The sequence below is a fragment of the Pseudoalteromonas sp. OOF1S-7 genome (genome assembly GCF_022347765.1).
Lineage (GTDB): Bacteria > Pseudomonadota > Gammaproteobacteria > Enterobacterales > Alteromonadaceae > Pseudoalteromonas.
In genome coordinates this window covers 230,687-346,029 of sequence record NZ_JAKRFZ010000001.1, presented here as the reverse complement: position 1 = coordinate 346,029, position 115,343 = coordinate 230,687, and the positions used below count along the sequence as shown (strand labels likewise).

Genomic DNA, 115,343 nt, shown 5'->3' with positions numbered 1-115,343 from the left:
TGGCAAGGTTGCAATCAGGTTTTGCTCTTTTGCCAGGTGAATTGCGACGTGGTAATTACGCGTGAATGTTGCGATATTACGATGCTTGCCAAAATGTGCCAGCGCTTCGTCAACCCAGCCCAGCTTTTGAACATCTGCCGGATCCATACCTACACCGACCCCGAATCCAGTTTTACTCACCCAGATATGTCGCGCCTTTAAATAGGCATCTAAATTAAAATGTGCTCGGATTGGGTTATCTGATTTAATCAGACAACAAAAGCTGTCTTTCCAGATCCGTTTATGGTGAAAAGATTGTGGCAAGTTTTCAAAGCGATTGATTGCCATATCGACTTTACCATTTTCCACATCATGAAACGTCACATCACTCGGGGTCAGAATATCGAGGGTGGTATCTGGGGCTTCCATATGCAGTTTATTCAGTAGCTTAGGTGCCAAAGTGCTCGCGGCGTAATCGCTGGCCATGATGCGAAACACACGCTTGCTTTGCCTCGGGTCAAACTCTCGGTTAGGTGCCAGGGTTTCTTCCAGCGTCATCAGAATACCTCGGATCACAGGCTGGAGCTCAAGCGCACGCTCTGTCGGAACCATGCCTTCGCTGGTGCGGACAAGAATAGGGTCATTAAACAAGTTCCTGAGCCGCTTCAGGCCATTACTCATTGCAGGCTGGGTGATACTTAGCTGATTTGCTGCGCGAGTTACATTGCACTCGCGTAATAGCGTATCGAGATAGACCAGTAGGTTCAGGTCAATTTTGCTTATGTTCACTGTGTTCCTTTATTATTTTATATGTCGATAGAAGCGCTGTGAGGCAGGGTAGGGATAAATTTGCTTAACCACATGGGTTTGGATATCCCGCTGCGCCTGTTGCCAGTATTCCACCTTCAATAAGGCTTCATGCGAATGTTCAAACACCGCTCTGAGTTTAGGGTCTGTGAGGACAAATGTACACAGCTGTTGTGGAAATACGTCATTCGGTGCCGCAGAGGGCTCGGCCACACCACTGTATAAGTCGTCCAAAGATAGGCTGGGCATGGGCCTGAAGTTCATGTCGGTCAGATACTGAACTTCATCATAATCATAAAAAATCACTCTGTGGTGTTTAGTGACACCAAAGTTTTTAAGCAGCATATCGCCCGGAAAAATATTGACACTGAGCATTTCACGGATAGCATGGCCATAGTCTTCAATCACTTTTTTGGCGGTTTGCTCATCAGCGGTTTGCAAGAAAAGGTTCAAAGGCGTCATACGACGCTCAATATACAGGTGCTTAATCACCAGGTAATCGCCTTCATCTCGCAAGCTATTACTGATTGTGGCTTTGAGCGTGTCCAGCAGTGACGGGGAAAATTTCCTCTTGGGGATCACTACTTCAGAATATTCAATGGTGTCGGCCATACGGCCGACGCGATCATGACTTTTTACCAGCTGATAGCGTGCCAGTACGGTTTCTCTGCCGAACGGTTTACTTTCTGCAAAGATATCTTTAATCACTTTAAAGACAAAAGGAAAATTGGGTAGGGTAAATACCATCATTACCATACCCGGTGTACCGGGCGCGACAGTGAAAACATCCTCACTATGTTGCAAGTGGAACAGGAAATCACGATAAAACTCGGTCTTACCTTGTTTATGAAACCCGATGGCATTGTACAGTTCTGCAGTGGTTTTATTTGGCATCAGTTGCTGTAAAAAGCCAACCATAGCGGAAGGGGCATGGGTTTCGACCAAAAAGTATGCCCGGGCAAAGCCAAAAATAATCCGCATCTGAGCACTTTTTGTTAACAAAGCGTCGATATAAAGGCCCCCCTGAGGGTGGTGCAGAAGCGCAATGATAAAGGGTTGTACACCCGATTTAGACACAACCCGACCCACAATATACGCCCCTTTGTTGCGATAAAAAGGGGCCGTCAGTATATCGAAGCGTAGTCCATGGTGACTATGGTGAGTACTTGGTGCCTGCTTGATGAAGGCTTTGACCAGCAGCCGAATATCTTGTTCGAGGTCGCGAAAACCACATTGTAAGTCCATATTCGAGATGATATTGCGGATGGTGGGTTTAAGCCCGGAAATAACCGGGAAATAGCTTCGAAACTCCGCCTCAATAGGTAAGGTAGTGGGTTTTGTCAGAGTGGTTTCAACAAAGATAAAATCGTTCTTATAGTAGCGCCGGTGAAACAATCGACAAAAAACGGAATTAAAAAAGGTTTCAGCCAGCTCTGCCTGAGGGTGAAAGGAGAGTAGCTCCGCATAATGTTGCTTAACCTGATGCCACAGAGCTTCGTCAGGGGTGTGTTGTGGTGTATGCTTTTTGAGTTCTGTGACCGTATCGTTAACTCGTGCATCATAAAGGCTGATCCGTTGCTTGCTGATCTGCTCGATCTCTCCCCACCTTTGTAGCGCAAACGCCTGTGGTGCCCGTGCCGTTATTTGTTGAAATAATGCGTAGTGCGCATGAAACCCGGACAGAATATGTTCTGCGATTGTATGAACCTGGTAACTCATCGGACCTCCTAATCTGCGAGTTACTTTAACGCACAAGTGCCCGTCTCTCAAGAGTGAAAACCCGGACGCTTGTGGTGGTGCTCTCGTTTAACACTCCCAGGTCATAACAACAGTGCTATTCTAAGCGTTTAAGGCGTTTTTCAAGACTTGCAATCTCTTTGTTAAGGAGTTTGACCTCTTTAAGGTAGGCAGTATTAATGGATTTGATATTGCGCTTCACATCTTTGAGCATTTTGGCACGCTCATTTTTTTCCATCATGCGAGAAATGCGCCGTTGCTCATCCCGGGTGGCTTCATCTCGTTTTCTGCCCAAGATTGCGGCCTGATGTTTCTTCGCTCTGAGCGTTTTCTTTAACCTGAGCACCAGTTGTTGACGCTCAATATTGTTTAGTGTTTTTGTATGTTGGCCACTGGGGGGAGGGGCCTGAGGATCTGAGTGGCTTAACGTATGTTGCTCAGCGTTGGCCGCACAGGGATGCTGACTGTACACAATGGCTTTGTCGGTGACGCATTTGTAATAGCTGAAGCTTGTTTTTGCCTGACTTAATATAGGCAAGAACAACCAAAGTATGATAATCAATACCTTCATAACGAGTGCTTCCCTGAAACCTGTATTTACACTTCAAGATAGTCAAGTTGTTCAATATCGCAAGTGTTATGACAGACGCCGTGCTACTTTGCAGCCGGCGCCCGATTGAATTGCTTGAGCCGCTTAATGCTCTGAATTAAGAAGGGCACATCCAGTTTCTGATCCAGCGTAAAGCCTTCTTTTGCAGAGAGCTGTTTGTAACTTCCATCCTGAGCAATCAATGTGATTCGATCCTTTTTGTAGGCAACCAGAACGCCTCGAGAGTAGTTTACTCCTTCATTTAACGTGTCTGTTGCGATGTTATTACCAAGCGTACTCGCCGCTGCGAGCGTACCGCATTGGAAATGGTCTGCCATAATCGTGGTCAGTACATCGCTTATCTGGAATAGCTCAGAATACCCCTCAAAAGCCTTGATATTAGTATAAAAACGGGTCGTGGTAATCGTGTCTGAACTGTTGGGCTCAACAATGAGCATTAAGGGGGGAGACTGCTCCGAAAAGACCGGGTCTTGCTCATGGTATGATACCCGGATATCTGCATTCGTTGTTGCGCCAATATAGTCAAACTTGGGCAGACCAGAGACCGATAAAGACAGTCGACTAGACCAAACTGGAGGTGTTCTGTTCTCCATAAGCGGCTGCTTATAATAGGCCGGAAGGCCGTATAGCAGGTTAAACCTGAAATCTTCAGTCAGGGTGGGAACAAGCAGCTGCTCGGAGCGATGCCAGCCGAGTTGCAGCAGGCTTGCTTCGGTTTGTTCAGACAGCGTTTTGACGATATACAGGTTGACTGGCGCATTCTGAGCTGGACAAGACGATAGCGAAGCTGGTGGATGATAGCTGACTTCGTTAGGCCCGACATTCAGCGACCTTGCCTGGTTATACTTTTGCATGTCGAGTAATTCATGCCTGGCAAGCAGCGTCTTAGCCGTTGTTGGGTAGGATAATGGCAGTACATTGTCTTGCATCGTAATGTCGAAGTAGCTATTCGCATCTGCCCAGATGTGCATAATATGGCTGCTTGCAAAGCAAGTCACGAGTATGGTGCTGGCGAACTTTGGAAAGGCGTAGCCCTTTAATCGCTCCAGGTGGCGCCAGGCATGATTACCGACGATAAGTTCAAAGCCCAAAATCGCAGCGATCATAGCCAGTACAATCAGACTGTTAACAGCTGGGGAGCTGCTGATGGTTTTCCAGAATAAGGACAATATTTCCGGCAGTGCCTGAATATTTAAATGGTATCCGAGCTGGAAATAGACAAAGGCATCAACACTCAGCACGGTGATGCCCAGTGTTGCGACACAGGCTGCCATACCCCGAATGTGCCTTGGATAAGGGAATATCAGGCTGAGTGGAAAAATACTCAACACAAAAACACAAAAAGTAATAAAGCTGGTGTGGCTGAGCCAGGTGACCAGCATGTAGAGCCAGCCAAGCGTGGTTGTGGGGGCTTTGTCAGCGGCCAGATAGCTTAAGGTAATGAGTAATACCAAGCCAATGTTGGCAAAGGTAAACCAATGTCCCCAGCTTAATAGCTGACTGGCCTTTGAAGAAAAAGGGCTGTGTGAAGAAAGGTTCATTCAGTTACTTTACCGACTGAGTCAACGCCTTGGCAAAATTTTCAGCAACCGCTTGTCTTTTCTGTTCTGGCACATGCTCTTTAATGATGTGCGTGATAGAATTTCCTAAACACATTAAGCTTAAATCAACGGTTGCCTGATTCTCTGTCAGTACGTTTAACAGTTGGTCGACAATTTGTTCTACTTGTTCGTTGGAATATTTTGACTGGATAGGCATCGGTTGGTTCAAATAAAAAGAGTTATAATTCTTTCTATTCTAACACCAGAGGCGTTAAAAACAAAGATGAGCATTGAGGTGAACAAGCTTGTTGTACACTATGTCGACAAGCAAGACGAAGAAACACAAATTCATTTGCGTGAAGATGAAATGCAGATTAATGATCGAGTCGCGGTATTTATCGAGCAGCTCCATCACGCTTACAATGGTAAGCCCGGAAAAGGCTTTTGTGCCTTTGATCCCGACAAAGACAGCCGTGTTGCTTCAGCAATGCAAAGCTATCGCAACAACGAGCTGGCATTTTGGCATCTCACTCAGCAAGCAACCGAAGTTTTGAAAGAAGAGTTGAACAAGTATGCGTTCAATGAAACCGGCTATCTGGTGTTTTGTCATTATCAGTATGTTGCCAGCGATTATCTGTTGATAGCTATGATCAATATCAAGGAGCACTATTCGATTACCTCTGAACTGGACCTGGCAGCATCGCGACATTTAGACATTTCACGTATGCAGCTGGCCGCACGTATTGACCTGACAGCCTGGGATACGCAAGCGGACGAAAACCGTTATATCTCGTTCATTAAAGGCCGTGCAGGCCGAAAAGTAGCGGATTTTTTCCTCGATTTTCTGGGCTGTGCTGAAGGGATCGACCCTAAACAGCAGTCGCAGACTATGCTGCACGCGGTAGAAGACTACCTGGCTGAACAACAGTTTGGTAAAGAAGAGAAAGACGCGATCCGCAAGGAAGTCTTTGATTATTGTAATGACTGTATCAATAGTGGCGAAGATGCCGATGTCGAATCTTTGTCAGATACAGTGTCTAAGTCTTCGGATGTTCAGTTTGAAGACTTTTATAAGCAACAAGGCTATGAGCTGGAGGAGTCATTTCCGCTTGATAAAAAGACGGTCACCACTATGGTTAAATTCTCCGGCCTGGGCGGGGGCGTTAGCGTGGGATTCGAGCGCAAGCACTTAGGTGAGCGTGTGTTATATGACCCGCAAAATGACACTTTAATCATTAAGGGTGTGCCGCCAAACCTTAAAGATCAGCTGGAAAAATTCTATCAAGAAGACAGTGAGTAAATTAAAAAGGGCTAACTAGTGTTAGCCCTTTTCGTTAAGCCGACAAGACGGATTGTTCCGCTTAGGATTTGCCGGTCACCACAAACTGTGCCAGTTGAGTGCCTAGTTTGTTTGCCAGCTTAGTCATGGCGTTGCTTCTGGCTGTATCCTTGTAGCCCGATACTGCTTTTACTTTGGTATTAAAGTGTGCCTGCTCTTCGCCGTTTTCCATTACGACTAAGTAGCTCTCAGCCACACTGTAAAAAGTGTTAGCCTTGCTCATGTCCTGCCAGTCTACGGTAAACTTTAGGGTAAAGTCCGCCTTACCGGTGGTGACCTTGATCCCCTGAGAGCTGAGCGCTTTTGCCAGGATATCGCGGACCTTGCGATGTGCTGGGGTGTCACCCTCGATACTAAAGCTGATGCTATTAATGATTGCATCCGCTTCATCTTGTTTAGCGCGAACAGCGTCAGACAAAGCGATTGGGGCAGCTTGCAGCTGTGTCAGGTAACGATTCTGCTTGCTGCGTTTGACTAACAGCTCTTTAAGCGCGACGGCCTGTTTCAACTGCCCAGACTTACTGCCACCGGTTGCCAATCTGAACTGAGCAATGTCTTCATCGAGTGCACGAATGGTCAACTCAGTTTGCATGGCGGCTTCGGTGCGGTTAAATGCTGCTAATGCAAACGCTGTTTGCTGATCTGCACTGATGTATTCATCTTCAATTTTAACCCCCTGCAAATGAATGTCAGGCACCTGAGAGTTTATGAGCTCATCGACGTGAAACTGCATTGACTTCTCAGTGGCGGATTGCTCAATCCGGGTGTTGGCTGAGATGGTTACATTGAGCTGTTTAGCCAGAGCAAGTCTGGCTGACTCCTGTGCTGCCAGTTTGGCCTGCTGCAAGTCACCGGTATTTTGCGCATTGCCAACACCGTATATCATGTAGCTGGAGCTTGGCATGGCTGTGATCCATGCAGGCTTGGTATCAGCAGGTGTCTGGCTTGTATTATTTGCACTACAGCCGCTAAGAATTGCGGCTGTTAGCAAAGTGGCAAGCAGCGGCTTAGAAGCCAAAGCGCGAGCGCTCTTGCAGTTTTTGAATTTTCTTCTGTCCATTCCATACCTCACGGTTTGTGGTCATATCGATCAATCTCAGGTCGACCTGATAAAAAGTCACGCGGTCGCCGCCTTGCTCGTCAACGAATGAGTTGATGGTACCTGACAGGGCATAATCAGCGCCTTGTTCCTGACCCATCTCATTTTGCGTTTCCAGGCTGGCGTTGAGCTCCTGATCTTTCCTTTCATCGCGGATCTCCTGGCGAACATCTTTGTTTGCAACAAAGTCCGCCTGGCCGCTGCGTAAAATTGAACGCTTTAAGTCATTTAAGAAGGTATCAACCGCAATATGCTGATGCGACTTGTTGCGTACTGACTGGATTATAATAGCAGGGCGAGTGCCTTCTTTTTGTAAGTGATCGTTAACCCATGGAAAGCTCAACATGTCGTTGATCATGGCCTCTGCAACCAGTTGCGAGTCCTTACCGTTCCACTTGTCAGAAAGAGCAACCTCTTGATTTGCATCTACTCTTTGCACTTTTGTTGAGGAGCAGCCGGTGATGGCTAAGCTACATGCAACAACCAAAGGAGTTAGCTTTAAAAGTGTGGTTTTACAGTTCATAACAATTATTCCATTGTAAGCAGAGTGGTTGGTGCTGCGGATTGGGCACTTTCAATGAAAGTACGGGTATGCCACAGCGTCATATTTTCGTTGATTTCAAGTGTGTCAGATTGTTCTATTACTTTGCCCGAGCGCAGTTTAGTTTTGAGCGTGATATTAACGGTGCCCAATGTCACCGGTACCTGGGTGAGTTTAATCTGAGCTGGGAGCGACTGCCATTGACGTAAGTCAGCACTGGCCGTGACTGCGTTCATCACGCTGGTTGCCAACTTAGCAAAGCCATCAAATGTTTGCAGCCCGGTGCTTTGTATTGCTTTATGGGCTGTCATAGCCTTAACCACTTCACGGGTAAGTGCAATTTGCATTTCCCGGTTGGCATTTTTCAGTGCGCTTTGCAGGGTCAGCAGGCTAACAGAGTGATAGTTATCCAGTTCTGCGACTTTTTTGCCCTCAATCCAAAGTTCAGATTTGTCTATTTTTTGCTTGAATGGCTCAAGGTAAGTCACCGCGATACGACTACCGTGTTCCAGTGCGTCTATCAATCCAGCCGTTTTTGCACTTTGCCACAGGGTGTCGCCCAATGGCAGGCGTTTAGTCAATACCCCCATGGCAACGTCACCTAAGTCGCCGGTGGCATAATTTTGCATCATATCGAACAGGCTGGTGTCTGCGTATAGCATCTGAAACCACCACATTTGCGCTTTTCGTTCAGCTGGTGTTCCCCAAAGGATGGGGGTAACAACCAGTGCTTTAGCACTGTGATCTGCTCTCAGTAGTAAATTAAATTCTTTGCGTTGTGGGCCAATGCCCGCATTCTGAACGACTGTCAGGCGGGGACCCGGTTGCGTGGTTTCAGTAATGCTGTCGCCCCATTTTTTCTCGAGTTCGTTCAGCTCATTACGATAGCCACCGGCTTTTCGCATGACGCGTGCCAGGTCCGTATAGGCCTGTTTTGTGGCGTGCTTGCCTAAGTTGTATTGGTCGGCAAAACCTTGTTCAAATGCCGAAGCAGCTCTTTGATACTGAATGCGGGCAGCATCCAATTCGTTGCTGCTTTCATACAGAATACCACTGATATAATGCGCAAATGCGTCATCTTTATAGTCGACGTTTTTCAGCAGGTCGTTGGGTGCCAAAAGCGGCTGCAAAATACGCATTACTCTGTCAGTGAGTCCGTCGCCACTCGGGTTGCCATCATAGCCACCCGTTTCATCGGTGAGGGTCGACAAATAGGTATCAAGCTGGCGCATTTCAACCAGAGCGGCATCCAGGTAGTATTGTCTCTGTGCAGGATGTCGATTTGCTAAAGCATTATAGTTAAGTGCTTTAAATACGTTGATCAGGGGGCGATGGAACTCCTTACCGGAGAATGTGGTATATGTAGGGCCACTTAGCAATGCCAGAGCTTGCTCCGAAACACTGATGGTGTATTGTTCTTCAATAATCGCTTTGGCTTTGTCTAGGTTTTCGTTACTTAGCTGGTACCTTTGCTCTAGGTGATACAATGTGCCTAGTTCAAGATAGCGCAGTAACTTGTTTTTACCTGAAGCCGAGTAACTTGTTTCTATCGCAGATTTAGCTTGTTCAAACTGGCCTTGCTGAGCAAGCAAAATTGAATTTTTGTTGGCGGGTGTTGTATTGCATCCAGTCAGAACCACAATCAGGGCCACGGTTAACCAAGCTCGATAATGCAAAGTATTGAATAGAGATAGCATTACGCTTCCTTTGCTTGTAATAAAGTTTACGGTGACTATACCAAAAAAGTTGGATATATTTGCACTAACTTAAAGATTATTTTGCTTTTTTTGAAGCTGAATATTGTAAGAAATCGTTCTTACAATTTATTACTGTAAAGCAATCAGGCTTTTGTTAAATTTAAATCATCGCTTAGCAATCAATAGCTCGAAGGACAATATCATGAAGATCAAACCGCTTATTACTACTATGCTCGTGGCAGGGATGTTAACAGCCTGTAGCTCGACTGGAGAAAAATCAGCCTCTGAGTCGAAAATTAATATACCTGACTGGGTGTTAAATCCGGCTGTTGAAAACGGCATCGCTGCTGCAGATTGCGTGAAATTTTCTGGAAACATCTCGATTGACCAGAAAATGGCTGTGGCTAATGCAAGACTGGCACTGGCACAACAGATTGAAACGCGCATTGAAGGCCTGGACAAAACATTTGCAAACCGTACCGATGCGAATGAGGAAACGACCGTAGGCGCGACCTTTAGCTCAGTTTCAAAGCAATTGACAAAGCAAACACTCAATGGCTCTCGCGTGATTAAAGCAGACGTGGTCGAGATTGGTGGCAAGGATTATTTTTGTGCGCTGACGACATTATCACCGGCATTGACAAAAAGCCTCTTTAAAGACCTGGTAAAAGAGAGTAAGAAGCAAATAAACCCTCAGGATGAGCAATTCCTGTACCAAGAGTTTAAAGCATTTAAAGCAGAAAAAGATCTGGAAAAAGAAATCGCCAGATTAACCAATTAATCGAATCGTAAGCGCACCGTAAGGTGCGCCATTCATTGATAGGAGTGGGCTGTGAAAACCATACTTGCATTGACGATTGCATCTCAGTTTGCCGCCGCTGCCGCGGTTGCCAGTACATCCGGTTTATTTAATGAGCTGGAAGCGGCAATGCAAACCTATGACAACAGCGCCCAGGAACAAACAGAATTTGAGCGCTATAAGGCGCAACATTTACAAGAGTTTAATGACTATGTTGAAGCGCATTTTGCAGAGTTTGATGCGTTTCGTGACCAACTGATCCAGCAGTGGGGAGAAGCAAAAGTCTCTGATCAAGGCCAGTTTGTCAGATATTCCGAGGATAATCGGGAACGCCTGGAAGTTGATTTTGAAAACAACGAGTTAGTCCTTAGCGTACGCCATCATGCAGGAACGCACGTCTCAGATCAGCAGATTTCGCAAGCCATTGAAAGGTTTAGGCAATCTGAACGTAAGCTGTTCCAGTCCTTCCTCAGTGGTGAATCATTGGCTAGTGGTGTCAGCGAACGAGAGCAAGCTGCGATAGATAACGGGCTGCGTGTGAAATCTATCATTGCAGCAAAGGCACAGATCAAACAGCAAACCCAGGAACAGAAAAAGCTAGCCGAGCAGCAGGCTGATGAGGCGCTGGCATTGGGCTCAGATCCACACAAGGTGGAAGCTGCGAGTAAGCAGCTAACAACGAAAAAAGCGGAGCTGGATGCGCTGGCGACCAAGCGAATTAAAAATCTTACCAAATCTGTCAGAAAGATCTCTGAAACTGAGCCTCAGCAGGTGACCCAGGTACGGATAAAAATGCCGAAAAATGGTCTGGCACATAAGCGCGCCTCGGAATATCAGGATCAAATAGCAAGGCAAAGTGAGCGTTTTGAAATTGAGTCAAGCCTGGTGTTGGCGGTTATGCACACAGAGAGCCATTTTAACCCCTTAGCCAAGTCACATATTCCGGCATTTGGCTTAATGCAGATAGTACCAACCAGCGCCGGGGTCGATGTTAATCGCTTCCTGCACAAGCTGGATGAGCCAATGAGTCCACCGTATCTGTATGTGGTCGACAACAATATTGAAGCAGGTACAGCGTATTTGCATCTCCTCAACGATCGCTACTTGAGTGCAATTAAAGATCCTCTAAGTCGTAAGTATTGTATGATAGCGGCTTATAATACGGGGGCTGGTAATGTCGCGAGTGTGTTTAATGCGGACGGCTCTCGCAATATAAAACGCGCAGCAAGGGTGATTAACTCATTATCCCCTGAGCGTGTGCTGGAAGCGTTACAGCAGGGGTTACCCTACAATGAGACACGCCGATACCTGAAGAAAGTGCTGGCGACTGAAAAGTTGTATATTTAATCCGAAACTGAAATATCAGAGCTAATCGTTCTGGTATTTCCACTTATTCCTCGCCCTGTTTGCAGCACACTTCGCAGTCATTAACCTTCATTTCATACCTGCCTTGTTATAGATATAGCGATCCGCTATACCAATACACTTGAGTCCCACTACATTCGCCTCAGACTCGTTTGTTGATACCAATTTGCTTAATATAGTGTTCTATTTTGAGGCGAGAAATATGTTCGATAACCAGGCAAGAATTTGCGAACTCATACCTTAGGTAAAGGTTCTAAATGAGAAATTTTTAACACAGTTAGCGTCATATTTGCTCCGTCAAATTGAACAGATATTAAGTGAAATTGGTGTTAGATAGTGGTGTGCCGATTCTGGCTACTCCCGGCGCTGAACACAGCTTAGCGGGGGACTCACTATACTGTTGAGCGGGTCATTGAAAATTAGTCGTGTCATAGATATGGCTTTCTCGCACTGAGATTGCTAATAGGTTATGTGCAGAGGAGAGCCAGCAAAGGTAAAGTCGACGAGTGCTTATGAAGGGATCAAAAAGGGCCGCTCATGCGGCCCTTTTAGGCGGTTTAATACAAAAACCTATTCGTAACTTGCGGGTGAAGCCATGGCTGAGCTTGCTCTTGCTGTCGGAGACTTAGAGCCTGAGCCTTGGCCACTGTCGCTGACTTTTTCGCGCATAGAGTCAGGCATTGGCAGGACTGTAATGGCATTATCAGCACTGCTATCAGCCGCTGCTTTTGTCATCGGTGCTGCAGCACCGCATTGATAACGCACACGTACTGACACAGCCGATTCTGTTGCTTGTGCAAGTGGTGCGGTTTCAGCAGGTGCTTCTTCCACGTGTTCTGCTGGAGGGGCGGCAACCGGTACTTCTTCTACTGGCTTCGCAGCTGGTGTATTAGCAATCGGCGCTTCTTCCACAGGCTCAGTAGCGGGTGTATCAGCAATCGGCGCTTCTTCCACAGGCTCAGTAGCGGGTGTATCAGCAATCGGCGCTGCTTCCACAGGCTCAGTAGCGGGTGTATCAGCAATCGGCGCTGCTTCCACAGGCTCATTAGCGGGTGTATCAGCAATCGGTGCTGCTTCCACAGGCTCAGTAGCGGGTGTATCAGCAATCGACGCTGCTTCCACGGGCTCAGTAGCGGGTGTATCAGCAATCGGCGCTGCTTCCACGGGCTCAGTAGCAGGTGTATCAGCAATCGGCGCTGCTTCCACGGGCTCAGTAACGGTTGTATCAGCAATCGGCGCTGCTTCCACGGGCTCAGTAGCGGGTGTATCAGAAATTGGCGCTTCTTCCACTGATTTTGTGACAGATGCTTCAACAACGGATGCTTCTTCCTCCCGCACTGGAGCAGGGATATCAGCCTTCGGCGCTTCATCAGCCTGTTCTGCTACCGGGGCTTTAGCTTTAACAGCGGCTGCCTCAGTTTCAGAAACGCTTGCCGCTTCTTGTGAATCAACGTCTGATGCTTTTGCTGTGGCGTTTAACTCAGCTTCAAACTCGGCTGCAGCCTGATCCGCGACAGGAACAAACGCAGGCGTTGCGTCTTTATTCTCATTACGTTTGCGCTTTTGGCCTGCTGCTCTTAGATGACGCGGAGAGCGACGAGAACGAGTACGAGGTTGTTCACGTTGCTCTTGGTCTTCGTCAGGGGTCTCTTCAACTTGTGATTTGTCCTGACTTTGTCCCTGAGTTTGAGTTGCTACCTCGTTCGCGGAGGTTTCAGCTGTTTGTGTCTGTTTCACCTCTTCCTGTGGGGCAGCTTCATTGACAACAGCCTCAGTGTTTTGGTCTGCAACTTGTTCAGGTTGTTGCACAGGTTCCTGTGTACCCTCTGGTTGTACTTTAGCAGCCTCATCAGTGGCTTGAGCAACTTGGGTTTCACTTTCAATTCGCACTTTCTTTTTCAGGTTGCGGCGTTGACGGCGTGGCTTGTTCGCTTTCTCCTGAGTTACCTGTTCTGTGCCATCTTGTTTTTGCTCAGCATTTTGCTCAGCATTTTGCTCAGCAGTTTGCTTTGATTTGTCTGAGTCGTTACGGCGACGCTGGTTCTGGCGACGGCGCTTATTACGGCCTTCGCTGCGTTCCTGGTTGTCGTTTTGCTCATCTTTGCGAGTCTTGTCATCGCTTTTGCCGTGCTCAACTTTGCGGTTGTCATTGCGCTCATCGTTGCGACGGTCATTACGATTACGGCTCTTACGGCGCTGCTGGTTACGGCGACGATTGTCCTGACGCTGGCGAGGTTGCTGCTTAGGCTGTTCTTCCTCTTTTTGCTCTTCCTCACCACCAAACAAGCCTTTCAGCCATGTTCCAATACGACTTAGTAAGCCGACTTCCTCTTCTGCTTGCTTCTGCGCTTGAGGTTGTTTAGCTGCTTCTGTGGGTTGAGGTGCAGGTGCTGGCGCTGTTGGCATAGCGACGCCTTTCAGAACAGGCTCTTCTTTGACCACAGGGGTAGCTATTGGTGTAGCGACCACTTCAACTTCAGGAGTCACAACCTGCTCGTAGCTCACACTCTCTGGCACATCGTCTTTGCGCAGGCGAACCACGTCATAATGGGGTGTTTCCATGTGTTGGTTAGGAATGATCACAACGTCACAATTGTGGCGCTTTTCAATGCGCTGTACCGCCCGGCGTTTTTCGTTAAGCAGGTAAGAGCCTACTTTTACAGGCACTTGCGCGTTAACCTGAGCGGTGTTTTCTTTAATCGCTTCTTCTTCGATGAGACGCAAAATAGACAAAGCAATCGATTCGTTTGAACGAATCGTGCCCTGGCCGTCACAACGGGGACAAGAATGTTGGCTGGCTTCACCCAGTGAAGGGCGCAAGCGCTGGCGTGACATTTCTAGCAGGCCGAAGCGTGAAATTTTGCCAATCTGTACACGGGCGCGGTCTGCCCGTACTGCATCTTTCAGGCGGTTCTCTACTTCACGCTGGTGACGCGGTGGCGTCATATCAATGAAGTCGATTACTATCAGGCCACCTAGGTCGCGCAAACGTAGTTGACGGGCAATTTCGTCAGCAGCTTCGAGGTTGGTATTTAACGCCGTTTCTTCAATATCGCCACCTTTGGTCGCTTTGGAGGAGTTGATATCGATAGAGGTCAGTGCTTCGGTTGGATCAATTACGATCGAGCCGCCAGAAGGTAAGCGTACTTCACGCTGGAAAGCCGACTCTATCTGGCTTTCGATTTGATAGTGTGTGAACAGCGGAACATCGTTCTGGTACAACTTAACGCGGTTGATGAAGTCAGGGCGAAAGCGCTCAATATGGGCTTTTGCTTCTTCGAATACACGGGCTTTATCAATTAGGATCTCACCGATATCGCGGCGTAAATAGTCGCGAATAGCGCGGAAAATTACATTACTTTCCTGATGAATTAAGAACGGTGCTTTGCCGCTATTGGCTGCATTCTGGATAGCTTCCCAGTGCACCAGCAGGGCTTTCAGATCGTATTCTAATTCTTCAAAAGACTTGCCCACACCCGCTGTACGTACGATCAGACCCATGCCTTTTGGCAGGTTCAGGCGACTCAGCGCTTCTTTCAATTCGATACGTTCATCGCCTTCGATACGGCGAGAAATACCGCCTGCACGAGGGTTATTGGGCATCAGTACCAGGTAACTACCGGCCACACTGATAAAAGTGGTCAGTGCCGCCCCTTTTTGGCCTCGTTCCTCTTTATCGACCTGAACGATGACTTCCTGGCCTTCTTTGATCACATCTTTAATGTTAGGGCGTCCATTGAAGGTATAACCTGAAGGGAAGTATGTTTTGGCAATTTCTTTGAGAGGGAGAAAACCGTGGCGCTCAGCACCATAATCAACAAAAGCGGCTTCTAGGGAAGGTTCTATACGAGTGATTTTACCTTTGTAAATATTGGCTTTTTTCTGTTCATGACCAGGGCTTTCGATATCAAGATCGTACAGACGCTGGCCGTCAACCAGTGCAACGCGCATTTCTTCTTGCTGCGTCGCATTGATCAGCATACGTTTCATATTTTTACTCTACTTAATTTTTTACACTTTGCCTGTGCACGCTAGTTCAGGTGTTTAGTGTTCCTATTTTTATAATGCAGTCTCACGACTGGGAGACGGGAACAATCATTTACATCCGCATGCAACGCTTACGCCACACTGCTTTTTAAGTGGCGGGTTACTGAGTGTTTCACTCAACTTGCAGATGTCGCACGGGCCTAAACGTATCCCGACTAAACTACACAAGACATTAATAATTATTGCTTTTAATTTCGGTTATTTAGCTGTGTTTAATCAGTACAATGAACTATTACACGCTTCATTTCAGATTAAACGCACGTATTTGTCACTGGGCCGGGTCGATAAAGCTGTGGAAATCTCAGCTCTAATCTGTATGATCCTCCACCCAAGATGTGCATCACAGCGGCATCAATGCGATAAAAAGCACGCTCGCAAAGATAGGCGGGCCGATTATCCCACTAATACCTGCGTGATAGCAACTAAATTATTACTCAATTCAGTGATTAGGCAATGTCAGAAAAAACCGGCTTAAAGGTAAGTTTTGTAACCATAACAGAAGACCAACTCGGTCAGCGCATAGATAACTTTTTGCTTACCCACCTCAAAGGGGTGCCAAAGAGTGCAATCTACAAAATTCTTCGCAAAGGGGAGGTCAGGGTTAACAAAAAGCGGGTCAAGCCGGTGTATAAGCTGCAACTGAACGACGAAGTGCGTATTCCGCCGGTTAAAGTGGCTGAAAAGTCAGAGTTTGTACCGAAGAATCTGGACAAAGTAGCCGGGCTCGAAGATGCGATTCTGTATGAAGATAAATATCTGATTGTCATGAATAAGCCATCCGGAATGGCGGTTCATGGCGGCAGCGGTCTGAGCTATGGACTGATTGAAGCAATTCGTGCTTTGCGCCCGGAAGAAAAGAGCCTGGAGTTAGTACACCGTCTCGATCGCGATACCTCCGGCTGTTTATTGATCTCAAAACGTCGCGCCATTCTCAAGGGGTTGCACGAACAGCTCAGAGAAAAAACCATGGAAAAGAATTACTGGGCACTGGTGTGTGGTGAGTGGTCTGCAAAGCATAAAAATGTTACTGAGCCGCTGCGCAAAAACACCCTGCAATCCGGCGAGCGGGTGGTGCGAGTTGATCACGAAGAAGGCAAAGCGTCGCATACGCGCTTTCGGGTACTGGAGCGTTTCAATGGTGCGACCTTGGTTCAGGCATCGCCTGTCACAGGACGCACCCACCAGATCCGTGTGCACACTCAGTGCAAAGGTCACCCAATAGCGTGTGATGATAAGTATGGCGATCAGGTGTTTGACAGCCAAATGCGCCAGCTGGGCCTGGGTCGCTTGTTCTTGCATGCCCGTGAGCTTAGATTTATCCATCCTAAGCATGAGACTACGCTACATGTTGAAGCACCACTGGATAAAGCGCTGGAGCACTGCCTGACAACACTAAGAGGTACCCATGGCATATAAACTGGTTATTTTCGATTGGGATGGCACAGTTATGGACACGGTGCCAAAAATTGTCAATACCTTGCATAAAGTCGTGGCATGTCATGGGCTTGAGCCCATCTCGAATGACGCCGCCAAGTCGATAATCGGGTTATCACTAGAAACGGCTATGGTGACCTTGTTTCCAGAGCAACAAGCAATGGCAGCTGAGTTAGCACAAACCTATAAACGTCTATATAAAGAAGACACAACGCCCATAACTGTGTTTGAGGGAGTTGAAGCACTGCTGGCCGAACTGAAAGCTCAGGGCATTTTACTTGCGGTTGCGACAGGTAAAAGCCGCGCTGGTTTGGATAACCTGCTGGCACACAGTGGCTTGAGTGACTATTTTTGTGTCACTAGAACGGCAGATGACGCAAAGTCAAAACCCGATCCTGATATGTTACTGCAGATCTTAAGCGAGTTGGGTGTACCCCCAGAAGAGGCAATTATGGTGGGTGATACAGGGATTGATATGCAACTGGCCAGCAATGCACATGTACCCGCTATCGCCGTAACCTTTGGCGCTGCCAGCGCAGCGCAACTCACAGCTTATACACCACTGGCATTGTGTCATAGCTATGCTCAGCTGAGTGACTTTCTATTGTCCGAGTACATCGACGCCGAACTCTGCCAATGATTTAGTCAGCTCAATCAGAGGGAGCCCAATTAATGTATTCGGGTCGTCTCCCTCTAGTTTGTCGAACAGGCAAATACCCAGCCCTTCACTTTTAAAACTACCCGCGCAGTTGAGCGGTTGCTCTTTTGCGACATAGTGTTCAATCTGGGCGTCTGTTAGCTGACGAAAATGCACGTTAAATGGCACAACCTTAGTAACGGCCCGTCGTGTCTCAAGCTGGTAGACACACAACCCGGTCAGAAAAGTGACCACCTGACCACTGAACTGTTTGAGTTGTGCATGGGCATTTTCTACAGTGTGTGGTTTACCGAGGATCTGATCATTAAATAAAGCAATCTGATCTGAGCCAATCACCAATCCATTGCTATAATGTTGGTGCGCGACGCGCGCTTTGCTTTCACTTAATCTGGCAACCAGATCGGCAGGGGCTTCTTGTGGATGCCCGGATTCATTAATGTCGGGCGAAAAGCTGTCAAATGGCAGGCATAATTTTGCTAAAATTTGCTGCCTAAATGGCGAGCTGGAGGCTAATATAAGTGGTGATTTCATAAGTACTGTCACTACGTTGTAGGAAATTCTCCATAGGATAATCACAACGTGGTTAAAAACAATATGAAAGTTTAATTTTGCTTTGACTAAAGCTCTAACTATCTATATGATGCAGCCCCTATGCAAAAGGTGAAAATTCCCATCACCATTGATCCTTGCAAAGCGGCACAGCGCCGGGCCAGTTATGACGGTGTAATAGCGCTTGAAGAACTTTCTCGTTTGCAGCAAGTTGTGCAAGATCAAGTAGGTGAAATAGCGGTAACTATTCGTTGCGAAACAGACCAGCAAGGTTTGGTTGTTGTACGTGGAAGCGTACAGGCCAAAGTCACCGTGTTGTGTCAACGTTGTAACGATGAATTAGGGTTGGATTTGGAACAAGACTTTGCGTATTCGCCAGTCGGATTCGGTGCAGAGTCGGAAGAACTCCCTGAGTGCTATGATGTTGTGGAGTTGGATGAAGAAGGTGAAATTAATCTGCGGCAAATTGTCGAAGATGAGTTGATACTGGCGATCCCCATCGTTCCTAAGCATACAGAAGCATCCTGTTCATTTTCTGATAAGCCAGTTAGCTTTGGTGATATAGAAGAACAAGAGAGCAAACCAAATCCATTTGAAATTTTAAAACAACTTAAGAAAGATTCTTAGGAGATAGGCTAATGGCGGTACAAAAAAGTAAAGTGTCACGTTCACGTCGTGGCATGCGTCGTTCACACGATGCTATTAACGGCCCTACACTAACTGTAGATCAGGTTTCTGGTGAGACTCATCGTCGTCACCACGTAACTGCTGACGGTTACTACAAAGGCGAAAAAGTAATTTCTAAGTAAGAGATTACTTTATGTACGCTGATCTAACCATTGCGTTAGATATGATGGGGGGCGATTACGGCCCCCGTTCATCAATACCTGCTGCAATCGCCGCAGTCGAAAAACATCCTCGTTTAATTCTCTTACTTTGTGGTAACCGCACAGTTCTTGAAAGTGCACTTGAAAAAGCCAATGCGCTATCCCATCCCCGTTTAATCGTTAAACACTGTGACGAAGTCGTTACCAATACATGCGATCCTGCTCAGGCATTGCGAAATAAACGAAACTCCTCGATGCGAGTCGCACTGGACCTGGTTAAGTCTGGTCAGGCGCAAGCTTGTGTGAGCTCCGGTAATACAGGGGCGTTATTGAGTATGGCACATTACGTTCTGAAAATGTTGCCGGGTATCAAACGACCCGCTTTGATCACGTCTGTACCGACAGAAAAAAAGCAGCCCGTTTATCTGTTAGATCTTGGCGCCAATATACAATGTGATCCTGAAACCTTATTTCAATTCGCCATTATGGGGTCTATTGTCGCAGGTGCTGCGCTTAATCTGGACAGGCCTAAAGTCCATTTGCTCAACATTGGACTCGAAGATATCAAAGGGCACGATGGTATTAAGCAAGCTGCCAGGTTGATGCAGAACAGTTCAGTGATCAATTATCAGGGGTATTGTGAAGGGAGTGATATATTTTCAGGCAAGTCAGACGTCATTGTATGTGAGGGCTTTGTTGGCAATGTGGCATTGAAAACCTGTGAAGGGATTGCCAAACTTATCATGTTTAAGTTTACAAAAGCGTTGAAAAAGCACCTTTTTTACCGTTGTCTGGCATTTTTACTCAGGCCCGTCATAAAAAAACTGTATAAACGAGTGAACCCCGACCAGTATAATGGCGCAAGTCTGGTAGGATTGCGCGGTATTGTAGTGAAAAGTCACGGAAATGCGTCGAAGAAGGCCTTTATGGCTGCAATTGAAGAAGCGGCCAGAGAGATCGACAGACGCATTCCGGATAAGATTCAGGCGACCTTTGAAGAAATGGCGCCGATTGAAGAGACATCTGCCAGATCCTAGTTTCATCCAAATAGTGTGGCTAAGGAAATGGCAGAATATAGAAATTATAAGAGCGCACTATGTCACAAAAGATAGCTTTACTATTTCCAGGCCAGGGCTCTCAGAGCGTAGGCATGCTGGCTGAATTATTAGAAACTTCCCAAGTTGTTCAGGATACGTTTGCAGAAGCCTCTGCTGCACTGGGTTATGACCTGGCTAAGCTCGTATCAGAGGGTCCTGAAAGCGAATTAAATGAAACACATCGTACTCAGCCTGCATTGCTGACTGCCAGTGTGGCGATTTTTCGTCAATGGCAGAGTGAACAGGTTGACGCAGAGCTGGTATTAGCTGGTCACAGCCTGGGTGAATATTCGGCATTGGTGTGTGCAGGCGTACTGGAGCTGTCTACAGCCGTTAAATTGGTTGAAAAACGCGGTCTGTATATGCAACAGGCAGTACCAGCAGGTACTGGCTCTATGGCAGCGATCATCGGCCTGGATGATGACATCATCGCAAAAATCTGCGAAGAGCAGGCAGAGCAACAAGTGGTTGCGCCGGTAAACTACAATTCACCGGGCCAGGTCGTGATTGCAGGTCACAAAGAAGCAGTTGAGCGTGCCTCTTTAGCTTGTAAAGAAGCTGGTGCTAAACGCGCCTTGCCTCTGGCGGTTAGTGTGCCTTCTCATTGTGCACTGATGAAGCCCGCTGCGGATCAATTGGCGGCTGACCTGGCAGAAATTGAATTTGCAACGCCCGCATTTCCCGTGATCAACAATGTTGATGTTGCGCAGCAGCAAAGTGGTGAGGCAATCAAAGATGCCCTTATCCGTCAGTTGTATAGTCCAGTGCGTTGGACTGAGACGGTTCAGCAATTAGCGAAAGACGGCATCACACAGGCGTACGAATTTGGTCCGGGTAAAGTAATAACCGGTCTGATCAAACGAATTGATAAATCTGTAGCGTGTAGCGCCGTCAATGATTCGGCTGCAATCACGTCTGCAAAGTAAATGACGGAATTGAATATGACAAACCTATTTGATTTGACAGGTAAAGTAGTACTTGTCACAGGTGCAAGCCGAGGCATTGGTAAAGCCATTGCGAATGCGATGGTGGCACAAGGCGCAAAAGTTGCCGGTACCGCAACCAGTGAAGGTGGTGCTGAAAAAATTTCTGACTATCTGGGCGAAAATGGTAAAGGGTACGCGCTAAACGTCACCGATGCAGAGTCGATTGAAGCAACACTAAAGGCGGTTAAACAAGACCTGGGTGATGTAGACGTACTTGTCAATAATGCGGGTATTACCCGAGATAACCTGTTGATGCGGATGAAGGATCAAGAGTGGGATGAGATCCTTGATACTAACCTGAGTTCAATTTTCCGTTTGTCTAAGGCGGTTTTGCGTCCTATGATGAAGAAAAAATCAGGCCGAATCATTAATATTGGCTCAGTAGTTGGCACTATGGGTAATGCGGGTCAGGCTAATTACGCTGCTGCAAAAGCGGGTGTGATTGGTTTTTCAAAGTCTATGGCACGTGAAGTGGCATCCCGTGGTATTACCGTCAACGTGATTGCGCCTGGTTTTATCCAAACAGACATGACGGATGAGCTAACTGACGAGCAAAAGGCGGCAACGCTCGCGAACGTGCCGGCAGGACGCCTTGGTAAGCCTGAAGAGATCGCAGCAGCGGCTGTTTATCTTGCATCAGATGCGGGTGCCTATGTTTCTGGCGAAACTTTGCACGTAAATGGCGCCATGTACATGGTGTAACAATTGTGAGCGAGGTTGAAGTTTTTGTGATCTTGCGGCAATCTTACTTGAAATTGCTATTAAAATAGGCGATAAAAGTAAAAAATATTTAGTAACAGGTTTGACCAGAAAAAAAAGTCATGGTCAATCCTTGAATCACAGTATGATGCGCCGTAAACTACGCCGCAATCTGAAATTAACGCGATAGCGTTTAAATAAAGGAAAGAAGAATGAGCGACATCCAAGAACGCGTAAAAAAAATCATCGTTGAGCAACTAGGTGTTAAAGAAGAAGAAGTAAAATCAGAAGCGTCTTTCGTAGACGATCTGGGTGCTGATTCTCTTGACACTGTTGAGCTGGTAATGGCTCTGGAAGAAGAGTTCGACACTGAGATCCCTGACGAAGAAGCTGAGAAAATCACGACTGTTCAGGCAGCGATCGACTACGTTACTGCTCACGCTGAGTAATTAACGACTTTAAATTAGGGCAGCATTCGCTGCCCTGATTCTTTATCCCCCCATCATTTCGAAAATCCCTTTTGGAGGAAACCGTGGCTAAACGTCGAGTCGTAGTAACTGGCTTAGGTATGTTGACGCCGCTAGGTAATGACGTAGAGTCAACCTGGCAGGGCTTGTTAGAAGGCCGAAGTGGTATTCGCAATATCACACACTTTGACACTACTCAGTTCGGTACCAAATTTGCGGGTCTGGTCAATGATTTTGACGAGACTCAATTCATGTCAAAGAAAGATGCCAAGAAAATGGACTTGTTCATTCAGTATGGCATTGCGGCGGGCGTACAGGCGCTAAAAGATTCCGGATTGGAAATCACAGAAGAAAATGCCAAGCGCGTTGGTGTCGCTGTGGGTTCTGGGATCGGGGGCCTGACGTTGATTGAAGAAAACCATGTTAAGCTGCTCAACAGTGGCCCACGCAAGTTGTCTCCTTTTTATGTACCCTCGACCATCATTAATATGATCTCAGGTCACCTGTCTATTATGCATGGTCTGCAGGGGCCGAATATTTCTATCGTGACAGCATGTACGACAGGCTTGCACAACATCGGCCACGCTGCACGTATGATTGCCTATGGTGATGCTGATGCCATGGTGGCGGGTGGTGCTGAGAAAGCATCAACGCCAATCGGTATGGGAGGCTTCAGTGCAGCGCGTGCATTGTCTACGCGCAATGATGACCCACAAGCGGCGTCGCGTCCTTGGGATAAAGATCGTGACGGCTTTGTACTGGCAGATGGTGCTGGTGTGATTGTATTGGAAGAATACGAACACGCGAAAGCACGTGGTGCGAAAATCTACGCGGAGCTGGTCGGCTTTGGTATGAGCGGCGATGCTTATCACATGACATCCCCCCCTGAAGATGGAGCGGGTGCAGCACTTGCGATGGAAAATGCCCTGCAAGATGCAGGTGTTAATGCTGAGCAGATTGGTTATATCAATGCACATGGCACATCAACATCGGCAGGCGACAAGGCAGAAACCTCAGCTGTTAAGTCCATTTTCGGTGATGCAGCGAAAGATGTGATGGTTAGTTCATCCAAGTCAATGATGGGACACCTGTTAGGGGCTGCCGGATCTGTTGAATCTATCATCAGTATTCTGTCGCTACAGCACCAAAAGGTCACGCCAACTATTAATCTGGATAACCCGGATGACGGTTGTGACCTGGATTATGTGCCACACACGGCGCGTGATGCTAAGTTAGACTATGCGCTATGTAACTCATTTGGGTTCGGCGGTACGAATGGCTCTTTGCTGTTTAAGAAAGTCTGATAGCTAACTCAGTACAAAAACCCGGCAATGTCCGGGTTTTTTTATGTCCATATGGCACCGTCTGAGCAGTGGTTATGATACAGTTGGCGCAATCTATTTGGTGTGGTAAAGAGTAATGCAGCAGGTAAGTAGTCGGGATCGGGGCCTCAATTATGGCGATGGCTTTTTTACAACAGTTAAAATTTCAGCAGGTAAACTGGAGCGGTGGGAAGGCCATTTAAAACGCCTGGCACAGTGTGCAAGTGCTTTGTATTTCCCAGAGTTAGACTACAGGGCGCTGACAGAGCAATGCGAGTGTGCGTCAAGGGAAGTGGCTCAGGGCGTGCTCAAAGTGGTGATCACTCGAGGAGAAGGCGGCAGGGGTTATGGCTTGCCTGAGGAGCCTAAGGTTACAACGCTGGTGTCGCTATCGCCGTATCCGGCTCACTATGCGCGCTGGCGTGATGAGGGCGTGACTCTGGCCTTGTCCGATGTCCGTCTGGGTCACCAACCTATGTTGGCCGGACTGAAAACACTAAACCGCCTTGAGCAGGTGCTCATTAAACAAAATGCCGCCCACAAAGCTGCGGACGACGTCCTTGTGGTGGATTTATACGGCCAGGTAATCGAAAGTTCGGCAGCCAATATTCTGATCTGCAAAGATAAGCACTGGTATACGCCCGATTTATCCCAATGTGGGATCCAGGGCGTTTATCTCTCAAGCCTGCAACAGCATAACCCCATTACAACGATTTCTCTGACTCTGGAGTCTGTTTACCGCGCTGATACTGTCTACCTGTGTAACAGCCTGATGGGCCTGGTGCCTGTGCGCCAGATTGATAATCATGTTTTCAGCCTGAATAAGGCGCATGCTTTGGCAAAGGAGCTTGTTGTCAGATTATGATCAAAAAGCTGATTTTACTTTTGCTGTCGGGATTATTCATTGTTGTGTTGGCAGCCGCACAAACAATTTCAGAATTTAAGGATGCGCCACTTCGCAGTGATACACGCTACTTTGAGGTAAAACGAGGTGACAGCTTTGTGGCAATTTGTCAGCGCTGGCAAGGCCAGGGCTGGATTGAAAGCTGCCTGCCTTATCAGGTTTACGGCAAGGTGTTCCCGGAGCGGGTCAAAGTCAAAGCGGGTGTCTACGAATTACAAGGCCTGAGTGTACTCGAGGCGCTGTCAAAGTTGAGCGCTGGCATGCAGGCCGACTTTATGTTCACTATTATCGAAGGGCAAACCTTTAAACAGGTGCTGACAAACCTCAAAGAAGCGCCGTTCATTCACTTTGACCTGAACGAAGCTGATATGGCAAAGCATATGCGGCTTGATACAGCAGGGCTGTCTGTTCAGCAAGATTTTCATCCGGAAGGCTGGTTATACCCCGAAACCTATCATTATCACGCGCACAGTAACGCATCTGCCCTGATAAAACGTGCCAGCGAGCGTATGCAGCTGAAGCTGACATCCGCATGGCAGAAACGTGCAGCGGACTTGCCCATCAGTTCAGCCTATGAGGCGTTGATCCTGGCATCCATCATTGAAAAAGAAACGGGTAAAGCACAAGAGCGTCCGGTCATCGCGTCCGTCTTTGTCAATCGCTTGAACCGCAAGATGCGATTGCAAACGGATCCAACGGTCATTTATGGTTTGGGTGAGCGTTTTGACGGAGACATTAAGCGCCGTGATTTACGCGAGCAAACGCCCTATAACACTTACCGAATTAAAGGCTTACCCCCGACACCCATTGCAATGCCATCGTACGATGCGATAAAAGCAGCCACTCAGCCGGCACAAACGGATTATCTGTATTTTGTTTCAAAAGGAGATGGCAGCCATTATTTCTCAAAGACTTTACGAGAGCACAATCAGGCGGTAAAGCGTTATATTTTGAATAAGCAAAATGGCTGAGCAAGCCAAAATACCTGCGCCTCTCAACGAGTGGTCGCAAGCGGCTGTATATTGTAGACAAATATGGTATACCAGCAACACAACACTACACGCAGAATAAAAACTGGAGCTCTGTAATGAATAAGTTGAACGCACTCACGCTCGCAGTAGCGATTGCTCTGTCGGGCTGTGCTCAGGAAAGCCGGGTCAATCAGGCCGACTCAGCAGCGACTGCTGTTGCGCCATTGTCACGTGCAGACATCGATAAGCAAGTTGATGCCTATACGCAAACTTTTATTAATCATCAGCCTGCACTGGCAACTTCGTTAAAGCTATCGGCTGATCAATACGGTACCTATGCCAACAGGTTACCTGACTACTCCGCTTCGGGGATGCAGGCGCTGCAAATTGATATGAATAATGCTGCAGAAAAATTAAAACGCCTGCAAGCGCATGAGATGAGCGAAGACGATCGTTTGCATCTGCGTGTTAACGAAGTATTGGCTCGTTACTATGCCGGCGACGCACAATTTAGTGGTGGCTATATAGATACCTGGGGTGGTCACTTACCTTATATCGTCAATCAGCTCTCCGGGCCTTTGGTGGATATACCAAATCTACTCAAGGATCAACACAGCGTTGAAAACCTGCGGGATGCACAAAACTACCTGACCAGGCTAGAGGCGTTTGCAACATTGACAGAGCAAGTCCGGGGTAAGCTGGCAGATGATGCTGAAAAAGGCATTATCCTGCCTAAGGTCCTGTTCCCGAATACCTTTGGTTACCTGAATAACTTCACCGCGCATTCGGGCGAGAAACATCCCCTGGTTACTTCATTCGAGTCCAAGTTATCCAAAGTTGAGTCTATCTCAGAAGAGCAGAAAGCCGAGCTCGTTAGAGCGGCTACAGCATTGGTTGATCAAAAGATTTACCCCGCATACCAGCGTGTGATTGCCGATCTCAAAGTGTTACAAGCAAAAGCCCCTGAAAAAGTCGGGATCTGGGCGCAACCTGGTGGTGAAGCTTTTTACCAGCATGAAATTACCTATCTGGCCGATTCGGATCTCAGCGCTCAGCAGATCCACGATATTGGACTTGCTGAAGTTAAACGGATCACCGAGCGGATGGACGAGATCCTGCGCGAAAATGGTTATACCACAGGCTCTGTGGGCGATCGTATGAAGCAGCTAAATGATGAACCTCGCTTTTTATACGAAGACAGTGACGCGGGGCGTGAAGCATTGTTGAACTTTTTGCGTGGAGAAATTGAAACCATCAACAAAAAAGCACCGCAATACTTTTCAACTTTGCCTCCGCAAGAAGTAGAGGTACGTCGCATTCCCAAAGAAATTGAAGCCGGGGCACCAGGTGGCTATTACAGCGGTCCTTCCCTGGATGGCAGTCGTCCTGGGGTTTTTGCCATCAATCTGAAAGATATGAAGGCCGTGCCAAGTTTTGGTATGAAAACACTGACCTATCACGAAGCAGTGCCAGGGCACCATTTCCAGATCGCACTCAACATGCTACAGACAGACATAGGTTTGATGCGTCAGAATGCTTCGTTCAATGGCTATATTGAGGGCTGGGCACTGTATTCTGAGCTAGTCGCCTATGAAATGGGGATGTACGAGAACGATCCGTTTGGTGATCTGGGTCGTTTGCAGGCAGAAGCCTATCGGGCAGCCCGTCTGGTGGTAGACACCGGACTGCACTATAAACAGTGGACGCGTCAGCAGGCGATTGAATACTTTGCTGAAGCGACGGGGTCAGCTATGAGTGACGTGACCGCAGCCATTGACCGCTATATTGCCTGGCCAGGACAGGCACTGGGTTATAAGCTGGGGATGATCAAGCTGGTTGAACTGCGTGACAAGGCTCGTCACACACTGGGCGACAAGTTTGATATCAAAGCGTTTCATGATGTGATCCTGCTAAAAGGTGCCAGACCACTGGCCATAGTGGAAGATGACGTCGACCGCTGGGTGGCTTCACAAAGTTAATTAATAATAATCCAAATTGATACAAAACCAATTAGAAGGGTTAACTGTTTGATAAATAACTTAAAAGTTACATAGCTAGAACAACTAAATAGCAAGTACCTTTTTGGTTATTGGCAAGGTTTCCTCGTCTCAAGGTTGACAAATTAATGATGCGGATTAATTAAAAAAGGTGACACGGTCACCTTTTTTATTGCTCATTTCTGGTTGCTTTTCTTTCTGAATGCGCCGCAATCTGAATATCTCTTGTTGTTGTTTGTGCCTGCTGAGTCTGTATGCTCATTGTCGGAAACTTAATATTTGAATAAAAAATATTGTATACAATATAAATTCATTGTAGGGTGATGAGGTCTGTTACAGGCAAAACATTAATGGGAACTCAACAGGAATTAGAAATGCGTAACAATAAAAATAATACGCAGGTGATCCGTCAGACGCTGGCAGCGAGCGCAATAGCACTCGCATTGGGCGGCGCGGTACCTGTACTTGCTGCAGATGGCAACAGTTTGATCAGAGGTAGTATTGTCAGCGGGCAGGGCAACGATCTGGATAATGTGGAGCTTATCTTTACACATAAAGCAAAAGGACTGACATTTAGTGTCAAAACCAATGCCCAGGGTGAATACATCCTGCGCAACTTACCGGTCGGTCAATATCGGGTATCGATTAGCAAGGATGGATTTGAATCGGTCCTCGAAGAACAAGTGCAAGTAAGTATAGGGCAGTCGGTATTACTGGATGCGCAGCTTAACCGGATTGGCGCGTCGGACATTGAGCGGATCGCTGTATCGGGTACGGCCATTCGTCGCGTTGATATGGCTTCCTCTACGGCGGGCGTCACTTACACTGATGAAGAAATCAAGGCGATGCCCGTTAATACCGGTTTTGAAAGTATTGCGTTACTGGCGCCCGGCACGGCAGAGCCGGGTGGCTCTGAATTTAAAGACGCATCCAGCTTCGGAGGGTCATCCTCAGCTGAAAATGGTTATTACTTTAATGGCCTGAATGTCACCAGTATTCGTACCGGGCTGGGCTCAATACGGCTGCCCTGGGAAGCGATTTCGCAAACTCAGGTGAAAACGGGGGGAGTCAGCCCCGAGTTTGGCGGTGCGCTTGGCGGGATTGTGAATGCAGTCTCCAAATCGGGTGATAATGATTTCAAATTGGGCGTTGAAATGCGTTATGACCCCAGCAGTTTGCGAGATCAACATGAGTCGCTCTATCAGAGTAATGGAGTAGTCGGCTATTACACGAATACACAGCAGTCGGAAGAAACGTTTAAGGAAATTCAGGTGTGGACGAGCGGTGCACTTATTGAGGACTCGCTGTTTTTTTACGGACTGCTGGCGCCGCGCAGAGAAAATCATACCTGGGCCAGACAAACCGTATATAACGACCGTGATCGAGATGAAGATCGCTGGTTTGCCAAGTTAGACTGGTTTATCAATCAGGATCATTCGATTGGGCTTTCTGCCATGAATAACAAGCGAACCTGGGAAACAACCTCTTTTGCGTACGACTGGGAAACCAATATTGTGGGCGAGCAACGGGGGGTTGCAGCACCCGGTGAAGACGGCGGTAAAGTATATAGCCTGAACTACAACGGTTATATCAATGACTTTTTCTCTGTTTCTGCCGTACTGGGACGGGTGTCGGAAAACGTTGAAAATGTGGTTGCATCAGCGGATCCGGGAGTCTGGGATGAGCGAGATGGCTTTGTTACTGTTTCCTCACACACGGCTAGCAAAGTCACGGAAGAAGAGTTTATTCGGGATCAGTTTAAACTGGACTTTACCTGGGATCTGGAATTGCACTCGGTGTCATTTGGTCTGGATTACAGCAAGATTACGGTTGACTATTATGAAGGTCAAAATGGTCTCGGTGAGGCGCAAGGCTGGTGGACTATCCTGACTGCGTCGGAGGACGATATTTCGGGCGCGCCTCAGGGCACGGACTATATTGAGCGTCGCGTGCGTACCCGAGAAGTCGACTCGGATTCCACGGCGCTGGCATTGTATATTAATGACAGCTGGCAGGCCACGGATAACCTGGTTTTGAATCTTGGCCTCAGATACAGCGAATTCGAAAACACGGTGTCAGATGGCCGTGCTTTCGTGGATATGAAAGACCAGTTTGCGCCCAGGTTACAAGCTATCTATGACCTCCACGGGGATGGTAGTGCGAAGATCTTTGCAACCTATGGCCGCTATTTTCAGCCTGTGTCAGTCAATATGAATGTCACGCAAGGTTCTTCATCTGTTGAGTGGTTTGAGTACTTTGCATTTGATCAGGTTGATGCCAACGGAGTGCCATTGTTAGAGGCCGATGGCGCTCCCAGCCGAGGGGCACAATTACGGGAACGTTACTGGCGGCAAAGAGGGATTACCGAGCCTGGTCTGATCGCTTCGTCAACCCTCAAACCTATGTACTCTGATGAGTTCACGTTGGGTTACCAACAGGAGGTCTTCGGCGATATGGCGATGGGGATCCGGGCTATCTACCGCGATTTAGGGCGCAGCGTGGAAGATACTGATGTTGGCCCGGTGCTGGCCAAAAAGCTGGCTGAGATGGGGGTCGTGGATAATGTCGGACAAAGCTCTTACTATGTGCTGAATAATCCTGGTGAGGCCATTACCATGAGCTATGATTTTGATGGTGATGGCCAGGTTGATGAGATTACCCTGAGCGCTGAGGAGCTGGCATTGCAGCAGGCACAGCGTAAGTATTTGGCTCTAGAGTTTACTCTGGAAGGGAGTGTCACAGATCGCTTCAGGATAAATTCGTCTTATACCTGGTCTCATAGCTACGGTAACACCGAAGGCCTGGTCAAGACTGACAATAATCAGGCTGATCCTGGCTGGACAACCTCCTATGACTATGCGGACCTGATGGACAACGGATACGGGAATCTGCCTAATGATCACCGCCATGCAATCAAGTTTTCTGGTGCCTATGAACTGACCGACGAGTTTACGCTGGGCATGGTTGCGCGTGCTATTTCCGGACGCCCGACAAATTACTTGTCGTTACATCCGCGTAATGTGGATAGTTGTAAAACAGGCAGTCCGTGGGATGCCTGTGTGAGCCGGGATTATGGACATGTCAGCCACTATGATGAGCATGGTAACCCCGCCCCGCGGGGCAGTGTCGACAATCTCTCTTGGCTGACAAATTTTGATCTGTCAATGACCTACAACACCGAGATATCGGGTCACGATCTGATGTTGAAAGCCACGGTTTATAATCTGCTGAACAATGATGCAGCACTGGACATCACCGAAACTCGGACTCGTAACAGTTCAATTGAAGGCCAGGAATTGGAGCTGAATCCCGATTATGGCCTTGTGACGCGCCGCCAGGAAGAGCGATTCGTCTCCCTGGTTGCACGCTTTACTTTTTAGTGATGGGTTTTCCCTGGTCAGTCGGGCTTCGTGCCCGGCTTTTCTATATGGAGGAACAATGAATCGTTACCTGACTTCCTGGCGCATTCCTTCGCACTGGCCCCAAATTCAGGCGCTGGACATGCATACGGCGGGCGAGCCGCTGCGCATCATTACAAAGGGGCTGCCTGAGCCCGAAGGCACTAGCATGATAGACAAGCGGTTGTATTGTCTGAGTCACTATGAAAAATGGCGTAAAGCGGTCATGTTTGAACCCCGCGGGCATGCTGATATGTACGGCGCATTGCTGACGGCACCACAACGTGCAGACAGTGCCTTTGGTGTCTTGTTTATGCACAACGAAGGTTATTCCACCATGTGTGGTCATGCGGTGATTGCGCTTACTGAGTTGGTAAGAGTTCAGAATCCAGAGGTAGTGGGCGAGCAGCAATTGAAGATGGATACACCAGCGGGACAGATCTGCGCTTTTTATTCTGCAAACGACAAACAAGTCGGGTTTTACAACGTACCGTCCTTTGCTTGCCAACAGCAGGTGCCGGTGACACTGGCCGGGGGGCATACCCTCTACTGTGATATAGCGTTTGGTGGTGCCTATTATGCCTATGTAGACGCCGATCAACTCGATCTGGCTCTTACTATACAAAATAGCGAAGAGATTATTTGCCTGGGCAGGAAAATAAAACATGCGTTAACAGACCGCATTGAGCTTGAACACCCAGAAGACGCGTCGTTGAGCTTTTTATATGGGGTTGTGTTTTACTCCGACTCGCAGGTGAGTGGGTCACACTGCCATAGTCGTCATGTTTGTATTTTTGCAGATGGCTCGCTGGATCGCAGCCCAACGGGCACTGGTGTTAGTGGCAGAGCTGCACTACTGGCCGCACGAGGGGAGCTTGCCAGAGATGAGGTTATCCATATTGAAGGGATCCTGGCATGCGGGTTTGATGTCAGTATCGATGCACTTTGCCAATATGATGGCCAGGATGCGGTGCGAGTAAAAGTTACAGGTGAGGCGTACGTTACCGCCGAGCACACATTTTGGTTGGATCCAGAAGATCCAATTCAACAAGGGTTTATTTTACGATGAGTCAGTATTTACAACGACAAACCAAATTGCGCCATGTGCTGAGCGCATCCGCGTATCAGGGAATGCTGGTATTTGGTTATGAGAATATTCGCTACCTGTGTGGATTTAGCGGGCATGCTGCGACGCTGTTGATCAGTCATGAACAGAGTCTGTTGATCACCGACTACCGCTATGTTGAGCGTGCCCAGGCAGAGGCAGAACATGCCGAGGTGATACTCAGGCAGCGAGACCACGAAAGTCTGGGGCAATGCCTAAGCCGTTTGTCTGGCGATCTTAAGGCACTTGCGTTTGATGCCGCACATATTGATGTGGGCCAGTGGCAAGATATCAGCGGCGAACTGTCAGGGCGTACTTTATCGCCGACTCGGGGACTAGTAGAGCAGCTCAGACAAGTCAAAACCGCAGAGGAAATTGACTGCATTCGTCAGGCGGCGCACATTGCTGACAAGGCACTGGCTGACACCTTGTCTCTTGTGAAAGCAGGGGTCAGTGAACGCGACCTGGCGCTTGAACTGGACTATCGTATGCAAAAGCAGGGATCTGAAGGCGTTTCGTTTGACACTATTCTCTTGTTTGGCGCACGAAGTGCCTTACCACATGGCAGCCCTTCCACACAAAAGCTCAAACATGGCGATCTGATCCTGATTGATTTTGGTGCGGTTGTTGATGGCTATCGCTCCGATATGACACGTACTTACGTTTACGGCACGCCATGTAGCAGGCAACGCGCTATGTTTGAGACAGTACAAACTGCCCAGCAGGCAGCGCTGGCGAGTGCGTCCTCGGGCATTGATTGTCAGGTACTTAATGCAGCGGCGCACGCGGTACTTCAAAGCAGTGAGTTTGCCAGATATGCAGGTGAAGGGCTGGGACATGGCCTGGGGCTGTTTCTGCACGAACAGCCCTTCATAAAACCTGGCGTCGACTATCGCCTTGAAGCGGGTAATGTGATCACCATAGAACCAGGCATTTACATTCCGGGTTTGGGCGGTGTGAGACTGGAAGAAGACATTGTAATCACGCCATCCGGTTATGAGTTGTTAACGCATGCGCCACAAGATTTTGAGCTGTAAGGGAGGTATTATGAAAGTAATAAACCAAGAACAGGTGCAGCAGGCACTGACATTTCCTACTTTGATTGCGGCGCTACAGCGCGGATTTGCAACCGAGCATGTCATGCCCAGACGCAGCGTCTTCGCGCTGGACACGCAGACGACGAATCATGACGCCTTCGCCGTGCTGCCTGCCTGGAATGAATCCGTGATAGGCGTGAAGGCTTTTACTTACTTCCCCGACAATGACGCACAGGGGAAAGCCAGCTTATATTCAAAAATCATGCTGTTTGGACGCAAACATGGTGAACCTCTGGCGCTGGTGGATGGTACTCAGGTGACTTTATGGCGCACCGCTGCGGTTTCTGCACTCGCGGCGTCTTATTTGGCCAGAGAAGACGCCAGACACCTGGTGGTGTTTGGGGCTGGCAATCTGGCACCCTATATGATTCGTGCTCATCTGGCGGTGAGAAACTACGATAAGGTGACCTTGGTTGCCAGAAACTCCGATAAAGCGGCTACCCTCAGAGCGATGCTGGTTCAGGCTTTTCCCGAGATTGTGTTCGAATTGGATCAAAGTCATGCCGCATTAATTACCTCTGCGGATGTTATCTGCACGGCAACGGGCAGTCACACTCCACTGTTTGATGGCCGCTGGTTAAGCCCGGGCACACACATAGACGTGATTGGTAATCATCATAAAGAGGCTCGGGAGGTAGACACAGCAACAATACTTGCAAGTCGGATATTCGTGGACAGCAAAACCAATGTGCTGAACGAGGCCGGAGAGTTGCTAATTCCCATCTCCGAAGGGGTGTTTAGTGCGGATCAAGTTGAAGGTGAACTGGCAGATATGGCCAGAAAAAACCATTATCTTCGGAGTCACAGTAGTGAAATAACGCTGTTTAAATCTGTTGGTACAGCACTGAGCGATCTGTTGGCTGCCAAACTGGTACTGGAGCAAGTCGAGTGTGGAAATTCTTAAGGAGAAGCAAGCAACGCTGTCGCATGTGTCCAATCATTGAACTGGTTGTGGTCAGTGATCGGCGTTTACTCAATCCACTCGTGTGTCATCAGACCCATATGCTGGTAACTTATCGATATGCCGGTCAGCTTGTCAGCGATACCTTGCTATATGATCCACTGCTGGTTGAGCAGTTTAAATCGGGCCAGATGTGTCAGGTATTGGCCGACAATCATGGCATAGTGCAAGCTTAACACTTTCAAACACTCTCTCACTGAAAGGTACGGGGAGACTTTATACACTTTACCCGATTAAAATAAACTCAGTCAGGGTAAATAGTATGAAAAACTGGATAGCATTCTCATTGGTCAGCATATTTGTAAGTGGCTGCGCGCACCACAATAATGTTCGTCCTTCGGTGGATGGTAAGCACTATGTCAATTTGACAGCAGAAACCAGAGAGACGGCTGGCAAGGAAGCACTGGAGCAGGCTAACCACTATTGCGATAAGCAAGACCGTGGCCATGCCTATATCCAGAATGAAACCATTACTTATATGGGCTCAATGCCCGAGCAGGATTATCTGCAACAACGCAATATCGCAACGGCAGTTGAGGCCGCAGGCACAGCGATGTGGATCTTTGGTGAAAATGCCGTCGATGATGTCGGAGCAGCCATGAGCATTGGCGGCGGTATCGCGGAAGATTCAATGGGTGAACCTTATCAAATTACTCTGGCTTTCAGCTGTAAATAATCTATCCCGGAATGCAAAATGGTGTCTCGAGATACGCGTATGCGCCTGAGATACCCGCCCCCTTTGAGCCTGGCCTCTTTTCAACAGCACTAAGGTGATTGTTTTTTAATGTGATTTGGTTAAACTGTTAACAAGTAGGTAGTTACCGGACCAGGTCCTTGCATGAAGTATCGGATCACGCAATTTGCATCTCTTGTTGTCACATTAATGTTCTGGCAAGGCTCGGTTTATAGTGCCACGAGTGCACAGATTCCCATCAATATTGCCATCGTTGGCAAAACAAAAAACGACAGTTTTTATCAGCAATCACACAAAGGTTGTTTACATTTTGCCCGGAAGTATTCGAATGTTAACTGCATTTACGACGGCGCGGATGACTATCAGGACGTCAGAACTCAGGTGTTGATTGTCAAAGAGCTGATCCGAAAGGGCATAGACGGCTTGCTTATCTCTACTACAGACTCTCAGTTCCTCGTCGAGGGTGCACTTAAACTGGCGGCTCAAAAAAACATTCCGGTTATCACCTTTGACTCGGATCTGTTGCCGGAGCACGAGGCATATCGGCTCACTTATGTCGGTACCAATAACTTTGACTTTGGCAGGGCGCTCGGCGCAGAAGCAAAACGCTTTAAATCCGGCGAAAAACAGTTTATTTGCCTGCAATCCGGGCATCAGACAACCCCAAACCTCAATCAACGCATTGCGGGTGTGCGCCACGCGCTCTCAGGGCAGAGTGAAAAAAGGTTGTCGGGTGAAAATGGCTGGATTGAACATTATCGTTGTCCGCTTTACACACTGGGAAGGCGCTCGGATGCGCTGGACCAACTCGTTACTATGATGAAATACCCCGACCCTCCCATCTTTCTAGCCGTTGCTGGGTTTGCTCAGTTTAATCCAGACTATATTAACCGTATGTCTCAGTTTAAATCTCTGATAGCCAAGCAGCAAAGGGTGATCATCTCAGCCGATACTGAGAACAGTCAACTTAAGGCACTACAAAGAGGTTTGTCCGTCACTAATATCGGGCAAAAACCATTCGAAATGGGACGTCTGGGCACCGAGCTTTTACACCAGTTTATCACCCGAAGTATCAAACCTGCTCAGTCTCACCACTATCTGGATTACCATTTTTGCAAAAAAAAGCAACGTTGAGACGTGCACGACGAATCATTGATATTTACCCTGGCAGTACTAAAATAATCGAATAAACATCATCTTAAAACCTCGGAAGGCTGATGAAGAAGTTTCTGTTATTGTTGCTTTTGTTGTGCAGCAAGGCGTCCGCCGGACCGCTACAGTTTGTATCAATTAACTACCTGATAGAGCAGGAAGTCGGTCGCCTGGTCTTGCCTGAGGTTTACCGCAAGCTCAATGTGTCTATTGTGATCACGCCCTATCCGGGCAAGCGTGCGCAGCAACTGGTGCGCAGCGGGAAGAGGCATGGCGAAATCATGCGGATCTTCAGCTATGGCGATGAGAACCCGCATACCATTCGTGTTCCAACGCCGTATTACACATTGGAGACCATGGCGTTTGTGCGTAGCGATGCGCAAATGGATCTCCGCAGTGAGCAAGACCTAAGCAAATACAGAATTGCAAAAGTGCGTGGTGTAAAGCACACCAATAACATCACAAAAGGGATGCTCAAGGTCGAGGATACGGATACTAGCATACAGGCATTGAATCTGGTGTCAAAGGGACTGGCCGACGTGGCGCTGACTAACCGGATTGACGGTTTGGTTATGCTGGCACAGGCTGGGATTGAGAATGTAGTGCCTCACCAGCGCAGTTTTCGCGTGTTGGAACTTTATCATTACATTCACCAGGATCAGCAACATTGGGTTGAGCAAGTCGATGCTGTGTTGCGCCGCATGACGCAAAGTGGCGAGCTGGCAGCGCTGATAAGAAAAGCTGAAGATCAAGTGATCACACAACACTGTCGGCAGAGCGCGGAGGCAATCGAGCTATGCCGACGTCACCTTACTCAAAGGGACGACTGAGCTGCGCGATTAGCACGCCACTGGCGTATCTTGCTGCCAAAGCTGAGTTTAGATCCCCAGTAAACGATAACCAGTAAGATAAATAGTTCAGGTAATGCCAGTACACCCGAGTCTACCAGGGATTGTGGCAATACTTTTGCCGCACCTTGTGACAAGAATGAGCCAACTGATATAAACAGAGCAAAAGTCATTCTCCATAAATGGCGGAACAGTCGCGGTTTTGGGTTAAGCCCGCCTGAATACACCAGACGTACGTCGCCAAGAAAAGATAAGCCGGAGAGCAAAACAAAAAAGTAGTAATCATAAGCGCTTATGTTGTGTTTTATCTCGGCCTGGCTGGTTCCGGCCTGGCCGCTGAAGTAAAGGCAGGCAAGGATGATCAACAGCGAACACAAAGGAAATGCGTAATCGAACTTTCCCCGGGTGCTAGGCGCAGCCTTCACTGTCAGCCACGCGCTTAGCACCAGGTAGGCGGTAAACATACCCGCGATGGCGGTGATGATCATGGGCTGAAACAGTGCGATCAAGGTGCCGCTGACTGCCATGAAGAGCATTGTGTAGACAAACCAGGTACCTGCGAAGGCATGTAAAGATTTACCTTTTGCAACGGCTATGGCGATAACACCTGCGACTATGGCAATGGTTCCCGTGATTATATGCACTAGCATAGTCATTGTGATCTGTTCCATCTTGTTATTCCTGTTTATTGCGATGTGGTTATATTGCACTTTATACTGCACATAGATACACCGTCGTCCAGTACTACAGGTTAGGACACTGCAATAATTATAAGTTTAAGAATCATGGGGTTAAGTTGGTTTGTTTGAGGCGGAATTGACATTTGTCTACACCTTTTTACTCGGTGCACTGGGTTTGGCTCTGACTATGTTGGCTGAAAGAGCGCGGCGCTGGCATTGTTACCGAGCTCTGGCAATGTTTCTATTTTCATTGTTTGTGATCTTAGCAGGCCCGCTTATTTTTACTCAATATCCGGCAGCCCGATATGTCTATATTGCAGCGATTGTACCGGCCTGGCTGCTAATGTTTCCTTGTTTTTATTTGTATACACTAGGATTAACATCCCCAACCGCCTGGCGCTTTACTCGCAACAGTGTGTGGCATTTTGCCCCTGCCTGTATTTCGTGTGCCTTGTCAGTCAATCTATTGAGCCTGCCTGAATCCGAGTTACATGGTATTTTTTTCGCCGAGGGAGACGTTGAGCTGGCAGCTGATACACGCATTACGGTCTGGTTTATCATCGCAGCTATGCTGTTTTGGCCATTTCAAAGCCTGAGCTATGTAATTAAAACCTGGTGCAATTTACTGATTTACCGGCGTCAGTTACATACGGTATTTGCCAGTACCGCTGAGCGTGAGTTGGGCTGGTTAGTGATTGTGCTGATACTGATGCTATTCACCTGGAGCTGGCTGGCGTTGACACTCTTTCAGGATTTAAGCACGCAACCCACGTTGCTGGGTGAAGGGGGAGTCGCTGTGCTGAGTACTATCAGTATCTGGTTTGTGTTATTTTGGTCATTACGGCAAAAACCTGGTTTTGACACAATCTACGGCGTCACAGAGCTGCTTGATATGACCGGCGATGAATCTCGCGTTTCGGCTACGGATCGCGACGATGTTAAATACCAGCACTCAGCGCTGAGTGACGAGCAGTCAAAGCGTATTGCACAGAAGATCCATCGCGCGGTGGTAACGGAGCAACTTTACCTGGTTCCTGATCTGACTCTCTACCGATTGGCTGAGTCTATCGGGGTGTCAGCCAATTATGTGTCTCAAACCCTGAATCAGACCTTGGGACAATCGTTTTTTGACTATATCAACAAGGCACGGATTGACGCAGCGATTAAGTTGCTGATCGCTGATGATAAGACGGTACTGGACATTGCGATGGCGGTCGGCTTTAACGCGCGCTCGTCTTTTTATAAGGCATTTAAAACCCATACCGGAATGACACCGGGGGAATATAAAAGAACGGCACGAGCCGTTAGATAAACGTGTTAGTATCTTAAATTGTGTTGCTATTTAGTTAATTTTGTTGGTTGCATTGGTTACTTTCATGGGGTAGTTTAACAGTAACCATTAAATGAACAAGGAAATTAAAAAATGAAAGTTAAAATAAGTAAACTGAAGAACCTGTCTGGAAATAACCGTTTACCTGCTGATCAGACACCTCAGGTGGCAGGTGGCCAGCACCAGGAGATCACCAACAATAGACAGTGCTTTATTAGTGAACCTTATTGGGGTTGTACTGCCGGTGCGTGTCGGGATTAATAGCCGGCAATTGGTCGCCTCAGCGTCTTATTGCGACGCTGAGGTGTTGGTTTATTAAAGCAGCTACATTGATCTGCAGATTAAAATGGCCTTTCAGATGTGCACTAATGGTTTAGCGTTTAATCAGTAAATCCGGTAGCGGCACGACAATCTTTTGTTTTTTCACAGGCTCGTCGGCCAGAAACCTGCGGATGGTGTGCGTGACTTCTGGCGAGCGCATCAACAGATTGTGACCTGCATTTTCAATGATTACCTGCGTAACACGACTAAAGTGCCTGACGGCATCCCGCTGGCTTTGCGGGTAAGTGCGTCCATCCAGTGAGCCTGAGAGCACTAATGTTGGTACATCGGACACTGAGAGGGCTCGAAACCCGCGACCTAAGTCAAGTCCGTCGATCACGCCCTGAAGTTGTGGCATCGGAAAATTTAAATAGCTGCCGAGCAGGGCGGTGCGGCTTTGCTGGTTAACCAGTGCCAGCCTCGTCGGTGAAATACCGGATGCAATGTCCATGGTTAGTGGCATAAGTCTGAAGCTAATTTGACTTTCACTAAAATAACCTCTGTTTGCGACTTGCTGAAGCGGCTCGATAATCCCCATTTCTAAAGACCGATAAAGTGCTAAGAGGTGTTTAAGACCCCTGTGTGGGTCGGCAATCATGCCTGATGCCAGGCGTTGCATATGCCAGCGCTGAAAGAGAAAGTTAGCTTTCTTTCCCGCTTTATCAGTAATTTGTATCGTAATCGGCGATGTTTCAAGGCGTTTGTGTACACGTCTGATCAATCCGGCAACATCCGGGTAGAGTACTTTTGCTTTTGGTTGCGTGTTAACAACCTGCTGAACACGGGCAAAGTAGGCATCTGTCTGAGCCGGAAGTTTAACGGTTTGATCCAGTCCTTCGACACTGGCCAATACTAACTTGTCCAGATTGTTGGGCATGGTTTTGGTTGCGGCCAACGCCAGGTGAGTACCATAACTGATCCCCCAGAGGGTCAGTTTTTCAGCTCTGAGGTGGCGCCTGAGGTCATCCAGATCTCCGACACTTTGCTCAGTTGTATATCCCCGGATGTCAATTCCCTGCTGTTGCCAGAACGTGACACACTGAAGCGCAGCTCGTCGGTACAAGTGTGCCACTTCCTGATCTGTTTGTTGCTTAGCTGAGTGGGTGGAAATGCCAGATTGACATACGGGTAGTGTATCGGATTTACCGGTACCGCGTTGATCCAGTGCAATCACATCGCCAAATTCGCGCAGAGCCATAAACAGAGGAAAGCGAAAATTGGCGTATTCGGCTGTTTTTATGCCAGAACCACCAGGCCCTCCGGCCAGGTAAATAATAGGACTGCCAGGCGTTTTAGTGGTGGCGGGAAAGCGTACGTAATGAATGCGTATGTCCCGGCTGTCAGCCTGGTTACGGTTCTCCGGGACGGTGACAAACCCTGAAAACGCAGCCACTTGTTGGTTGTCCTGGGTTTTGAAGGTAATAGCCTGCTCATTGTCATATACCAAAGGGGGCTGCTCCTGAGCAAAAGTACCTAAAGTCATCATTGCACCAAGGAGTAGCAGTACGCCCATGATGTGGCTGCGAAAGTGTTTATATCTGATGTCAATCATAATGATGTTCTGGTTGGTTAATTGTGCCTCCAGTTAAACTTGTTGCATTCGAATTATCATGCGATATTCTATCGAATGTATTGATTTTCATAGTAATATCGATAAACGGTTGAATTCAGCCGGGCAAAGGTCGAGGTGGGGGAAGTGTGCAGTATTGTGATAACTGGCGTTTACGAGTCGTGTTCTGCACGCTGCTATTATTGGTGTCCGTTAATTCGATTGCACTAGACTGGGCACACATAAATTACCAACAGGTACGCGTCTGTCCGGGTGGCGGTGTAATACCAAACTTTGAAGATGATGCGTGCTCAACACAGTCGTTTTTTAGTGCTGACCCGCAGGGTCAGGCTATCTGGCTCAAGGCACCGCTGCATTTATCAAAGCGCTGGCAAGCAGGAGCTGAGCCACTTGCATTTTACTTGTTTGCGAAGGCTTCCAGTGAGGTCTACCTCAATGGCAGGCTACTGGGCACTAATGGCCGTGTCTCAGCAGATGGCGAACACGAGCTTGCCGGGCGTATGGATTCCCGGTTTTATGTGCCACCTGATTTAGTCAGGCAGGGAGAGAACTGGGTGGTCATACATTTGTCTTCCCACCAGAGCTTCTTGCGTTTAGCTTCTCCTTTACATCTGGCGGCGCTGGGCAAGTATCAAAACAGCACTGATTACTTTGGCATTGAGCCGCATGTACAACTCAGTGTGCTGTGTACCCTGCTCCTTGGGGGGCTTTATTTACTGATACTGAGGTTAAGTCCCCTGCGTGCTCAGATCCCGAGAGGATTACTCTGGTTAATTGGGATAGCAGCTGCTCAGCTGACGGCCGAACAGCTGCGTGGCTGGCTTGGTTACCCATACCCTTTGCATGATCTCAGGCTCATGCTGATCTTAATCTGCGCACTGGCTTTTGGTTTAGGGCTGCTGGCTTATTTACTGAGGCTGTGTCAGATACATACCAAAGCCCGGCTGATTATTCTGGCACCGGGTGTGGGTTTAACTTTACTGCTGGTATTTATTAGTCCTGGATTTGACCTTAAAACAACGCTGGCCGTAACCACGCCTGCATTCATTGGGATGTGTGTTGCTTACTGGTATTATTATCAGCAGCGGACAGGTAAATCTCTGTTACTCGTCGCTACATTGTGCGTTTTTGTTCTGGTGGCTTTGCTGAGTTTGCAGTCATTTCACAGCCTGCTTTTCTACGGGGTGGTCACTTTGCTGCTTGGCACCTTGTTAGGGGAGCATATTCGCCACCTGAGTGAACTTCAGCGCCAGAGCATTGCCGATCAGCAGGCCATTACTAAATTGCAGGTGAAACTTGCGCAATTGGATAAAACAAGCGCGCAGCAGTATCTCAGTCTCACATTTGGCAGTGCGACAGAACGGGTTGATGTTGGGCAGCTGTTGTGGTGCCGTGCAGCAGGCGACTATGTTGAGCTGCATCTGGAAGGAGGAGGGGAGCGATTGTATTCGGGTTCACTGAAAAGCCTGACAGATAAACTACCCGCTACATTTATGCAGGTACATAGATCCTACCTTGTCGATCTGGATAAAGTCAGAAGAGTTGCACTGAATAAGGATAAAGCGGAGCCGGGCTATGCATTCTTGGATCTCATTGACGGTAGTCGGGTGCCAGTCAGTCGGCGCTTGCTTGGCCAGGTGAGGGAGTCAATTGAATGAGGGATGGTGCTACCAGCGTGTCACTCTGGTAGCACACTTGCCGAACTAGTCGATTAAGTCTTCTACGCCGACGATAACCCAAGGTGCGTCGCCCTGTGTTTTTCTTTCCAGGTGCCAGATCTCGTGGATTGGTTCTTCCTGTTTGTCACCAAGATCACGGTATTTACCTTTAAACATCACGCTTACTTCCCAGGCTACAGGGGACGTTTCTGCACGTACCAGTTGCGCATCAACAAACATGACTTCTGTTGCAACGTCACCTTGTTGTGCACGGTCTTGCTTGAACTCTTCAACCAGTTCAGGGCTCAGGTATTCTGCCAGGGTGGCGAAATCACTCTGGTTCCAGGCATTCTGAACGGTATGATAGTGATCGCGTGCGCCTTGCAGGAAGCCATTTACATCAAAGTCCACAGGCAGGTTGAAAGGAACCTGCTCCTGCTGCTGGCCAAATCCACCATTTACCGGAGCCGACTGTGGTTGCTGACGGAACTGAGCAGGTTGATTTTGACCCTGACCAGCATTATTTTGGCCAAAGTTACCGCCGCCAAAGTTGCCACTCTGTGGCATACCGGCCATATGCGGTTGCTGGCGCCTGGTCATAAAGGACTTAATGACCTTGAATAATACGAATGCCAGAATCGCAAACAGGATCATTTCCATAAACTGGAATCCTTCAAAGTCATCGCCCATCATGGCTGCGATAAGACCACCTGCCAGTAAACCGCCCAATACGCCAGCCATAATGCCTTTTTTGCTGGACTTAGGCTTTGCAGCGGTATTCGGCGCCAGTGTTTTGGTATCGACTTGTTTTTTCTGTGCTGTAGTACTGGTTGCGTGGGTTTTACCCGCACTTTTTTTGCTGCCGAATTTTTTACGTGCTTCTGCACTGAAACTGGTAGATACCAGAACGGCAATTAATGTCATTAAAACAACAAATTGTTTCATGGTGTTCCTCTGGGTTTTTGATCTGAATGCATTGTAGTGAATCAAGGAGGTGAAGCGAAGCTATTTCAATAGCACACCTGAGCGACATGTTACCAAGTTAAGTATAACTTGTTGAAATATAGCTCTTTTAAAGATTTTTTGAATAGCGTCGAAATTATCTTGCTAATTGCTCGAAAATACCTGTCTTTCTCGTATCTACTATCAACTATTTGTGTTTGATAAACCAATGATAAAAAACCTCAGCACCCACACAGGGCAGGAGACTGAGGTTTTTGGTATTGTGTGAAACTTACAACCAGCGTAGTGAATCATTCACTGCTGTCTGATATTGCTCAAGTGGAGTATCCAGATTGGCTACTAAAATCGTATCTGCCCGTTCACCGGGTTTGATACTGCCGCCGAAACGTTCGTCGGCAAAGCGTTCATTCGCGCCCGCAGCGTCATTGCTGTCTGTTGGTACAATAAAGACAGTTACCGGGCCATGTTCCGACTGAAAGATCAGATGCAGACTGCGTTGCCCTTTGAAATTACAGAACGTTGCATAGGTAACCTTGCCGGGCATTGATTCAAGTTTGCCCCCAAACATGGCCAGTTTCTCATTGACCACCTGAAGCTGTACTTCATTTGTCAGGGCTAATGCCTCTGCCTCATAATACACATGTTGCAAGGCGTGCTCTGAGGCTTTCAAAGGCGCATGCACCGACGTGGCAAAGTACAGAGATACTGCCAGCAGGGCTGATGCTGCGGTGGCTAGCGGGGCTTTGAAACGCCGGTACCAGGCAAGCTGCTTTACCTCAGCGCTTTGTTTGCTGGAGGTGTCAGTATCTGCCTGCTGCTTTGCCAGGATCTTCTGCACCAGATCATCGGGCACGGAAATATCCAGCGCGCTGTGCAATGTCGCATCAAAATCTTGCATCTCTTTGACGAGACGTTGTTTGGCCGAGTCTGTGTCTGCCTGCGCAATTACATCCTTATCATTGGGGTCGGCAAACAAGCGGCGACGAAATTCGAGTTCATCCATCAGTTTGATGCCCCTTTTGCTGTTTCGGTCACTTGTGTTAAAGCCTCTTTCAATTGGTTTCTGGCACGGTAGAGCCTGGTCATCACGGTATTCTTGTTGAGTTCCAGGATCTGTGCAATTTCTTCGCCGGAGCAGCCCATCACGACCTGTAATAACAGTGGCTCTCGATATTCCGGCGACAATAAATTGATCTGTCTTTGGACCATCATTTGCTCTGTCTGTGAGTCGGGTGAAGCAGAAGTTGCATCCACCAGGGTGTCTTGCTCAACATCGGCATAATCAAATTGTTTGCGTTCAAAGCGGCGGGCATTTTCACGCCGCAAAATGGTTAATAACCAGGATTTGGCTGCGCTGTCATCCTGCAAGGCGTCCAGTGATCGCCAGGCGCGTAAAAAGGTTTCCTGTACCAAATCTTCAGCAATGGTCGGGTCCTGGCACAACCAGTAAGCAAAGCGATAAAGCTCCTTGTTGTAGACCTGGACCAGACTTTCGTAACGTTTTTGTTTTGTGGTCATGCTAATAAGACCTTGTCTTTAGCAAAGTTATTTCATTAAACCGAAGAAAAATTAATATAACGGTTCAAGGTTTTGTTTTTTCGCGCTTTTAACCTGTTTATGCTGCGTTGCCAGAAGGCGGTACAGTAAGCTCAGATCGACGCTCTCCTGGTTGGCACTATAGAGTGCGCCTTGCAACTTTGCAATTTCGTTTTGCAGCTCCTGACTCAGCTGATGACGCCAGGCAGCGAGTTGCGCATAGCCTTGTGCCCGAGCCAGGGCTTTAAGTGCCTGATAACAGGCCGCCGTATCTGAGGCGTTTGCTGCTCGCTTGAGCTGCTTGAGTGCCTGTTCTTCATCTGGCGTTGTGCTTGTCTGCTCAGGCGCTGCCGGTTTGGCTTGCGATGATTGTCGTGTTACGAACCAGATAGCCAGAGTGATTAGCCACAGTACATAGCCGGATGCAATCAGTGCCCAGTTCAGCCAGGTTTTATCTTCCGCCCGGATCACAATTTGTGGTTCAGCTTGAGGACCTGTTTGTTGCGGCGCGGTGATAACTGGAGCGGGCGCGACCGAAACCTGATTGGGATCGGCTTTTACCTCAATGGTTTTTGATGGCAAGGTGGCATACTGCACTTTGTTGATCACGGTATTAAACCAGGGCACCTTGATCTCAGGCAGGGTATAAGTGCCGGGTGTCTGTGGTAGCAGGGCATAGGAGGCAATAAGCTGAGAAATCACCCGGCCATCGCGGGTCATTTGTTTGCGATCGGTCTCATCCGGGTAAGTTCTGAAACCATTGACGTCAGGCACCTGAATGTCTGGCAACTGCTCTTTGGTGACGCCCAGTGCGGTGAGTGTCAGGGTACGGGTAATGGGTGTGCCAACCATCACGGTTTGGTCACTCGGCTGCCATTCTTCGCTGAGGTTAACCAGTTCGCTGGGTAACCAGGTGCCGGAGTAGTCACTCGGGATGGGCTGTACCTCCACCTCAATGCCGTCACCCATTGCTGATACGGCCATACGGCGATAGCCTTCGCGGATCTGGCCGTTAAAAATAGGCGGCTCCAGCGTAAAGGTGCCGCTTTTTTGTGGCTGTACCAGATATTCCCGCGTTACCACCATGTAGCGACGACCATTGACGATTTCATAGTCTTCACTTTGCTTACCCAGTTGGGCGATTTGTGCATCCTGCATCTGTGGGGCACTGAGCTGGCCATCAAGCAGATCCTGACCGACATATAATTTCACCGTGTATAAGGCCGCTTGCTGGACATGCAGGGTATCCGGTTTTAGCTCAGTCTTAATAAAGATATTTTGCTGCGCCTCGCCATCTTGCTCGCGGGCAAGTACCTTGAGTTCGATAGGACGAGACTGATGACCTGCAACCTCAAAACTGGGGATGGTAAATTCCCCGGCTTTGCGAGACAGCAGCTGCATTTGCCAGCTGGTGGTACTGCTCATACTGCCATTGATAATACTGGTACGTGAGCTGGTACTGATTGGGCTGGTGACAAACTGAGCGCTCAGGGCACTGGTATCCGGCATTTGACCGGACACTTTACCGTTGGCCTCTATGGTCAGGGTAAAATACTCCCCAACCAGCACCGGGTTTTTATCGACACTGGCGCTGAGTTGGTCCACAGCCCAGACAGGCATCATTGTAATAAGTAAGATCACGGATCCCAGTAATCGCGTTACCATGATTTTTCTACTCCTCGCGGGCGGCGCTGACGCACCCGTTGTTGTGATTCCAATAACATTTTGTTGCGCAGCAAGATAGCTGGATCGTCTGGTACTTTACGCAGTAACTGATCGAGTTGCTGTGCTTTTTCTTTTTCTTCTGGTGTCAGTGGGCGACTTTGCATCATTTGCTGTGTCCCCTGAGGCTGACTTCCATCTTCAGTAGCTTGTTGCTGTGCTTGCTGCATCTGCTGAGCTGTCTGTTCAGCTTGTTGTTCCTGCTCGTTTTGTTGTTCCGATTGTGCAAGCTCAGGTGCGTTATCATTGTCTGATTCAGGCGTCTCCTGAGACTCAGCGTTTTGCTGGCTTTGTGTGTCACTTTGTGACGCGTCTGATTGTTGCTCAGAGTCAGACTGTGAAGACGATTGCTCGTCCTGTTGTTCGCCTGATTGTTGCCCGCTTTGCTGTTTACCGTCTTGCTGCTGGTCATTTTGCTGTTGATCTTGCGGATCGCCGGACTGCTCCTGATCATCAGACTGGTCGCCATTTTGTTGCTGAGATTGCTGTTGCTGCTCTCTTAGGCTCTCGACCAGCTGCTTATTGTCCTGCGCCTGCTTAAAGTCGGGGTCCAGCTTCAGGGCCTGCTCATAGGCTGCAATGGCTTGGTCGAGTTGCCCCGACTTGGCCAGTGCATTGCCATAGTTATACTGCCCGGTGGCAGATGTGGTGTGCTTAAGCTGCTCGGCAGCGCGTTCATAATCACCGGCTTTGTATAGCGCAGTGCCTTTCAACAGCGGATCGTCAGCGGCCTGGGCTTGCTCAAAGTCGCCTTGCTGATACGATTCCAGTGCCTGCTGATCCTGATTTTTAAACCAGCTGGTCCAGTCTGCGCTGTATCCGACTTGTGGCTGCAACAACGCAATCACGAGTAATCCCAGCGTGAGCGGCTGAGAGCGCATCAGCCAAAGCGCCAGCGGCACAATGATAAACAGCAGATATTTACCTGCATCCAGGTGCCACAGCGTTTCGCCTGGCTGTTCATTACTGTCCAGATCGGTCACTTTGGACGGGGCAAAGGTTTTGATGTCATTGTCACTGGGGGTATAAGCCGCATAGCGGCCACCGAGTCTCGAGGCAAGCGCAGACAGACGTTCAGGGTACAGTTTCGGTACCACAATCTGCCCATAGCGGTCTTTCAAAAAACCGCCTTCAGGCAGGCCAATTGGCGCACCGTCTACTGTGCCAATACCATAAACATGTAGTCGGAAACCTGTACCATTTAACAAGTCTGCGATATCCGCCAGCTCGTCCTGTTCGACCTCGTCGCTGATCAGGATAATCTCACCCTCAATGTAACCGGCCTGTTCCAGCAAAGTCTTAGCCTGATCCAGCCCCGCCAGCACATTAGCGCCTTTGCTGGGCATGATGTCTGGGCTCAGGCTGGGTACCAGGTTGGCCAGGGTTTTGACATCATCAGTCAGGGGAGATACCACAAAGGCGTCTCCAGCGTAAGCAACCAAAGCGGTGTCGCCTTCGGTAAACTGCTCAATCATATCGAGAGTTTTAAAGCGGGCCTGAGTGAGCCGATTGGGCTGAATGTCGGTGGCAAACATGGAGTAAGACATATCCATGACCAGCACCCGGGCCTGTTTGCTTTTGAACACAGGGACTGTGTGCTTCTCAAAGCTAGGCCCGGCTGCGGCTAAAATACTCAGCAGCAATAACAGGCTCACCAGCCAGGGGGTACTTTTACTTTGCTTGCGCGGACCCTCTTCCAGCACGACTTGTGCAAGGTGTGGGGCGATTAATTGCTCATCGTTACTGCGATGACGCTTTAGCCATTGCACTCCCGTTAATAGTAGCCAGGGCAGCAGTAACCATAATAGCGTTGGACGGATAAAAATAAACTCGGTCATAGTGGCTTAGCTCGCAATTGTCTGATGGCGTGACTCAGTAAAGTCAGGCTCCACAGCGCCAGTGCAATCAGCAAAGGCAAGTAAAACAGTGACTGCCTGGGCCTGAAGGTCTGGTTTTCATCGGCAACAGGTTCAAGCTTGTCCAGCTCGGCATAGATCTGTTGCAGTCCTTTTACATCCTTAGCGCGGAAATAGGCGCCGCCGGTCTCTGAGGCAATGTGTTTCAGGGTGTTTTCATCTATGCTGCTGCCTGTCATTCCGCCCATGCCAAACAGGCTGAAACCGCCACGGCCATCCGAGCCGACGCCGACGGTGTAAATTTTAATGCCTTCTTCACGGGCCAGGATCAGGGCTTCTTCCGGACTCAGGTTGCCCGCGGTATTCTGACCGTCGGTAAGGAGGATCAGAATGCGGCTGCTTTGCTCTTTTTGGTTGAAGCGTTTTACCGACAAGCCTATGGCATCGCCAATGGCGGTTGCCCGGCCAACCAGGCCGATTTGTGCTTCGAGTAGCATCTGGCTCACGGTTTGTAAGTCGCGGGTCAGCGGGGTCTGCAAAAATGCGGTGTCACCGAACAAAATCAGACCCAGGCGATCCCCTTGTCGCTCGACAATGAAGTCAGACAGCACGGCTTTGACCACCGACAGGCGATCAACATATTTGCCTTGGTAGGCCATGTCCTGCTCGGTCATTGAGCCCGATAAATCCACGGCCAGCATGATATCGCGTCCTTCATTGGGCAAGGTGATTGGATCATCGAGCCAGCTGGGGCCACTGAGCGCCACAACCAGGCACAGCCAGATCAAGGCTTCGATCAGGTTTACACTGCGCTGTGGACGTTCAAGGTTTTGCCTGTTAGCACTTTGCTGTTGGTAGCCTGGCATCCGCAGGCGTACCTGAGTTTGTGCCGGGGTTGGTTTAAAACGGGTAATCAGCCAGGGCAGGGGTAACAGCAGTAAGGCCAGTGGCCAGTCAAGTTCAAACATGCACGGCCTCTTTGGTTTTAAAGGCTTTGATCGCCGCCATCAGTTTGCTGCAATCCACCGTGGGATGACTGCTGTAGAGCGAACTGAGGTCCTGCTGGCTAAACTGCTGACGAGTGAGCTTGTTCAGCAACCGCTGCCACTGTGCTGTCGGTTGAGCGGCCTGTTCAGTGCCGTAGTAATGTCGGGTCAGGCGTTTGAGTATGCCATGCAGCGCCAGGGCATCTTGAGTATGCTGCTGGCTCAGTTTAATGGCTTCTCGTTTCGCCGCATTATGCTGCCAGTGCCTGACTGCCAGCCAGATACCGGCACTCACGATGAGCAGCGCGACAAGGATCACAGCCCAGCTGGCCGGGGGCAGCGGCCACCAGCTCACCTGCTCGGGCGGGATCACATCATGGAGTGCATCTAATGGGTTTTGCATCATCAATTACCTGCAGATCTGTGTTTCTATTGGCGCTGAGGCACAAAACGTTTGCATACTCATGCCGGCGCGTTGTAAACGCGCAAGCCGGGTCTGGAAAGCCTGCTCGGCCTGCTCGGCAAATCGGGTCCTGAATTGTTTATCCGCCAGCGGCAGCGTCCAGCTACCTGAAGCTGAACTGACTTCAATCGCATCTTTATAAGCAGGCAGGGTATGCTCAAACGGATCGCTGATCTGGCAGCCAATCAGTTCGCAGTGCCGGCTGAGGTGCTCAAGCTGTTTAAAGCTGGCCTCGTTAAGCTGACTGAAGTCGGAGATCAGGTAGATCAGGCTGCCGGGTTTGGCCAGATGCGATAAACGCTTGAGATTATTATCAAACGTCGAGGCCAGATTTTCGCCACGGTGCGCCAGGCTCTGCGTGTGGATATCACACAGCTGGTGGCAAAATGCCAGCACGCCTTTGTCGCGCGCCGTAGGTTTAAGCTCATGGTGGCCTTGCTCACTGAACACCACACCACCGAGCCGATCACCGCGCGCGCATGCGGACCAGGCAACCAGGGCACTCAGATGCGCAGCCTGAACAGATTTGAGCAACAGGCGGCTGCCGAACAGCAAAGAGCTGGACAGATCGCAAAAGATAAACACCGGGCGTTCTTTCTCTTCCTGATACAGCTTGGTATGGGCCTCTCCGGTACGCGCCGTTACACGCCAGTCAATGGCACGAATGTCATCGCCATACTGGTACTGACGTACCTCGGCAAATTCCATCCCCCGGCCTTTGTGCGGTGCCAGGTATTGCCCGGCCTGATCACTGCGGATGGCACGCTTGGGCTTAAGATCCAGCAAGCGCGCTTTACTCTTATAGAAAAGTAGCTCTTTGAGTGTCAGTTCAACGCCATTGCTGTGGCTTTGTGCCAGCCAGTTAGTATGATCGGCATGTTGCATGGAATGCTTCATCATCGCGACCACTTATGGCACAGGGACCAGTTCCAGAATACGGCTGATCACCTGATCTTTGCTGATCCCGTCCGCCTGGGCTTCATAACTCAGAATAATACGATGACGCAGCACATTGTGCAGCACCGCCTGAATATCATCCGGTGTCACAAAATCCTGACCCTGCAACCAGGCATGCGCGCGTGCGCATTTGTCCAGTGCGATGGTAGCCCGTGGGCTGGCGCCGTATTCAATCCAGGCACCCAGTTGCTGATCCAGCGTGGCGGCTTCACGGGTGGCAATGATCAACTGCACCAGATAGTGCTCAAGTGGCTCAGCCAGATGCAGCGATAACACTTTTTTGCGTGCTTCAAATAAGGTCTGCTGTGAAATAGGCGTAAACTGCACGGTTTGTTCTGACAGCGCTTCGCCACGCGTTAAGCGCAAGATCTCCAGCTCAGTGTCCGCTTGCGGGTAATCAATGTTTAGGTGTAACAGGAAACGGTCTAATTGCGCTTCCGGTAGCGGATAGGTTCCCTCTTGCTCAAGCGGGTTTTGCGTCGCCATTACCATAAACAGCTCGGGCAGTGGGTAAGTTGTTTTGCCTACCGTGATCTGCCGCTCTGCCATGGCTTCGAGCAAGGCAGACTGAACCTTAGCCGGCGCGCGGTTAATTTCGTCCGCCAGAATCAAATGATGGAACAAAGGACCTTTTTCAAATACAAACTCACTGGTTTGTTGGCGATATATATCGGTGCCGGTGATATCGGCGGGCAACAAGTCCGGGGTAAACTGAACACGTTGGAAGCTGCCTTCAATGCCCTTGGCCAGCGCATTCACAGCACGGGTTTTAGCCAGTCCGGGTGGGCCTTCTACCAGCAGGTGGCCATCCGCCAGCAAGGCGATGAGCAGCGCTTCAGTCAGTGCGCTTTGACCTAAAATTTGAGAGTCGAGGTAGTTTTTCAGTTCACTAAATGCGTTTACTGCCATGGTGCTTTGTCCTTGTTGTGACAAATTTTTTGCTTATTTATAAGGATTGAGGCGCAAAACTCAAGGTTTTGCGGGCGATTTTTTGTAACTTGATTAGACACTGAAGCAGACGAAAGTTCCCAAAACTTCATTTATTTTTCAGTGACTTTTTGAATTGAGCAAAAATCAGGCTAGATTTAATAGCGGCGTTTAGAAGGACCTTCTCAATCTTACTCGAATGATAAGATTTTCCAATTTGCTATTGGCATTAAGGATTCGGTTGTTTAGAATCAAACGACAATAACAGGTCAGACCTGTCAGCGGGAGAGCAAAATTCATGTCTGAACAACACATTCTAAAAACAACAAAAGGGGACCGCATTGCCATTGTTTCTGGCCTGCGTACACCCTTTGCGAAACAGGCTACGGCCTATCACCACGTACCGGCACTGGACCTGGGTAAGGTCGTTGTCAATGAAATGCTGGAACGCCTGAATATAGATAAAAACGAAATCGACCAGCTGGTTTTCGGCCAGGTCGTGCAAATGCCGGAAGCGCCAAACATTGCGCGTGAAATCGTACTGGGCACCGGCATGCCGGTATCCGTCGATGCTTATTCTGTATCTCGTGCCTGTGCCACCAGTTTTCAGGCGGTCGCCAACGTTGCCGAATCTATTATTGCAGGTCATACGGCGGTGGGTATCGCCGGTGGTGCAGACTCATCGTCTGTACTCCCCATTGGTGTGAGCAAAAAGCTGGCTGGCAGCCTGGTTGATTTAAACAAAGCACGTACTTTGTCACAGCGTCTGAAGATTTTCTCAAAGCTCAGACTGAAAGATTTGATGCCAGTGCCACCGGCTGTTGCTGAATACTCAACAGGCTTGTCTATGGGTCAGACGGCAGAGCAAATGGCCAAAACCCATGCTATCAGCCGTGCCGATCAAGATGCGCTGGCACATCGCTCGCACACCCTGGCCGCCAAAGCCTGGGATGATGGTCTGCTAAAAGACGAAGTCATGACGGCACACGTGGAGCCGTACAAAGGTTTTATCGACAAAGATAATAACATCCGTGCGAACTCGTCGTTGGAAGGCTACGCGAAATTGCGTCCGGTTTTTGATCGCAAGCATGGCTCGGTCACTGCGGCAAACGCCACGCCACTCACTGATGGTGCCGCTGCGGTACTGATGATGAGCGAAAGCAAAGCCAAAGCACTGGGGTACGAGATCCTGGGCTATGTGCGCAACTACGCGTTTACTGCCATTGGCGTGCACGAAGACATGCTGATGGGTCCGGCTCACTCCACACCACTGGCACTGGAGCGTGCGGGTCTGACTCTGCAAGACTTAGATTTAATTGAAATGCACGAAGCGTTTGCGGCGCAAACTCTGGCCAACATGAAGATGTTCGCCTCTGATAAGTTTGCTCAGGAAAAGCTGGGTCGCAGCAAAGCGCTGGGTGAAATCGATATGGATAAATTCAACGTAAACGGTGGCTCTTTGGCCTATGGACACCCGTTTGCGGCAACAGGCGCGCGTTTGATCACGCAAACCCTGAATGAACTGAAACGTCGCGGCGGTGGACTTGCGCTGACTACAGCTTGTGCGGCTGGTGGTCTGGGTGCAGCCTTTGTATTGGAGAGTGCATAATGTCAGTATTTAGTTATGAATTAAACAGTCACCGCGTGGCCATCGTCACCATCGATGTGCCGGGTGAGAAGATGAATACGCTGCGCGACAGTTTTGCCGATGAACTGATGACTATCCTGGAGCAGGGTCGCAGTGATGATGTAACTGGCATGGTGTTTGTCAGCGGCAAAGACGATAACTTTATTGCCGGTGCCGACATCAAAATGCTGGATCAGGCAAAAACCCGCGAAGATGCGCTGCGCTTATCTGAAATGTGCCAGCAGGCATTTTTCAAAATGCAGAAGCTGCCATTCCCAACGGTTGCGGCCATTCACGGTGCGGCACTGGGTGGCGGTCTTGAATTCGCGTTGGCGTGTGATTATCGCGTATGTAGTGATGACGATAAAACCAAGCTGGGCTTGCCAGAAGTGCAATTAGGCCTGTTACCAGGCGGTGGCGGTACACAACGTCTGCCAAAACTGGTGGGTATTCAAAAAGCATTAGAATGGATGCTGACGGGCAAGCAAGTGCGTGCCAAGCAAGCTAAAAAAGCCGGTCTGGTTGACGACAGCGTGCCGCACAGTATTTTACTGGATGTGGCCATCAAACTGGCTCGTGGCAGCAAGCCTAAAGCACGTAAACCTAAGCTGGATAAGCTTAGCCAGCTGCTAGAATCAAATCCGTTTGGCCGCAACATCATCTTCAAAAAAGCGCAGGAAAACGTTGAGAAGAAAACCGGTGGTCACTATCCGGCGCCACTGGCTATTATCAAGGCAGTGCGTGCTTCAGTTGAATTAGGTGAACTGAAAGCCTACAAAACAGAAGCCGAAGGGTTTGCTGACTTGGTCATGACCGAAGTGTCACAGTCACTGCGTGGCATTTTCTTCGCGACCACAGAGATGAAAAAAGAGTGGCAAAGCGACGACGCGCCTAAGATTAACCGCGCGGCGGTACTGGGTGGCGGCCTGATGGGCGGCGGTATTGCCCACGTGAGTGCGGTAAAAGCTGGTGTACCTGTGCGCATTAAAGATGTGGCACATCAGGGGATCAGCAATGCACTAAGCTACAGCTACAAGATCCTGTCTAAAAAACAGAAAAAACGTATTCTGTCTAAAGCCGATCTGCAACTGGCAATGAACCGCATCACAGGTACCACTGACTACACCGGCATGCGTCATACTGATATCGTGATTGAAGCGGTATTTGAAGATCTGGCACTGAAGCAAAGCATGGTGGCAGACATCGAGCGCGAATGCACAGAGCAAACTATTTTTGCCAGTAACACCTCGTCGTTACCGATTGCGCAGATCGCTGAAAAAGCAGCACGCCCCGAGAACGTGATTGGTCTGCATTACTTCTCGCCGGTCGAGAAAATGCCACTGGTTGAGATCATCCCGCACGAGGGCACATCACAAGAAACCATTGCGCGTACCGTTAATTTTGCGCGCAAACAGGGCAAGACGCCTATCGTGGTAAAAGACAAAGCGGGCTTCTATGTCAACCGTATTCTAGCGCCTTACGTTAACGAAGCAGCCAATCTGCTGCTAGCGGGCGAGCCAATCGAAAAGATTGACCAGGCCCTGGTTGAGTTTGGCTTCCCGGTTGGTCCTTTGGCACTGCTGGACGAAGTGGGTGTGGACATCGGCTCTAAGATTGCGCCTATTCTTGAAAAAGAACTGGGTGAGCGTTTTAAAGCACCAGATGCCTTTGCTCGCATGATCGACAGCAAGCGTCTGGGTCGTAAGACCGGCAAGGGCTTCTACAAATATGAAGCCAAAGGCAAGAAGGTGGACGAGTCTGTTTATGACTTGCTGGGAATTACACCGGCACCACGTCTGAACAAGCAAGAAATTGCCAGCCGCTGTGTGGCGCAAATGCTCAATGAAGCTGCGCGCTGTCTGGATGAAGGTATCATCGACAGTGCCCGCGATGGTGACATTGGTGCCATCTTTGGTATTGGCTTCCCGCCATTCTTAGGTGGGCCGTTCAGCTATATGGACAAACGTGGTCTGAACAAAGTGTGTTCAGAGTTGTCTACCTATGCTACCGACAACGCGGTGTTTACACCGGCGGAGCCGCTGCTGGCTAAGGCCGAAGCTGGGGAAGCTTACTACAGCTAAGCACTTGTCTGAGCATTAAAAAAAGCCGCATTGATGCGGCTTTTTTATTTTCGGCTAGAATAAAGAGATAATTGTCGGCACATTGCTTGCACTTGGTAACTTAGGTGATAGCGTTCGTCACTTGCCCGGGGATATGGCATGCACAACAGGTACTTTTTTACTTTTATAGCCACACTTGCTGGTGCGACTGTGTTGGCCAACGTTGTGATGTTTTATATCAGTGATGATGCAAATGAAGTAATCGCAAAGTTTGAGCAGCACTGGCAACAGCAGGCGGATATAATTCTTCGTGAGGCCGAGTTGCTTGACGAGCTGGAACGCCAACTTAGTCACTCAGACACAGCACATCGGGTTAAAGACTACAGGCCCGCTCAATTAACACTTGAAGCCGATGCCCAAACGACAGTCGCTATGCAGATAGTTGCGATGATCGCGTCGCTTGACTTGAGTGAGACAGAGCGACAAGCGCTTGAGCAAATTAAACGTTACCTTGAACAAATCTCTACAAACCGCACTGACCCGACAGTAGACGCACCTTTATCGCATGAGTATTCTGAGCAGCTTCAGTTGCAGCAACATCAGCAGCTGGACAGCGCTTTGCAATCATTACGTTCTGGCATGGAGGCCCGAATTCAAATTACCAGACACCAGCATCAAGCGGCGCTGGAAAGCGTGATCAACAAAGGTTCCATCGAAGCCTGGCTACTGTTGTCATTGGTTGTGATCCTGGCATGTGCCGGTGCAGTGGTGTTACGCGCGCAGCTCAGGACCATAGAAGAGCGTGCCTGCTTGTTCGATGCTATCCCGGATGCGTTACTTTACTGTGAATATAGCGGCAGGATCACCCGGGTTAATCAGTCGTGCACTGAGTTGTTTGGATATGCTGATCAGGAGCTGTTGCAAATGACAGTAGAAGATCTCATTCCGGTACGCTTTCGTGAACTACACAGTAAAGAGCGGCGCAGTTTTACTGGGCGCGCGCAGATGCGTCGTAAAGGTCAAAATGGCTTGAATATTGTGGGACTACACAAATCCGGCGAAGAAATACCACTGGATATTGCCATTGCCAGAACCGTACTCGGGCAGGAACCATACTTTGTTGCTGTGATCCGTGATATCCGTCCGGAACTGCAGTTGCAACAAAAAGCTGAGCTGGACTTTTTAACCCAGGTCTACAACCGCGGGCAGATAGAACAGATCCTCAAAGACGAGTTAAGTCGGGCGCATCGATATCAGCGGCCTTTGTCAGTGATGATGGTTGACATAGATAAGTTTAAAACCCTGAACGACACTTTAGGGCATCAGGTTGGGGATGCAGCACTGGCTGAACTCAGCGCATTTCTGACCGGTTCCATTCGCCCCAGTGACAGCCTTGGACGCTGGGGAGGCGACGAATTTGTACTGATTTGCCCCGAAATCGATGCAGAAAAAGCGTTGCAAATGGCTCAGCGTCTGGTAGTTACCTATCGCGAGCAGAATCATTATGACCTGAGTCTGAGTATTGGTGTTGCCAGTCGGCCACAGGTTGGCGCACAGACAGATGTAGAGCATCTGATTGGTGAGGCTGATGACGCCTTATATCAGGCCAAAGCGGCGGGCCGGAGCAGGGCCGTACAGTTCAGTGGCGACTAGCACGGGTTTTTACTTTCCCCCTAAAAATCCGTACAATCTGCGGCCATAAATCGATTAGAGGGCCACCTGCGAGTTGTATGCACCACATTGACGATCTGATCTCGATATTTAACGCCTTATTTTATCCTACGTACAATACCAAACTGGTCGCAGGTACCGATGAACCCATTTATCTGCCAGCGGATGCGCGGTGTGATTACCACCGCATTGTTTTTGCACACGGTTTTTATGCCAGCGCGATGCACGAAATTGCGCACTGGCTGGTGGCTGGTAAAGCCCGTCGGGAGCTGGAGGATTACGGTTACTGGTATTGCCCGGATGGACGCAGCCAAGATCAGCAGCTGGCATTTGAGCAGGTGGAAGTCAAACCTCAGGCCATTGAGTGGGCACTGAGCGCTGCAGCCGGGTTTGCCTTTAATGTCTCTGTTGATAATTTAAATGGCGAGCCGACATGCCGCTTTGCTTTTCAGCGTCGCGTTCATGCGCAGGTGCTGGAAATGCTAACCTGCGGGTTCAATGCCCGAACCGAAGCGCTGTTAGAAGCTTTATCTCAGTTTTATTCGACCCCCTGGCCACTCAATGCTGGCCAGTTTGATTGGCACTGTCCACAGGAGTTCGCAGATGCAGTTTAAACTTGGATTAATCGTGAACCCGGTTGCCGGGTTAGGTGGTGCAGTGGCACTGAAGGGCAGCGATGGCAGCGAAACCGCTGAGCTTGCCCGCTCGCTTGGGGCTGAGCCCAAGGCACACAGCCGCACAGCGCAGGCCCTGGCGCTATTGCAGCCTTATCGGGACATCATTGAAGTCTATACGGTAAGCGGTGAAATGGGGGAAGACCTGGCGATTGAGCACGGTTTTTCTACTCAGATTGTGATGACCTGTGGCACACCGAGTACGCCACAGGACACCGAGCAGGCGGCCAAACTGTTGGCCGATGCCAAAGTCGACCTGCTGCTGTTTGCCGGTGGTGATGGCACCGCGCGCAACATCTGTGCCGCTATTGGTAGCGAAGCCCCTGTGCTGGGCGTACCTGCCGGTTGTAAGATCCACAGTGGCGTATATGCAATCACCCCCAAAGCCGCCGGTCGGGTAGTAGAAATGCTCATTAAAGGGGAGCTGGTAACCATAGACGACGCCGATGTGATGGACATAGATGAAAGTGCTTTTCGGGCCGGAACAGTGCGTGCCAAACGTTATGGTGAAATGCAGGTGCCCAGCGAGTTGCGTTATGTACAAAGCGTAAAAAATGGTGGTAAAGAAAGCGATGAACTGGTGCTGGCGGATATCGCTGCGTATGTAATTTCAGAAATGGAAGAGCATGAGCAGTATATTATGGGTTCGGGCTCAACGGTGGCCGCCATTATGGAAGAGCTGGGCCTGGATAACACCTTACTCGGTGTCGATTTGATCCGAGACCACACTCTGCTGGGCAGTGACCTGACGGCGCAACAGCTGCTGGATGCTGCTTCACAAGCACCGACAAAATTGGTGATCACCCTGATAGGCGGACAGGGCCATATATTTGGTCGCGGCAATCAGCAGCTCAGCCCGGCTTTGATCCGCCAGATTGGCAAAGACAATATCATCGTGGTTGCAACTAAGACTAAGTTGCAGGCACTCAATGGTCGCCCTTTGATAGCAGATACGGGCGATCAGGAACTGGACAATGAACTGAGTGGCTACATCAAAGTAGTGACAGGGTATAATGACCATGTAATGTATGCCGTCGGGCATCAGGATTTAATTTAGGAGACAGAATGTCACTTCAAGCGTATATAGAAGCTGCGCAGCAGTTTTTTGATGAATTAGTAGATAGAGCAAGCGATGACGAGCTGTTTGCTGGTGGCTACTTACGCGGTCATTTCGACCTGGCGGTTGGCTATGCTCAGGTTGAGGAGCTGACCCTGTCAGTGGATGAGCTCAATGCTAAAGTCGAGGCAAGCCTGGTGAAGGCGTATCGTGATGGCGAGCTTAACGAAGAAGACAAGCACCATGTGGTGACCATCTGGGAGCGTCTTAAGCAGTTAGGAGCTTAGCCAGGGGTATAACTTTCCTTCGAAAAAGGCGGTATAACACCGCCTTTTTTCGTTTACAGTATCCAGCGCCACACCACAAATAACACCGCAAAGGCAATCAAATAGCTCAGGCCTGCCCAGGTCAGCAATTGCACCGGCTTACTTTGCTGCGCAAACAGCGCTTTCGAGATCAATGAGAAATTCAGCCAGGCAAAAAACGGTGTAGTCAGAAACGCCAGCGTCATGGCAAACATCAGCATGTCTTTCAGGTTGGCTTTAAAGAATATCACCAGTACCATGCCGAATATGGCCTGCAGCGTAATAAACAAAGACAGGCTGGACTTATTTTGGTGCGGTTTGATCAGTTTCACCGCATCGTCCAGGGTTCTGGCATAGCCATCCAGTACCGTGATGGTGGTGCCAAACATACATAAGAAAGCAATGGTGGCGATTAACCAGCGGGCCCACTCACCCAAAGTCAGTGCATACATATCAATCAGCTGTTTAGAAAAGGCCACCCCGGCGAGTTCTATTTTCTGGCTCTGCCCGTATTGTAGTAATACACCCAGAGAGAAGAACACCACGGCCAGAAATAAAGTTAAAAAGTAGCCGAGATTAAAATCAAACAAACCTTGTGCTTTGCTCAGCGACTGAGTGCGGGTTTTGGCCTTTAACCACAGTGAGTTAATGGCCGATATTTCAATGGGGGCTGGCATCCAGCCCATCAGGGCCACCATAAAGCCAAGTAAAGCGAGCGAGTAAGGGGAAGGCGCAGGTTGAGGTGACGGATGAGCCTGACCCTGAGACACGGCCACCAACAAAGCAGCCAGTGTCGTTACACACAATATTGCCATAATCCCTTTACTGGCTTTGTCGAGCAATTTGTAATGTCCAAACAGTAAGATCCCCAGACACACAAACAGCAGGGCATAGCACAATGTTGTCAGTGAGAGGCTCCAGGGCAGGGCATATTGCAACAGGGCTGCTGTGAGCAGCAGCACACCGGCGGTGTTCACCACTGCGGCAATGACATTCAATGCCACAAAGAGATAAAACAGGGCGCGGTTTTTATTGTAATATCCGGTGACCAGGCTGTTGCCTGTGTGCAGGGTGTATTCCACACCAAAACGGAAAAACGGATACTTGAGCAGATTAACCGCCACCACTAACCACAGTAGTTGCCAGCCAAATAAAGCACCGGCCTGAGTTGCCGCAACCAGGTGCGAGCCACCGACCGCAGCCGTGGCCATCAGGATCCCGGGACCCAGGTTCCCAAGTTTCGAAAAGAGTGATTCCAACACGTCGTTCCTCTGTTTTTGCCACTCATGTTAACGATTTGAAAGCGTTTGCCAAGTGGAAAATGACTGGGCTAATGAGGTTGGGGGTCAAAAGCCCTGTCAGGACGTGTAATCAGGTCAGGTGGTGAAGTACTCTTCGGTGTCGTCTTTGAGGTCCTGATAATCGTCCTCATCGAGATTGAGCGCATCCAGCACGCTTTGTTTCATGATGGGCCAGTCCGGAGCGGCCACAAAGCGTTTATTGGTGTGGACCAGGTTTTCCGCCATTTTCAGGGTAGAAAACGTCAGCATTTCTTCGTCGGTCCGTTTTTCCTGAAGGTAGGTCACATCGTGGTGCCTTAAGATAAGCTGACAAATGGGTTTGGGCAGGTTCCAGCTATTTGCCAGGTAGTAGCCAATGACAGTGTGGTTGGTCTGATAGCGTTCTTCTTCGAACTCCACCAGCATTCTATCGTAATTACTGTTTGCAGCGCCCAGTACTTCGACATAATCCGGGTAATTGAAGGCCATGGCAGGTATACCGGCATCGTGAAACAGGCCCAGCATATAGAGGTTCTCGACCGGGACTTTGCTTTTTATTTTATTCCCTATCAGCGTCGCCACGTCAGCAATTTCATGGGCACTGTCCCAGAATCGTTCAAGTTTGATACAGCACTTCGACTGATCAAAAGCTTGCTTGAGCAGGTAGCCTGTGACCAGCATGGTGATGCTATTGAGCCCGAGAAACATCACGGCCTGGCGAATATCAGTAATGGTACGGGAAAAACCATAGCTTGAGGAATTAATGACTTTGAGTACCGCGGCGGAGGTTGCGACATCTGTTGCTATCAGTGCTGCGATTTCACCCAGCTCTGGTTCTGGTTGTTGCAATAACTGATGCAAGCTTTGCAATAGCTCTGGCTTTGCTGGCAGGCAAAATCCATGGTTCATATCCTTAAGCACGGCGTTGTCTATTTCGATCATAGCGGTCTCGTTAAAGCAAAATTGGATTACACGAACAGCCTGTTGAGAATCAGGCTAGTTTGCCAAGTATAGTAGCTGAGCCAGATTACGCATTCTTTGCGTCAACGCAAAAAACGCATAAATAATACCCACGTAATGGATAAAGGAACAAATGAATTGGCATTGTTACGGTTGTTAAGTTAAAGTTGGCTAATTTTCTTTTTAGGGATTAACTATGGAACAAGCGAAAAACGCAAATAACGACGCCAGCTTCGTTATGCGATTCCTCAATAATATTGAAAGGGTCGGTAACAAGTTGCCCGATCCGGCTATGATCTTCCTCGGTGCGATGTTACTGATCTGGTTACTATCCTGGATGCTCTCGGGTGTCAGCTTTGATGCCATCGACCCGCGCACCGGTGAGGCGATTGTTGTTCATAACCTGCTGAGTGGTGATTCTCTGGCAGGTTTCTTGGCCTCAATGGTTAAAACCTTTACTGGATTTGCACCGCTGGGCGTGGTGCTGGTTGCTATGCTGGGTGTCGGTGTAGCCGAGCACTCGGGTTACATTAATGCTGGCCTGAAACTGATGCTTAAGCGCACACCACAGGCATTGCTGACACCATCCATTATCTTAATTGCAATAGTCAGCCACACCGCAACCGATGCGGGCTATGTACTGGTGATCCCGCTGGCTGGCGTTATCTTCTATGCTATGGGGCGTCACCCGCTGGCAGGTATTGCCGCGGCGTTTGCTGGCGTAAGCGGTGGCTTTAGTGCGAACTTCATCCCTTCTGGGATTGATCCTCTGTTACAGAGTTTTACACAAAGTGCGGCGCAGATCATCGACCCCGAAATCTCAGTTAACCCGCTGAATAACTGGTTCTTCACCTCGGCGTCGAGTGTTTTTATTATTCTGCTCGGCTGGTATATTACCGATAAAATCATTGAACCGCGTCTGGCATCAACTAAGGTAGACGGGGATACCGACGATCTACCTGAGTTTAACGAAGTCACCGGTAAAGAGCGCTCAGCATTTTACGCCGCTTCGGCTGTTATGCTTGCCGGTATCGGTTTACTCATCTATGCAGCCAGTGGTGAAGACTCAGCACTACGCAGTGAAAGTGGTGCACTGACCGACTTTAGTGCTCCGCTGATGCAGTCTATTGTACCGCTGATCTTCTTGCTGTTCTGGATCCCGGGTGCCGTATTTGGCTTTATGGTAGGCACTTTTAAGTCCTCAAAAGACATGATAGACGCAATGAGTAAATCGATGAACTCAATGTCTTACTATATTGTTATGGCTTTCTTCTGTGCGCTGTTTATCGCGGCATTTAGTAAGTCGAATCTGGGGGCCTTACTGGCCATTGAAGGCGCAGAGGTCTTAAAAGCGATGGCACTGCCAAGTTCAGTGACTGTGATTGGCATTATCTTCCTGACTGCCTTTGTAAACCTGTTTGTGGGTTCAAGCTCTGCTAAATGGGCACTGCTAGGTCCTATATTTGTACCTATGCTGATGCAACTGGGTATTTCTCCAGACTTGTCTCAGGCGGCGTATCGTGTTGGTGATTCAAGCTCAAACATCATTACCCCGCTGATGCCATACTTCCCGCTGGTGGTGGTATATTGTCAGAAGTATGTAAAAGACACCGGTATTGGTACGTTACTGGCACTGATGCTGCCATACTCTATCGCCTTTTTAGTCGGCTGGAGCTTATTCCTGCTGGCATACTGGGGCCTGAGCATTCCACTGGGCCTGCAATCTAGCTACATCTACCCGGCAGGTTAATCTGCCAGACACTGGATGAGGCCCTGTGCCTCATCCAGCTTTGCAAGAAGCTTTGGAAGACACCCAGTCAAAGGACGAAGAGGCTCCCAATCAAAGTAGTCAAAGAGGAAGAAGACAGCTTTGCAAGACACCCATTCAAAACTCCAGCTTCGCACAGAGCTTTGCAAGATATCCAGTCAAAGTCCAGTCAAAGGACACCCACTCATAATCATTCCGGTTAGGCATTAACTTACGCAAAGAAACAAAGAAAAAGCCGGCTTCTGCCGGCTAGATGGATTTGCTATTGGTTGGGCCAAAAGCACCAAGGGAAATCTTACTGCCTCCGTGCAGCAAATACTCAAGGGAGGTTCAAAAATCAAAGTAACCAATAAGAGTACATACTGGTTAAGAGCAGGCGCATCATATCCCTGTTAGATGACCAAATTATGACAACCAGTGCAGGCTGTTTAGTTTTACTTTACTGGAGCTGAGAGCTGTGGCTCTGAAAATCGAGCATATTGCACATCAATAGAGAAAAGTAATTGAATAGATTAGAATAGTTACAAGTATAGTGGCTAGTGTGGCCAAATGACGAGGAAGGTGAGATGTTAAGAGTCACGCTTGAGCAGTGGCGCATGTTGCGTGCTGTGGTAGAACATGGTGGGTTTAATCAGGCTGCCAAGGCTATCCACAAGAGCCAGTCGAGCATCCATACCGCAGTGCAAAAAATTGAAACAGCGCTATCCGTCAAGTTGTTCCAGGTGGAAGGGCGTAAAACCCGTCTCACGGAAGCGGGTGAAATGATGTTGCGCCGTGCTAACTACCTGCTTGATGAAGCTGAAAAGGTCGAGGCTGTTGGCCAGACCCTGGCAAAAGGGGTAGAGAGCCATCTGCGTATTGCGGTGGATGAAGTTTTTCCTCAGGCACTGCTTTATAAGGTACTGGAGGCAACCTCACAGGCTTATCCATTACTGCGTATTGAACTGGTTGAGTCTATCCTGTCTGGGTCATTTGAAGCGCTACAAAACACCAAGGTTGATATAGCCATTTCGCCTATGGTGCTGCCGCAAGGCTTTAGTGAGCAGCTCTGTCTGGTGGAATTTGTGGCCGTTGCTCACCCGGAGCATGCGCTGCATCAGCTCGGTCGTGAGCTGACGTTGGAAGACCTTAAGTCATTCAGGCAAATCGTGGTCAGAGACTCGGCACTTGGTAAAGGCACTGACAGCGGCTGGCTGGGGGCTGATCAGCGTTGGACGGTCAGCCATTTGCGCACTATGGTGGATATGGTCACTCAGGGCCTGGGTTTTGCCTGGCTGCCCAGAAGTGCCATTACCATGCAGCTCAATAGCGGCGTACTGGTGCCCTTGCAACTCACGCACAATCGCACACGCCAGGCCCAGCTTAATCTGCTCTTTAAAGACGGGGATACGCTCGGGCCTGCAGCCAGAGCGTTTATTGGAGAGCTCAGATATCAGTGTATGGCGCTGGAGGCACAGGCAAATGACTAAGTCGCCTGTGCATCGTAAGTGTTCGCTAGCACTTGCTCAACTGCCACAGGGCGGCTGAACCAGTAGCCCTGAAACTCTTTAACCCCCAGCTCCAGTAGCTTGTTAAGTTGCGCCTGAGTCTCAACGCCTTCTGCCAGCGCTGCAATGCCCAGGTTGTCGCACATAGTGAGTATCCCCAGCAGCAGCGCCTGTTGTTTCTGATCTGAGGTGATTTGTGTCACCAAAGAGCGATCCAACTTTAGGCGCTTAATGGGCGAGGCCAGCACCCTCGCAATATTGGAGTATCCAATCCCAAAATCATCAATACTCAGGCTGAAGCCCATTTTATCTAGTGCCTCCATGATCTGGTTATGATCGTCGGCAAAGCTGTATTCGGTTAATTCAAATTCGAACATGCGCGGGCTCAGGCCATAGCTGTGCACAATAGACAGAGTGCTACGGGCAAATTGCTCGCAGGCAATGTCGCGGGAGCTGATGTTGATGGCGATAGGCACATGAATATCCGGATGGCTCTGCAAGGTATGGCAGACCTTATGCAAAATGCGTTGTGTCAGCTGATTGACCAGACCAAACTCCTCGGCAATGGGCACAAACTCACCGGGGGACACCCACCCCAACAAGGGGCTGTGCCAGCGCGCCAGCGCTTCGTAGCCAATCACCGAATGGGTGTTATCATGCTTGCTCTGTAAAACTATCTGTAGTTCATCATGCTCCAGTGCCTTTTCAAGCAGTAGGGCCATCTCGTGGCGGGCCAGAGTCTGGCGTCGGGTGCTATGATCAAATATGGCCAGATCATCGCCTGCGCCACGTAGTTCACAGGCCTGCTGGGCATTTTTTAATAACCGCTCGGGGATATAGCCGTGCTCCGGATAAGTAGCAATCCCCACGGCGTAACGGGCATGAAACTGGTGTTGTCCCAGCTTGAGCCAGAAATCCAGGTGCTGACGCCAGCGCTGTGCAACTTCCAGTACCGGCGCATCGGGTTCGATAATGATCGCCAGGCGTCCTGCGCCAATATACGCAATTTGGTCGAGCAAACTGGGGTCGTGCTCTGCAACCTGGTTAATATGGCCGTATAAATGCTTGTGCAGTTCGCCGTCAATCAGGTAATCAAGCACGTGCTTATTGAGGTTTTCGGCGATCAGCAGTGCAAATGGCTGGCCACGATCAATATGCACCTGTAACTGTTCAGTGAGCCAGGTTTTATTAGGCAAGTTGGTTCTGGCATCAAAGTACTTAGCCTGCTGATGGGCAACATCCAGGGCCAGCAGATCTTGCTGAAGCTGGTGCTGATCAGACACATCATTGAGATACCAGGCGCACAATTGCTCGGAGTGGTATTCCCGCGAAGCCAGCTCTATGGTGCGCTCACCCACGTGGAAAATATTCAAGTCGGCCTCATGCTGGTCGCTGTTGTTAAGCAGCCGGCTCAGATCATCTTGTGTAACGCGGACAAAATTACAGGGCAGGGGTTGAGTCTGGATCCCCAGCAAAGTGCGCGCTTTTTCATTGGCTTCAACGATATTAAACTGCTGGTCGACTAACACAATGGCGTGAAAAGATTTCTGAAAGAAGCGTTGATAGATTTGCTTTTGTGAGGCCAGTAGCTCGTTATTACTGGCCATATGCAAATTCAACCGGCTGGCGGCCAGACTGGTACGCCACACTGCCAGCGGCACGGTACAGTTAAAAAAGAAAAACAGCAAAAAGTGGATATAAATATCGCCGTCGACCAGCATACGCTCGCCGGGCGGGATAACCGATAAGTTAACCTGCTGCACTATTAATAAAAATGGAATGATATTCAGTGCGGCGTAAAAAATCGCAGTGCGCTTACCCAGTAACAGTAATGCCAGAATTGGCGTGATATAAACAAAAATAGAGCCCAACTGGGCAAGGGGTAGCAGAGGAATAAATAACTTGATGGCCACTCCAGCCGCCACTATGGCAATCATCAGCAAGTGCGCACACAGCTGATAAGCGCTGCGACTCAGAGTGAGCAGCACACCTATAGTAAGCGTAAAGCCCGACGTCAGTACCAGCACATAGTCAAGTTCAAATGCCAGCGCAGCGGGCAAGCTGTTGATAAAGATCCCAAGGCATAATAAAAGCCCGGTCACCAAAATGATGCGCAGAGCACTGACACGCCAGTTAGGCACGTCGCTTGGCGATTGGGTTTCTTCCTCAAGTAAGAAAAAGCGGCTTAAAGAGCTCAAAACGTTACAGTTATTATTATTGTTTTTCCCGATACTAAGGCCATCAGAGCTGCAATTCAATGGGCAGAGGCAGTAAAACCTGCGCTAAATCAGCTTAACTGCGGTTTTTTTCAACATAGTGGAGGGGAAATAGACAAACAGCACATCCTATTTGCAGGCAACCTCGTCATTTCATAGCAATTCCGTCACCCCGGGTTCGTGTGGGCTGGGAGCGGCCTAATTACCACGCAGTGGTGGATTATTGTAGAAAACCTTACAATCATCTCCGTCATCCCGGCCGCGTGCGAGCCGGGATCTAGTCGAACCCAACTAAGAAGTATCGGGTATACAGGTGTGAGTGAAACAGTTTGTTTGATTGGCGCTAGTGCGCGTTTTCTTTCCTGGTATAAGTCTGCTTGCTGTATGAGGCAAACGTGGACACCCACTCAAATAAAGGTGGCAAGGTGGATACCTATTCAAATAATTTTCGCAGTTGCGAAAAAAACCATGCTCCGCCCATACGCGAACAGACAATCTCTGAACCTACCAATAAAAATTTCGAGTAAGCGACTGGACGGCCAACAACACTCATCCCAAACCAACATTCAATCCTCAAGTTGTGCCCGTTGAGCAATGCGCGCCTTCAAGGTACCGGTAAAGCTGCGTGAGACAGGGATTTGTGCATCGGTTCCCGCTAGGCGCACAAAGTATTTTCGGGCATGGTATTTGAGTGCCAATAGCTGTGTGGCATTGATGATATAGCTGCGGTGCAGCCGATAAAACTGAGATTCGGGTAGCTGAGTGCAAAATCTGTCGAGGGTTTGCTCAGAAATTATGGTGTCTGTGTTGTGACTGCGGGCGCCTTGCTCGGTTAAATGGACTCGTCGATAGCGGCCAATGCTTTCAATAAAGTTGATATGTTCACACTCAACGATTTTTTGCGCTGCGTGGTCGTTTAAGATCAGCCGTGCAGATGAACGCGGAGGCTGAACTTGTGTTTGATGACGAACGATTTTAGCTAGGCTTTTGGCGATAAGCTCTGGCCTGGCTGGTTTAACTAAGTAATCTATGGCGTTGGTATCAAAGGCTTTTAACGCATATTGTTCGTAAGCCGTCATAAAAATGAGCTGATAGGTCAAATGTTGCGTTGCCCTGGCGACATCAAAGCCATTGAGCTCGGGCATTTCGATATCAAGGAAGACAATATCCGGGCGCTTGAGCATGAGCTGCTCAATGGCTGATTTACCATCCGCTGCTTCTGCAACAATTTCTAGCTCATCAAAGCCAGTTATCACATCCCTTAAGTGCTGTCTGGCTGCCTGTTCGTCGTCAATAATGATCACGGTTTTGGTATTCATACTCGGCTCTGGTTATTTATCTGGGCAACTGGATAAACGCGCTGGTGCCTTCATCGGACGAGACAAGCTTAAACGTGGCGGCGTTTTGATAGTGCAGTGCGAGGGTTTCTTGTGTAATACGTAGTCCTTCGCCTGAGATCACTTGGGTGTCTTCAAAAGGCGCGCCTGTATCTTGTACTTCAATTATCAGGCTATGGGCTTGGGCTTCAACAATGATACTGATATGGCCTGTATGGGCATATGGGGCAATGCCATACTTTACGGCGTTTTCAACCAGGGGTAACAACAGCAAAGATGGAACCGATAGCTGGTCAAATTCGATTGGGCAATCCAAATCAAACGTGAGTCGGTCCGCAAATCTTTTTTGTTGTAAAACAAGATAAAGCTCGACCAGTTTGAGCTCCTGTGTCAGCGCTATAAATTGGTGTTGGGCAAGTTGAATGGTATGGCGCAGTAGGTCGCTGAGGTCGTAAATGAGCACTTTTGCCTTGTGCGGATCTTGAGTCACTTCACTGGCGATCAGGTTAAGGGTGTTAAACAAAAAGTGCGGGTTAGACTGCATCTTCAGCATTTGTAACTCTGCTTTTTGCGCCTGCAGCTGAGACTGAAAGTGATACGCTTGTTGTTTGAACATCAGCATGACAGCGATGTAAACAAATGCCTCAAGCAACATAATAATGACGGGCAAAAATGAGACCTGAGAGGCCGCATTTGCGTTTGGTAACGTGACGATTGGCCCTATCAGTGCGTACAGCAGGATAATGGAAAAAGGCCTGAACAACCAAGTATTATGACGAACACCGGCTGGTAAAAACGGCGCACATACCCATTCAAATAGGTTAAAGAGTAAATAACCGGCACAAAACCCACCCCATATTTTTACGACGACCTGTGTAAACAAAGGGAACGTGAACTGCTCGAGCAGTAGCAACACACTGGATAAGAGTAAGATATTGAGCCCCGGCCAGATCAGTAAAAATATCCAGGCCTGAGTTTGTCTTTTGTTATAAAGCCCGGTTTGGCTCGGTATTGTATGCGCTGAATTCACTCGGGGTTCCGGCTGTGATTGAGTTATTAAATGGTACAGGCAATTTTATTCTGATGATATGCCGCCATAGCACCATTGAGACAGACTTTTACACCATCTGCGCACAACCGGCTACGTTGCATCCGTTTGCAGTGATATTCCTATGCCTCAACACGATAAGCAATAGTTATCTGATACATAAGGAAAACAAAGATGGTCCACAACACTCGAACAACACAATTTAAGCTAAAGCAGACCGTTGTCACTTTGCGCAAGGCCATTGGGGTCTGCCTGTTAAGCAGCATTTTGGTGGCATGTAGCGATAGCGACGATGAACAAAGCAGTGCAGAAGAAACGGTTACTCAGGACACCCACTCAGAAACAAAGCCTACGGAAACAAAACCAGCCTCCGGCCCACTAAGTGACGCGTGTTTGCAGGCTGATATTACTACGTCAACCACCTCTAAAGGGATTGAGTTTGTCACTACCCCGGATGCTTGCTTTGACGATTTACCGGGCTATGACTTTGCTGCACATTACCTGGAAGTAGAAGGGCTTAGACTGCACTACGTAGATGAAGGACCACAAGATGGCGAAGTAGTGCTGATGTTGCACGGCCAGCCAAGTTGGTCTTATCTATATCGTAAAATGATCCCTATTTTGGCCGATGCTGGTTATCGGGTAGTTGCGCTTGATAATATGGGGATGGGTAAGTCGGATAAGCCACTCAATGTTGCCGCACATCAATATGAACACCATGTGTCGTGGACCAAGGCGTTTATCAACAAGCTGCAACTCACTGACATTAATTTATTTGTGCAAGACTGGGGCAGCCTTATTGGGCTTAGAGTAGCTGGTGATATGTCTGAGCGTTTTGCCAGAATCGTGGTGGCAAACGGTGATATGCCAGTTATTCCAACCGGTAGCAACCCGTATCAATTACCTAGCTTTGAAATTGACGCGGCGCTTACAATGGATGCCAGTACATTTTTTGATACACGTTCGCGCGATCGTGTTGAAGGGTTTCAGCAGTGGATTGATTACGCGGCCAGTGTACCAGAGTTGATGGCGGGTGATGTGGTGCAAAAGCTCTCGACGATAGAGTTGAGTGACGCGGAGGTAAAAGCTTACAACGCGCCTTATCCAAATGTGCAGTATAAAGCTGCGATCCGCGCGTTTCCATCCATGCTCTCTGGCATAGAGATGCAAACGTTACCGGCATGGCAAACTTTAGGCGCCTATCATAATCCGTTTATGTTTAATGGTGGCGAATATGATAAAGGACTAGGTAGTGAGGCCAATCAGCGCAAATGGATTAACCATGTACCGGGTGCTGAAGGCTCAGAGCACAGGCGCTTTCAGGCTGGTCACTTTATTCAAGATGATGTAGGTGGGGAGTTGGCACTGCACTTTTTAAGCTTTATGCAAACAACCACGCCACAAGCGCCGCTGGTAACTGGCGGGCCAAGCTACAATATGCGTTACTGTGAGATCCTATTGCCTTATCTGCAAGATGACAGGGTAGTGGCGCAGGTGTGGGGGACGCCGGGTGTTGATATGTGTCAGCAGTCGCAGTGGGATGCAATCGATTTTGAAGACGTTGCTGCACAATACGGTGCAGTGAGCGCCATTCCTAACGGTCCGCGCTTTTTCGTGGTTGATGAAAGTCGTGGTGGAGACATCATAACGCTGGACGCGAGCACGCAGTTTCGTCAATTCGGCGATGTAAAAATGCGCTTATTAACGACGGCTGACATAAGTACCGCGCAGGGAGAGCAAGTTCCTTATGTAGCGGGAGAAGTCTCAAGAAGCAATACCTGGCACTTTTACAAAGGGCGACGCATCTATGAAATTACCGATAACACAGGGCAAACTTATGTGATGCAGTCATTTAGCCGTATTTCGGACCCTTCATTGCAAATGGATGATTTGGCGCATTTAGGAGATCGGCTTAACTTGCCTGAAGGCTGGCAGTTTTCAAGCCGAATCCTGACGGAGTCGCTTGATATGACGCCTGTTGACGGCATTGCTTTTGTATTACAGGATGAATTGGGCAATAGCTATCAGCTTGCACAGTAGTCACCTCAGTCATCTCCTGACAGTGAGAGGTGACCACTCGCTCAACATGTGTGAATTTCTCTCTGCGCTGCAGCACGGTTGTAGTTTAGGGTGAAGTTCCACATAATGATGTTGCTAACTTTGGAACGGTCATGTTGCGCGTGTTTGCCAAACTCACATGTATAAGGAAGCCAACAGTATGATACCTAAGTACTTATTATGCTTAATAAGGGCGATATGAACCGTTTTATTGATTTCAGAGAGCTTAAAGTGCTCATTTTTATTCCGCTACTTGTTTACTTCTTTTATGCAATTGCAGAGGTTTTCTTCTGGATAGCGGTATTTGACTTTATGTATACCAATAATTTTACAGAAGCTGAAATGGATGAGGCCATTATTAGATCTCCGCTAGTCATTGGTGGCCTCCTGCTAATAATTGGCTTTTTCAACACGCTCACTGCTTATCTTGTGGCAGGCTATCTGAAAGGCACTTTCGTAAAGTCAGCGGCATTGACAATTATCGTGGTAGAGGTGATTGATTTGCTTGTCATATATGTTTTGCCGGCAGATGACTCAGTCTTTCCGCTGTGGCGAGATATGGTCTTTTTCGCTGTTGGCTGGGGAGCGATTGTACTTGGCGCATGGGCAGCGTGTAATAAGCGTGAACGACAAGCCAAACTGAGTTGAGATAACTCAAAGTATTTGACGTGGTTACCTGCTTGCTTTGTTTTAAATTAGACTGGCTTGTCAGGACCAATGCTCAGCTCTTACGCTTTAGTGCAGGGCATCTCGAGAATCAAGCTCGTCACCAGTAATAAGTAAAAAAGGGTGCAAATAATGTTGACCTGCACCCCAGGCTTTTCTAGAGCTTAAAGCTTTCCACCAGTTTGATAGGCTCTCCGTCTACGTCTAATACAGCGACGACCTTCAGTACTCCGTTTTTGAGCTCTTCAGACTGGCGTAAGTACGGTTGCCAGTGCTTTTTCTCATAGGGAGAAATGCTGATGTCCTGCTCCCAAAGCGCAGGCTGAACTGCCGGGCTTTGGTAGGGAAGGAACTGTACCGACAGTTTCCCATGGGTGTCGCCGGAATAGGGTCCGGTCAGACTGATCTCCAGATCTGAGTTGCCTTTGTTAAGCTGGGCATTCAAATACACGCCATCAAAGCGCTGATTTTCCAAAGTGATTTGGCCCGTCTGCATTAGGCCTTGCCAGCTAAGCGTGTAGTTTTCCTGATTCTGGGTTACCGACAACGGCATTTTGTGTCTACCAGGCGGCAAAGAGTAGGCTTTGCCGCTCTGAAGCTTAACTTCGGCAGTTTGCTGACTGGGGTTATGTGCTGAAATAAAAGGCGCATCACCGTCAAACCGTAATGCCAGTTCGATGCCGCTGAGCGAATACAGTGCGTCATCAGAGAGCTGTTGTTGCCAACTTTCGAGTATGCTTTGTAAGTTTGCGCTCAGTGCACCGTGCAGGCTCTGATCGGTTTGTTTTGCCAGATGAGTGGCCAGTGTGGCCATACAATTCGGGAGTTGCGCCGAAAATGCGACGCAGGTATTGAAGGCTCTGTGTGCCAGATTTGCACCTGCAAAGTACCAGGGGTTAGCAGTGGCCAATGCCAGTTCTGGTACTTTATAGGTATGGCCATACAGATAAGGCGTAACCGTATGATTCATGTTGCGACCCAGCAGGGCGACGTGTTGAAAGTTGATTGCATTCAATACGTTGTCAGGCAGTGTAAAGGTAACGGTTTGTGTGTTGCCAGCTGATTTAAGCTCAACTTCCAGCTCCGAACTGGTGGTACGCACATTGAGGCCTAGTTGCAGGGTTTGCTCTACACTATTGAGAATTGAAGGCGTGAGTGCAACTTCCTGTGTGGTGCCGCTGGTTGTGTCAATGACGGATAGTCGCGTGCCATCTGTAAGCAGTACTTGCAACATCTGATCCTGAGTAAAGTCAGCTTTTTCAGTCAATCCAGCACGTTGGGCAAGGCTGTCTTTGCTAAGTTTGGTTAGCAAGCCGATACCTATATCACCCCGGGTTCTTTGTTCAGGTTGCAGTGACAATAAAGCCGCGAATGACTCTTTGCTAAGCGGATTAATGGCAGGGTGGGGGTCAGGCGCCGGAAAATCTAAGACCGGATGAGTAGCGTTGTCCGTTGGGGTAATGTCCAGCCGTTGCAGATTTTTGTCGTCATTGCTGCGCAACCAGTAGCCAGCACCATTTTGCTCCCATGGCCCGCGCACAATATGAAAGCTCGGCCGGGCTGATGTTACGAACTGAGCAAAGTCGCGCTCTAACTGTGGCCAGTCAGCAAAGGTGCGCTTGAGTAATTTATTGGCAGTGGGCAAAGTGGCGTCAGAGTCCGGGTTTAGTGCCATCAGCGTGCGCAGGTAACGTTTAAAATACTGATAACGTAGAGGATCGCTTAACAAATAGTGCACAATAAAAAAGTTAAGGCCACGGTGTAATTGTGGGTCATCATTAATTTGTTCAAAGCTGGGCTGTGCATTCTCATAATACTGCGCCAGCCCAAGTGACTGATAATTCATTGGTGCACGGTCGAACACCATTACTCTGAGCTGCTTTTTATCGCTGTCATAAGTATGACTGGCAATGGCATCGGCCATGCCTTCTGTGATCCAGTTAGGTGCCCAGGTTGAGTGGCCATTCAACGCCATATGAAAGGCATGCATGGTTTCGTGGATCACGATATAACGCTGATGGTGGTGCCTGTGGCTGGGGAAGCTATATCCGGCCCGGTTATAGTACATGGTTTCACCGCCGGCCGTTTTGTGCACGCCGCGCAGAAAACCGTCGTCCAGCATGGCTTCACGCACCCGTTCACGAGAGCTGCCATACACCACCGCAATTCGCTGCTTATCTATATTGGCAGGCGCCATACCGAACAGCTCTACATAGTGGGGATAAGACATCTCAAGCAACTCAAGATACAGCCGCACTTTGTCCTCACTCAGATCACTTTTTAGTGCAAAGTGCTTGCTTACCCACCAGTTATAGCCGCGACTGTTGGATATTTTGCCCTCGCTGTAGGTGCGCGGAATTTGCTTACCTATATAAGCAATGTCGATATGCTTCAACGTACTGACTCTGCCGGCAACGTTTATATCAACGCGCATCTGGGCCGGGCTTGGGATGAACTGTGCCTGCAGGTGAGACTGTGGTGTGATAAGTTGCTGCCTCGGACCTTCTGCCGACTGACATCCGCTCAGCAGTGCCAGCGCAATTAAACTCATGCGTAACATTTTGACTTTCTCTTATTTGTGTTTTATGTATATTGTATACAATAATAATCAATAGGATCTAAGTCAATGTCTATAAGCTCATCGTCCGGTCAGTCCAGCGCCGGGGCGCAAACTGTGAATACCCAAAAAGCGGGATTTAGCCGCGCTTTTTATGTCGCAAATTTGATGGAAATATTCGAGCGGTTAGCCTGGTATGGCTTTTTCGCCGTCTCGTCTGTATATATGACCACACCCAGCGCACAAGGGGGCGTCGGTTTTACCGATCTGGAGCGTGGCGCTGTGCAGGGGATCATTCCCTTTTTTTTATACCTGCTGCCTGTGCTTACGGGGGCGCTGGGTGATCAGCTGGGCTACCGGAAAATGTTTTTACTGTCGTTTGCCATTATGGCACCCGGTTATTATCTGCTGGGACAGGCACAAAGTTTCTGGCCGTTTTTTGCGGCGCTGAGCCTGGTTGCGCTGGGAGCTGCGTGTTTTAAACCGGTTGTCGTCGGCACGATTTCTCATAGTACCAATGACAGCAATCGTGGCCTGGGTTTTGGCATTTTTTATACTATGGTGAACATAGGCGGGTTTTTGGGTCCCTTACTGGCAGGCGCACTCAGGGCCATCAGCTGGGATGCAGTGTTTATGATGTCGGCCTGCTGGATCCTGATCAATTTTATTCCAGTTTTGTGGTTTTACCGCGACCCGCCCAGCCTTAAACGCGAAAAAGCCCCGCTGGGTAATGTATTGCGCGAAGCGCAGTCAGTGTTGGGTAACGGCCGTTTTGCACTGACCTTATTGGTTGCCGTCGTACTGTTGATGTGCTCCGGCGTTGAAGTTCTAAGCTACGGACAGGCATTTACGCTGATCGGAGTGTGGCTGGTGACGAACCTGATCTGGGATCGCATTGCGCACAAAGTGACGAAGGCAAACACAATCTGGTGGGCACAGCCAATGCGGATCAGCAATGTGCGTTTTGCACTCTATCTGGCCATCATTGCCGGGTTCTGGACGGTGTATAACCAGCTGTTTTACACCTTGCCCTTGTTTATTCGAGATTATGTGGATACCCGCGACTTACTGAACTTTATTGCTTTTTTTGGCGAAGATGCAGTCGCATTCTTTGCATATGTTGATAGCAGCCAGCTGCAAAGTGCAATTCAGGCACTACATACTCAGTTACATGAAGGCAATCAGCCAGCCGCCGAAGCACTGCGATTGCAGTGGGTACACCTCAAAGTCAATGTGCCAGTCGCAGAACTCAACGCCCTGATGGCACAATTGTCGGCATCGGTAACGCTGTCAAGCGCGCAGCTTCAGCACCTTACCAACGATCTCTTGATTTATCGACAGATCAACCCTGAGTATCTGATCAACCTGGATTTTGCGGCCATTGTACTGCTACAGATCCTGGTCAGCTACTTGTGTCAGCGGATCAAGCCATTTTATGTTCTGACCGCCGGATTAGTGGTGATGTGTGGTGCGTTTGGGTTGATGGCCACTGAGCTGACCGCAACAGGAGGGGCATTGATAGTGACCGTGATCTTGTTGATTGCACTGGGTGAAATGCTGACCTCTCCGAAGAGCCAGGAATATGTCGCCAGCATTGCGCCACCATCTCAGGCGGCTTTATATATGGGTTACTATTTTGTTTCTATGGCGCTGGGTTTTCTGTTTGCCGGGTTTTTATCAGGCTGGAGCTACGCCACTTTGGTACAGCAGCAAAACCGACCCGATTTAATGTGGGCATTGTTCGGTGCGCTTGCCTTAGTGACCGCCATCGCCTTGTTCTTGTTTAATCGTTACCTGATCCAAAAGTCAGCGCTGCAAGCGCCAACAGAGCAGGTTGCATAACCATGGCTGCAGGTTCGAAACTTTTACGGTGAACACTTAGTCGCACATTGGTTGCCTTTGTCAGCTTGCCGTGGCTAGACTGGGGAGACTAATTACTACAAAAAAGAAGCGAATATGTTGAAAACAACTCTGATCAGTGCCGCTGTGCTTATGGCCTGCGGTAATGCTTTTGCCGATACTTTGGTACTCAATGCGGACGCTGCACTGGATGTAAAAAGCGGTAAGTTGATCCGTCCGGCCACTGTGGTGGTTGAAGATAACACCATAGTTTCGGTGTCACGCACCAATCGTAAGGCACACCCGCAAGATGCAACGGTGATTGACCTTGCCGGGCACACTTTGCTGCCAGGCTTATTCGATATGCACGTGCACCTGACCGGAGATGCACAGGTACATGGTTATAAACGCCTGCAGCGCACGGCCCCGCGCTCGGCAATTACCGGTGTGCGCAATGCCAAACGTACGTTGGCTGCCGGGTTTACGTCGGTGCGCAACCTGGGGGCACCGGGTTATGCCGACCTGGCACTACGAGATGCAATTTACGACGGTGATGTGCCAGGACCGCGGATCTTTGCTTCGGGCCCGGCGCTTGGGATCACCGGTGGGCATTGCGATAATAACCTGTTTACTCATGAACATAAGGTGGTAGCAGCGGGCGTAGCCGATGGCCCCTGGGCGGTCAGGCAAAAAGTGCGCGAAAACATCAAATACGGGGTCGATGTCATCAAGTTCTGTGCAACCGGAGGCGTGCTGTCTAAAGGTACGAAGGTTGGGGCGCAACAGTATTCTTTTGAAGAGATGCAGGCGCTGGTGGCAGAAGTCCACTTGCGCGGGCTAACAGTCGCTGCACACGCACATGGTACTGATGGCATTAAGTCTGCGATCCGTGCCGGGGTTGATTCGGTGGAGCATGTCAGCTTTTTGGATGATGAAGCCATTGTGCTTGCCAAAAAGCATGGTACTTACTTCTCTATGGATATTTACAATACCGAATATATCCTGAGTGAAGGCGAAAAAGCCGGTATCTTACCAGAAAGCCTCGATAAAGAGCGTAAAGTGGGTGGTACTCAGCGTGCCAGCTTTAGCAAAGCCGTGAAGGCCGGCGTTAACATGGTATTTGGCTCCGATGGTGGAGTTTATCCTCATGGTCAAAATGGCAAACAGTTTAGCCGTATGGTCAAATTTGGCATGAACGAATTACAAGCACTACAGGCCGCAACCATTAATTCGGCAACTTTGCTCAAAATGCAGGACAAGTTAGGTTCTTTGGAGGCGGGTAAACTGGCCGACATCATTGCCGTGCCGGGCAACCCTCTGGAAGACATCCGGGTGATGGAAACCGTCACCCTGGTGATTAAAGACGGCAAAGTTGAAGTGGATACACGTCAGTAAACCTGCTGTACATCGTCAATCATACCGACATTTAGTCGGTATGATTGATTGGATGTCCAGGCTTTACTTCCCAGGTTCTGGTTATCGCCAGAATATTGCAGGCAAGTGCCCCCAGGCTGCAAGCACGCAGCACAACTGGATGGCCGAGATAAGAAATATGCCATCACGTATACTGCCTTTGACCCCCCAACCCTGCTGGTAACAACGCCATAGAGAATGTAACAGGCTGATAGGCAAAAACATGGTTACTAAGGCCAATGAGATGCTTGCCACAGTGATGTCACCAAAAGCCAGAAAAGACTGACTGAGAAACAGTGCCATCGGTACAGCCAGCACCAGCAAATTCATTAAACTCCATTGCAGGCGCCTGAATCCGGCAAAGCGTTGTGTGGCCAGCCTGAACAGAGCTGTCACCAGAATATATACAAATCCACACAGCCCGAGCAGCAGACTAAGCCAGTACAGTGCTATGGAAGTTACACCGACCTTTTTAAAGGTTTTCAGACCATTGCTAAAGAACTCATCCCCTGCGGGGCTACTAAAGAACACATGGGATGGCTGAGTTCTTTCTGAATCCCGATACAGATCATCTTTTATATGGTGTAGTGTTCGGGGAGCACTCTGCAACGAGTGCAGCGTTATCTGATTGTCTGATGCTGTGACCCAGACTGGGCCGAATACTTTATCAAGGAACTCGAATTCTGCCATATTATTAGGTGACAACACATACAAGCCCGTCAAGGCGGACATGTCATTTTGCGAGGTGCCGGGTGGGATAATTTCGTTATGGTCCAGCTCGAGAAGTTCGACAAACAGTGCCTTAAATGCCTCATAATCAGCGCTTTCACTGTCAGTGTTGATGGCATAAAAGTAGCCTTTTTTTTGCTCTGGGAACAGGCAAATGTTGGCGCGAAAGCCAAATGTGGTTCCAGGGTGACATTGCCCGACAACACCGTACCGGTCTCGGTTTGAAAATGCCAGACCACGGCCTATGTTAAGGCCTGCTTTGTCCGCATCTGTGCCACCAAAATCAAACAGTTTACCCATCAAGTCGGGGTGCACAAATTGTTCCCCGTCAATTACTCCTTCGCCCATGACAAACTGAATAAACCGAGCCATATCCGGCGCTGTTGTTGTGAACTGGCCTGCTGGCCGAGTATAAACGGGCACGGCAGCCTGGGCGACTTGGTTTTCATGATATCCCATGGCGAGTCTGGGGTCGCTGTGCTGAGCACTAAATTCAAAGCTGCTGTCGAGCATCCCCAGCGGAATAAGCAGATGTTGGTCCAGGTAGGCTTCATATCGCTGATTAGTAACGGCTTCTATTACCATACCAAGAAGTGTATAACCCATGTTAGAGTAAGAATACTGAGTGCCTGGTTCAGTTCTGAGCTCAAGTAAGTCACTATTATGTTCAGGGAAAGCGCGCAGCAGCGGCGTAGCCGGTGTGGGGGTCTTGCTTAGGAATTGCCACATGCGAATATTGTCCAGCCCAGCGGTGTGTGTGAGCAGGTGTTTAACTCGCACAGGTGCACTGCCTTGCCACGGGTTGTTGAGTCGTACCTGAGGTAGCAAAGGCTGAACTTTTGTTTCGAGAGAAAGTTGTCCTTTTGAAATTAACCGTAAAACTCCCAATGCCAGCACGGTTTTGGTGACTGATCCAACATGCATCTTTTGGTCTGGCTGCATAATATCAGCGTGTTCGATATTGGCGTATCCTGCACTTCCTGTGGTGATATGTTCCTGAGTCACCATAGTCCAGGTGATCCCCGACAGCTGCTGCGCTTCGAGCATCGCTTTTATTGTTGTATGCGCTGTTTGAACTGTCGTGGCATAGGTTGAACAGGACACGAACCAAGTGGCGATTAAAATAAGACTTCTGAGCACAACTTTCTCCTTATCTGGCTCTCATACTTTGCCCGCGAGCCTGGTTGCAAATGAACCTGCACCATAATGCTAAGGGCCTATAAATGTCGAGTGAATTTAACAACTTACTATGTGAAAAGGAAGTGAAGGCTGAGTACCTTCTTCACAAACGGACAGCGTAGTCGTAAAACATCCAATATCGGGCTAAGGGGTCTCAATATGCCTACATTTCACAATAAGCTAAGGTGTTGTTGCTTATTAGCTTTTATCGGATAATAGCGACAGCGATAATAACAAGCAGTCATTTCGATTGGCTGAACAAGCCCAACAATCTAAAGGCTACAACGACTTGTAAGCTGTGCTGTGTTTTTCTGGAGAGTAATAGATGGATGTACTGGGGACACTGATTTACGCCACTATGCTGGGTATGCTGGCACTGGCATTACTGCAGGCAATCAATAAACCCAGACAAATGCAAACGACCTGTCTGATAGTGCTGCTGGTCTTATTGATCATTCATGTCAGTGGTGAGCTGGTGGTGTACTCAGGTGCGTATCAGTATGTTCCGTGGCTGGTGGGTGCACAATTTCCCATCCGCGTGTTGCTGGGGCCTGCTTTGTATTTTTATGCCTGTGCGACCATGTCTCCCAGTCCAGAGTTTTCGACACGCACTTATCTGTGGGCACTGTCAGGTCCTGTGTTGGTGATGGCCGTGATGCTGCCGTTTGTCACCGGTCTTAGCTCTGCTGAAAAACTGGCACTTGCAAACCCGGCAACCCGTAATCCCGAACATTATAAACTGGCGCTGTTCTCCTGCTTTGCGGCAACACAGATCTTTGTATTTTACACCGCCGTTTACTTTTTCAGCGCATTAAAGCTCCATTCCCGCCACCGGCAACAGTTAATGGAGCGCTTTTCCGAGATTGAATCGCGTTCTGTCAATTGGTTTGGCGTCATTTTATTGCTCTGGGGGCTGGTGTGGTTGTGTTATGCCATCAGCTATATCTCTGTATTTTTTGGCTGGCGCTGGTTCGGACAGGGAGTGATATTACCCATTTTTGAGGCATGTGTATTACTGGCATTCGCTTATCTTGCACTTAATCAAGCGATTTTGGCACCCTCAGATAAAGCAGAGCCCCGCGCGCTCCAGCCTCGCACCACAACGGTGAGTTTGGATCGAATGCAGCGTATTGCTGCCAAACTGAAAAGTGCAATGCAAGACGATCAGCTGTTTATGGAAGAAGACTTGTCACTGAATAAACTTGCCAGTGCCATTGGCGTCAGTGAAAATCATATTTCTGAAACCCTGTCACAATTGCTGCAAACCAATTTCTTTCAGTTTGTGAATGGCTACCGGATTGAGGAGGCTGAAAAACTGCTGAAAAGTACAGACAGTCAGGTGTCGACCATACAGTTTGACGTTGGGTTTAATTCAAAATCAACCTTCAACACGGCATTCAAAAAAGCCACAGGACTAACCCCGACTCAATATCGCAAACAAAAAAGTATTGTAACTAACTAAAACTTATATGAATAAAAAGTTCGAACGGGCCCATTCGAACGACAACCAGAGTCTCCTCCCGAACAATGGCGTTATCACATTAAGCCACAGGCACTGACAAATTTTAGATTGCCTGACACCTTCACTAAGGGAGTTTTAACTATGTCTCATCAACTCGCGGCACGTATTGCCGGATTACTCTTTCTCATCTCGACCAGCTCGTATATGTACGCGGACTCAATCTTATCACCACTGCTGAGATTGCCCGATTTTCTTATGCAGGCTGCACAAAATGAATCAACGCTGGCGCTGGCAGCATTACTTGAATTCGTCAACTGTGTGGCGGTGGTCGGTATTGCCATTGTGCTTTATCCCATGATTAAGCAATACAGTGAGCGGGTGGCGATAGGTTATATTGCTGGCCGTGTCATTGAAGCGGCGATGCTGATCTCCGGCGCCGTGATCCTGATGACCTTTGCTACGATGGGAGATAAGTTGGCAGTGAGCTCAGTTGTAAGCAGCGAGCAGTTATATATCATGGGCAGTGCGCTAAAGACGGAGCGTTACTTCAGCTTTCTGATGGGCATGATAGCGCTGGCCATATTTGGATTCTTGCTGAACGTTACCCTGTTTAAGTACCGTCTGGTCCCGCGTTTGTTGTCAGCACTCGGATTGCTGGGCTATGTCATGTTGTTACTGAAAGTATTGTTTGATTTCTTTGATATAAGCCTGGGCGGTTCATGGATGTATATACCTGGTGCACTGTTCGAGTTCTTACTGCCACTTTGGCTGATTTTCAAAGGGTTTGATTTGCGCCATCAACCTGCATCAGATATCTAGGTATTGTTAAATAAAAACAAGCGGTTGAACGGTTTTGGTGTCAGCTTGGTATTAACACAAATACGCAACGCCATAACTTGCCACAGTAGCTGTGATAAAGAGCACCAAACACACCTTGGTGCTCCGGTAGCGCCAATGTTCGGCACAGCCGATCTGCCAGAGAATGATCCCTGTAACCGCAACCGTCGGCTCGTAAAAAAACCGCACCGGCGCATCAAGCGGGAAGAAAAACAGACCATGGATCAGGCGGCCCAGCCCTGGCGGTAACAGCATCACGGCAGCCAGGAGTATCCAGTGGGCGTGTGCATGCGGCGAGTTGGAACGAAAAATAGCGTTACACATGAATACAATAAAGGCTGGAAAAAGCATCAGGTCCAGGCTCAGCACAAGCCGGAAAATGGCTGCGGTATTAATGCGCGCCTGATATACCGTGCTATAAAGCCACAGGGTAGAGCCAATAAAGGCCAGCAAAATGCACAGCAGCCAGTATCCTAAAACCCGATGGCAGATGAAGCGCTGTTGGTGAATAAGCGTGACCTGGACGAGCATACCTGCAATCCACAACAAGGACACAGCGGCGTGCCAGTGGTGCACTTCAGTTAAAGATGAAAACTGCATCACATAGCTGGAAATAAAACCCAGTAAAATGAGCAGACCAACTGCCCTAAGCCACTTCACATAGAAAGATAAGGGCAAAGCTGGACTCTGTGCTGTGTGTGAAACCGGTTCCTCATCCGTGAAAATAGTTCTATACGACATACGTTTATCCCGTTGAGCCTGAAACGCACGAAGACACTTTTATTGTGACTGTCTCTCCAATTGCATTGACTTTACATTGCCCGCCAATTGGCACGGTGAAGATGGGGGTAGTGTGGCCAAAGTCGAGGTTACATACCACCGGACAGTGGTTAAGTTGCTCAAAGCTGCTAAGCAATTCAATCAGGTCGTTGAGCTGGATTTTACTGTCTGTTTGAAACCGGCCTAGCATGAGACCATGAATGCGTTCAGCGCCCTGATGAGACAACAAAGATTGCAGATTGCGTTCAAATTCTGTCAGGGTCAGCTCACCAAGCAGGTTGTCTTCTTCTAAGAACAAGACGGCACCTGTCAAGTCGGGCATATACTGGGTGCCCTGTAACAGGTTAAAGGAACACAGGTTACCACCCAAAATTGTGCCTGTACACGCTCCCTGGTTGACGATAACGGGTCCCGCGTTGTCGAAAAAGGTGCGTCTGGTTTGATCGATAAACCAAAGATCATCTGACCAGGCAGCAGAAACATCCAAGGCATACTCAGTCCCTTCGAACAGCGCGCGTTCAAAATGCCTGAGGGTGTATTCAAAGCCCCGCTGCATACCGAACGAAGAAAAATGGGGTCCCAGATAAGTCACCTGACCGGTTTTGGCATAAATGGCATTGAGCAGCACAGTGATATCCGAGTAGCCACACAGGGGTTTGCGGTGAGCTCGGATCGTCTCCCAGTCCAGCTGGTCAAGTATTCTGTTGGCATTATGGCCACCAATGGCACTCAGAATGAGCGCCACTTCGGGGTCGGCATAGGCATCGTTGAGATCTTTTGCTTTGTCTTGTATCAGCTGAGTGTTCGTCACCGCCTGGTGCGTATAATGCGCTGCAAAGTCACAGTGAATGTTAAGCCCGGCAAGTGTCTCAATGGCAATCGCGGTGGTCTCTTCGGATAAAATATCCGCCGATCTGCTGGGTGAAACAATGCGTGCTGTTTTCCTTTGCGTGTTCATATCAATCCTTTAGTTTGTGCCGCTGGCTGTGCGAAAAAACTGTTGAATGGCAGGGCATACCAGCTCAGGTAACTCCTGGTGTGCAGCATGAGAGGCGAAAGGTATATTTGCGAAGCTGGCATCCGTAATCCGGGCTTTAAGCGCGACGCCTTCCTCGAGAGAAAACAAAAAGTCATTATCGCCTCGCATGATCAGGGTTGGGCACTTAATTTGGGTGACTAAATTGCACGGATAGCCGGTTTCGCTGGTATCGAGCCAGAGCGTTTTCACAGCCGCAACCAGGGCCGCAAAGTCGGGTGCTGGATTGGACGCGTTATAATAAGCAACGTCTTCGGGAAACATCTCGCTCCAGCGCTCAACCGTGAGGCTTTGCAGAGTTTCGATTGCAGGATCATTTTCCTCCAGGCGCCAGGATGACCCCAAGGTGACCAGTCGCTTTACCTGACCCGGATTTTGCGCAGCCAGGCGATAAGCCACAATGCCACCATCGCTGAAGCCAAACAGGGCATATTGGGTGATTTCCAGCTTACTGAGCAGAGCCTGTATGTCACTTTGATACTGAGCATAACTCAAGGCCGCATTGCCAAAGTGCGATTTTCCTTGGCCTCTTAAGTCGATGGATATCAGGCGGAAGTGGTCACTCAGATACTCAGCGATGACATCCAGGTCGCGTGTCGAACCCAGGCCGCCATGGATCATAACCAGGGGAAAGCCATCCTGGATACCGCTTTGCTCATAATGGAGTCGGGTGCCGTTGATGTCGGCAAACGCTGACTGCTTATTCATTGTTACTACTGTCCTTTTGCGTGGATATTGTATTAAGTAGGTCGTACTATCGGGTTCTGTCTTCTATTTCTTCGAAGGTTTCTACCGAAATGCGCTTTGCAAGTTCGCGCATGTGCTGCATTGACTGCGGATTGCTATTGCCCCAAAAGTGCAGCCAGTCTTCACGTGAGCGCCATTTGGCGATGGTCAGCACTTTGTCTGGCTGCTCGGCGCTTTGCAGCATAAAGCTGCCCAATGCTCCGTCAACCGATGCATGGATTGTATCGGTCGTGGTTTGCCATAGAGCTTTAAAGGCGGTCATGTTGTCAGTGGGCACCTGCCACTGGTAAATAACCCTGAACATAGCGGATCCTCCATGCAGTGATAGTCTGGCCTTGCAATGGGTTAGCGGATATGGGTTGCTGTGTGTGCAAGGCTGGGTACAGGTTATCATTGAATCTGGTATGATGTCTGCCTGATATGCATTCTGGCTCAACTCTCATGACATGGGTTGTCATAAAGATGCGCTGCGAAAGACTATACTGGTGGCCCATCTATTCTTCATGCAGGGCGATACAGTTTCCCTCAGAGTCTTCAAACTCAGCAACCCAGCCAAACCCGCCAATTGATGTTTTTGGATACAGGACTTTTCCACCCAGTGACAAAACCTTGAGTAATGTGGCGTCTATGTCTTCAGCATGAAAATACAGCCTTGCGCCAGCTTTAGATGGCACATAGCTGTCTCCTTTCACCAGTGCTCCGGTGATCCCCGCAGCATTATCATGTGAAGGGAATAGCGCCATGTCGTGACCATCTATTACTACGTGCTCAAATTCGAAGCCAAATAGAGAATGATAAAAGGCGCTGGCACGCGCTAAGTCAGTCACCGGAATTTCAAAATATCTAACTGGGTTGTTAAGCTGCATCTTAAGGTGTCGCCTTTTTTAAAGGTAGTTTGTTGAGTATGGCACGAGCGCGTTAACTTGCCTTCAGAAGTCAGGAAGTTTGTGCTCGCCTACGGCATTGGATTATCAGCCCGTCAGAGCATGGTGTATCAGCCATATTACATTTATGAGTCAGGCCGGATTAATAAGTCCCAAAACCGGGTGTTGTGCTCTCTGATCATTAAACCCATTAGAGCGACAATTGGCGCTGTTCACAAGTGTTTTTATATTGGGAACGGATGACTGGTTGCTAGTTTAATTGCAGAGCAAGGCCCGTATTTGCTCTCAGATGTTTGTCGCCGGAGCAGGTTTGAAAGGCATTCTGTATTTCGCAAAGGATCAATCCAATGGATTCATAGAATTGACGTGCTTCCCAGTTGCTCCCGCCGTCTTTGCAATAGCGTAGCTTGCGGTGGGTGTCCTGAGATTTTCGTTTTAGATTTTCTGAGGTTTATTGACGGTACCGGTCAATTTAGTGGCTCCGCTACGGTTAGGTTTGCGGTGGGTGTCCTGAGATTTTCTGAGGTTTTGCTCATTGATAAGTACCTTTGCGCTGCTGAAAGAGCTGGGTCTTTTCCTGCAAGAAGTTCATTCCAATTCAGGTACTTGAATGTCTCATCAACTGGTATCCCTTTACTTTCAAAATGTACGCCATCCGTGTCCAGGTATTGCTCGTTTGAAAGCGTGAAAATCCAGCCGTTTGGAAGCTGCTTAACGAGTGTATCGCTAAACGAGCCATTGCTCGGCTCACCAAACAATTTGACTTTGTCTCGTGCCTTTAGCCCAAGTACAAGCACTTCTGCTGCACTGACTGTCAGCGGGCTGGTTAATATCACAATTGGCCCCAAGTAAGGCTTAGGGTGCTGGGGTGAAACTTTAATCTTGTTTTCAGGTAGAAAGCCTGAAAGTATTTTTGTTCGTTTGGAACCTATTATCAGGGGTTCATTAATAAAATGAGAGAGTAACCGTAAGCCTAGCTGGTCTTTTCCTCCCGAATTCCACCTTAGATCAATTATGAGACCATCTGATTTTCTTAACTGTGGCAACAAAGCCGTCATTACTTCATCTACGACGTGTATGTCATCTTCCAACGTATTTCCATCTGCAAACTCGCGAAGGTGATCGATACTGAGGTATTGGACATTGCCAGGTAGAGAAGCGCTCAAAAATGCGTCATGTATTTTTTTCGAATCATCGATGAAGTACTGCTCAATCACTTTTTGATGTAGTTGGGTGAGAAAATGGTAAAAGGACCGCGGACTTTTAATTTTTGGTGATGTGGCAGACGCGATGTATGTTTTATATGGTATGTCTATGCGTTCACTTCTGAATGTATTCCATTTATGTTCGTACATGGCCAGAGTCTCACCATCAATATTTGCGATATAGGCATGTCCGTCTTGTAGCGCTGTGATTAAATCGTTCAGAACAGAAAGTAGCTCTTCACTGCTGCTGTTTTTGTTAAGCCTATTACGCCACGGTGAATACTGCGCTTCCCAATTCCACTGTTTTGTTTGGCTAAAAGCATAGTGTTCTGCAAATGTTTGCCAGAACACATCAAAATTACCGACGGCATTCATTGTGTTGGCGGTATTCAGGCAGTTTGCTGGTAAGCGATTTAAAGGTTTTAGTTTTACCGGGTGTAGTGTTTCCCAGTGAAGCTCTGCACCCTGTGTTAATGAGATCAAGTTGGCGGGGTCGTAGTCTCCCGACTCTTCACTGTTTAATAGGCAATGCGATTGCGTAACGTCATAAAACGTCAGTGTTGTTGGCGTTTTTTTAATAAAGTAGCCGTATCCCTGTGACTGCCAGTAAGTGACATCACTGGCCGGTTTTGAGCTCTTTGCATCAACCTGCGGGCAAATTACATAGGTAAATATAAAAAGTACAGTAGTAGAAAGTTTGTTCATTTTATTCCTTTCAATAAAAGCTTCTTAGCTTCACCAGTGCAAAATCTAACTAGTCTGAATAAGGCTCATAGCGCCAGGTTGGAATGATATAATCCGTGGGGAGCGTGCCAGACGTCAGTGTTTGTGTTCTCAATGCGGATCCCCTTAAAGGCGTAAAATGAAAACCCGCCTATTAATAATGTACCCTATTTGGAAATTATCATTAAGTCAATTTTATCAACGGGCTTTAACAAGCTAGTGCAGGTTCTCAGTCAATTAAGCCCTGCTCAAATAAACAACATGCTACGAAACACACTCACCAAATACACTGATAGCGGAGAGTTTGAGCAAATTGGATGCTCGCTCGTACGTGTAATATTTTCACTCACAGAAGTCATCTGGGCAGATAACATCACGCGGGGTGATCCTTTAATACGGAAAACATGAAAACACTATGACGAGAATAGTCTCGATAATGGGTGAGAGCCGGCATTATTTTAGATAAAAACCATAATAATCAATGCCCCACAGGAATGTTCATAAAGTATCAATAAACTAATGTAAATTTAAATTTACAAAAAATGTAAACATAGTTAAATAAATGTTCCAATTTGTTGTTTATTTTTTCTTCATATGCGCTACATTTTGATTGGAAATTAACCAAACAACAAAAAAGGAACAAGTATGCGTAAACTAAACACACTGGCTTTTGCCATTCTGGCGGGCCTGTCTGGACAGTCTATGGCTCAGGCCGAGTTGTTGACCGCAGATCAAGGCAAAGCCATTCCTGGCAAGTATATTGTCGTGTTTAAAACGCCAACCGTGCTTAATACACAAAGCGCTATGGCTATTTCTGACTATGCAAGCACACAGGCACAGGCACTGAGCAACGCTTACAATATCAATGTCGCAAAGCGCTTTAACGGTGCGCTAAACGGTGTTGTTGTCGATGCATCACAAGGCGATGTTAAAGCAATGCTGAAAGACCCAAACATTGCTTACATCGAGCAAGATCAGATTGTCACAGTTACCCCGCAGGCTTCTGGCGATCAGAGCAATGCGATTTGGGGTCTGGACCGTGTTGATCAGCGTGCATTGCCTCTGAATTCAAACTACCACTATGACTTCGACGGCTCAGGCGTTACTGCTTACGTTATCGATACTGGTGTGCGTATTTCGCACAGTGAATTTGGCAATCGCGCAAGCCATGGATATGACTTTGTTGATAACGATGCTGACTCGTCTGACTGTAACGGTCACGGTACGCACGTTGCCGGTACTATTGGTGGCTCAGAGTACGGTGTTGCAAAAAATGTTAATGTTGTCGGCGTTCGCGTATTGGGCTGTAATGGTTCAGGGTCATACTCAGGGGTGATCTCAGGGATTGACTGGGTTAAAAATAATGCTTCTGGTCCGTCTGTTGCTAACATGAGTTTAGGTGGCGGCGTATCTCAGGCAGTTGATGATGCCGTTAATGCGGCTGTTGCTTCTGGTGTTACTTTCGTTGTGGCTGCCGGTAATGACAACAGCGACGCGTGTAACTACTCGCCAGCTCGCGCAGCGGACGCAATCACTGTTGGTTCGACAACGAGCAGTGATGGTCGCTCCAGCTTCTCAAACTATGGTTCTTGTCTGGATATCTATGCACCAGGTTCAAGCATCAAGTCAGCCTGGTATAACTCAGACAGCGCGACGAATACCATCAGTGGTACGTCAATGGCAGCGCCTCATGTTGCAGGTGCGGTCGCCTTGTACCTTGACCAGGATCCTACACTGACGCCAGCGCAGATTGATTCACTGCTGAGCAGCAGAAGTACCAAAGGTGCGGTGTCTGATGCCAAAGCAAGTTCACCGAATGAACTACTTTACACGCTTGAAGGTGATGCGCCACCTCCACCACCTCCGCCGGGCCCAACTGAACTTACTTCAGGTGTTGGTGTAACAGCGTCTGGTGCGACGGGTTCCGAGACCTTCTACAAGCTGGCAGTGCCTGCCGGAGCGGCGTCTGTTTCCTTCACACTAACGGGTGGCTCAGGTGATGCCGATCTGTATGTGCAACAAGGTTCACAGCCTACTCAAAGCAGCTATTCATGTCGCCCTTACAAAAACGGTAACAACGAGTCTTGTGAGTTTTCAAACCCGGCTGCTGGTGACTGGTATGTTATGCTGCATGGCTACAGCCAGTATTCAGGTGCTACACTGACAGGCACATTCGGTGATTCATCCGGCTGTGGTGCCAACTGTCTTGAAAATGGCGTGCCAGTAACGGGCTTGTCTGGCGGTACTAACACAGATACGCGTTATACCATCGAAGTCCCCGCCAATGTGACACTAAATGTCAGCATTTCAGGTGGCTCAGGTGATGCAGACTTGTATGTGCGTAAAGGTACTCAGCCAACCACCAATAACTACGATTGTCGTCCATATCGTTCTGGCAACAATGAAACGTGTACTCTGAGTTCTGGCACAGATGGCGGCACTTACCACATCATGGTACGTGGCTACAGCAGCTACTCAGGCCTTACTCTGCAAGGCAGCTTCTAAATACTCATTGAGTAAACGACAAAGGCCGGTATAAACCGGCCTTTTTGTTAGTTATTAATACACTTTGCAGATCAAGCCTTTAAGATAAAACCCTTCCGGATAACAGCCCGCGATAGGGTGGTCAGCTGCCTGATTAAGGCGTTCCATAATTAACAGGTCCTTACCTGCATCCAGCGCCGCATCGGCGACCACTTTTTGGAATAGGTTTTGCTCCATCAGGCCAGAGCACGAGAAGGTCAAAAGCGTGCCGCCCGGTTTAAGCAACTGCATGGCCAGCATATTGATGTCTTTATAGCCACGGCAGGCGCCGTTGAGCTGGGCTTTACTCTCGGCAAATTTGGGAGGATCCATCACAATCGTGTCAAACTGACGGCCTTCCTCACGGTATTGTCTGAGCAGTTTAAACACATCCTGCTTAACAAACTGGGCACGAGACAGATCTAGATCATTGTGCTGCACATTACGTTTGGCGGTATCCAGCGCCGGCTGAGAGACATCGACATTAATGACTTCGTCACACTCGCCACGAAGCGCATACAGACCAAATGTGCCTGTGTAACAGAAGCAGTTTAGTACCGATTTGCCTTTAGAGAAGCGCTCCAGTGCTGCACGACTGTCTCTTTGGTCCAGGTAGAAGCCGGTTTTGTGGCCGGATTTGATATCGACTTCTATTTTCAAGCCGTTTTCCATGATCACAACGGGCGCCTCTGGCTCGTCTCCCCACAAAACGCCTGTGGTTTTTTCCAGGCCTTCTTTTTTACGTACATCAACGTCAGAGCGCTCGTAAATATTGCACTCGGGGAACAGGCTTCTGAGCGCTTGTACGATTTCACCTTTGTGACGCTCTGCACCAGCGCTAAGCAGCTGACAGACCAGGTAGTTGTCAAACTTATCTATGGTAATGCCCGGCAGACCGTCCGATTCGGCTGCACAGAGCCTGAAACCGGTTAACTGACCTTCTTCGATAACTTGCTCGCGCGCGGCAAGTGCCCGTGACAGTTTTCTTTCGAAAAATGACTGATCGATGTGCTCAGACTGATCAAAGCTCCAGATCCGGGCCCGGATCTGAGAACCAGGGCTGTATGCGGCTGTGGCCAGGTATTGACCGTCGTGACTATAAATGGTCACGGTATCGCCAAGAGCAGGTTTGCCTTTGACTTTTTTTATTGCTTTAGAAAAGATCCAGGGGTGTTTTCTTTTTAAAGATTTTTCACGGCCAGGTTGTAAATACAGCGCGCAAGACATATAAATTCCTTACAGTAGATAATGGTGATATTTTAGTGAAGCCACTAACAACATACAATCAGAACCATAAGGTTAAGGGATAAATGACAATAAATATGACGGAATTTGAAACGGCATGCCGAGATTTTATGCTCACCACTGAGTTTGCTGACACCGCCCATGATTTATCGCACATCCTGCGTGTGGTTAAAACAGCCAAACAATTGTGTGCCGCGGAAGGCGCTGATCTTGAGGTTGTACTGCCTGCTGCCTGGTTGCACGATTGTGTAGCGGTGGCGAAGAATCACCCGGACAGACCCATTGCCTCAAAACTGGCTGCAGACAGGGCTGTTGCCTTTTTATCGACACTGGATTATCCCAAAGACAAGTTGCCTGCCGTGCACCATGCCATTGTGGCACATAGCTTTAGCGCCAATGTGACGCCTGATACTCTGGAGGCCAAGGTAGTCCAGGATGCAGATCGTATGGATGCTTTAGGTGCAATTGGTGTGAGCCGGTGTATGAAAGTGGGCGGCGCCATTGCCAGACATATGTATCATATTGATGACCCATTTTGTCGAAACCGTGAAGCGGATGACAAAAAATATACTTTAGATCATTTCTACATCAAGCTGCTGAATATTGCTGAGCAAATGCATACTCAGTCTGCAAAGCAAGAAGCCCAGCGGCGCACTGAGTTTATGCATGGATTTTTGCACGAATTGGGAAGAGAGATTGGGATCTGCGACTAACGCGTCATGCGTTTTACAAAGACAACGACGAACAACGCCAACGAAAAGCTGCCGGTAAATGCCTCAACCGTTGCGACCAGTCGGGTGATGCCGGTTGGTGTTATGTCGCCATAACCAAGCGTTGTAAAGGTGACCACACTGAAATAAATGCAATTGAGTAAAGTACTTAGATTGTCCGACCAGGAAGCCTGACTGGAAAACTGAATGAGCCCGTCATTGTAATTGATCCCGAACAGGAAGTAGCAGATAGCGCAGGCGATGATCATGCCTAAACTGAAGCGGATCACATTCTCGGGCTTTTCGCCGTAACCACATAACATGTCAACAAAAGAGGATACCAGGCGGCGTTTAGAAAATTTTGGATATTGCGCGTGGCGCATGCGCAGCTCGCTGTAAGTATATTTCCCGGCCATTTCAAACAGACCCTGCTGCTCGGCTCCCTTTCTTAGCAGGCGGTAAATTTCCTCTGATTGTAAAAACAGATCGTTAGCCTCATCCAAGTCTTGTTGTTTAAGGGCTTCATGGGCTTGTTTTTCCTGCAACAACTTATCACCGAGGTAGAGGTTGTCGATGCGGGTTTTATCGAGTTTCATGCCCAACAGGTTGGTATCTTCAAGCTTGCAGCAGTGCAGGTTGGCGTCACGCAAATCCGCCTTCATCAGCGAGGCATGCTTGATGGTATTGTTGAACAGGTGAGCACCTTGCAAATTGGCACGATAAAAGTTGCTGTATGACAGGTCGTAGCCTTCGTGGTGGTCAAACTTAACCAGATTAAGGCCCTCAAGATTAGCCCGTTTTAATTCTAACCCCTGTAGAAGGCCACCGCGTTTGGCATAGCGCTCCAGTTTTTGTGTTAACTCCAGACCGCTTTTGTCAAATTTGCTATCATGCCAAAAGCAATAGCCTGAACCCATGTCTATTTCCTGGCAGTTATGCCCGTCGGGTGATTCATATTGGCAAAGTGGTTTATTGTTCATATTGTGCCAGCTCAATCCTTCTTATTAGTAAGGGTAGCAGCATTTTTTCAGGGTAAATAAAAAATTGTATCTATGTCATTCGATTATCAGTTAAGCATCAGTAAGCGCAGACAGAGTGTTGCGATTAAAATTACAGCGGATGGCGTCAAAGTCTTTGCGCCTTACGGTATCGACAGGCGCTGGTTGGATACCTGGCTAAAAAGCAAGTCACATTGGGTTGAAAGCAAAAAGCTGGCGGTATCTGCCCAGCAGCAGCGGATCCAGGCGCCGTTCGACAGTAAACAAATTCAGATATTTGGTGAGCAGTACAGGTTTGAGTATTCTCAAAGTCGTTCTTATGTTGACCACGACGCACAATGCATAGGGCTCAAAACCCGGGCGCAACCTGGCTCAGAGGGCGCGCGCAAGGCGCTGTTTAAATTACTAAGCCAGACTTTGTTAAGTTATGTTACACCGCTACTGGCAGAGTACTCACAGCAGATGAGCAGTCAGTATCAGGTACTGAAGATCAGAGAATATAAACGCCGCTGGGGGAGTTTGTCATCTAATGGCACGCTGGCGCTTAATAGTCTGCTGGTTGGGGCGCCGAAGTGGGTGATTGATTATGTGGTTGTGCATGAGCTGGCACATTATCATGTGATGGCACACAATCAGGCCTTCTGGCAAATTGTTGCACAGCACTATCCAGGTTATCGCGAAGCTCAGGCTTATTTAAGAGAGCAGGGTGTCAGGCTTCAGATAGAAAAATAACAGTTCAGTAAACAAGAAAATAAGGAAAGTGGTGGAGGGGGCTGGATTCGAACCAGCGAAGGCAGTGCCGTCAGATTTACAGTCTGATCCCTTTGGCCGCTCGGGAACCCCTCCGAAGAGAAAAACAAATTGTAAAGTGGTGGAGGGGGCTGGATTCGAACCAGCGAAGGCAGTGCCGTCAGATTTACAGTCTGATCCCTTTGGCCGCTCGGGAACCCCTCCTAAGAGAAATAAAAATTGTGAAGTGGTGGAGGGGGCTGGATTCGAACCAGCGAAGGCAGTGCCGTCAGATTTACAGTCTGATCCCTTTGGCCGCTCGGGAACCCCTCCTCAACAACGGCGCTGATAATATCAAAGTTTTTAGTGAAGTAAAGAAATGTACTAAAGAAAATTGAAAAAATGCCGATAAATTTTCATATTCCCTAAATTGTGGCGATTTTACATGCAGATAGATGGCATTTTGTGCAAAGAAGCTCAGCTGGGCAGTGCACTTAACCACAGCGTTCATGAAGCAAGACGCGGTGATTTTGCGTTGCTTTTATCTTTGCTGTCACAGGATGCGCTAGATTTTAGCCAGTTCGACCTGCCTCATACGTCACAAGAGGAGCCCGATAAATCCGAAGCGGTGTTAAAACAGGCACTGCAGCTTGGTCCGCAAAAGCCACTTGCCCCCGAACAGTTCAATATGTTGATAGGGCATGATAACGGGTTTTTAGTCCAGGATGGTGATTTGGCCAGCCTGCGCCTTAAAGAATGTTTGCAGCCAGAGCCGTATGCGGTACGCAACGATAAAAAGCACATTCCCCTGCACATCGTTGACAACCTCGAACCTGCTGTAAGACAGAAACTAGAAAAAACCAGAACCCCTCAAATATTGGTAGACAATAAAGATATAGATGCGGCGGGTTTTTATGACCAGATAGCCGGTGGTGAAATGCAGTCTATGTTGCAGGTTGCTGTGTAACTTAAGTTCATTAGGAAACTTCAATAAAAGCACGGCGTGTGATCCACAGATTAAGCGCCGAAGAAAAGTAGCTTAAGCCTGACGCTTCACAGGCGGTTTATATAAAACGCTACCAGCTTATTGCGGTGGCTCGGTTGAGCACCGTTATCAGCCTGTTATAGGCTAAGCAATGGTGCGGACACAAGGCGTTATATCGAAAAAGTGCGGATTGTTGAGCACTCAACAATCCGGCCGACATCGCCAGCGAGCTAGCCATGACATTTTTTAAACTTCTTCCCACTTTGGCAGGGACAAGGATCATTCCTGCTGACTTTTTTCTCAGGGCAGGCATAAAGCTCACCATCCAGGTAGCGCCACAGGCCCGCCTCTTTTAAAAATCGGGAGCGCTCATGCATGGTGACACACACGCCGCCATCCAGATAAGTCGCTTTAAATTCCACAAAGTGATAGTCGGCAGACTCATTGCACTCGATAACCTCTAATCCGATAAAGGCGACCTGCTCGGCAAATGCTTTGATACTGGCCTCACTGTTTTCTGCGCGCTTACTCTGTGCATAAGTATGATGTATATACTCTGTGTCTTTGAGGCAATAAGCACTATACCGTGAACGCATTAGCTGCTCTGCACTTTGTGGCTGTTTACGGCCTTCTATAAAAGGCAGACAGCACGCTTGTGCTTCAATTTCAGAACCGCAATAACACATAATTTCTCATTTGAATTTAATGCGCAACGACAGATGCTCCGTGGCCGGAAGTACGACTAAAGCAAAATAACTCAGTATCACTGTCTATCAGCTTAAACCGGGCAAGCTGTTGCTCAGTAACAATATCCGTCCAGGTGATCACCGCTGCAAAGTTGCCTTTGCATAAAGCGCTGTTAATAACATACTCCAAGTTTATCAAATGTCTCTGGCGCAGTACCAGTAACTTGCTACTGTCAATTGAGCGGGTATCCAGTAATGCCTTGCTGGGAATGTTGTCTGGCGCAATGAGTAGTGTCCATCTGTGTAGCGAGTTACACCGATACAAGATTTTAAGTAATTCTAAGCTACTGACTATATCATCTTCCGCATAAACCAGCTGATAACGTTTATCACCTGAGTTGGTTTGAGACAAAGAAATATTTTGCACTTGAGTATGTAACATGAGCAGACCACTGATTTTCTATACAGTGGTTATACAGTATTTCATACAGTGCTGTTTGGCAAGTAAAATATCGCGTGTTTTTTGTTCTTTGGTATTAGAGCTTTGATTATATTTACTTTTATTATTTGCAGGCATCCTGGTTAAAATGCATCATTTGGTGGATTTGCTCATACAGGGTAGCTGCATAGCACTGTGCATCTATAAAGCGTTTTGCAGTCAGGTGTGTACGGACTTGTTCCAGTGTCTCTGTTGCAGCCTGGTTGCCCTGACTTTGGGCGAGTGACAGCCAGGCGATACCATGAAACACGCTCTTTGGTACGCCCTGACCCTTGATAAACAACATGCCAAGGTAAAACTGAGCTTTGTTATCGCCTGACATAGCAGCCAGGCGTAACCATTTTGCGGCGAGCGGATACTGTTTATTTTTCAGATAATAAAGTCCTTTTTTATAGGCGGCTTTGCTATCCGTGTCTGAGGGCCAGCGGTTTTCAGAGTCCGGCGTTGCGGTGACAAACTCCAGTACATTGAGGAGTTGTTGTTCCAAGTCATTACCGTTTGCAACTGCTAATTGGTTCTTTTTCATACTGATTTCACTTAATACGACCTAGATCAGAGTGTAGTTGATTTTTAACTATTTTGTCCGATTACACCAGAGATTTGTGATAAAATCCGGCTTTCGTTTCTATATAAAATACAAAGACATGCTGGAAAAATTATTTTCGCTCCGTGCACAGCAGAGCACAGTCAAAACCGAGTTTATTGCCGGTCTGACGACATTTGTCACTATGGTTTACATTGTGTTTGTAAACCCGGCCATGCTGGCTGAAGCGGGCATCGATCATGGTGCCGCGTTTGTCGCGACCTGTTTAGCGGCTGCCATAGGTTGTTTTATTATGGGCCTTTGGGCCAATTATCCTTTGGCTTTGGCCCCTGGTATGGGATTAAATGCCTTTTTTACTTATGGCGTTGTGCTGGGGATGGGACATACCTGGCAAAGCGCGCTGGGCGCGGTTTTCTTATCTGGCTGCTTGTTTTTAGTGCTGAGTATTTTTAAAGTCAGGGAGTGGGTGATCCAGGCAATTCCCCTGGTGCTTAAGCAAGCGATTGCCACAGGGATAGGTGCTTTTCTGGCACTGATCGCGCTGAAGAATGCGCAGATCATCGTCGCCAGCCCCGCGACATTTGTGCAATTAGGTGACATTACCAGCCCAGGTCCTTTACTCGCTATTCTGAGCTTTTTTGTAATTGCCGCATTAATGTATCGGGATATGAAAAGTGGGGTACTGGTCAGTATTTTATTAGTCACTGTTCTCGCCTGGGCTCTTGGCTTAGTTGAATACGCAGGCATTGTGTCGGCACCGCCAAGTATTGCCCCCACTCTTGCCCAGTTGGATATTGCCAGTGCGCTGGAAATTTCGATGCTGAGTGTGGTGTTTGCATTCTTATTTGTTGATTTGTTCGATACCAGCGGTACTTTGGTCGCAGTTACGCAAAAAGCCGGGATTGCAGACGAACAAGGGCGCATGCCACGCCTTGGCAGAGCACTGTCAGCTGATAGTTCAGCGACCATTGCGGGTTCGTTTCTTGGGACGTCTACTACTACTTCCTACATCGAGTCTGTGTCGGGCGTATCCGTGGGTGGCCGTACTGGCTTAACGGCCGTGGTCGTTGGTTTGTGTTTTCTGTTGATGATGTTCTTTGCACCTCTGGCACAGATGGTACCTGCCTATGCTACGGCCGGTGCTATTTTGTATGTTGCTGTACTGATGTTACAAAACCTGAAGTTAGTTAACTGGGATGATATGAGCGATGCAATTCCGGTGAGTGTTGTGCTGTTAATGACACCGTTGACCTTTTCGATTGCCCACGGCATTGCACTTGGCTTTATTTCTTACACGGCAGTTAAACTGGCCTGTAACAAGCGTGAGGAAATCTCCATCAGTGTCTGGATATTAACCGTCCTCTTTATCGTAAAGTTCGCGATCAGCTGAAGCTGATCACCACTTTTTCTTGGGTGCGAAAAGGACGTCGAGATCGTCCTTTTCTTTTTCGGCTTTCTTTTTCACAGCAGAGGCATTGGACGCTTTCAGCTCAGTACTGATCTCACTCAGATATCCTTCGAGCAGGCTCTTCTTTTCGCTAATATATTCATCTGAATAGGTAACCCCACAAATAATCGCGTAGGCTTTTTCGAAGTACTGCCGTGCAGAACCCACCATATTGGCGCTTTTCGCGGACAATCCCCGCTTTATTTGGCTCTCCACATTGATCCTAAGCTGCAGCCGCTCCATTTTTCGGTCTTCCTGGACAAATACTTGTGTGTCTACTTTGCCTTTACTGTGCTCTGAGCGCAGGAGGTGGCGTAACTTTTTAATCCCCTGAACCAGAGCAATAAGTTGCTTGTCGTTATCTGGCAGAGTGACTTTATCAGATTCGTTGGCATTTTGAGGTTCGTTATTTAAACGCTCCTGAGACTCATGCATACGGCTTTTAAGCTCGCGAGAGGTGGGTGATAGCTCAACCATAGACACCAGTGCGTCATGCACACGGCGCTGAATGATCCGGATCATCGCGCCTGACATAGGAATATTGCTGCTGTTGAGGATGACGTCTTCTGCTTCTTCGATGACCCGCTTTTGCTTTGCCAGCTCTTTACGGCGCTCCGCTTCTTGTTTTTCTCTGTGTTGTTGAATAGCACTAACCCACACAGCAATGACAATGAGTGCTACAATCAACAAAATTATTACGGTAACAAACATACCCGGATCTCTTCGTAAATCATACAGCTGACAGTTTTTTTATATTACATCAAATAATTGCGGATTGAACAGTGTTAATAACAAGAGACTTGAAAATCCAGCAAATTCCATCATTTTTTAGTATAGCTTAATGGCTGGAAGCTGGCTCTAATAGGCTGGGGAAAGTATTGTCCTATCGGATAGACTATAATTATGCTAGGCTGGTTCATTATTTGCCTGTATCTATTGATAAATGGCCTAGTCGTACACCAGATAACAATTAAAACAAACGCTTAGTTATGAAATTACAACAACTGAAATATATAGTTGAGGTTCTAAACCACAACCTCAATGTGTCTGCAACCGCTGAAAGCTTGTATACCTCCCAGCCGGGAATTTCCAAGCAAGTGCGTATGCTGGAAGACGAGCTTGGTGTACAGATCTTTGGCCGTAGTGGCAAACATCTCACCCATGTTACCAGCGCCGGTAATGAAATAATCAATATTGCCCGGGAGATTCTGTCAAAGGTCGAGGGCATTAAAGCCGTCGCCAATGAACATACGTTACCCGATCAAGGGAAACTCAATATTGCGACTACACATACGCAGGCACGGTATGCATTGCCGAATGTGATCCAGGGGTTTATGCAAAAGTATCCGGCGGTGTCTTTGCATATGCATCAGGGCACGCCGCAACAAATCTCAGATGCCGCAGCCCGGGGTGATGCAGACTTTGCCATCGCAACAGAAGCGCTACATCTCTACGGCGACCTGATCATGCTGCCTTGCTATCACTGGAATCGCAGTATTGTGGTGACCAAAGATCATCCATTGGCTAAAAAAGGCAGCAATATCACAGTTCAGGATGTCGCAAAGTACCCATTGATCACTTACGTATTTGGCTTCACCGGGCGTTCAGAGCTCGATAAAGCTTTTAATGCACATGGTTTATCGCCGCATATTGTTTTCACTGCGACTGATGCGGACGTGATTAAAACCTATGTTCGATTAGGACTGGGTGTCGGCGTATTGGCAACTATGGCGGTCGATGAAGTGACAGACAAAGATTTGGTATGTATTGATGCCAGCCATCTGTTCGAGGCCAGTACCACTAAGATTGGTTTCAGAAAGGGTAGTTTCTTGCGAGGTTATATGTATGACTTTATAGAACGTTTTGCCCCACATCTGACCAAAGACCTGGTCGAGCGGGCCAGCCTGATGCGCAACCAGGAAGATGTCGATGCGCTATTTGAACACACAGAGCTGCCAGTCAAATAAGAGGTACCAATTTCACTTAATACCTTGTTCAATTTGAAGGAGCAAATATGACGCTAACTGTGTTAATAACTCCTCATTTAGAACCTTTACCTTAGGTATGAGTTCGCAAATTTTTGCCTCGCCTAAATGGATGTAGGTGCCTTAGCGATAGCAGGACGCGGGAGCGGTGTTATCGACGCTATTTTCTCGCCTCAAAATAGAACTCTTAATTAAGCAAATTGATACGAATAAACAATAAAAAAGCCGCAATTGCGGCTTTTTTATTAGCAGACCTTGCAGCTTAACACTCGATAATATTAACCGCCAGGCCACCACGTGCCGTTTCTTTATATTTAGTTTTCATGTCATTACCCGTATCGAGCATGGTTTTGATCACTTTATCTAAAGACACTTTTTGTTCTCCGCTACCACGCATTGCGAGACGCGAAGCGTTGATGGCCTTAACTGCCCCCATGGCATTTCGCTCAATACAAGGTACCTGCACCAATCCGCCAACCGGATCACAAGTCAGACCCAGATTATGCTCCATACCAATTTCGGCGGCATTCTCTACATGGACGACGTTACCACCCATGATCTCTGTCAGCGCGCCTGCCGCCATAGAGCAAGCCACTCCGACTTCTCCCTGACAGCCTACTTCAGCACCAGAGATAGAGGCATTTTTCTTATACAGAATGCCGATCGCTGCGGCAGTCAGCAGGTAACGTGTTGCTATTTCGGCATCGACTTCTTTGATGAAAGTATGGTAGTACATAAGTACTGCAGGCAGGATCCCAGCAGCACCATTGGTTGGGGCAGTAACAACACGCCCGCCTGCTGCATTTTCCTCATTGACGGCCAGTGCGAACAGATCAACCCAGTCCATGGCCCGAAGCGGATCGTTGCTGTTCTCAACATTGAGTTTTAAGTACAAACTGGGTGCACGACGTTTTACTTTTAAGCCACCGGGTAATATGCCTTCAGTGCGCATGCCGCGTTCTGTACAGGCCTTCATCACTTCCCAGATATGGAATAGTTCTGATTTGATTTCCTGCTCACTGCGCAGTGTTTTCTCATTGTGCATCATCAGCGAAGATACGCTCAGGCCTGTCTCCTTGCACATTTCCAGCAACTGCTGAGCATTTTCAAACGGGTAAGGGGCTGGGTTTTGCTCGCGTACGTCGATTGCAGCTTGCTTTTCTGCATCAAACTGCTCATCTGTGACAATAAAGCCACCGCCTATTGAGTAATAGACCTGGCTATGTACCAACTCACTGCCTGTGTATGCCTGTAGCTCCATTGCATTGGAGTGTTTCGGCAGGGTTTTGCGACGATGGAAAACAATGGCGCCTTGCTTAGGAAAAGCAACCTTGTGGGTCTTGTCCAGATAAATGACCTGCTCACGCTCAATGGTATCCAGGATCTGGGGTACCTGGTCCGCATCTACCGATTCGGGATCGTATCCTGCCAGGCCCAGGATCACGGCTTTACCGGAACCATGGCCTATGCCAGTCTGGCCCAGTGAGCCAAATAACTCTACTTTCACTGATGTGATTTGATCAATTATGTTGTTGTCCCGCAGGTCTTTCACAAACAGGCGCGAAGCACGCATAGGTCCGACAGTATGGGAAGATGACGGCCCAATACCAATACTGAACATATCAAATGCACTAATCATAAATTCTACTCAACATTGCCTCTGAACGGGCGCACATCATAACGTTAATTATTGCATAAGTAACCCATTTCACAGCAAAATTGTATACAGTTTTGGTTGAGTTAGAGGATAATGCAACCAATGTGAGGTAAAAAATACTTCAAAGTGTGTAAATTCAATTGTTTAGAGCGTAATTGATGACATTTTTTAAACAGGTCAGGCCACTCGGATGAGGAGCTGTTGGATGATTTTAGCAGTCGCGCCCCAGAGCAGACCATATTCTGTCATCAGGCCATTAAAAGTCACGGCCTTGCCCCGTAACCGGGTTTGAACGGGTTGCCAGGCACGCTGCTGTGCAAGCAGAGACAACGGTAGGGTAAACACATGTTCTACTTCATCACTGTGCGTCTCCCAGCTTGCATTGCGGTCTAAAACGGCCAATACAGGAGTAATACGGAATCCCGTTAGTGTTGTGTGCAGAGGTAATACTCCGACGGGGTTAACTTGCTGTGGATCTAAGGCGATTTCTTCCTGAGTTTCTCGTAACGCTGTGGTGATCACGGAATGGTCTTTCTGTTCAACCTTACCACCCGGAAAACAGAGTTGGCTGGGATGACTGCGCAGCTGGGCACTGCGCTTACAAAATAACACGGATGCTTCGCCATCCACCTCTAGCAGTGGCACTAAAACAGCGCTTTCCTGGCCTTGCCCCAAAACTGGCGAATGGCTCGCGGCGCTTAAACTGTAGCGGCTGATAACGTGTTGTAGGTTCATAGAATGGGCAGTATCTTGTTCACCTTGTGATATGTCTCCTGATACTCTAACTCACAGTCCGAGTCTGCGACAATCCCCCCGCCGGCCCAACAGTAAATTTTTTGCTGGTGGCATACTAATGTGCGAATCGTGATCGACGTGTCCATTGCCCCACAGGCACTGAGGTAGCCAATAGAACCACAGTAGGCGCTGCGCCTGTGTGGCTCCAGCTCTTCGATGATTTCCATTGCACGGATCTTTGGTGCACCGGTAATGGATCCGCCCGGAAACGCTGCTCTGAGCTGATCAACCGCAGTTTTGCCCTCTGCCAGTTGAGCCGTGACTGTACTGACCAGGTGGTGCACAGCAGGAAAGCTCTCGATTTCAAATAGTTTTGGCACCTGGACACTGCCGGGCTTAGCAACTTTACCAAGGTCGTTGCGCAGCAGATCGACAATCATGACGTTTTCTGCGCGATCTTTGGGGCTACGTTGCAAGGTCGCGGCCTGCAGTGCATCTGCTTGTTTATCGCCGTTCACTCTGGGTAAAGTACCTTTAATGGGTTTGGTTTCGATCTGGCCATCGCGCACAGAGATAAAGCGCTCGGGCGAAACCGACACGATGGCATCGGCCCCGAGGTTTATAAACGCTGAGAAAGGTGCCTTATTGTTGGCGCGTAAGGTTTTATAAGCGCACCATGGGGATCCCAGATAACTGGCACTGAATCTTTGAGCCAGGTTAATCTGGTAACAGTCGCCACTTTTCAGATAAGCGTGGATGCTGGCAAATTTAGCGGCATATTCAGCCTGAGTCATATTTGCCTGCCAGTCACTGGTCAGTGTGAAAGTATCATTGTCAGCGTTATTTTGTTTAATGAGTGACAGGTAAGTGCTCAGCCGGTTGTAACCCGGCTGGGTCACAAAGTACCAGCGGTTCTGCTGATTATCTCGGACCAATGCATCCGGGTAAAGGCCTGCTATCATGTCAGGTAGTGTGATATCTTGTGCTGCGATGTGAGGCATGACCTCTAAATATCTGCCAAGATCATAGCCAAAGTAGCCGAGCCACCCGCCACAGAAAGGCACATCTGGGTGTGAACTGGTGTCCAGCTCAGCCAGTTTCTCTTGCATTATGGTGAAGCCATCTTGTCCAATCTGTGTGCCATCCAGATAAAACTGACCGGCTTTGGCTTCGAGTATACACAAGGGGTTAATACTCATGATATCAAACCGGCTATTCTCATGTCTGGCATCGCTGGAGTCGAGTAGTATTGCCAGCGGCTGAGAGGCGAGGGTGTCGAATACTTCAACGGTTGACAAAGAAATGTCTAGTTCAATGGTGTTACTACCTGGATTTGTCATTAACTGAACCCGAATGCTAGCCCGAAACGGGCGAGGAGGGTATCATAATTGTCATTGAATCCATAGCGTGTTTGATTGCATTCTATCTTACAGTTTTAGATAAGCGCAGGACTTTGGTCGCTAATCTCTGATAGCGATACTCTCTTCTCGTAAGATGGTATATAATCGCGCCTCTCAATAAACACCGGTTTGCCTCGTCACAGACCGGAGAATAAAGGAACCGTCATGAGTACTATTCGTCAGCAAGACTTCATTGACAGCATCGAAGATGCATTGCAATACATATCTTACTACCACCCGCTGGATTTCGTTCAGGCTTTAGAAAAAGCGTACGACAAAGAGCAAAGTAAAGCTGCAAAAGATGCTATCGCACAGATCTTAATTAACTCTCGTATGTCGGCAGAGGGCAAACGTCCGTTATGTCAGGATACGGGGATCGTGACCTGTTTTGTAAAGGTTGGTATGGATGTTAAATGGGACAAGACGGACCTGACTGTACAGCAAATGGTGGATGAAGGTACACGTCGTGCTTACCTCAATCCGGATAACCCGTTGCGTGCTTCCATTGTTGCAGACCCAGCCGGTGCGCGTAAAAATACCAAAGATAATACGCCTTCTGTTGTGCATATTGATATGGTGCCGGGCGCTGAGGTCGAGGTCATGATCGCAGCTAAAGGTGGCGGTTCAGAGAACAAAACTAAAATGGTGATGCTGAACCCGTCAGACGATGTTGCAGCCTGGGTAGAGAAAACGTTACCGACTATGGGTGCTGGCTGGTGTCCACCAGGCATGCTGGGAATAGGTATTGGTGGTACGGCTGAAAAAGCTGCAGTACTGGCAAAAGAGTCTCTGATGGATCCGGTTGATATCCATGAGCTGATTGAACGTGGCGCAGAAACGGCGGAAGAAAAGTTACGTCTGGAAATTTTTGAACGTGCAAACAAACTCGGTATTGGGGCGCAGGGTCTGGGCGGCCTGACCACGGTTGTTGACGTTAAAATCAAGTCTGCACCAACGCACGCGGCTTCTAAACCTGTTGTGATGATCCCTAACTGTGCTGCAACGCGTCATGTGCATTTCACGCTTGATGGTTCAGGCCCTGCTGATCTTAAAGCGCCTAAGCTGGAAGACTGGCCCGAAGTGACCTGGGAAGTGGGTGAAGATACGCGTCGCGTCAATCTGGATGAAATCACCAAAGATGACATCCAGGACTGGAAAATGGGCGAAACCGTGCTGTTGTCCGGTAAGATCCTGACGGGCCGTGATGCGGCGCATAAGCGTCTGCAAGACATGATTAATTCGGGCGAAGGGTTACCTGAAGGGGTTGATTTAACCAATAAATTTATTTACTACGTGGGCCCAGTTGATGCGGTTGGTGACGAAGTGGTGGGTCCTGCGGGCCCAACAACGTCTACACGAATGGATAAATTCACCGATCTGATGTTAGAAAAAACAGGTCTGATCGGCATGATAGGTAAAGCGGAGCGTGGTCCGGCGACCGTTGAGTCCATTAAGGAAAACAAAGCCGTTTACCTTATGGCGGTTGGTGGGGCTGCTTATCTGGTGGCCAAAGCGATTAAGAAAGCCCGGGTTGTGGCTTTTGAAGACCTGGGAATGGAAGCAATCTACGAATTTGAAGTAGAGAATATGCCAGTGACCGTTGCCGTAGACAGCGACGGTGTGAATGCCCACACTCAGGGACCGGCTATCTGGAAAGCCAAGATTGAAGAGCTGGATAGCAAGCTTAAGTAAAAGCATTTCTACACCGACATGAAAAAGAGGGCCTGGCCCTCTTTTTTTGATCATGGCGTTTTGTAGTTAGTTAACAACAGCAGGCTATTTGGGTGTGTTCATCCATACCAAAATTACGCTCCCTCTCTCATCTGACCTCATTAAATCGTAAAAATAATCATACATAAACGAGTGTGTTGACGTTTACGTAAAGATTAACCACTTAAAATTGTAAAAATAGTGAAGAATTAAGCTAATATAATCTAATATAGTGCATATAAAAGTTGATATATGGCTGTTTAATGTATCATGAAGGCAGCTTTAACGCTTTTAGAGTCAATATCAACTCATATTGTGGATTGGTTAGAGAGTTAGTGATACAGTTCGATGAATTTCAGCGCTATCTGACTCAAAGTCAGTCTATAACGGAGAACAAACAAAGTGGCTGTATTTAACCAAGTTGAATTTGATAACCACGAGCAAGTAGTTTTTTGTTCTGATGAAGCATCGGGCCTGAAGGCAATCATTGCTGTTCATAACACTAAACTGGGTCCTGCGGTTGGCGGTTGTCGCCTGTGGGACTACGCAGATGATGTCGATGCTGTGTACGATGTATTGCGTTTGTCAAAGGGGATGACTTACAAGAACGCAGTGGCCCGTTTGCCTTTTGGTGGCGGTAAGTCTGTGATCATCGGTGATGCTAAAAAAATCAAATCTGAAGCCTTATTCAGAGCATTTGGGAAGCACCTTGAGCGTCTTGGCGGTAGCTACTATTCAGCAGAAGACGTGAACATCACCACCGGCGATGTGATGACAATGCACAAAGAAACCAATTATGTAATGGGTCTCGAAGGTAAGAGCGGTAACCCGTCGCCTTTCACTGCGCTGGGCACATTCCTGGGCATTAAAGCAGCTTATCAGCACAAACATGGTCATCAGGATTTGTCTGGTGTGAAAGTATCGGTGCAGGGCTTAGGCGCTGTTGCATATACTTTATGTAAGCACCTGCATGAAGCGGGCGCTGAGCTGTTTGTGACGGATATCAATCAGGCATCAATAGACAGAGTGGTAAATGACTTCGGCGCAACCGCCGTGAGCATTGATGAAATCTACGATCTGGATGTGGATGTTTATGCCCCTTGTGCATTGGGTGCAACGGTAAACGATAATACGATCCCTCGTATCAAAGCCAGCATTATCGCGGGCTGTGCGAACAACCAGCTTGCAGAATCAAGACATGGTGAAATCTTGCGTGAAAAAGGCGTGCTTTATGCCCCTGATTACGTTATCAATGCCGGTGGGATCATCAACGTATACTACGAAACTAAGCCGGAAGGCTATAGTGAAGCTGCCGCGACCAAACATGTGGAAGGCATCTACGATACGTTGACTGAGATCTTTGTTCGTTCTGATGCTGAGCAAAAATCAACACACCTGATTGCCGACGAGCTTGCACAGGAGATCATCGCAAACGGTTTGTAATCCTTGCATGATACTATCAATATAGAGGGGTATTTCTCCCTCTATATTGAATTATGAAACAACTCACTTCATCAGATTGGCCCAGGGCCGAGCACTTTGATTTTTATCTTGGCTTCGAGCAGCCTTACTTTAGTATCACCATCCGTCTTAAAACAGGCTCACTTTACACGCTGTGCAAACAGCATCAGCTGTCATTTACCTACAGTTATTTATATTGTCTGAGCAAAGCCTGCCAAAATTATGCGCCCATTCGTTATCGCATAGTCAATGAGCATCCTTGCGTTGTTGATCAAGTCGACATGAGTTGCGTATTTTTGCGCGAAGACAGAAGCTTTCGTTTTGTGCCTTTGGTTGCTTGTGAAGATATCCACGACTACATTAAAAAGAATGATGCACAGAAAAAGGCGTTCCTGGATCAGCCTTTGGTTAGTGAACACTTTTTGGCGACATGTGATAATCCACAGCAACTTTATTTATCCATTTTGCCATGGCTCGACTTTAGTAGCTTTAGTCATGCTCGTAATGCAAAAGATAACCTTGGTATCCCAAAGTGCGTGTTCGGTCGACTTGATACACAAACCGGGGAACTGCCATTTTCAGTCGAGGTGCACCACGGGCTGATGGACGGATTGCATGTTGCAGAGTTTATCCAGGAAATAGAAACACAGTGCAAATTACTGGCTGAACAGTTATTGGGCAGAGCTTTCCATTGTACCTGATTTCACTGTTGCGTAAACCTGGACGCTAAGTGTGCTCAATACGTCTAGTAGCTTGATATTAAAAACGAAATAGAATGTGGAATCATGCAAAATAAAGGTGGCTAATTGGGCCTAAATGGCTGTAATAAAATGTAAATAAAGTTGCTTTGTGTATGAAATATAAGTGCTTAAGGTTTTTATTCTTGGTTTCCTTGTTAATACAATGTTTTTTTTCAATTTATTTCATCGCGACAAGCAAAAATTGTTTTAAACATGAAGTTGACATGGGCTATAGCATTTAGCATTATTGCACGGTTGATACTGCTAAAAGTATCCGGGGTACTCTCTAAGAGAGTGCAAAAATTATAAAAGTAACATTACTTAATTGGTTGGGAACTATGTCTGTTAAAATCAGAAAGAGCCTTGTAGCTTCAGCGCTTTTTGGCGCAGCGGCAATTGCAAGCAGCAATGTGATGGCAGATCCTTTGAATGACATACAAAAAGTAGGTCAGCAAACTCAAACGGCTGCTAAAAAGTCTCAAGACAAGATTGATGGTATCTACGGTCAAACTATCGAAATGGTAGCTGAGTACCGTGGAATTGTTGACGAAACAGAACTTCTGAAAGTTTACAACGACCACGTAGCACGTTTGGTTGCAGACCAAAATGCAAATATCGAATCTCTAGAACGTCAGATCGCGACGGTTGATAAAACTAAGCAAGACGTTGTGCCTTTGATGTATCGCATGATTGATACACTCGAGCAATTCATCAAAGCGGACGTGCCGTTTGATACTGAAAAGCGTCTAGAGCGCATTGAAAGACTACGTGAAACGCTTACTAACGCGAAAGTAACGACGTCTGAAAAATACCGTCAGGTACTTGAAGCATACAGCATTGAAACTAACTACGGTTCAGCAATGGTTGCTTCTCAGGGTTCACTTGAAATCAGCGGTAAAAACATCAATGTTGACTTCGCCCGTTTAGGCCGTATCGCATATGTTGCTCAGTCTTTTGACCAGAAGCAAGCGTGGGTTTGGAACACCAGCAGCAAGCAGTGGGATCAGCTAGGTGAAGAATACCTTAAGCCTATCAAAGACATGATCCGTATCGCACGTGGTCAGGCTGCCCCAGAACTAGTTAAACTACCTATTTTCGGCGCGGAGTAATAAAACATGAAGAAACTATTTAAAGGTTTTGCCGTTGCTGCAGCATTAACAGTTTCTGCTGGTGGCGCGTTGAACGCACACGCTAACACTGAGTCTCTGGATAAAATCCTAGAGCAAGTAAAGCAGAACCGTATCTCTGAAGGTAAAATCAACAAAGCTCGTGAACAAGAGTTCCTGTCAGATCGTGCTGACAAGCAAGCTTTGCTGAACAAAGCTAAGCGCGACCTTGCTGCTGAAAAAGCACGTGGTGAGCGTCTTAACAAGCAATTCAAGCAAAACGAAGTAACACTGGCTGAGAAAGAAACTGAACTACTTAACGCACAGGGTACCCTGGGCGAGATGTTCGGTGTGGTACGTCGTAACGCTGCTGAAGCAATCGGTGCAATCGAAGCGTCTATCATCAGTGCTGAAAAGCCTGGACGCTCAGAAGTACTTCGTTCACTGGCCGCTGCTAAAGAACTACCAACTACGCGTGAGCTGGAAGAGCTTTGGATTGCGTTCCAGACTGAAATGACTGAGTCTGCGAAGATCTCTACTTTCGAATCTGAAGTAGCAGAGCTAAGCGGCGACATCAATGTTAAACAAGTAACGCGTGTTGGTAACTTCAACCTGGTAACTAAAGACGGTTACGTTGTTTACGATCCAGAAAACAAGCAAATCGTACCACTAGGTAAGCAGCCTTCTTCAGACGTTCTGGCAACTGTTGCTGATCTTCTGAGCACGTCTGCTGATCAGTACACACCTTTCGTTGTTGACCCAACGCGTGGTGCTATCCTGCGTCTGAATACTCAGCGTGCAACGGTTGAAGAACGTTGGCACCAGGGTGACACTGTAGGTTACATCATCACTGCGTTGCTGGCACTAGGTGCGTTGATCGCTGTTGTTCGTTTCCTAGACCTAATGCTGGTTGGTGCGAAGATCAAGTCGCAAATCAAGAACGCTAACAACCCAAGTGACAGCAACCCACTGGGTCGTATCTTGAAAGTGTACCACGATAACAAGAACCAAGACGTTGAAAACCTTGAGCTTAAACTTGACGAAGCAATTCTACGTGAAACGCCTCGCATCGAAGCTGGTATCAACATCATCAAGATCCTTGCAGCTATCGCACCGCTACTAGGTCTACTAGGTACGGTTGTTGGTATGATCCTGACGTTCGAATCAATCACACTATTTGGTACTGGTGATCCGAAGATCATGGCAGGTAACATCTCTCTAGCTCTTGTTACTACTGCGCTTGGTCTAATTGCTGCGCTACCGTTAATCCTACTTCACGCTATTGTTGCGGGTCGTAGTAAATCTATCCTACACATTCTTGACGAGCAAAGCGCGGGTATCGTTGCTGCGCACGCGGAGAAGGAGAGAGCATAATGCTAGTCCTGGTGGAGACGTGGGAATCTATCAGGGATTTTGTTGCTACAGGCGGCGATGTATTATACGTGGTCGCGATAGCACTCTTTCTAATGTGGGTATTAATGATTGAGCGCTATTGGTTCCTATTGGCTGAATTTCCTAAAATTAAAAAGGGAATTGTAGCCAGATGGGATGCCCGCCAAGATACTACATCTTGGTACGCACACAGAATCCGCGATGCATGGATTTCTGAAGCGTCTGAAAAATTAGATGAGCGCATGTTGATTATCAAAACATTGGTTGCAATGTGTCCGTTAATCGGTCTACTCGGTACAGTGACAGGTATGATTTCGGTATTCGAAACCATGGCTACACAAGGTACAGGTAACCCTCGATTGATGGCCTCAGGCATCTCAATGGCAACGATACCAACAATGGCTGGAATGGTTGCGGCACTATCAGGTGTATTCTTTAGCACCCGTCTTGAAGCGAGAGCGAAGATGGCTAAAGAGAAACTAATTGATAGCTTGCCACATCACTAGAGAGAGATTTTATTATGGCACGTAAACAACGTTTTCGTGAGGAAGAAGAAGCAGCAGTAGACATGACCCCGATGCTTGACATCGTATTCATCATGTTGATCTTCTTCATCGTTACTACCTCTTTTGTTAAAGAGGCCGGTATTGAAGTTAAAAAGCCAAAAGCTGCGCAGGCACAACAAACCAAGAATGCGAACATCTTCATCGCAATCCGTGAAAACGGTGAGATCTGGATGGATAAGCGTCAGGTTGATGTTGAGCGTGTAAGTGCGAACCTTGAAAATCTATTAGCTGAGCAACAAACCGAGACCGTTATTATCCAGGCGGATAAAGGCGCGAAACACGGTGTGGTTGTTAAGGTAATGGACCAGATTAAGGCAACTGACGACGCCTTGAAGATTTCAATAGCTGGAGCTAAGTGATGATTCGATTTCTGTTTTCACTTCTTGCAGGTGGGGCAGTAACCTTCGGCTTATTCTTCTTTATGTCCTATCTTATCTCAGGAGGAGCGGATAGGGCTGACAATAAGAAGGAAGAGATCATAGTCGAGATTATGTCGAATCCGCCTGAATCAGATGTGCAGGAGAGGAAGCGTGTACCGCCTCCGCCTCCTCCACCGCCAAAGCAGCCGCCTAAACCGCAGCCGCCTCAGCCTGAGAATGCTAACCCGAATGCAGGTGCAATTGGCTTTAACATGCCTAGCATCAACATCGGTGGCACAGCTGGTGGTTTAAGTGGTCCTGGTGATTTCGGTCGTGACGGTGAAGCAACACCTATCGTTCGTATCGAACCTAAGTATCCGCCTCAAGCAGCGCGTGATGGTAAAGAAGGCTGGGTACAGCTGCGCTTCACTATCAATGAGCTGGGCGGTGTAGATGACATTGAGATCATCGATGCTGAACCAAAGCGTATTTTCAATCGTGAAGCAAAACGTGCGCTTCGCAAATGGAAGTACAGACCTAAAATCGTTGATGGTAAGCCGCAAAAGCAACCTGGTATTACTGTACAACTTGACTTTAAACTTAACCAAGACTAGGGGAGTAAGGTATGAAGCAAATGTCTAAAGCAACAGCTCTTGCTCTGATGATGTCTTTGGCAGGCGGTGCTTTAAGCACTGCCGCTTTTGCGGCCCCAGATCCAGCAAAGATTGAAGAACGCAAGAATGCCAAAACGAAGGTTATGGGTGAGCGAGTTGGTAAAAAGGTTATCAAAGCGTTTGACTTGTACAACGAAGACAAAGTTGATGAAGCAATTGCATTATTGCTCGAAATTGACGCGTCTGACGAGTTTGACCGCGCCACAGTAAACCGTTACCTGGGTAACTTGTATGCTCAGAAAGAAGAGTATCAAACAGCAATTAAGTACATCCGTCAGGCAATCGCGCCAGACGTGCTGAACTTCAAAGATCAGGGCGATTTGATCAAGCTGTTGGGTGACCTTCTGATTGGTACAGAGCAGTACGAAGGTGCTAAGAAATCTTACTATGACTGGATGGATTTCACCGGTGAACAAGATGCGAAAGTATATGGTCGTATCGCTCAGGCAAACTATGAACTGAAAAAGTACAGAGATGTCATTGAGCCTGCGGACCAAGCAATTGCACTGAACAAAGAAGAACCTAACAAGTCATTCTACATGCTTAAAATTGGTTCTTACTTTGAGCTGAAGCAGTTCAAAAACGCCGTTAAGGTGGCTGAAGAGCTGGTGAAGCTGTTCCCTGATGATCCTAAGTCATGGACTCAGCTGGGCTCCTTCTACATGCAAACGGAAGACTACAAAAAAGGTCAGACCGTGATGGAAGTGGCTTATCAGAATGGTTATTTCGAAAAAGAGAACCATTATAAAATTCTGAGCAGCTACTACTCATTGAACGAAATTCCATACAAAGCCGCTCAGGTCATGGAAAAATCGGTCAAAGAGGAGAAGGTTAAGCGCACTAAGCAAAACGTTACGGCAATTGCCAGCTACTATCATCAGGCTAAGCACATCAGTGATGCGGCTAAGTACTATGAGGAAGCTGCTAAGTTTGAAGACGATGCTGAGTTATACCGCAAAGCGGGTAGTTTGTTACTTCAGGATCAGCAGTACAGTGCAGCAGTTGTTCGTCTGAACAAAGCGCTGGAACTGGGCTCTGATAAAAAAGGCACAATCTACTCTGACCTGGCAGAAGCTTACCTGTATCAGGAAAAGTATAAGCAAGCATACACGGCGATTGTTAAGGCTCAGGAAGATCCTAGAACACGCAAATTTGCTCGCAGCTGGGCCTCTTTTATTAAAGAGAAAGCACAGCGTAAAGGCATCAGCCTTTAATACAGAAAAAGCCCCGTAAGGGGCTTTTTGCTTTTATGGTGCACGGAAAAAGCCCGGTGCTTGAGTACTTGCAACGCATTCTTTCATTCTAGAACTCTGATTTAAGTTATAAAATATCTCTTCTTTGGTATAACTTAACCTGATTTAGAGCAGTTATGTCTGGTACATGTCTGCACAGTGAAACAAGGTGAATAAACTGACATGAAAACCTCTCGGCGTTATGTGTCCTCAGCACTTCTGTTGCTGACTATGATCAGCGGCTGCACAGAGCCGCAAGTAAAGCTCTCGCACGCAGACTTATCTAAGCAACTTAAACATCTCAATTGGTTTTCATATTCGACAGAGCCACACACTGAGGGCCATTCAGAACTTCCTTTTACAGAGGCTTACTTAAAACAACGACACGATATCTTACAAAGCGCAGATCTGAGTCATTTCGGGGAAGCAGAGGCGCAGGAAGTCCAGTACCTGATTATACAGCAGCGATATCCCGAGCGCTTTTTACCCTGGCCTATACATTTAAATCTTCCAGAGATTGTAAAGGAGTACCAGGTGTCGTCGTCTCAGGTGGATGCCTGGTACGGCTATGTTGAAATACGACTTAACCAGGCCCGGGAAAGTAAAATTATATTAAGTCGGGTTGAAAGGCAGCAGCTGCTTGATTATTTGACGCCTGATATCACCAAACATTCCGAAGCTGCGCAACGTCTGGTGGAGTACCTGGAACGCTACCGGGTCAGATCATCCCTGGGTATGTACCAGCTGCCCAACGGTAAAGAGTGGTATCAAAGTAAACTCAATTTCTACAGTAGTTCAGTGACGGCACCCGAAACTTTGCTCAGTGAGTTACAGGGCGTAACTGGCGAAGCGAGTGAGGGAGTTCAGTGGCTTGACTTCAGTCTGAATGAGCCGCTAGTACATCAGCTTCTTGCTGGATGTGATAAGCGAGCAGGGCTCAACTGGCGAGATGGGTTCGTGTCTTTGCAACAGACTATCAGCCAATGTAACCGGACACTGACTAAAGGCGAAACTCAGTTCGCCGCAGCCATGATGGAAGTGGACCTGGGTGTGCATTATTATGCCTGGTCACAGACACAAGCTCTGTTGGCTCTGCAATCAAGGTTAGCGCTGAATGAAGACCAGGCCCGGGGTGTGCTTAAAAACATCCTTTTCTTTCCTGCGACCAGTTTTGTGTTATTAAGCCAAATTACTTCTGCTTAGCGACACAGTCAAGGCACCTTTGCGCCGCCGGGTCAACGGCGAGCAGGGTGTCTTCAATTTTCTTCTCACAGTCACAGCAGTAACCAAACTGACCGATGTCCATCTGGCAAATAGCGGCTTCGACTTTTACCAGGCGTTCAAAGTTAGGAAACTGACCTGGGCAGATACGATCAGTGGCGATATCAACCCACTCATGTGGCGGTGATGATTGTAAGGTATTGATCAACGCCTCGGTTGCGTGGTTACTGGCTTGCTTCAAATCCGCAAGAAACTCATGTCGGATCTGGTCGAGCTCAGCCTGCAATTTTACCTGGTAGTGATTTCTTAAATTCTCATTCATGGCGCTCTTCTCCTTTTATGAGCATCCATTATCTATTAGGCAGCAGGCTCATTGTTATGATTTGAATCAAGCAGCGGAGACTTTGCGTATTTATCAAGCACAGATACCACATCATCTTTGCTTTTCAGGCGCTTTATTTCATCAAATAATGTGTGTGCCTGTGGGTACTGTAACTTTAAGTAACCAAGCCATTGCTTCGTACGCGACGAAAAGTATTTTTCACCTACCTCGGGGTCCTGATGCATTGAGGAGTGTAATATATGATAAACCACTTCCTGCCACTCAAGCGGTCGGTATTCGCGTCCTTCCACATGGGCTTTTATCTTTGCGGCCAGGTCCGGCGTAGCCAGTGCACCTCGTCCCAGCATTAGGTTGTCGCAGGCGCTACGCTGCTGGCAACGTATTGCATCTTCTACCTGCCAGATTTCGCCATTGGCGACCACAGGAATAGTCAGGCGATCCAAAAGCGGCGGAATTTTTTCCCAATAGGCAGGTGGTTTATAGCCATCGCGTTTGGTGCGGGCGTGGATCACCAGGCTGGATGCACCGGCGCTTTGTACGGCATCGACAATTTCTGTGCTGTTTGCATCGTCATCAAACCCCAGACGAATTTTTGCACTGACTTCATGCTCTGGTGGCACGGCCTCGCGTACAGCCCGAATAATCTGGTAGATTTGCTCGGGCTCTTTGAGCAATACGGCGCCGCCTTTACTTTTGTTAACGGTTTTAGCTGGACAGCCAAAGTTAAGGTCAACACCGTGTGACCCCAATTTAACGGCTTTTCTGGCATTGGCCGCCAGTGCGTGGGGCACCTGGCCGAGCAACTGAATACGCACGGGTGTACCCGCTTGGGTTAATCCTCCGTTTAACAGCTCAGGGCAATAGCGAATAAAAACGCGTCGCGGTAGCGTCAGGTCTACAACTCGGATAAACTCAGTAACGCACATGTCGTACCCACCGAGGTTTGTGAGTAATTCGCGCATTTTAAAGTCGACAACGCCCTCCATTGGGGCCAAAAATAATTTCATTATTACCGCACCAGAAAAAATTCGCGCTATTCTATACGAGAGAAACAGATTTATTAATAGGGAAGTGAAGATAAAAATTTCTCAAAGC

Annotated in this window: 101 protein-coding genes and 3 tRNA genes (1 of these 104 cut by a window edge); 56 read left to right on the top strand and 48 right to left on the bottom strand. The window is 48.2% G+C overall.

The genetic code is table 11. The features are described from left to right. From MHN33_RS01500 to MHN33_RS01480, 5 genes are all read right to left on the bottom strand, one after another. Window positions 1–768, bottom strand: partial view of a LysR family transcriptional regulator gene (locus tag MHN33_RS01500; protein WP_239393565.1) — the 5' portion only. The gene continues 171 nt to the left of window position 1, outside the view; only the first 768 of its 939 coding nucleotides appear in the window; the start codon lies at window positions 766–768; its stop codon lies off the left edge, out of view. Between the two features lie 12 nt (window positions 769–780). Further along, complete coding sequence (gene aceK, locus MHN33_RS01495) at window positions 781–2,505, bottom strand: bifunctional isocitrate dehydrogenase kinase/phosphatase (RefSeq protein WP_239393563.1); 1,725 nt, start codon at window positions 2,503–2,505, stop codon at window positions 781–783. Window positions 2,506–2,620: 115 nt separating this feature from the next. Further along, window positions 2,621–3,094, bottom strand: coding sequence for a DUF4124 domain-containing protein (locus MHN33_RS01490; RefSeq protein ID WP_239393553.1), 474 nt, complete (start codon window positions 3,092–3,094; stop codon window positions 2,621–2,623). A gap of 83 nt (window positions 3,095–3,177) precedes the next feature. Next, window positions 3,178–4,674, bottom strand: a complete 1,497-nt coding sequence (locus MHN33_RS01485) for a DUF3413 domain-containing protein (RefSeq protein ID WP_239393543.1) — start codon at window positions 4,672–4,674, stop codon at window positions 3,178–3,180. Window positions 4,675–4,678: 4 nt separating this feature from the next. After that, the gene (locus MHN33_RS01480; protein ID WP_010382154.1) at window positions 4,679–4,891 is read right to left on the bottom strand and encodes a DUF1414 domain-containing protein; all 213 of its coding nucleotides are present in this window, start codon (window positions 4,889–4,891) and stop codon (window positions 4,679–4,681) included. Between the two features lie 66 nt (window positions 4,892–4,957). Here MHN33_RS01480 and yejK point away from each other — a divergent pair, with 66 nt between their 5' ends. After that, window positions 4,958–5,974 carry a nucleoid-associated protein YejK gene (yejK, locus tag MHN33_RS01475; protein WP_239393541.1) on the top strand — a complete coding sequence of 339 codons (1,017 nt, stop codon included), beginning with the start codon at window positions 4,958–4,960 and terminating at the stop codon, window positions 5,972–5,974. 61 nt (window positions 5,975–6,035) lie between these two features. Here the strand turns inward: yejK and MHN33_RS01470 are convergent, their stop codons facing one another. The 3 genes from MHN33_RS01470 to MHN33_RS01460 are packed head-to-tail and all read right to left on the bottom strand — an operon-like array spanning window position 6,036 to window position 9,350. After that, window positions 6,036–7,073, bottom strand: a complete 1,038-nt coding sequence (locus MHN33_RS01470) for an LPP20 family lipoprotein (protein WP_239393539.1) — start codon at window positions 7,071–7,073, stop codon at window positions 6,036–6,038. Continuing rightward, complete coding sequence (locus MHN33_RS01465; RefSeq protein WP_046005918.1) at window positions 7,021–7,635, bottom strand: penicillin-binding protein activator LpoB; 615 nt, start codon at window positions 7,633–7,635, stop codon at window positions 7,021–7,023. Before MHN33_RS01465 ends, MHN33_RS01470 begins: the two co-directional genes overlap by 53 nt. Window positions 7,636–7,640: 5 nt before the next feature. Continuing rightward, window positions 7,641–9,350 carry a hypothetical protein gene (locus MHN33_RS01460; protein ID WP_239393537.1) on the bottom strand — a complete coding sequence of 570 codons (1,710 nt, stop codon included), beginning with the start codon at window positions 9,348–9,350 and terminating at the stop codon, window positions 7,641–7,643. A gap of 202 nt (window positions 9,351–9,552) precedes the next feature. Here MHN33_RS01460 and MHN33_RS01455 point away from each other — a divergent pair, with 202 nt between their 5' ends. Together MHN33_RS01455 and MHN33_RS01450 are read left to right on the top strand one after the other, a co-directional pair. Continuing rightward, a complete protein-coding gene (locus MHN33_RS01455) occupies window positions 9,553–10,131 on the top strand; it encodes an LPP20 family lipoprotein (protein ID WP_239394985.1) in 579 nt (192 codons plus the stop codon). Window positions 10,132–10,182: 51 nt separating this feature from the next. Then, window positions 10,183–11,496 carry a transglycosylase SLT domain-containing protein gene (locus MHN33_RS01450; RefSeq protein WP_239393535.1) on the top strand — a complete coding sequence of 438 codons (1,314 nt, stop codon included), beginning with the start codon at window positions 10,183–10,185 and terminating at the stop codon, window positions 11,494–11,496. A gap of 588 nt (window positions 11,497–12,084) precedes the next feature. Here the strand turns inward: MHN33_RS01450 and rne are convergent. Then, the gene (gene rne, locus MHN33_RS01445; RefSeq protein WP_239393524.1) at window positions 12,085–15,504 is read right to left on the bottom strand and encodes a ribonuclease E; all 3,420 of its coding nucleotides are present in this window, start codon (window positions 15,502–15,504) and stop codon (window positions 12,085–12,087) included. A gap of 510 nt (window positions 15,505–16,014) precedes the next feature. Here rne and rluC point away from each other — a divergent pair. Both rluC and MHN33_RS01435 read left to right on the top strand, forming a co-directional pair. After that, on the top strand, window positions 16,015–16,977 hold the full coding sequence (gene rluC, locus MHN33_RS01440; RefSeq protein ID WP_239393516.1) for a 23S rRNA pseudouridine(955/2504/2580) synthase RluC: 963 nt from the start codon (window positions 16,015–16,017) through the stop codon (window positions 16,975–16,977). Further along, window positions 16,967–17,635: an HAD-IA family hydrolase gene (locus MHN33_RS01435; protein WP_239393514.1), complete on the top strand. Its 669-nt coding sequence runs from the start codon at window positions 16,967–16,969 to the stop codon at window positions 17,633–17,635. The genes rluC and MHN33_RS01435 overlap by 11 nt, the downstream gene beginning before the upstream one ends. Here the strand turns inward: MHN33_RS01435 and MHN33_RS01430 are convergent. Continuing rightward, window positions 17,597–18,184 carry a nucleoside triphosphate pyrophosphatase gene (locus MHN33_RS01430; protein WP_239393512.1) on the bottom strand — a complete coding sequence of 196 codons (588 nt, stop codon included), beginning with the start codon at window positions 18,182–18,184 and terminating at the stop codon, window positions 17,597–17,599. The two genes, MHN33_RS01435 and MHN33_RS01430, sit on opposite strands and share 39 nt — an antisense overlap. Before the next feature lie 120 nt (window positions 18,185–18,304). Here MHN33_RS01430 and yceD point away from each other — a divergent pair, with 120 nt between their 5' ends. The 18 genes from yceD to MHN33_RS01340 all read left to right on the top strand — a co-directional run bounded on the left by yceD (window position 18,305) and on the right by MHN33_RS01340 (window position 36,709). After that, a complete protein-coding gene (gene yceD / locus MHN33_RS01425) occupies window positions 18,305–18,829 on the top strand; it encodes a 23S rRNA accumulation protein YceD (protein ID WP_239393507.1) in 525 nt (174 codons plus the stop codon). Window positions 18,830–18,840: 11 nt separating this feature from the next. Further along, the gene (rpmF, locus tag MHN33_RS01420) at window positions 18,841–19,011 is read left to right on the top strand and encodes a 50S ribosomal protein L32 (protein ID WP_010382129.1); all 171 of its coding nucleotides are present in this window, start codon (window positions 18,841–18,843) and stop codon (window positions 19,009–19,011) included. Window positions 19,012–19,022: 11 nt separating this feature from the next. Beyond that, entirely contained in the window at window positions 19,023–20,066 is a 1,044-nt protein-coding gene (plsX, locus tag MHN33_RS01415) for a phosphate acyltransferase PlsX (protein WP_239393504.1), read from the top strand. A gap of 59 nt (window positions 20,067–20,125) precedes the next feature. Continuing rightward, window positions 20,126–21,052 carry an ACP S-malonyltransferase gene (gene fabD, locus MHN33_RS01410; RefSeq protein ID WP_239393501.1) on the top strand — a complete coding sequence of 309 codons (927 nt, stop codon included), beginning with the start codon at window positions 20,126–20,128 and terminating at the stop codon, window positions 21,050–21,052. A gap of 15 nt (window positions 21,053–21,067) precedes the next feature. Then, window positions 21,068–21,814 (top strand): 3-oxoacyl-ACP reductase FabG, encoded by a 747-nt coding sequence (gene fabG, locus MHN33_RS01405; protein WP_239393487.1) that lies wholly within the window; start codon window positions 21,068–21,070, stop codon window positions 21,812–21,814. 209 nt (window positions 21,815–22,023) lie between these two features. Next, window positions 22,024–22,260, top strand: a complete 237-nt coding sequence (gene acpP / locus MHN33_RS01400) for an acyl carrier protein (RefSeq protein WP_010374019.1) — start codon at window positions 22,024–22,026, stop codon at window positions 22,258–22,260. Between the two features lie 83 nt (window positions 22,261–22,343). After that, window positions 22,344–23,582, top strand: coding sequence for a beta-ketoacyl-ACP synthase II (gene fabF / locus MHN33_RS01395; RefSeq protein WP_239393485.1), 1,239 nt, complete (start codon window positions 22,344–22,346; stop codon window positions 23,580–23,582). Window positions 23,583–23,697: 115 nt separating this feature from the next. Then, complete coding sequence (gene pabC / locus MHN33_RS01390; RefSeq protein ID WP_239393483.1) at window positions 23,698–24,465, top strand: aminodeoxychorismate lyase; 768 nt, start codon at window positions 23,698–23,700, stop codon at window positions 24,463–24,465. Further along, window positions 24,462–25,475 carry an endolytic transglycosylase MltG gene (gene mltG / locus MHN33_RS01385; RefSeq protein WP_239393479.1) on the top strand — a complete coding sequence of 338 codons (1,014 nt, stop codon included), beginning with the start codon at window positions 24,462–24,464 and terminating at the stop codon, window positions 25,473–25,475. The genes pabC and mltG overlap by 4 nt, the downstream gene beginning before the upstream one ends. Before the next feature lie 116 nt (window positions 25,476–25,591). Further along, a complete protein-coding gene (locus MHN33_RS01380) occupies window positions 25,592–27,454 on the top strand; it encodes a DUF885 domain-containing protein (RefSeq protein ID WP_239393465.1) in 1,863 nt (620 codons plus the stop codon). Window positions 27,455–27,846: 392 nt separating this feature from the next. Continuing rightward, the gene (locus tag MHN33_RS01375; RefSeq protein WP_239393463.1) at window positions 27,847–30,852 is read left to right on the top strand and encodes a TonB-dependent receptor; all 3,006 of its coding nucleotides are present in this window, start codon (window positions 27,847–27,849) and stop codon (window positions 30,850–30,852) included. A gap of 58 nt (window positions 30,853–30,910) precedes the next feature. Continuing rightward, window positions 30,911–31,939 (top strand): proline racemase family protein, encoded by a 1,029-nt coding sequence (locus tag MHN33_RS01370; protein WP_239393449.1) that lies wholly within the window; start codon window positions 30,911–30,913, stop codon window positions 31,937–31,939. Continuing rightward, entirely contained in the window at window positions 31,936–33,012 is a 1,077-nt protein-coding gene (locus MHN33_RS01365; protein ID WP_239393447.1) for a Xaa-Pro peptidase family protein, read from the top strand. The genes MHN33_RS01370 and MHN33_RS01365 overlap by 4 nt, the downstream gene beginning before the upstream one ends. Window positions 33,013–33,022: 10 nt before the next feature. Continuing rightward, window positions 33,023–33,976, top strand: a complete 954-nt coding sequence (locus tag MHN33_RS01360; protein ID WP_239393443.1) for an ornithine cyclodeaminase family protein — start codon at window positions 33,023–33,025, stop codon at window positions 33,974–33,976. 23 nt (window positions 33,977–33,999) lie between these two features. After that, window positions 34,000–34,209 carry a hypothetical protein gene (locus MHN33_RS01355; RefSeq protein ID WP_239393440.1) on the top strand — a complete coding sequence of 70 codons (210 nt, stop codon included), beginning with the start codon at window positions 34,000–34,002 and terminating at the stop codon, window positions 34,207–34,209. A gap of 86 nt (window positions 34,210–34,295) precedes the next feature. Then, a complete protein-coding gene (locus MHN33_RS01350; protein WP_239393437.1) occupies window positions 34,296–34,709 on the top strand; it encodes a hypothetical protein in 414 nt (137 codons plus the stop codon). Window positions 34,710–34,871: 162 nt separating this feature from the next. Next, window positions 34,872–35,861: a substrate-binding domain-containing protein gene (locus tag MHN33_RS01345; protein WP_239393435.1), complete on the top strand. Its 990-nt coding sequence runs from the start codon at window positions 34,872–34,874 to the stop codon at window positions 35,859–35,861. 83 nt (window positions 35,862–35,944) lie between these two features. Then, window positions 35,945–36,709: a transporter substrate-binding domain-containing protein gene (locus tag MHN33_RS01340; protein WP_239393433.1), complete on the top strand. Its 765-nt coding sequence runs from the start codon at window positions 35,945–35,947 to the stop codon at window positions 36,707–36,709. On the opposite strand, the gene MHN33_RS01335 is transcribed toward MHN33_RS01340, so the two are convergent. Next, window positions 36,694–37,398 carry a hypothetical protein gene (locus MHN33_RS01335; RefSeq protein WP_239393431.1) on the bottom strand — a complete coding sequence of 235 codons (705 nt, stop codon included), beginning with the start codon at window positions 37,396–37,398 and terminating at the stop codon, window positions 36,694–36,696. The genes MHN33_RS01340 and MHN33_RS01335 overlap by 16 nt on opposite strands. Before the next feature lie 145 nt (window positions 37,399–37,543). On the opposite strand from MHN33_RS01335, the gene MHN33_RS01330 reads away from it, so the two are divergent. Together MHN33_RS01330 and MHN33_RS01325 are read left to right on the top strand one after the other, a co-directional pair. Further along, window positions 37,544–38,719 carry a helix-turn-helix transcriptional regulator gene (locus MHN33_RS01330; protein WP_239393429.1) on the top strand — a complete coding sequence of 392 codons (1,176 nt, stop codon included), beginning with the start codon at window positions 37,544–37,546 and terminating at the stop codon, window positions 38,717–38,719. 111 nt (window positions 38,720–38,830) lie between these two features. Then, on the top strand, window positions 38,831–38,998 hold the full coding sequence (locus MHN33_RS01325; protein WP_239393427.1) for a hypothetical protein: 168 nt from the start codon (window positions 38,831–38,833) through the stop codon (window positions 38,996–38,998). 112 nt (window positions 38,999–39,110) lie between these two features. Here the strand turns inward: MHN33_RS01325 and MHN33_RS01320 are convergent, their stop codons facing one another. Beyond that, window positions 39,111–40,610, bottom strand: a complete 1,500-nt coding sequence (locus MHN33_RS01320) for an alpha/beta hydrolase (RefSeq protein ID WP_239393425.1) — start codon at window positions 40,608–40,610, stop codon at window positions 39,111–39,113. 146 nt (window positions 40,611–40,756) lie between these two features. Here MHN33_RS01320 and MHN33_RS23990 point away from each other — a divergent pair, with 146 nt between their 5' ends. Next, complete coding sequence (locus MHN33_RS23990; RefSeq protein ID WP_239393422.1) at window positions 40,757–42,286, top strand: LytTR family DNA-binding domain-containing protein; 1,530 nt, start codon at window positions 40,757–40,759, stop codon at window positions 42,284–42,286. A gap of 45 nt (window positions 42,287–42,331) precedes the next feature. On the opposite strand, the gene MHN33_RS01310 is transcribed toward MHN33_RS23990, so the two are convergent. From MHN33_RS01310 to MHN33_RS01270, 9 genes are all read right to left on the bottom strand, one after another. Beyond that, the gene (locus MHN33_RS01310; RefSeq protein WP_239393419.1) at window positions 42,332–43,231 is read right to left on the bottom strand and encodes a TIM44-like domain-containing protein; all 900 of its coding nucleotides are present in this window, start codon (window positions 43,229–43,231) and stop codon (window positions 42,332–42,334) included. A 289-nt stretch (window positions 43,232–43,520) separates the two neighbouring features. Continuing rightward, complete coding sequence (locus MHN33_RS01305) at window positions 43,521–44,252, bottom strand: DUF3379 family protein (protein ID WP_239393416.1); 732 nt, start codon at window positions 44,250–44,252, stop codon at window positions 43,521–43,523. Then, a complete protein-coding gene (locus tag MHN33_RS01300; RefSeq protein WP_239393413.1) occupies window positions 44,252–44,767 on the bottom strand; it encodes a sigma-70 family RNA polymerase sigma factor in 516 nt (171 codons plus the stop codon). The genes MHN33_RS01305 and MHN33_RS01300 overlap by 1 nt, the downstream gene beginning before the upstream one ends. Window positions 44,768–44,818: 51 nt before the next feature. Further along, window positions 44,819–46,450: a BatD family protein gene (locus MHN33_RS01295; RefSeq protein WP_239393410.1), complete on the bottom strand. Its 1,632-nt coding sequence runs from the start codon at window positions 46,448–46,450 to the stop codon at window positions 44,819–44,821. Beyond that, on the bottom strand, window positions 46,444–48,345 hold the full coding sequence (locus MHN33_RS01290; protein WP_239393400.1) for a VWA domain-containing protein: 1,902 nt from the start codon (window positions 48,343–48,345) through the stop codon (window positions 46,444–46,446). The genes MHN33_RS01295 and MHN33_RS01290 overlap by 7 nt, the downstream gene beginning before the upstream one ends. After that, a complete protein-coding gene (locus tag MHN33_RS01285) occupies window positions 48,342–49,331 on the bottom strand; it encodes a VWA domain-containing protein (RefSeq protein WP_239393397.1) in 990 nt (329 codons plus the stop codon). The genes MHN33_RS01290 and MHN33_RS01285 overlap by 4 nt, the downstream gene beginning before the upstream one ends. After that, window positions 49,324–49,755, bottom strand: coding sequence for a DUF4381 domain-containing protein (locus MHN33_RS01280; protein ID WP_239393395.1), 432 nt, complete (start codon window positions 49,753–49,755; stop codon window positions 49,324–49,326). The genes MHN33_RS01285 and MHN33_RS01280 overlap by 8 nt, the downstream gene beginning before the upstream one ends. A gap of 3 nt (window positions 49,756–49,758) precedes the next feature. After that, on the bottom strand, window positions 49,759–50,697 hold the full coding sequence (locus MHN33_RS01275) for a DUF58 domain-containing protein (RefSeq protein WP_239394983.1): 939 nt from the start codon (window positions 50,695–50,697) through the stop codon (window positions 49,759–49,761). A gap of 24 nt (window positions 50,698–50,721) precedes the next feature. Then, a complete protein-coding gene (locus MHN33_RS01270; protein WP_239393392.1) occupies window positions 50,722–51,678 on the bottom strand; it encodes a MoxR family ATPase in 957 nt (318 codons plus the stop codon). A 316-nt stretch (window positions 51,679–51,994) separates the two neighbouring features. Between MHN33_RS01270 and fadI the strand changes: the two genes are divergently transcribed. The 6 genes from fadI (at window position 51,995) to MHN33_RS01240 (ending at window position 59,072) form a co-directional block, all read left to right on the top strand. Beyond that, window positions 51,995–53,305, top strand: coding sequence for an acetyl-CoA C-acyltransferase FadI (fadI, locus tag MHN33_RS01265; protein ID WP_239393390.1), 1,311 nt, complete (start codon window positions 51,995–51,997; stop codon window positions 53,303–53,305). Then, window positions 53,305–55,404, top strand: coding sequence for a fatty acid oxidation complex subunit alpha FadJ (gene fadJ, locus MHN33_RS01260; RefSeq protein ID WP_239393378.1), 2,100 nt, complete (start codon window positions 53,305–53,307; stop codon window positions 55,402–55,404). The genes fadI and fadJ overlap by 1 nt, the downstream gene beginning before the upstream one ends. A gap of 138 nt (window positions 55,405–55,542) precedes the next feature. After that, entirely contained in the window at window positions 55,543–57,036 is a 1,494-nt protein-coding gene (locus MHN33_RS01255) for a sensor domain-containing diguanylate cyclase (RefSeq protein WP_239393369.1), read from the top strand. A gap of 77 nt (window positions 57,037–57,113) precedes the next feature. Further along, complete coding sequence (locus MHN33_RS01250; protein WP_239393358.1) at window positions 57,114–57,668, top strand: elongation factor P hydroxylase; 555 nt, start codon at window positions 57,114–57,116, stop codon at window positions 57,666–57,668. After that, entirely contained in the window at window positions 57,658–58,785 is a 1,128-nt protein-coding gene (locus MHN33_RS01245; protein ID WP_239393353.1) for an ATP-NAD kinase family protein, read from the top strand. Before MHN33_RS01250 ends, MHN33_RS01245 begins: the two co-directional genes overlap by 11 nt. A gap of 8 nt (window positions 58,786–58,793) precedes the next feature. Further along, window positions 58,794–59,072, top strand: coding sequence for a YfcL family protein (locus MHN33_RS01240; RefSeq protein WP_239393343.1), 279 nt, complete (start codon window positions 58,794–58,796; stop codon window positions 59,070–59,072). A gap of 53 nt (window positions 59,073–59,125) precedes the next feature. Here MHN33_RS01240 and MHN33_RS01235 read toward each other — a convergent pair whose 3' ends face one another. Together MHN33_RS01235 and MHN33_RS01230 are read right to left on the bottom strand one after the other, a co-directional pair. Beyond that, on the bottom strand, window positions 59,126–60,301 hold the full coding sequence (locus MHN33_RS01235; protein ID WP_239394981.1) for a divalent metal cation transporter: 1,176 nt from the start codon (window positions 60,299–60,301) through the stop codon (window positions 59,126–59,128). 165 nt (window positions 60,302–60,466) lie between these two features. Next, window positions 60,467–61,312, bottom strand: coding sequence for an HDOD domain-containing protein (locus tag MHN33_RS01230; RefSeq protein WP_239393335.1), 846 nt, complete (start codon window positions 61,310–61,312; stop codon window positions 60,467–60,469). A gap of 214 nt (window positions 61,313–61,526) precedes the next feature. Here MHN33_RS01230 and MHN33_RS01225 point away from each other — a divergent pair, with 214 nt between their 5' ends. Together MHN33_RS01225 and MHN33_RS01220 are read left to right on the top strand one after the other, a co-directional pair. After that, window positions 61,527–63,080, top strand: a complete 1,554-nt coding sequence (locus MHN33_RS01225; RefSeq protein ID WP_239393334.1) for an AbgT family transporter — start codon at window positions 61,527–61,529, stop codon at window positions 63,078–63,080. A 584-nt stretch (window positions 63,081–63,664) separates the two neighbouring features. Beyond that, complete coding sequence (locus MHN33_RS01220; protein ID WP_239393333.1) at window positions 63,665–64,567, top strand: LysR family transcriptional regulator; 903 nt, start codon at window positions 63,665–63,667, stop codon at window positions 64,565–64,567. Here the strand turns inward: MHN33_RS01220 and MHN33_RS01215 are convergent. The 3 genes from MHN33_RS01215 to MHN33_RS23985 all read right to left on the bottom strand — a co-directional run bounded on the left by MHN33_RS01215 (window position 64,564) and on the right by MHN33_RS23985 (window position 69,168). After that, entirely contained in the window at window positions 64,564–66,783 is a 2,220-nt protein-coding gene (locus MHN33_RS01215; RefSeq protein ID WP_239393332.1) for an EAL domain-containing protein, read from the bottom strand. The genes MHN33_RS01220 and MHN33_RS01215 overlap by 4 nt on opposite strands. Window positions 66,784–67,367: 584 nt before the next feature. Further along, window positions 67,368–68,120, bottom strand: coding sequence for a response regulator transcription factor (locus MHN33_RS01210; RefSeq protein WP_239393331.1), 753 nt, complete (start codon window positions 68,118–68,120; stop codon window positions 67,368–67,370). Between the two features lie 16 nt (window positions 68,121–68,136). Beyond that, complete coding sequence (locus tag MHN33_RS23985; protein WP_239393330.1) at window positions 68,137–69,168, bottom strand: histidine kinase; 1,032 nt, start codon at window positions 69,166–69,168, stop codon at window positions 68,137–68,139. A gap of 192 nt (window positions 69,169–69,360) precedes the next feature. Between MHN33_RS23985 and MHN33_RS01200 the strand changes: the two genes are divergently transcribed. Both MHN33_RS01200 and MHN33_RS01195 read left to right on the top strand, forming a co-directional pair. Beyond that, window positions 69,361–71,226, top strand: a complete 1,866-nt coding sequence (locus MHN33_RS01200) for a haloalkane dehalogenase (RefSeq protein ID WP_239393329.1) — start codon at window positions 69,361–69,363, stop codon at window positions 71,224–71,226. Between the two features lie 198 nt (window positions 71,227–71,424). Further along, window positions 71,425–71,892, top strand: coding sequence for a hypothetical protein (locus MHN33_RS01195; protein ID WP_239393328.1), 468 nt, complete (start codon window positions 71,425–71,427; stop codon window positions 71,890–71,892). 175 nt (window positions 71,893–72,067) lie between these two features. On the opposite strand, the gene MHN33_RS01190 is transcribed toward MHN33_RS01195, so the two are convergent. Then, window positions 72,068–74,470: a hypothetical protein gene (locus tag MHN33_RS01190; protein WP_239393327.1), complete on the bottom strand. Its 2,403-nt coding sequence runs from the start codon at window positions 74,468–74,470 to the stop codon at window positions 72,068–72,070. Window positions 74,471–74,635: 165 nt separating this feature from the next. Here MHN33_RS01190 and MHN33_RS01185 point away from each other — a divergent pair, with 165 nt between their 5' ends. Both MHN33_RS01185 and MHN33_RS01180 read left to right on the top strand, forming a co-directional pair. After that, on the top strand, window positions 74,636–76,309 hold the full coding sequence (locus MHN33_RS01185) for an MFS transporter (protein WP_239394979.1): 1,674 nt from the start codon (window positions 74,636–74,638) through the stop codon (window positions 76,307–76,309). Between the two features lie 114 nt (window positions 76,310–76,423). Beyond that, window positions 76,424–77,701, top strand: a complete 1,278-nt coding sequence (locus MHN33_RS01180) for an amidohydrolase family protein (RefSeq protein WP_239393326.1) — start codon at window positions 76,424–76,426, stop codon at window positions 77,699–77,701. 81 nt (window positions 77,702–77,782) lie between these two features. Here MHN33_RS01180 and MHN33_RS01175 read toward each other — a convergent pair whose 3' ends face one another. Next, a complete protein-coding gene (locus MHN33_RS01175; RefSeq protein WP_239393325.1) occupies window positions 77,783–79,588 on the bottom strand; it encodes a serine hydrolase domain-containing protein in 1,806 nt (601 codons plus the stop codon). Between the two features lie 364 nt (window positions 79,589–79,952). Here MHN33_RS01175 and MHN33_RS01170 point away from each other — a divergent pair, with 364 nt between their 5' ends. Together MHN33_RS01170 and MHN33_RS01165 are read left to right on the top strand one after the other, a co-directional pair. Next, the gene (locus MHN33_RS01170; protein ID WP_239393324.1) at window positions 79,953–81,089 is read left to right on the top strand and encodes an AraC family transcriptional regulator; all 1,137 of its coding nucleotides are present in this window, start codon (window positions 79,953–79,955) and stop codon (window positions 81,087–81,089) included. 141 nt (window positions 81,090–81,230) lie between these two features. Next, on the top strand, window positions 81,231–81,908 hold the full coding sequence (locus MHN33_RS01165; protein WP_239393323.1) for a DUF4386 domain-containing protein: 678 nt from the start codon (window positions 81,231–81,233) through the stop codon (window positions 81,906–81,908). A 51-nt stretch (window positions 81,909–81,959) separates the two neighbouring features. Here the strand turns inward: MHN33_RS01165 and MHN33_RS01160 are convergent, their stop codons facing one another. The 6 genes from MHN33_RS01160 to MHN33_RS01135 all read right to left on the bottom strand — a co-directional run bounded on the left by MHN33_RS01160 (window position 81,960) and on the right by MHN33_RS01135 (window position 87,283). After that, window positions 81,960–82,667, bottom strand: a complete 708-nt coding sequence (locus MHN33_RS01160; RefSeq protein ID WP_239393322.1) for a hypothetical protein — start codon at window positions 82,665–82,667, stop codon at window positions 81,960–81,962. A 4-nt stretch (window positions 82,668–82,671) separates the two neighbouring features. Next, entirely contained in the window at window positions 82,672–83,664 is a 993-nt protein-coding gene (locus MHN33_RS01155; protein WP_239393321.1) for a S66 peptidase family protein, read from the bottom strand. Between the two features lie 9 nt (window positions 83,665–83,673). Further along, a complete protein-coding gene (locus MHN33_RS01150) occupies window positions 83,674–84,450 on the bottom strand; it encodes an alpha/beta hydrolase (protein ID WP_239393320.1) in 777 nt (258 codons plus the stop codon). Window positions 84,451–84,496: 46 nt separating this feature from the next. After that, window positions 84,497–84,793: an antibiotic biosynthesis monooxygenase gene (locus MHN33_RS01145; RefSeq protein ID WP_239393319.1), complete on the bottom strand. Its 297-nt coding sequence runs from the start codon at window positions 84,791–84,793 to the stop codon at window positions 84,497–84,499. A 190-nt stretch (window positions 84,794–84,983) separates the two neighbouring features. Continuing rightward, window positions 84,984–85,355 carry a VOC family protein gene (locus tag MHN33_RS01140; RefSeq protein WP_239393318.1) on the bottom strand — a complete coding sequence of 124 codons (372 nt, stop codon included), beginning with the start codon at window positions 85,353–85,355 and terminating at the stop codon, window positions 84,984–84,986. Window positions 85,356–85,840: 485 nt separating this feature from the next. Further along, on the bottom strand, window positions 85,841–87,283 hold the full coding sequence (locus MHN33_RS01135; RefSeq protein ID WP_239393317.1) for a S41 family peptidase: 1,443 nt from the start codon (window positions 87,281–87,283) through the stop codon (window positions 85,841–85,843). A gap of 663 nt (window positions 87,284–87,946) precedes the next feature. On the opposite strand from MHN33_RS01135, the gene MHN33_RS01130 reads away from it, so the two are divergent. Further along, entirely contained in the window at window positions 87,947–89,806 is a 1,860-nt protein-coding gene (locus MHN33_RS01130; protein ID WP_239393316.1) for a S8 family serine peptidase, read from the top strand. 54 nt (window positions 89,807–89,860) lie between these two features. On the opposite strand, the gene MHN33_RS01125 is transcribed toward MHN33_RS01130, so the two are convergent. Next, the gene (locus tag MHN33_RS01125; protein WP_239393315.1) at window positions 89,861–91,051 is read right to left on the bottom strand and encodes a class I SAM-dependent methyltransferase; all 1,191 of its coding nucleotides are present in this window, start codon (window positions 91,049–91,051) and stop codon (window positions 89,861–89,863) included. An 83-nt stretch (window positions 91,052–91,134) separates the two neighbouring features. Between MHN33_RS01125 and MHN33_RS01120 the strand changes: the two genes are divergently transcribed. Beyond that, complete coding sequence (locus tag MHN33_RS01120; protein ID WP_239393314.1) at window positions 91,135–91,782, top strand: HD domain-containing protein; 648 nt, start codon at window positions 91,135–91,137, stop codon at window positions 91,780–91,782. Here MHN33_RS01120 and MHN33_RS01115 read toward each other — a convergent pair. Then, window positions 91,779–92,759: an ion channel gene (locus MHN33_RS01115; RefSeq protein WP_239393313.1), complete on the bottom strand. Its 981-nt coding sequence runs from the start codon at window positions 92,757–92,759 to the stop codon at window positions 91,779–91,781. The two genes, MHN33_RS01120 and MHN33_RS01115, sit on opposite strands and share 4 nt — an antisense overlap. 72 nt (window positions 92,760–92,831) lie before the next feature. Between MHN33_RS01115 and MHN33_RS01110 the strand changes: the two genes are divergently transcribed. Then, window positions 92,832–93,509: a SprT family zinc-dependent metalloprotease gene (locus MHN33_RS01110; RefSeq protein ID WP_239393312.1), complete on the top strand. Its 678-nt coding sequence runs from the start codon at window positions 92,832–92,834 to the stop codon at window positions 93,507–93,509. A 29-nt stretch (window positions 93,510–93,538) separates the two neighbouring features. Here the strand turns inward: MHN33_RS01110 and MHN33_RS01105 are convergent. From MHN33_RS01105 to MHN33_RS01095, 3 genes are all read right to left on the bottom strand, one after another. After that, a tRNA-Tyr gene (locus MHN33_RS01105) sits at window positions 93,539–93,623 on the bottom strand. Window positions 93,624–93,646: 23 nt separating this feature from the next. Continuing rightward, window positions 93,647–93,731: transfer RNA gene (locus MHN33_RS01100), tRNA-Tyr, on the bottom strand. A gap of 23 nt (window positions 93,732–93,754) precedes the next feature. Next, a tRNA-Tyr gene (locus tag MHN33_RS01095) sits at window positions 93,755–93,839 on the bottom strand. Window positions 93,840–93,951: 112 nt separating this feature from the next. Between MHN33_RS01095 and MHN33_RS01090 the strand changes: the two genes are divergently transcribed. Next, a complete protein-coding gene (locus tag MHN33_RS01090; protein ID WP_239393311.1) occupies window positions 93,952–94,473 on the top strand; it encodes a VC2046/SO_2500 family protein in 522 nt (173 codons plus the stop codon). A 248-nt stretch (window positions 94,474–94,721) separates the two neighbouring features. On the opposite strand, the gene MHN33_RS01085 is transcribed toward MHN33_RS01090, so the two are convergent. The 3 genes from MHN33_RS01085 to MHN33_RS01075 form a co-directional block, all read right to left on the bottom strand. Then, a complete protein-coding gene (locus MHN33_RS01085) occupies window positions 94,722–95,177 on the bottom strand; it encodes a YchJ family metal-binding protein (protein ID WP_239393310.1) in 456 nt (151 codons plus the stop codon). Window positions 95,178–95,193: 16 nt separating this feature from the next. Further along, window positions 95,194–95,619, bottom strand: a complete 426-nt coding sequence (locus MHN33_RS01080; RefSeq protein ID WP_239393309.1) for a SulA-like leucine-rich domain-containing protein — start codon at window positions 95,617–95,619, stop codon at window positions 95,194–95,196. A gap of 121 nt (window positions 95,620–95,740) precedes the next feature. Continuing rightward, window positions 95,741–96,202 (bottom strand): sel1 repeat family protein, encoded by a 462-nt coding sequence (locus MHN33_RS01075; protein ID WP_239393308.1) that lies wholly within the window; start codon window positions 96,200–96,202, stop codon window positions 95,741–95,743. 118 nt (window positions 96,203–96,320) lie between these two features. Here MHN33_RS01075 and MHN33_RS01070 point away from each other — a divergent pair, with 118 nt between their 5' ends. Next, window positions 96,321–97,610, top strand: a complete 1,290-nt coding sequence (locus tag MHN33_RS01070) for an NCS2 family permease (protein WP_239393307.1) — start codon at window positions 96,321–96,323, stop codon at window positions 97,608–97,610. 6 nt (window positions 97,611–97,616) lie between these two features. On the opposite strand, the gene MHN33_RS01065 is transcribed toward MHN33_RS01070, so the two are convergent. Next, a complete protein-coding gene (locus tag MHN33_RS01065) occupies window positions 97,617–98,378 on the bottom strand; it encodes a hypothetical protein (RefSeq protein ID WP_239393306.1) in 762 nt (253 codons plus the stop codon). A 278-nt stretch (window positions 98,379–98,656) separates the two neighbouring features. On the opposite strand from MHN33_RS01065, the gene cysB reads away from it, so the two are divergent. Beyond that, window positions 98,657–99,634, top strand: a complete 978-nt coding sequence (gene cysB, locus MHN33_RS01060; protein ID WP_054016759.1) for an HTH-type transcriptional regulator CysB — start codon at window positions 98,657–98,659, stop codon at window positions 99,632–99,634. Between the two features lie 280 nt (window positions 99,635–99,914). On the opposite strand, the gene MHN33_RS01055 is transcribed toward cysB, so the two are convergent. The 3 genes from MHN33_RS01055 to pabB all read right to left on the bottom strand — a co-directional run bounded on the left by MHN33_RS01055 (window position 99,915) and on the right by pabB (window position 103,384). Continuing rightward, window positions 99,915–101,291, bottom strand: a complete 1,377-nt coding sequence (locus MHN33_RS01055) for an L-serine ammonia-lyase (protein WP_239393305.1) — start codon at window positions 101,289–101,291, stop codon at window positions 99,915–99,917. A 195-nt stretch (window positions 101,292–101,486) separates the two neighbouring features. After that, the gene (locus MHN33_RS01050; RefSeq protein ID WP_239393304.1) at window positions 101,487–102,044 is read right to left on the bottom strand and encodes a CoA pyrophosphatase; all 558 of its coding nucleotides are present in this window, start codon (window positions 102,042–102,044) and stop codon (window positions 101,487–101,489) included. After that, window positions 102,041–103,384, bottom strand: a complete 1,344-nt coding sequence (pabB, locus tag MHN33_RS01045) for an aminodeoxychorismate synthase component I (protein ID WP_239393303.1) — start codon at window positions 103,382–103,384, stop codon at window positions 102,041–102,043. The genes MHN33_RS01050 and pabB overlap by 4 nt, the downstream gene beginning before the upstream one ends. Before the next feature lie 225 nt (window positions 103,385–103,609). Here pabB and MHN33_RS01040 point away from each other — a divergent pair, with 225 nt between their 5' ends. The 10 genes from MHN33_RS01040 (at window position 103,610) to MHN33_RS00995 (ending at window position 113,887) form a co-directional block, all read left to right on the top strand. Beyond that, on the top strand, window positions 103,610–105,136 hold the full coding sequence (locus tag MHN33_RS01040) for a fumarate hydratase (RefSeq protein ID WP_239393302.1): 1,527 nt from the start codon (window positions 103,610–103,612) through the stop codon (window positions 105,134–105,136). Window positions 105,137–105,556: 420 nt separating this feature from the next. Further along, the gene (locus MHN33_RS01035) at window positions 105,557–106,597 is read left to right on the top strand and encodes a Glu/Leu/Phe/Val dehydrogenase (RefSeq protein WP_239393301.1); all 1,041 of its coding nucleotides are present in this window, start codon (window positions 105,557–105,559) and stop codon (window positions 106,595–106,597) included. A 53-nt stretch (window positions 106,598–106,650) separates the two neighbouring features. Then, window positions 106,651–107,316, top strand: coding sequence for a CatA-like O-acetyltransferase (locus tag MHN33_RS01030; protein WP_239393300.1), 666 nt, complete (start codon window positions 106,651–106,653; stop codon window positions 107,314–107,316). Between the two features lie 377 nt (window positions 107,317–107,693). Then, window positions 107,694–108,464, top strand: coding sequence for a DUF3450 domain-containing protein (locus tag MHN33_RS01025; protein WP_239393299.1), 771 nt, complete (start codon window positions 107,694–107,696; stop codon window positions 108,462–108,464). A gap of 6 nt (window positions 108,465–108,470) precedes the next feature. Further along, window positions 108,471–109,835: a MotA/TolQ/ExbB proton channel family protein gene (locus MHN33_RS01020; protein ID WP_239393298.1), complete on the top strand. Its 1,365-nt coding sequence runs from the start codon at window positions 108,471–108,473 to the stop codon at window positions 109,833–109,835. Further along, window positions 109,835–110,359: a MotA/TolQ/ExbB proton channel family protein gene (locus MHN33_RS01015; protein WP_125561636.1), complete on the top strand. Its 525-nt coding sequence runs from the start codon at window positions 109,835–109,837 to the stop codon at window positions 110,357–110,359. The genes MHN33_RS01020 and MHN33_RS01015 overlap by 1 nt, the downstream gene beginning before the upstream one ends. Window positions 110,360–110,373: 14 nt before the next feature. Further along, window positions 110,374–110,778 carry a biopolymer transporter ExbD gene (locus MHN33_RS01010; protein ID WP_010381814.1) on the top strand — a complete coding sequence of 135 codons (405 nt, stop codon included), beginning with the start codon at window positions 110,374–110,376 and terminating at the stop codon, window positions 110,776–110,778. Further along, a complete protein-coding gene (locus tag MHN33_RS01005) occupies window positions 110,778–111,392 on the top strand; it encodes a TonB family protein (RefSeq protein ID WP_239394977.1) in 615 nt (204 codons plus the stop codon). The genes MHN33_RS01010 and MHN33_RS01005 overlap by 1 nt, the downstream gene beginning before the upstream one ends. 11 nt (window positions 111,393–111,403) lie before the next feature. Continuing rightward, a complete protein-coding gene (locus MHN33_RS01000; RefSeq protein WP_239393297.1) occupies window positions 111,404–112,666 on the top strand; it encodes a tetratricopeptide repeat protein in 1,263 nt (420 codons plus the stop codon). 201 nt (window positions 112,667–112,867) lie between these two features. Beyond that, a complete protein-coding gene (locus MHN33_RS00995; protein WP_239393296.1) occupies window positions 112,868–113,887 on the top strand; it encodes a hypothetical protein in 1,020 nt (339 codons plus the stop codon). On the opposite strand, the gene MHN33_RS00990 is transcribed toward MHN33_RS00995, so the two are convergent. Next, window positions 113,874–114,227, bottom strand: coding sequence for a TraR/DksA C4-type zinc finger protein (locus tag MHN33_RS00990; RefSeq protein WP_239393295.1), 354 nt, complete (start codon window positions 114,225–114,227; stop codon window positions 113,874–113,876). The genes MHN33_RS00995 and MHN33_RS00990 overlap by 14 nt on opposite strands. A gap of 35 nt (window positions 114,228–114,262) precedes the next feature. Beyond that, entirely contained in the window at window positions 114,263–115,255 is a 993-nt protein-coding gene (locus MHN33_RS00985) for a tRNA-dihydrouridine synthase (RefSeq protein WP_239393294.1), read from the bottom strand. Window positions 115,256–115,343: the final 88 nt, after the last annotated feature.

Coding starts and splice junctions, on each gene's coding strand:
- aceK (WP_239393563.1), bottom strand. CDS start 2,505: ATGAGTTACCAGGTTCATACAATCGCAGAACATATTCTGTCCGGGTTT.
- MHN33_RS01490 (WP_239393553.1), bottom strand. CDS start 3,094: ATGAAGGTATTGATTATCATACTTTGGTTGTTCTTGCCTATATTAAGT.
- MHN33_RS01485 (WP_239393543.1), bottom strand. CDS start 4,674: ATGAACCTTTCTTCACACAGCCCTTTTTCTTCAAAGGCCAGTCAGCTA.
- MHN33_RS01480 (WP_010382154.1), bottom strand. CDS start 4,891: ATGCCTATCCAGTCAAAATATTCCAACGAACAAGTAGAACAAATTGTC.
- yejK (WP_239393541.1), top strand. CDS start 4,958: ATGAGCATTGAGGTGAACAAGCTTGTTGTACACTATGTCGACAAGCAA.
- MHN33_RS01470 (WP_239393539.1), bottom strand. CDS start 7,073: ATGGACAGAAGAAAATTCAAAAACTGCAAGAGCGCTCGCGCTTTGGCT.
- MHN33_RS01465 (WP_046005918.1), bottom strand. CDS start 7,635: ATGAACTGTAAAACCACACTTTTAAAGCTAACTCCTTTGGTTGTTGCA.
- MHN33_RS01460 (WP_239393537.1), bottom strand. CDS start 9,350: ATGCTATCTCTATTCAATACTTTGCATTATCGAGCTTGGTTAACCGTG.
- MHN33_RS01455 (WP_239394985.1), top strand. CDS start 9,553: ATGAAGATCAAACCGCTTATTACTACTATGCTCGTGGCAGGGATGTTA.
- rne (WP_239393524.1), bottom strand. CDS start 15,504: ATGAAACGTATGCTGATCAATGCGACGCAGCAAGAAGAAATGCGCGTT.
- rluC (WP_239393516.1), top strand. CDS start 16,015: ATGTCAGAAAAAACCGGCTTAAAGGTAAGTTTTGTAACCATAACAGAA.
- MHN33_RS01435 (WP_239393514.1), top strand. CDS start 16,967: ATGGCATATAAACTGGTTATTTTCGATTGGGATGGCACAGTTATGGAC.
- MHN33_RS01430 (WP_239393512.1), bottom strand. CDS start 18,184: ATGAAATCACCACTTATATTAGCCTCCAGCTCGCCATTTAGGCAGCAA.
- yceD (WP_239393507.1), top strand. CDS start 18,305: ATGCAAAAGGTGAAAATTCCCATCACCATTGATCCTTGCAAAGCGGCA.
- rpmF (WP_010382129.1), top strand. CDS start 18,841: ATGGCGGTACAAAAAAGTAAAGTGTCACGTTCACGTCGTGGCATGCGT.
- plsX (WP_239393504.1), top strand. CDS start 19,023: ATGTACGCTGATCTAACCATTGCGTTAGATATGATGGGGGGCGATTAC.
- fabD (WP_239393501.1), top strand. CDS start 20,126: ATGTCACAAAAGATAGCTTTACTATTTCCAGGCCAGGGCTCTCAGAGC.
- fabG (WP_239393487.1), top strand. CDS start 21,068: ATGACAAACCTATTTGATTTGACAGGTAAAGTAGTACTTGTCACAGGT.
- acpP (WP_010374019.1), top strand. CDS start 22,024: ATGAGCGACATCCAAGAACGCGTAAAAAAAATCATCGTTGAGCAACTA.
- pabC (WP_239393483.1), top strand. CDS start 23,698: ATGCAGCAGGTAAGTAGTCGGGATCGGGGCCTCAATTATGGCGATGGC.
- mltG (WP_239393479.1), top strand. CDS start 24,462: ATGATCAAAAAGCTGATTTTACTTTTGCTGTCGGGATTATTCATTGTT.
- MHN33_RS01380 (WP_239393465.1), top strand. CDS start 25,592: ATGAATAAGTTGAACGCACTCACGCTCGCAGTAGCGATTGCTCTGTCG.
- MHN33_RS01375 (WP_239393463.1), top strand. CDS start 27,847: ATGCGTAACAATAAAAATAATACGCAGGTGATCCGTCAGACGCTGGCA.
- MHN33_RS01370 (WP_239393449.1), top strand. CDS start 30,911: ATGAATCGTTACCTGACTTCCTGGCGCATTCCTTCGCACTGGCCCCAA.
- MHN33_RS01365 (WP_239393447.1), top strand. CDS start 31,936: ATGAGTCAGTATTTACAACGACAAACCAAATTGCGCCATGTGCTGAGC.
- MHN33_RS01360 (WP_239393443.1), top strand. CDS start 33,023: ATGAAAGTAATAAACCAAGAACAGGTGCAGCAGGCACTGACATTTCCT.
- MHN33_RS01355 (WP_239393440.1), top strand. CDS start 34,000: ATGTGTCCAATCATTGAACTGGTTGTGGTCAGTGATCGGCGTTTACTC.
- MHN33_RS01350 (WP_239393437.1), top strand. CDS start 34,296: ATGAAAAACTGGATAGCATTCTCATTGGTCAGCATATTTGTAAGTGGC.
- MHN33_RS01345 (WP_239393435.1), top strand. CDS start 34,872: ATGAAGTATCGGATCACGCAATTTGCATCTCTTGTTGTCACATTAATG.
- MHN33_RS01340 (WP_239393433.1), top strand. CDS start 35,945: ATGAAGAAGTTTCTGTTATTGTTGCTTTTGTTGTGCAGCAAGGCGTCC.
- MHN33_RS01335 (WP_239393431.1), bottom strand. CDS start 37,398: ATGGAACAGATCACAATGACTATGCTAGTGCATATAATCACGGGAACC.
- MHN33_RS01325 (WP_239393427.1), top strand. CDS start 38,831: ATGAAAGTTAAAATAAGTAAACTGAAGAACCTGTCTGGAAATAACCGT.
- MHN33_RS01320 (WP_239393425.1), bottom strand. CDS start 40,610: ATGATTGACATCAGATATAAACACTTTCGCAGCCACATCATGGGCGTA.
- MHN33_RS01310 (WP_239393419.1), bottom strand. CDS start 43,231: ATGAAACAATTTGTTGTTTTAATGACATTAATTGCCGTTCTGGTATCT.
- MHN33_RS01305 (WP_239393416.1), bottom strand. CDS start 44,252: ATGGATGAACTCGAATTTCGTCGCCGCTTGTTTGCCGACCCCAATGAT.
- MHN33_RS01300 (WP_239393413.1), bottom strand. CDS start 44,767: ATGACCACAAAACAAAAACGTTACGAAAGTCTGGTCCAGGTCTACAAC.
- MHN33_RS01295 (WP_239393410.1), bottom strand. CDS start 46,450: ATGGTAACGCGATTACTGGGATCCGTGATCTTACTTATTACAATGATG.
- MHN33_RS01290 (WP_239393400.1), bottom strand. CDS start 48,345: ATGACCGAGTTTATTTTTATCCGTCCAACGCTATTATGGTTACTGCTG.
- MHN33_RS01285 (WP_239393397.1), bottom strand. CDS start 49,331: ATGTTTGAACTTGACTGGCCACTGGCCTTACTGCTGTTACCCCTGCCC.
- MHN33_RS01280 (WP_239393395.1), bottom strand. CDS start 49,755: ATGATGCAAAACCCATTAGATGCACTCCATGATGTGATCCCGCCCGAG.
- MHN33_RS01275 (WP_239394983.1), bottom strand. CDS start 50,697: ATGCAACATGCCGATCATACTAACTGGCTGGCACAAAGCCACAGCAAT.
- MHN33_RS01270 (WP_239393392.1), bottom strand. CDS start 51,678: ATGGCAGTAAACGCATTTAGTGAACTGAAAAACTACCTCGACTCTCAA.
- fadI (WP_239393390.1), top strand. CDS start 51,995: ATGTCTGAACAACACATTCTAAAAACAACAAAAGGGGACCGCATTGCC.
- fadJ (WP_239393378.1), top strand. CDS start 53,305: ATGTCAGTATTTAGTTATGAATTAAACAGTCACCGCGTGGCCATCGTC.
- MHN33_RS01255 (WP_239393369.1), top strand. CDS start 55,543: ATGCACAACAGGTACTTTTTTACTTTTATAGCCACACTTGCTGGTGCG.
- MHN33_RS01250 (WP_239393358.1), top strand. CDS start 57,114: ATGCACCACATTGACGATCTGATCTCGATATTTAACGCCTTATTTTAT.
- MHN33_RS01245 (WP_239393353.1), top strand. CDS start 57,658: ATGCAGTTTAAACTTGGATTAATCGTGAACCCGGTTGCCGGGTTAGGT.
- MHN33_RS01240 (WP_239393343.1), top strand. CDS start 58,794: ATGTCACTTCAAGCGTATATAGAAGCTGCGCAGCAGTTTTTTGATGAA.
- MHN33_RS01235 (WP_239394981.1), bottom strand. CDS start 60,301: ATGGCCACGGCTGCGGTCGGTGGCTCGCACCTGGTTGCGGCAACTCAG.
- MHN33_RS01230 (WP_239393335.1), bottom strand. CDS start 61,312: ATGATCGAAATAGACAACGCCGTGCTTAAGGATATGAACCATGGATTT.
- MHN33_RS01225 (WP_239393334.1), top strand. CDS start 61,527: ATGGAACAAGCGAAAAACGCAAATAACGACGCCAGCTTCGTTATGCGA.
- MHN33_RS01220 (WP_239393333.1), top strand. CDS start 63,665: ATGTTAAGAGTCACGCTTGAGCAGTGGCGCATGTTGCGTGCTGTGGTA.
- MHN33_RS01210 (WP_239393331.1), bottom strand. CDS start 68,120: ATGAATACCAAAACCGTGATCATTATTGACGACGAACAGGCAGCCAGA.
- MHN33_RS01200 (WP_239393329.1), top strand. CDS start 69,361: ATGGTCCACAACACTCGAACAACACAATTTAAGCTAAAGCAGACCGTT.
- MHN33_RS01195 (WP_239393328.1), top strand. CDS start 71,425: ATGCTTAATAAGGGCGATATGAACCGTTTTATTGATTTCAGAGAGCTT.
- MHN33_RS01190 (WP_239393327.1), bottom strand. CDS start 74,470: ATGTTACGCATGAGTTTAATTGCGCTGGCACTGCTGAGCGGATGTCAG.
- MHN33_RS01185 (WP_239394979.1), top strand. CDS start 74,636: ATGGAAATATTCGAGCGGTTAGCCTGGTATGGCTTTTTCGCCGTCTCG.
- MHN33_RS01180 (WP_239393326.1), top strand. CDS start 76,424: ATGTTGAAAACAACTCTGATCAGTGCCGCTGTGCTTATGGCCTGCGGT.
- MHN33_RS01170 (WP_239393324.1), top strand. CDS start 79,953: ATGGATGTACTGGGGACACTGATTTACGCCACTATGCTGGGTATGCTG.
- MHN33_RS01165 (WP_239393323.1), top strand. CDS start 81,231: ATGTCTCATCAACTCGCGGCACGTATTGCCGGATTACTCTTTCTCATC.
- MHN33_RS01160 (WP_239393322.1), bottom strand. CDS start 82,667: ATGTCGTATAGAACTATTTTCACGGATGAGGAACCGGTTTCACACACA.
- MHN33_RS01155 (WP_239393321.1), bottom strand. CDS start 83,664: ATGAACACGCAAAGGAAAACAGCACGCATTGTTTCACCCAGCAGATCG.
- MHN33_RS01150 (WP_239393320.1), bottom strand. CDS start 84,450: ATGAATAAGCAGTCAGCGTTTGCCGACATCAACGGCACCCGACTCCAT.
- MHN33_RS01145 (WP_239393319.1), bottom strand. CDS start 84,793: ATGTTCAGGGTTATTTACCAGTGGCAGGTGCCCACTGACAACATGACC.
- MHN33_RS01140 (WP_239393318.1), bottom strand. CDS start 85,355: ATGCAGCTTAACAACCCAGTTAGATATTTTGAAATTCCGGTGACTGAC.
- MHN33_RS01135 (WP_239393317.1), bottom strand. CDS start 87,283: ATGAACAAACTTTCTACTACTGTACTTTTTATATTTACCTATGTAATT.
- MHN33_RS01130 (WP_239393316.1), top strand. CDS start 87,947: ATGCGTAAACTAAACACACTGGCTTTTGCCATTCTGGCGGGCCTGTCT.
- MHN33_RS01125 (WP_239393315.1), bottom strand. CDS start 91,051: ATGTCTTGCGCGCTGTATTTACAACCTGGCCGTGAAAAATCTTTAAAA.
- MHN33_RS01120 (WP_239393314.1), top strand. CDS start 91,135: ATGACAATAAATATGACGGAATTTGAAACGGCATGCCGAGATTTTATG.
- MHN33_RS01115 (WP_239393313.1), bottom strand. CDS start 92,759: ATGAACAATAAACCACTTTGCCAATATGAATCACCCGACGGGCATAAC.
- MHN33_RS01110 (WP_239393312.1), top strand. CDS start 92,832: ATGTCATTCGATTATCAGTTAAGCATCAGTAAGCGCAGACAGAGTGTT.
- MHN33_RS01090 (WP_239393311.1), top strand. CDS start 93,952: ATGCAGATAGATGGCATTTTGTGCAAAGAAGCTCAGCTGGGCAGTGCA.
- MHN33_RS01085 (WP_239393310.1), bottom strand. CDS start 95,177: ATGTGTTATTGCGGTTCTGAAATTGAAGCACAAGCGTGCTGTCTGCCT.
- MHN33_RS01080 (WP_239393309.1), bottom strand. CDS start 95,619: ATGTTACATACTCAAGTGCAAAATATTTCTTTGTCTCAAACCAACTCA.
- MHN33_RS01075 (WP_239393308.1), bottom strand. CDS start 96,202: ATGAAAAAGAACCAATTAGCAGTTGCAAACGGTAATGACTTGGAACAA.
- MHN33_RS01070 (WP_239393307.1), top strand. CDS start 96,321: ATGCTGGAAAAATTATTTTCGCTCCGTGCACAGCAGAGCACAGTCAAA.
- MHN33_RS01065 (WP_239393306.1), bottom strand. CDS start 98,378: ATGTTTGTTACCGTAATAATTTTGTTGATTGTAGCACTCATTGTCATT.
- cysB (WP_054016759.1), top strand. CDS start 98,657: ATGAAATTACAACAACTGAAATATATAGTTGAGGTTCTAAACCACAAC.
- MHN33_RS01055 (WP_239393305.1), bottom strand. CDS start 101,291: ATGATTAGTGCATTTGATATGTTCAGTATTGGTATTGGGCCGTCATCT.
- MHN33_RS01050 (WP_239393304.1), bottom strand. CDS start 102,044: ATGAACCTACAACACGTTATCAGCCGCTACAGTTTAAGCGCCGCGAGC.
- pabB (WP_239393303.1), bottom strand. CDS start 103,384: ATGACAAATCCAGGTAGTAACACCATTGAACTAGACATTTCTTTGTCA.
- MHN33_RS01040 (WP_239393302.1), top strand. CDS start 103,610: ATGAGTACTATTCGTCAGCAAGACTTCATTGACAGCATCGAAGATGCA.
- MHN33_RS01030 (WP_239393300.1), top strand. CDS start 106,651: ATGAAACAACTCACTTCATCAGATTGGCCCAGGGCCGAGCACTTTGAT.
- MHN33_RS01025 (WP_239393299.1), top strand. CDS start 107,694: ATGTCTGTTAAAATCAGAAAGAGCCTTGTAGCTTCAGCGCTTTTTGGC.
- MHN33_RS01020 (WP_239393298.1), top strand. CDS start 108,471: ATGAAGAAACTATTTAAAGGTTTTGCCGTTGCTGCAGCATTAACAGTT.
- MHN33_RS01015 (WP_125561636.1), top strand. CDS start 109,835: ATGCTAGTCCTGGTGGAGACGTGGGAATCTATCAGGGATTTTGTTGCT.
- MHN33_RS01010 (WP_010381814.1), top strand. CDS start 110,374: ATGGCACGTAAACAACGTTTTCGTGAGGAAGAAGAAGCAGCAGTAGAC.
- MHN33_RS01005 (WP_239394977.1), top strand. CDS start 110,778: ATGATTCGATTTCTGTTTTCACTTCTTGCAGGTGGGGCAGTAACCTTC.
- MHN33_RS01000 (WP_239393297.1), top strand. CDS start 111,404: ATGAAGCAAATGTCTAAAGCAACAGCTCTTGCTCTGATGATGTCTTTG.
- MHN33_RS00995 (WP_239393296.1), top strand. CDS start 112,868: ATGAAAACCTCTCGGCGTTATGTGTCCTCAGCACTTCTGTTGCTGACT.
- MHN33_RS00990 (WP_239393295.1), bottom strand. CDS start 114,227: ATGAATGAGAATTTAAGAAATCACTACCAGGTAAAATTGCAGGCTGAG.
- MHN33_RS00985 (WP_239393294.1), bottom strand. CDS start 115,255: ATGAAATTATTTTTGGCCCCAATGGAGGGCGTTGTCGACTTTAAAATG.